Raw genomic sequence first — 113846 nt, 5'->3', positions numbered from 1 at the left:
GCGCCAGGCACCTCGGCGGTGCCGCGATCGACGTCTTCCCCGAAGAGCCGAAGACCAACAACGATCCGTTCACCAGCCCGCTGCAGCAACTGCCCAACGTCCTGCTGACGCCGCATATCGGCGGCAGCACCGAGGAAGCGCAGGAGAACATCGGCACCGAGGTAGCCGCCAAGCTGCTGCACTACCTGACCACCGGCGGCACCATCGGCGCGGTGAATTTCCCGGAGGTGGATCCCGGTCCGCTGCACGCGCCGGCACGGCTGCTCAATATCCACAGCAACGCACCCGGTGCGCTGGCCGCCCTCAACACGCTGCTGGCACAGGACGGCGTCAACATCAACGGCCAGCACCTGCAGACGCGCGGCCATACCGGCTACGTCGTCACGGACCTCGACCGGGTGCCCTCCGACGCGCTGATGGGGGCCTTGCGCACCCACGCCGGCTTCGTGCGTTCGCGCCTGCTGGTCCGGTAAGTCCCGCCGCCTCACCCGAGCGTCCACATCCCACCTCATCCGCTATCCGGCCTCAGGCAACGCCTGAGCCTCGATAGCGGATAGCGACTTGGTCCACGCATGCCCGCCTCGCACCATTCGAAGTGACAAATTTGTAATATTTTTGAGGGAATTGCTCAAGCCACGCCCTATCAAACCGCTATCCGGGACAGGAGCGACTGAGACGCAGTTGCGCTTCGTGCCACACGGCAGTGGCCGGGTGGCATCCACATGAGGGAGTTCGATATGGACGGAAGAGAAAGGCACGTGCCGGCATGGGCACGCCGGCTCGGACTATCGTTGTGGCTCGCCGCCGGCATCGCCGGCACCGCGGCCGCGCAATCCGGCACCATCACTTTCCGGGGAGCCATTACGGAACCCTCTTGCGGATTCGAGACCGGGGCTCAGGTGGTGCACGCCACCTGCATGTCCCCCGGTAGCCGGCCTGTCAGCACGGATCTCAACGCGGCGACTGCCGGCAAGCAGGCCAGCACCCGGGTCGGCGCCGCCCGTCTGAAACTTGAGCGGCTTGCCGGCAGCCGGGGCAACGCCTACATCGTCGTGGCCACCTACCTGTAAAGCCGCCGTCGGGGTCGCGCATGGCGCTCCCCGACTTGGCCGAACCACGTTAGCGGCCCGCCCGGATCAGCTCGGCCGCCTTCTCGGCGATCATGATCGCCGGTGCGTTGGTGTTGCCCGCGACCAGCGTGGGCATGATGGAAGCGTCGACCACGCGAAGGCCCTGCACGCCGCGCACGCGCAACGCCGGATCGACCACGGCCATCTCGTCCACACCCATCTTGCAGGTGCCGACCGGATGGTAGACGCTGTCGGCACGTTCGCGCACAAAGGCCTCGATCGCCTGCTGGCTGCCCTCGCCCGGACCGAAGTCGTCGGTAAACAACTCGCGGCCGCCGGCACTGGCCAGCGCCTGCTGGGCAAAGATCCGGCGGATGGCGCGCACGCCCGCCACCATGCCGGCCATGTCCTCTTCATCGCTCAGGAAGCGCGGATCGATCATTGGCGCCTCGCGCATGTCGCGCGAGCGCAGGCGCACCTCCCCGCGGCTCTTCGGCCGCAGCACGCAGGCGTGGCAGGAATAGCCGTGCCCCAGCTTCTTCCTGTCGCCGCCATGGTTGAGCAGCGCCGGAACGAAATGCAACTGGATATCCGGTACGGCCAGGCCCTGCCGGCTCCGGATAAATGCACCCGCTTCCGCGAAGTTGCTGCTCGGCATGCCGGTACGCTTGCGCCGATAGCGCAGCAGTTCCAGGGACAGCCTGGCAAAGCCGGGCAGCGAATGTCCGAACAGGTCCAGCGAGCGCACCTGCTTGTTGAGGATGACGTCGGGATGGTCCTGCAGGTTCTTGCCAACGCCCGGCAGGTCGGCCACGACACCGATACCCAGCTCGCGCAGTTCCTGCGCCGGCCCCACGCCCGAAGCCAGCAGCAGCTGCGGCGAATTGAAGGCGCCGGCACTGACGACGACCTCCTGCCGCGCCACCAGCTGCTGCTCGACGCCGCCCCGCACCACGGTAAGGCCCGTGGCACGCGTGCCATCGAAGTCGATGCGCAGCACCTGTGTATCCACCAGCACCGTCAGGTTGCGCCGGCCACCGCTCAGGGTTGTGTCGGCGGCGTTGCCCTGGTGCAGGTAGGCACGCGCCGTGTTCCAGCGCTCGCCACGGCGTTGCGTGACGTGGTACAGGCCCGCGCCCTCCTGCTCCGCGCCATTGAAGTCGCCGTTCGCCGGATAGCCTGCCTGGATCGCCGCCTGGACAAAGCGGTTCGAGAACGGATTGGGCGAGCGCAGGTTGCTGACCCAAAGCGGACCCGAGCCTCCGTGCCAGCGGTTGTCGTCACGGCCCTGGTAGTCCTCATGGCTTTCGCTGCGCCGGAAGTAAGGCAACACGTCTTCATAGCCCCAGCCGGTGCAGCCCAGGCTGGCCCAGTCGTCATAATCGTTGCGGTGGCCCCGGATATAGACCATGCCGTTGATCGACGAGCTGCCGCCCAGCCCCTTGCCGCGCGGCTGGTAGCCCTGCCGGCCATTGAGGCCGGCCTGCGGCGCGGTGTGGTAGCCGTAGTTGCGCACGCCGGCCTTGGGCACCGTCGACGCCATGCCGATCGGCATCCACACGCTGACGTGGTGATCGCTCGGCCCCGCCTCGACCAGCGCTACCGTTACCGCGGGATCTTCTGCCAGCCGTGCCGCAATGGCGCAGCCCGCCGAGCCCGCGCCCACCACCAGATAGTCAAACGTTTCCATGTAAGCAGTCACTCCCCTATGCGTCCGCGGCACAGCCGGCGACCGACTTGTACTCCAGGAACTCCGCCAGGCCATAGGCGCCGAACTCGCGGCCGTTGCCCGATGCCTTGTAGCCGCCGAACGGCGCACTGAAGTCCATCCGGGCGCCGTTGATCTGCACGGAGCCGGCACGCAGTTCGCCCGCTACACGACGCGCGCGCGCCGGGTCACCGGACCAGACGTAGGCGGCCAGTCCGTACGGCGTGTCGTTGGCGATGCGGATCGCCTCGGCCTCGTCGTCGTAGGGAATCATCACCAGCACCGGCCCGAAGATCTCTTCGCGGGCGATGGTCATGTCGTTGTTGACATCGGCGAAGACGGTCGGGCGGCTGTAGAAGCCCAGCGCAAGCCCGTCAGGCCGGCCGGGACCACCCGCGATAACGCGCGCGCCCTCGCCTATGCCCGCCTCGATCATGCGCTGCACGCGCTCGTACTGGGCCCGGTTGGAACTGGGGCCCAGCTTGCTGTCCGGCGCGGCGGGGTCGCCCACCGTCAACGCCTGCGCGGTCGCCTGCGCAATGGCGATGGCGGTCTGGTACTGCGCGCGCGGCACCAGCATGCGCGTGGGCGCCGTGCAGGTCTGGCCCGAATTCAGCATGCAACTGACCACGCCGCCCGAGACCGCGGCCTTGAGGTCGGCGTCGTCCAGGATCAGGTTGGGCGACTTGCCGCCCAACTCCTGCGCCACGCGCTTGACCGTCGGCGCGGCCTGCACGGCCACGTCGACGCCGGCACGCGTCGACCCCGTGATCGAGACCATCTCCACGCCGGGATGGCGCGACAGCGCCGCGCCCACCGTCGGGCCCGTGCCGAACAGCATGTTGAACACGCCCGCCGGCGCGCCGGCTTCATGCACGATCTCGGCAAAGATGCGCGCATCGAGCGGTGCGATCTCCGACGGCTTGAGCACCACCGTGCAGCCCGCCGCCAGCGCCGGGGCGACCTTGGCGGCGATCTGGTTGACCGGCCAGTTCCACGGTGTGATCAGCGCCGTCACCCCGACCGGCTCGCGCACTACCTGCGTGGTGCCGCTGACGGTGACGAAATCAAAAGCTTCCAGCGCGGCAATGGCCGACTGGATCTGTACCAGCCCCATCGGCGCCTGGTACTCGCGGCACAGCCACAGGGGCGCGCCGATCTCCGTGCTGATGGCCTCGGCGATCTCGCCGAGGCGCGCCTTGTAGCCATCGGCAATGCGGCGCAGCAGCGCCAGCCGTTCCTCGCGGCTGGACCTGGACCACGACACGAACGCGTCGCTTGCCGCGGCCACGGCCCGATCGACATCGGCCACGCCGCCCATGGCAACCGTGCCGATCACCGCTTCCGTCGCCGGGTTGACGATATCCGCCAGCGAGAAGCCGTCAGCGGGTGTCACCCACTTGCCCCCGATATAGAACGTATTGAGATTGTGCATCGATCGTAGCTCCTGAAAGTGGGGGCGCTTCAGAAAGGTTTGTCGCCGATGATGGTGGCGCGCATCATGCGGCGCACCGCCGGGAAATAGTCCTGCACGGCGTAATGCTGCGTCGAGCGGTTGTCCCAGAACGCGATGGTGTTGGGCTGCCACTTCAGGCGCACCTGGTACTCGGGGACCGCGGCCTGGCGGAACAGGTATTGCAGCAGGTCCAGCTCGCCATAGCGGAAATCGAAGCCCACGCGGAACTGGGCCTTCTCGCCGAAGTTGGCGAGGTGCGTGACGAAGCCTTCATTGACATAGAGGATCTTTTCACCGCTCTCCGGGTGCGTGCGCACGACCGGGTGGGTGACGGCCGGGAATTTCTTGCGGTTGATCTCGCGCTCCTCGGGCGTCATGCGCGCGCCGAAGCCGGGCATGATGTCGTGCACAGCGTAGAGACCTTCGATCCGTTCCTTGACCGCGTCGGGCAGCGCCGCATAGGCGCGTGCCATGTCGACCCAGATGGTGTCGCCACCGGACTCCGGGCATTCCACGCATCGCAGCATCGATGCCATCGACGGCACCTCGCGCCACGATACGTCGGAGTGGTAGATGTTCTCGCGCCCGCGCATGTCCTTGGTGCCGCCCAGCAGCACCAGTTCCGGATGGTCCGCGTGATGCGGGAACACGGGATGCACCTCGAGTTCGCCAAAGCGGCGCGCAAGCGCCACGTGCTGTGCCGGCGTGATGTCCTGGTCGCGGAAAAACAGCACCTTGTGGCGCACCAGCGCCTGGCGCAGCGACGTCAGGGTTGCGTCGTCCAGCCGCTCGCGCAGGTCGATGTCGCCAACCTCGACGCCGATCGTGGGCGTCATCCGGGTCACGGTGAAGCCGTGGTAGCCCACGGACGTGGCCTCTGCCGATACGTCCTTCAATTGGACCGCTGCGTTGCTGTTGCTCATGTTGTCTCCTCGATAAGATAGCGAGGGCCACGGTGCGAGCGCGCCGCGCCGTGGCCGGTTCTGTGGCATGCCGGCGCGTATCAGTCCAGGCGGATGTCCGAAGCGCGGATGGCTTCCGCCCAGTAGATCTGCTCGGCCTTGACGACGTCGGCAAAGGCTGCGGGCGTGCTGCCCTTGAGTACGATGCCCAGATCCACCATGCGCGCCCGGAAATCCGGGTTGGCCAGCGTTCGGTTGACGTCCGCGGAGACCTTCTCCACGATAGCGCGCGGCGTCGCCGCAGGGGCGAACATGCCGACCCATCCCTGACGCTCAAGGCCGCGCACGCCGGCTTCGGCGAACGTCGGCGCATCGGGCAGCAGCGGCGAGCGCGCCGCGCCGGCCACGGCCAGTACGCGCAGCTTGCCGGCGGCGGCATGCTGGCGCGCGCTCACCGCCGCGATCATGCCGGCGGGAAGCTGTCCGCCGAGCAGGTCGTTGATCAATGGCGCCTCGCCCTTGTAGGGCACGTGCGTGAGCTCGACCTTGGTGTTGCGCGCGAAGATCTCCATGTACAGATGGCCGCTTGAACCCAGTCCATACGAACCATACGCAAGCGGCTTGCCCTGCTTGCCTATGTAGTCGATGAGCTGCTTGACGCTGCTCACGCCCAGCGACGGCTGCACCACCAGCGCGAGGTTCGACGTGCCCAGTTCCGAAATGGGCGCGAAATCACGCACCGGGTTGTACGTTGCCTTGCTGTACAGGCTGGGCGCCTGCACCATGCCGGTCAGCGTCAGCAGCTGCGTGTGGCCATCGGGCTCGGCCTTGGCCACCATGTCCGCGCCGATCATGCCGCCGGCGCCGGGCCGGTTATCGACGATGACCGGCTTGCCCCAGGCCTTGGCGAGGCCTTCGGCAATCTGCCGCGCGACCACGTCGCCGGTGCCGCCGGCCTGGTAGGGATACACCACGCGCACCGCGCGCGACGGATAGGCCGCCCCATTCGCCTGTGCGCGCGCACTCAGGCCGAATCCTCCGAGCGTTGCGCCCGCCAGCCCGAGTCCCAACTGCTGCAAAACCTTGCGCCTTTGCTGCTGCATCTTGCTGTCTCCACATTGTCTTTGTGCTTTCGCGTGCCGGACGGCACGGGTTCGACTGACTGCGCTGCGGCGGCAGCCGGCCTCTGTCGGACCTGGTCATGCAGCCGCGGTCCTGCATACCGCTGGCCTCAGAGCGTGCGCGCGATGATCTCTTTCATGATCTCGTTTGAACCGCCGAAGATCTTGCTCACGCGGGCATTCACGTACATGCGGGCAATCGGGTACTCCATCATGTAACCGTAGCCGCCATGCAGCTGCAGGCATTCGTCGATGATCTCGCAGCTGGTCTGCGTACCCCACCACTTGGCCATGGCCGCGGTCTCCGCATCGAGTTCTTCGCGCAGGACCTTGGCCATGCAGTCGTCGACAAAAGCACCGGCGATCACGGCCTTGGTCTTGCACTCGGCCAGCTTGAAGCGCGTGTTCTGCATATCGAGCAGCGTGGCGCCGAAGACCTTGCGTTCGCGCACGTACTCGGTCGTCAGCTCCACCGCGCGCTCCATGGCCGACAGCGCCCCCAGCGCGATGATCATGCGTTCCTGCGGCAGTTGCTGCATGAGCTGGTAGAAGCCCTTGCCTTCTTCCGTGCCCAGCAGGTTCGCGCACGGCACGCGGACGTCGTCGAAGAACAGCTCGGCGGTGTCCTGCCCCTTCTGACCGATTTTTTCGAGGATGCGTCCGCGGCGGAAACCGGGCAGGTTCTCGGTCTCCACCACCACGATCGACACACCCTTGGCGCCCTTGTCCGGATCGGTCTTGCAGACCACCAGGATCAGGTCGGCCAGGAAGCCGTTGGTGATGAAGGTCTTCGATCCATTCAGGACGTAGTGGTCGCCGTCGCGCTGCGCGCGGGCCTTGATGCTCTTGAGGTCCGAGCCCGCGCCGGGCTCCGACATGGCAATGGCCGCGACCATCTCGCCGCTGGCCATCTTCGGCAGCCAGTGGCGTTTCTGCGCTTCGGTGCCGTAGCGCAGGATGTAGTGCGCAACGATGCCACTGTGGACGTTGGTGCCCAGGCTGCTCACGCCGGCGCGCGACTGCTCCAGCGTGATGATGGCCTCATGCGCGAAGTTGCCGCCGCCACCGCCGTATTCCTCGGGAATGCTCGCGCACAGCATGCCCATCTCGCCGGCCTTGCGCCAGATCTCGCGGTCCACGTGTTGCTGCTTCCACCAGCGGTCTTCGTGCGGGACCAGCTCGCGCTCGATGAACTTGCGGATGCCATCCTGGAACATGGCCAGGTCATCGGTGATCCAGGGTCTTTGGTTGAATGCCATGATGTCGCTCCTCCCCGGTCAGGGACGGCCGCCGCCGCAGATCAGGACCTGGCCGGTGATGTAGTTGGATTCCGGAATGCAGAGCAGGTACACCGAACCGGCCGCCTCGACCGGGGTGCCGCCACGGCCGAGCGGAATCATCGCTTCGATGTTCTTCATCAGTTGCGGGTTCACGCCGACCTTGATCTCGTTGCCGCCGATATTCAGCGTCGAAGTATTGTCCGAGCCGGCGGTGGCTTCGGTCAGGCGGGTCTTGATCAGGCCGAAGGCCACGCTGTTGACGTTGACCTTGCAGCGGCCCCACTCCTTGGCAAGCGCCTTGGTCAGGCCGTTGATGGCGGCCTTGCCAGCCGAGTAGTTGGCCTGGCCGGCGTTGCCCATCACGCCCGAGACCGACGAGATGTTGACCACCTTGCGGAACACTTCCTGGCCGGCCTCGGCTTCCTTCTTCGCGGCTTCGCGGAAGTAGTCGGCGGCGGCGCGCAGGATGCGGAACGGCGCGGTCACGTGCACGTCCATGATGGCCGACCACTGCTCGTCGGTCATCTTCTGGATCACGTTGTCCCACGTATAGCCGGCGTTGTTGACGATGATGTCCAGCCGCCCGAAGGTCTGCAGCGCGGTACCGACGAAGCGGGTGCCGAAGTCGGCTTCGGTGACGCTGCCCACGCACGCCACGGCCTTGCCGCCGGCGGCGACGATTTCCTGCACCACGGCCTGCGCCGGTTCGGCGTCGAGGTCGTTGATGACCACGGCCGCGCCTTCGCTGGCGAGTTTCAGCGCGATCTCGCGGCCGATACCGCGGCCTGAACCCGAAACAATGGCGACCTTGTCGACAAGCTTGCTCATTTCCCTATGCTCCTTTGCTGATCTGTTGAATGTCCCGGCAATGCGGTGCCGCGTCAGGCGGCGCGGGCGATCAGTGCATCGCCCGACAGCTTCGTTTCGCCCGCCTGGTTGCGGGTCTGCAGTGCCACGCGCACCGTGCGCGTGGCCTCATCCTTCTCGACGACCGTGCCCGTGCAGGCGATCTCGTCGCCCACGTGCGTGATGGCCGCAAAGCGCACCGAGAAGCTGCGGATGGCCTGCTGCGGCACCCAGCTGGTAAGCAGGCGCCCGAGGTAGGCCATCGAGAGCATGCCGTGTGCAAAGACGTCTGGCATGCCGGCCTGGCGCGCGAAGTCGATATCGACGTGGATGGCGTTGTGGTCGCCCGAAGCGCCCGCATACAGCGCCAGCGTGAGCCGGGTCAGCGGCGGCGCGGTGAAGGACGGCAGTTCCGAGCCGACCGCGATCTCATCAAACCGGAGGGTCTGCATGACTGTCTCCTTAGCTGTTGCGCACGACGATGGTGCTGCGCAGGTCGGCGACCGGGTCGCCCTTGGCATCGGTCACGCGGGTTTCACGCACCACGAACTCCAGCGCGCCGCCCTTCTTGGCGTAGATATCGGCGACGCGGGTCTCGAAGGTCAGGCGCTCCCCCGCATAGGCCATGCGGTGATACTCGAAGTGCTGCTGGCCGTGCAGGACCTTGCCGATGTCGATGTTCAGGCGCTCGATCATCGCGCGCGGATTGGGCGACTCCATTTCCAGGCAGAACAGGAACGTCGGCGGCACCGGCAAGCCCGGATAGCCCGCGGCCTCGGCCGCGGCCAGGTCGGTGTAGCGCGCGTCGGCCTGGCCCGTCGCCTTGGCGAAGAAGCGCAGGCGACCGGCCTCCACGTCGACGGCGTGGCGCGAGATCAGTGCGCCGATATGCATCTTGTCGATCATTGCTCGCTCCCCTGCCGCTTACTGCTGGCGTTCGTACAGCGTCACCACGCAGGCGCCGCCGAGGCCGAGGTTGTGCTGCAGCGCCAGTCGCGCGCCGTCGACCTGGCGTTCGCCAGCCTTGCCGCGCAATTGCCAGACCAGCTCGGCACACTGCGCAAGACCGGTGGCGCCGAGCGGGTGGCCCTTGGACAGCAGGCCGCCGGACGGATTGGTCACCACGCGGCCGCCGTAGGTGTTGTCGCCGTCGACGATGAACTTCTCGGCCGTGCCCACCGGCGTCAGGCCAAGGCCTTCATACGTGATCAGCTCGTTGGCCGTGAAGCAGTCATGCAGTTCGACCACGTCGATGTCCGCGGGCGACACGCCGGCCTTCTCATAGACGGCGTTCGCCGCGGCTGCGGTCATGTCGTAGCCCACCACCTTGCGCATGTCGCCTTCGTCGAAGGTGCTGTTGCGGTCCGTCGTCATGGCCTGCGCGGCGATCTTTACGCGGGTGTCCAGGCCATGCTTGCGCGCGAACGACTCCGAGCACAGGATGGCGGCGGCCGCGCCACAGGTCGGCGGGCAGCACTGCAGGCGCGTGAGCGGATCGAACACGGTCGGCGCTGCCATCACCTCATCGAGCGTCACCGTGTTGCGGAACACCGCGAACGGGTTGCGCGCGGCGTGCTGGCGTGCCTTGACCGAGATGCGCGCGAAGGTGTCGGGGCGGATGCCGTATTCCTTCATGTACGCGCGCCCGGCGCCGCCGAAGAACTGGGCCGCGCGCGGCGCCTGCTCGTCGAAGCCCTGGACCTGCGCCATGGTCTTGGCGAAGCGCGCCATCGGGCCCGGGCGGTCGGTATAGGCACCCTTGAGCGCGCCCGGCACCATCTGCTCGAAGCCGACCGCGATCGCGCATTCGACCGCGCCGCTTTCCACCGCCTGGCGCGCCAGGAACAGCGCGGTCGAGCCGGTGGCGCAGTTGTTGTTGACGTTGATGACCGGGATACCCGTCAGGCCGACGCCATAGATCGCGGCCTGGCCGGACGTGGAATCGCCGAACACATAGCCTGCGTAAGCCTGCTCGACCAGCGCGTAGTCGATACCCGCGTCGGCCAGCGCTGCCTTGGCGGCGTTGGCGCCCATCACGCCATAGTCATCGCTGGCGCCCGGCTTGGTGAAGGGAATCATGCCGACGCCGGCCACTACCACGTTGTTGCTCATATCGATTTCCTGCTGAGATAAAGGAGGCAGCCGCTTCAGTTGACTTGCCGGGTGTTGTCTTGCCAGTACGGCGAGCGCAGGTCGCGCTTGAGGATCTTGCCGGCTGCGGACAGCGGCATCTCGCCGCGGAACTCGATGCTCTTCGGGCACTTGTAGCCGGCAATGAACTGGCGGCAATGCTCGCGCAGGCCGGCTTCATCCACCTGGGTGCCGGGCTTGAGCACGACCACGGCGTGCACGGCCTCGCCCCAACGCGTATCGGGCACGCCGATCACGGCACACGACGCCACCGCCGGATGGCGCGAGAGCACGTTCTCGACTTCCGCGGAATAGATGTTCTCGCCGCCGCTGACGATCATGTCCTTGAGGCGGTCGACGATGAACAGGTAGCCGTTTTCATCCATGTAGGCGCCGTCGCCGGTGTGCAGCCAGCCGCCACGCAGCGTGTCGGCGGTCTCGCCTGGCTTGTTCCAGTAGCCCTGCATGACGTTGGGGCCGCGCACCACGATTTCGCCCACGGCGTTGCGCGGGACTTCAACGCCCTGCTCGTCGACGATCTTCACGGTGACGCCGTAGCCGGGACGGCCGGCCGAGCGGTACAGGCCGCTGGCGCGGCCTTCCGGGCCATGGTTGGCGGGCGGATTCACGGAGACCACCGGGGCAGCTTCGGTCAGGCCGTAGGCGTGATAGAACTGCACCTGCGGCAGCGCGGCCAGCGCCGCGTCCAGCAGGCCGGCGCTGATCGGCGAGGCGCCGTAGTTGATGCGCTGCAGGCCGCTCAGGTCATGGCTCGCGAAGTCCGGATGGGACAACACCGCCTGCAGCATGGTCGGCACCAGCAGGATCTCGTTGACCTTCTCGCTCACCATGGTTTCCAGCACTTCCCTGGCATCGAAGGCCGGGATCAGCGCGTGCGTGGCGCCTGCGATGAACAGCGTCACAGCCTTGGCCATGGCCGCCGTATGGAACAGCGGGCAGGCGTGCAGCGTGATGGTGTCTTCGGGGCACGGATACTGCGCCATGCGAGAAATCGCCGACGCCCACAGGTTCATGTGCGACTGCATCACGCCCTTGGGCTTGCCCGTGGTACCGCCGGTGTACATGATGGCGGCGAGGTCTTCCCCGCCGCGCAGCGCGTCGTCGACCGGCGTGGCGCTGGCCACCAGTTGCTCGTACGACAGCATGCCGTCGGGCGCCGGGCCGTCGCCGGCGTGGATCAGCAGCGGCTTGCGGCGTGCGCCGGCCACAATGCCCGCCACCATCGGCAGGAAATGGTCGTCGACGATCAGGATGCCGGTGTCGCAGTCGTCCAGCGAATAGACGATCTCGGGCACACTCCAGCGGGTATTGACGGGATTGAGGACGCCGCCGCCCCACCATACGGACAGCATGTATTCGATGTAGCGGTCGGAATTCAGCGCCAGCATGCTGACGCGGTCCCCGGGCGCCATGCCGAGCTGGCGCAGCGCGCCGGCCAGGCGCGCGACGCGGCCGCCAAGCTGGCGAAAGGTCTGGCGGCGGTTGCGGAAAACGGTGGCGGTGCGTTCGGGCGTTTGCTGCAGGCAGCGGTGCAGGCCCTGGGTCAGGTACATACTACGAAGTCTCCGGTGATACGGTGGCGCGCGGCGCGCGGGCGGACGTAGCGCCCCGCTGTAGTGGGCCACTTTAGGAGCCGCCTGGCCGGCTGTCGTCCGCCGAAGGGAGGAAAATCCCGCCGGCCGCCAAATCGTCCAAAGGAACTACGACAGGCGTACGCCACCGTGGAACAATCGCGCTTTTCCTGAGCCCGGCGCATCAAAATGCGTATGATTGAGCACAAATGTGCGAGATCACGGCGTCGATCAGCCATGCCCACAGGAGTAGAGGAGATTCCCTTGCCCGCCCACCCCGCCTCGACCGGCACCCTCAGTGAATCCGGCCTGCCGGGACTCGTGGCCTCCAAGCTGGTGCCGCCGGCCAGTGGGCCGACGACGCTCGCGCGGCCGCAGCTGGTGCAGGGGATGCTCGACGCCAGCGCCGCGCGCCTGATCCTGATCCGCGCGGCCGCCGGCTTCGGCAAGACCACGCTGATGCAGCAGTACGCGGCCCAATGCGCGGCACGCCAGCGCGGCACGGCGTGGCTGCGCGTGGATAGCGGCGACAATGACCTGCAGCGTTTCCTGGTCCACCTGGACGCCGGCCTGCAGGCCCTGCATGGACGGCGCAAGGCCGCGCGCCCCGCCGCGCCCGCAAGCGAGCCCGCCGGCCCGTGGCTGGCGCACCGCATCATCGAACAGGTGGCGGGCGCCGTGCTGCCCTTCAGCATCCTGCTCGACGACTTCGAGGCCGTGCAAAGCGCCTCGGTCCTCAATTTCATCCAGCAACTCGTCGAGGCCATGCCGCCGTGCGGGACGCTGGTGATCGCGTCGCGCGTGACCCCCGAGATCGGCCTGGGGCGCATCCGCGCGCGCGGGCACCTGCTCGAGATCCACCCGGCGCAACTGCGCTTCACGCTGGAAGAAGCCACCGCCCTGATCCGCGAGCGCTGCCGCCTGCCGTTGCGCGACAACGAGATCGCCACGCTGCATCGCTGCACAGAAGGCTGGGCCACCGCGATCTACCTGGCCACGCTGTCGCTGCAGACCCGCACGGACCACGGCGCTTTCGTGGCCTCGTTCTCGGGCACCAACCTTGAACTGGCCGAGTACCTGGCCGAGGACATCCTGGCGCAGCAGGGCGAGGCTTGCCGGACCTTCCTGCTGGAAACCAGCGTGCTGGGCCAGCTCAGCGCGCCGCTCTGCGACGTGGTGACGGGCCGGCAGGACAGCCGCGCGATGATCGACTATCTCGAGCGCGCCAACCTTCTGCTGTTCCCGCTCGATGGCGACCGGACCTGGTATCGCTATCACCCGCTCTTCGCCAGCTTCCTGCAGCACCGGCTGGAACTGCAGCAGCCGGGCCGCGCCACCGCACTGCACCGCGCGGCGGCACGCTGGTACCTGGAACAGAACCGCCCCGTGCCGGCAGTGGACCATCTGCTCCAGGCCGGCCTGCACGACGAGGCGTTGCCCGAGATCGCGCGCCAGGCCGATACGCTGCTGGCCGGGGGCCGCGTGCGGCTGCTGGTGCGATGGCTGGACCAGATCCACCCCGAGGCGCTGGCCCCCTATCCGCGCGTGCGGCTCGCGCGTGCATGGGCGCTGCTGCTCAACCGGCGCTATCCCGAAGCCCTGCAGGCCGTCGAATCGATCCAGGCCGAGCTCGACGCCAGCCCCTGCAGCCAGCGGCTCGCCGTGGAGGCCGAAACCATCCGCTGCGTACTGCTGGTGATGACCGACCAGGTGGAAGCCTGCCGCCAGGCCAGCATGGTCCAGATTAACCGGCTCGGACCCGATGACCTGTTCCAGTACTGCATCCTGGCCAATTCGCTCGCATACAGCCAGATCTGCACGCACCGCTACGACGATGCGCGCAGCGTGCTGTCGCGCGCGATCCAGCGGGGCGCCAATGAGCGCTCGGTATTCATGCGCAGCATCGCCGATTGCCTCGAGGGCATCATCGACCTGGTACAGGGCCGCCTGGGCAATGCACTGGCGCGCTTCCACACCGCATCCACGCGCACGTGGGATGACGCGCGCGGCGATATCACCGGTGACAAGCCCGCCATCGACACCTCATGGGCGCTGGCCCTGTACGAAAACGACGCGCTCGACGAGATGGCCCGGCTGCTGGCCGACGCACTCCCTTACACCAAGGCCAACGGGCCGCCCGACTCGGTCATCGGCTGCCACGTGCTCAGCGCGCGGCTGGCGCTGCTGCGTGGCGACAAGGAGCAGTGGCTGCGCGTGCTGGCCGAGCTGGAGCAACTGGGCCAGCAGGTCAACGCCGAGCGTTCGGTGTGCTCCGCCTGGCTGGAGCGGGCCCGCGTGGCCACGCTGGAGGGCCGGCTCGAGGCCGCCGAGCAGGCGCTGCGCGCCGTCGATCTCTATGGCGGCTGGGAAGCGCTTGATACCGCCGGCCACGCCAGCGACATCGATCGTCCGTCGATCGCGCGGCGCCGGCTGGAGATTGCGCAGGGACAGCATGCCCGGGCACTCGCCGCGCTGGACCCTGCCATTGCTTGCGCGACCGCGCACCAGCGTTACTGGCGCCTGATCAAGCTGCGCATCCTGCGCGCCGCGGCGCTGGACGGCCTGGCGCGGCGAGAGGAGGCGCTGCAGGAAATCACCGAAGCGCTGCGCCTGGCGAGCCATGAAGGCTTCCTGCGCACGTTCCTCGATGAAGGCGACGGCGTCGCTGCGCTCGTGCGCACGTGGGCTTCGGCACACCAGGCGCAAGCGGCGGCCCTAGGCATCGCGCCTTCGTTCGTCGCGCGATTGCTCGGCAAGCTGGCAGGCGCTTGCGCCAATCACGACACCGAACCCGCGCTGGTGGCCGGCCTGTCGGACAGCCTCACGGCGCGCGAACTGGAAGTCCTTCAAATGTTGTCGGCGGGGCTGCGCAACCGCGCCATCGCCGAGCGGCTGTTCCTGTCCGAACTGACGGTCAAGTCCCACCTGCGCAAGATCAACACCAAGCTTGGGGCGCAGAACCGCACCGAGGCGGTTGCGATCGGGCGCGCCCGCGGGCTGATTCCGTAAGACTCAAGGGGAAAGACACGGCACATTGTGCCGGTCCCCTGGCCGGCCTTCTTCCCCACCAGGTCTATCAGTATGGTCGGGCGTGCCGCCTTGGATTCCACGCTTTTTGGAGTATCATACGATGATAATCTTATTATCATCGTATGCAACTACGAAGCACCTGTGCATCCCCCTGCTGCGGCCACGCGCACGCCGGTTCAGATGAGGACTCGAGGTGCACTATTTCTTGATGAGGGGTCAGTGGTAGAAGTGACGATCGAACCCCCTGCGAGGGACGCATTTCAGGGAAGGAATTCCGCGCGGTTGGCTTTCGTGGCCAGTCAATTCGAGTGTGACATCCTGCTCACGAGCGGCGCCTGGGTCGCAAATGCCAAGGACGTCATGGAGGTCATGCGGCTGTCGGCCCGCGCCGGCTCGCACATACTCATCCAGGCGACCGGACCGGACGAGGCGGCTGCCCTCGTTACCATCGCCGCATTGTTGAGGGGGAAGATGCTTCCCAAGTCTCTCTGATGGGCACCGACAAGATGCACGCGGACCGCTCCTCATTCGAGGCCTACCTGAAATTCCTGTCCGAGTCGACCAACGACGGTACGCCCCAGGTGTTGGAAACCCGGCACGCGCTGTCGCTGCATTTCGACGCACTGGCCACCCAAAGCTTCATGTCGCGCAAGGATCCCGACAAGCTGGTGCTGGGTTACACCCGGACGATGATGGCATTTCTGTTATTGCACCCGACTCCCGCGAGAATCTCGATGATCGGCTTGGGCGGCGGTTCACTTGCCAAATACTGCTACCGGCATCTCGCCAGCACCAAAGTGGTGGCGATTGAGATCAATCCGGCGGTGATCGCCTTGCGCGAGCAGTTCCAAATCCCGCCGGACGACGAACGGCTCGAGGTGGTTTGCGCGGATGGCGCCGAGTATGTAGCAAACCAGAATGCACGTCCGGACGTCATCCTGGTGGACGGATTCCTGGCCGACGGCATGCCGGAACAGCTTGGCACCGCGGACTTCTATGCCGCCTGCCACGCACGCCTCGCCGATAACGGTGTGCTGGTCGCGAATTTTCTCGAGACCGATCCCGACATACCGCTTTATCTGGAGGAGGTCGGTACCGCATTCGGCAAGTCCATGTCGCTTTCCCTTGCTGAAGACAGTGCCAACTACACGTTGTTCGCCTGGAAAGGACAAAACAAGCTGCCCTCGCTGGATGCACTGCTGGCACGTGCGCGCGTCCTGCAAACCGCGCATCCGCTGAACCTGACCGCGGCCGCCCGCCGGCTCAAACGCGGCGAGCGCGTTGCGTCGGATCGCGCCTCCTGGCCCAAGCCGCCGAGGCACCCGATTCAGTATTGACGAGACCCCACGCAAGCTTCTGATCAGCCCAGCCATGCCCATCCCGCACCTGCGTAAGCTAACCGGAAAGGAGCGCAGCCCCGGAAGCAATCGGCAACTGGCTTGTTACCTCACCTTTGTTGCCGGAGCGACCAATGCCGGGGGCTTTCTGGCCGTGCATCAATACACCTCGCACATGTCCGGCATCGTCTCCGCCATGGCCGACAACCTGGCACTGGGCAGCTTTTGGCTGATGCTGGATGGCCTGGGGGCCATCCTGTCATTCCTGGCGGGCGCCGCTTGCTCGGCAGTTCTGGTCAACTGGGGCCGCCGCGAAAACCTGCACAGCGAATATGCGTTGCCACTCATGCTGGAAGCCGCGCTGCTGGTGTGTTTCGGCCTGCTTGGAAGCAATCTCGAGCGCCACGAATGGCTATTCGTGCCGGCAACGGCCATGGTGCTCTGCTTCATCATGGGCCTGCAAAATGCTCTGGTCACCAAGTTGTCGAATGCCGAGATCCGCACCACGCACGTGACCGGCATGGTCACGGACATCGGTATCGAACTGGGCAAGCTCTTTTATTGGAACCTGTCCAGGGACAACTCGAGCAAACCACCAGTGCTCGCCAATCGGCACAAACTACGAGTGCTTATCACGCTGGTCACCCTGTTCTTCGCTGGAGGCGTCATTGGCGCCATAGGATTCAAGCACATCGGGTTCAGCGCCACGCTTGCTTTGGCGATGCTGCTGCTCGCCCTCGCGGCAGTGCCAGTGCTGGACGATGTCCGTCTGCACTTATGGCGCGGCGACCTGCTGCCTCATTTGGCCGCACGGTCCCGGCGTTGGGCTCGCACAGTAAGAGATGAGGCGCATGCCGTATGGTTGGCCGCGCAAGATCCCCGCACGCCATGGTATGCGAAAGCGCTAGCCTCGCTGATCGCCGCCTATGCCTTGTCGCCCATTGACCTGATTCCCGATTTCGTTCCCGTGCTTGGCTATGTCGAGGACGTGGTGCTGGTGCCTCTCGCCTTGTCGCTGGCAATGCGGCTTATCCCGATTGAGGTGATGCGTCAGCATCGCGCCACGGCAGCAGCGACCAGCGAGCGCCCCGTCAGTCGCGTTGCAGCGCGGGTGATCGTGACGCTCTGGGCTATTGCCGCGGTATTGGGATCGGCCTGGCTGGCGCAACATCTCCCGTCGCGGTAAAGCGCTGTTTTGCAAGCTCATTGATGCGCAAGGTCAGCCGCCCTTTTTTATTCCGCATTGCACAATGCCTGATGACGACCTCTTCCGCTTCGGCTTGCGCGCCGGACAGCCGTCTCTACGCTCGCGCGGTGGAAGGTCTGCGCATGCCGCTCGCCGTGCTGCGCCGGACCGTGCGCGACCTGCCCCTGCAATTCACGCTCGACGATTCGCAGGCGCTAACGCCGGAACGCAAGCTGTCGGGACAGCAGCAGGTCATGGTGGAGGCGCGCATCTCGGCAAGCGGCAATGCGACGCCGCAGGCGGGTGACCTCGTCGGCCAGGCCGGACCGGTGCGGCCCGGTGCTGGCGATGTACGCGTCGTGATCGGCGGCACGCAGCCGGCCGAGCGCTGAGCGGGCGGTCGCCAGCACCGGGCCGAGACGCGGAAGTAGAATTCCCCCATCTTTTGCCACCCTGGCGCCCACAACGGGCTCTGTATTGCGCGTATGCGAATTCCACCGATGAAGGCGGTCATCGCCTTTGAGAGCGTTGCAAGAACCAAGAGCGTCAGCCGTGCCTCCGAGGAACTGGGATTGACGGCCTCGGCCGTGAGCCACCAGATCAGCAATCTCGAAGCGGTCATCGGCCGTCCGCTGTTCTTCCGGCAGGGACGGGGACTGGTGCTGACGCCGGTGGGCGAACAATACCTGCGCGAGGTCACGGGCGCGCTGGCTGACCTGAACCGCGCGACGGAACGGGCGTCGAGCCAGCCCGACGTAGAGATACTGCGGGTCCATTCGAGCCCCAGCTTCGGGCTGATGTGGCTGTTGCCGCGGCTGGCCTCGTTCCAGGGCGAGCATGGCGATATCCGCCTGAACCTCTCGTGCTCCTACGAAGACGTCTCGTTCACGAGCGGCTTCTACGATGTCGATATCCGCTACGGCTACGCCCACTGGCGCGACCTGCAGGTCAAGACGCTGCGCCCGGAGTCCATCATGCCGCTGGCCTCGCCAGCTTATCTCGGCCAGCACGAGATCCATAGCCCGGAAGACTTGCCCGGCCAGCGTCTGATCTGCTCTGAGACACCTCTGGTCCAATGGCAGCAATGGTTCGCCCGCGCCGGCATCAACCATGCGCGCAAGAACTTCGACTTCTCGTTCGACCGCAGTTACATGTCGCTCGAAACCGCCGCGCTGGGTCTCGGCATCGCCCTGGAAAGCACGCTGCTGGCCTCCGTCCTGATCCGCTCCGGCCGCCTGGTGCCCGTGCTGGGCGACTCCCATGCGGTGGAAGTCGGCGGCCATCACGTCGTTTACCCGGCACAAAACGCGGACCTGCCGCGCGTGGCCCGCTTCCTGTCCTGGATGGACCGGGAACTCGCCGCCAGCAGCGTGTGAGGGCGCGGCCACGCCAGTTGGCCGGCTACCCTCGTGCGCACCGCAGGCCACGCCGGCTGAGCGCAGGAACCTCCGACAACTGAAAATTTCTCAGCCATAGTTGAGGCAGACCGCGTTGATCCTCAACCGGGCGTCGCCCACACTCGATCCATCATTTCAAACGTCAGGAGACAGGAAATGCTGGTCGAAAACAAAGTCATCGTCGTCACCGGGGCCGCGTCCCCGCGTGGCATCGGCAAGGCCACCGCCCGCGCGCTAGCCGCCCAGGGCGCGAATGTGGTGATTCTGGACTTGCGCCCGGAAGACGCCCGGGCCGCCGCTGAGGAACTTGGCGCGCGCCATCTGGGGCTGGCCTGCGACGTGACCGACAAGGCCGCCTGCGAGCGGGCCGCACTGGCCGTGGTGGAGCGGTATGGCCGCATTGACGGCCTGGTGAACAACGCTGGCATCACCCAGCCGCTGCGCACGCTGGACATCGGGCCGGCCAACTTCGACGCCGTGGTGGATGTGAACCTGCGCGGCACGCTGTACATGTCGCAAGCCGTGCTGCCGCAGATGAAGGAGCAGCAAGGCGGCAGCATCGTCTGCATGTCGTCGGTGTCCGCGCAGCGCGGCGGCGGCATCTTTGGCGGCCCGCACTACAGCGCCGCCAAGGCCGGCGTGCTGGGCCTGGCACGCGCCATGGCACGCGAGTTCGGCGGCGACAGCATCCGTGTGAATTCCATCACCCCGGGCCTGATCCAGACCGACATCACCGGCGACAAACTGACCACCGAGATGCGCGCGGACATCATCAAGGGCATTCCGCTGGGCCGCCTTGGCGATGCCGGCGACGTGGCCAACGCCTGCCTGTTCCTGCTCAGCGACCTGTCGGCCTACCTTACCGGCATCACGCTGGACGTCAACGGCGGCATGCTGATCCACTAACGACCTATGGAGACCGCCCGCAGAGGCGGCTCCGTTCAGACGCCCGTGCTTCCGTAACCATCCGGAGCCCACGGCAGGAGACAACAATGAAGACCAAGTACGCAACGTCGCCGCTCGCAGGCGAGGCGACGCCGCACGCCGATGCGGCCACCTTCGAGTCGCGCACCTACGCCAGGGTGGTCCGCCGGCTGATTCCCTTCCTGATGCTGTGCTACCTCGGGGCCTACCTGGACCGGGTCAATGTCGGCTTCGCCAAGCTGCAGATGCTGAGCGACCTGCACTTCAGCGAAACCATCTACGGCCTCGGCGCCGGCATCTTCTTCCTTGGCTACTTCATCTTCGAAGTGCCCAGCAATGTCATCCTTCACAAGGTCGGCGCCAAGAAATGGCTGGCGCGCATCATGCTGACCTGGGCGGTCATCTCCGCGTGCTTCGCCTTCGTCAGCACACCAACGCAGTTCTATATCCTGCGCTTCCTGCTTGGCGTGGCCGAGGCCGGATTCGCCCCCGGCGTGATCCTGTACATGACCTACTGGTTCCCGTCCGAGCGGCGCGCCAAGGCCCTGTCGATGTTCTTCATGGCCATCCCGCTGGCCGGCATCGTGGGCGGCCCGCTTTCCGGCTACATCCTGCATGCATTCCACGGCGCCAGCGGCCTGGCCGGATGGAAATGGCTGTTCCTGATCGAAGCCGTACCGTCGCTGGTGCTGGGCGTCGCCATCCTGTTCTACCTGGACAACGGCATCCGCAGCGCCAAGTGGCTGACCGAGGCGGAGAAGGCACTGCTGGAGCGCAATATCGAAGGCGACAACGCCCACAAGCACGTTCATCTCTCGATCGGCGACTTCCTGGCCGACCGCCGGCTCTGGCTGATGGCGGCAATCTACTTCTGCGTGGTGCTCGGGCAGTACGGCCTGACCTTCTGGCTGCCGACGATCATCCGCAAATCAGGCGTGGCCGACCCCTTGTGGGTGGGCGTCTTCACCGCCCTGCCCTACCTGTGCGCCATCGTGGCCCTGCCGCTGATCGGCATGAGCGCGGACCGGCGCCGCGAACGTCGCCTGCACCTGGTTGTGCCCATGCTGGTGTCCGCCGCCGGCTTTGCCACCCTGCCGTTCCTGGGCGGTGTCGGGGCTTCGCTGCTGTGCCTGTGTGTCGCGGCGGCCGGCATCCTGGCCTCGTCCTCGCAGTTCTGGGCATTGCCGACCGCGCTGCTCGGCGGCATGTCGGCAGCGGCGGGCATCGCGGCGGTCAATTGCGTGGCCAACCTCGCCGGCTTCTTTTCGCCGGCGATCGTGGGGTGGCTGAATGACCTCACGGGGAAGTCCACGGCGGGCCTCGTGTTCATCTCGGCCACCGTCGTGGCCGGCGCCCTGCTTGTCTTCCTGGTCCCCGCCCGGGCGGTCAACCGCTGACCCGGCTTCGCGCACCGCATTCTTTCCCTGATCCCTGTATCCGAAGGAGACACCATGCATCACGCACTCAACGAGGTAGCCGTTCCCCTAAAGGAACGCGCCTACCGTATCCGGCGCAACGCCTTGCTGATGGGCGAAGTCCAGGGCCAGGGCTACATCGGCCAGGCCCTCGACATTGCCGACGTCCTCGCCGTCGCCTACTTCGGCGCCATGCGCTACCGCCCGGAAGACCCGGAATGGGAAGGCCGCGACCGCTTCCTGCTGTCGAATGGCCACTACGCCATCGCGCTGTACGCGGCACTGCTCGAAGCCGGCATCCTGCCGATCGAAGAACTGGAAACATATGGCAGCGACGACAGCCGCCTGCCGATGTCGGGCATGGCCAGCTACACGCCGGGCATGGAGATGTCGGGCGGTTCGCTGGGCCAGGGCCTGACCATCGCGGTCGGGCGCTGCCTGGGCCTCAAGCGCAAGGGCTCGCAGGCTTTCGTTTACACCCTGTTCTCCGATGGCGAACTCGATGAGGGCGCGATCTGGGAGGGCATCCAGTCGGCCAGCCACTGGAAGCTCGACAACCTGATCGGCATCGTCGACGTCAATAACCAGCAGGCGGATGGCCCGTCGAGCCAGGTCATGGCCTTCGAGCCCCTGGTCGAAAAGCTGCAGGCTTTCGGCTGGTTCACGCAGCGCGTCGACGGCAACGACATCGACGCCGTAGCAGCCGCCTTCGATGCCGCACGCAAGCATCCGGGTGCGCAGCCCCGCATGATCATCTGCGATACCCGCATGGGTTGCGGGGTACCGTTCCTCGAACAACGCGAGAAGAACCACTTCATCCGGGTCGATGCCCACGAATGGCAACTCGCCCTGCAGGCCCTGGAAGCCGGGAGACAAGCATGAGCAGCAATACCAACGGCAAGCCGAAGCTGAAGACCTCGGCAATGATTGCCTCGATCGCGGGCGAAGGACAGGCAACGCGTCCGGCACCGTTCGGCCATGCGCTGGTGGAACTGGCCAGGCAGAAGTCCAACGTGATCGGCATGACCGCCGATCTGGGCAAGTACACCGACCTGCATATCCTGGCGCAGTCCATGCCCGAGCGCTACTACCAGATGGGCATGGCCGAACAGCTGCTGATGGGCGCCGCGGCGGGCTTCGCCCATGAAGGCGCGCAGCCTTTCGTCACGACTTACGCGGTATTCGCCACGCGCCGGGCCTATGACTTCATGCACCAGACCATCGCCGAGGACAACCTCGACGTGAAGATCGTCTGCGCGCTGCCCGGCCTTACCACCGGCTACGGTCCCAGCCACCAGGCCGCGGAAGACCTGGCGCTGATGCGCGCGATGCCGAACATGACGGTGATCGACCCGTGCGACGCGCTCGACATCGAGCAGATGGTGCCGGCCATCGCCGCCCATCCGGGCCCGGCGTACGCGCGGCTGCTGCGTGGCAACGTGCCCGTGGTGCTGGACGAGTACGACTACAAGTTCGAACTTGGCAAGGCCAAGCTGCTGCGCGATGGCGCCGATGTGCTGGTGATCTCGTCGGGCATCATGACCATGCGCGCGCTGGAAGTTGCCAAGGCGCTGGAGGCCGATCGCGTGGGAGTGGCCGTGCTGCACGTGCCGACGATCAAGCCGCTGGATACCGAAACCATCGTGCGCGAGGCGCGGCGCTCCGGCAGGCTGGTCGTGGTGGCGGAGAACCATACTGTCATCGGCGGCCTGGGCGAGGCCGTCGCCACGGCACTGATGCAAGCCGGCGTGCATCCGCCGTTCCGCCAGGTGGCCCTGCCCGACCTGTTCCTCGATGCCGGCGCGTTGCCGACGCTGCATGACCGTTATGGCATCTCGTCGCAGGTCATGGCATCGTCGATCCGGGGATGGCTGGGGTAGATCGCCGCTAGTTGGACGGATGCGCCAGGCCAACGGTCTGGCGCAGGTTTTCCAGCATGTCCCGAACCATCTCCTCCAACCCGTACTGCGGCGCCCAGCCCCAGTCGCGCCGCGCCACCGCATCCTCGATCGAGTCCGGCCAGCCCTGCGCAATCGCCTGCCGGTAATCCGGCTCGTACCGCACCTCGAATCCCGGCACTTCCTTGCGGATGGCCGCGGCAATCTCGGCCGGCGTGAAGCTCACGCCGGCAACGTTGTAGCTGCCGCGCTCGGTCAGCTTGTCGGCCGGCGCCTCCATCAGTTCAATGGTCGCGCGGATGGCGTCGGGCATGTACATCATCGGCAGCCGCTCGTCTTCGCGCAGGAAGCAGGTATAGGGCTCGCCCTTCACCGCCGAATGGAAGATGTCAACGGCATAGTCGGTGGTGCCGCCGCCGGGCGGGGTCTTGTGCGAGATCAGGCCCGGATAGCGCAGGCTGCGCACGTCCACGCCATGATTGTCGTGGTACCAGCGGCACCAGCCCTCGCCCGCCTGCTTGGAAATGCCGTACACGGTCGTCGGCTCCATCACGGTCTTCTGCGGCGTGTTTTCGCGCGGCGTGGTCGGACCGAAGGCGGCGATCGAACTCGGCCAGAACACGCGCTCGATGCCGAACTGCCGCGCGTGCTCCAGCACGTTCAGCAGGCTGGTCATGTTGAGGTTCCATGCCCACTGCGGCGCCTTCTCGCCGGTGGCCGACAGCGCCGCGGCCAGCAGGTAGATCTGCGTGATGCCATGGCGTTCGACGACGGTCGCCAGCCCGCCGCGGTCGGTGGCGTTCAGCATCTCGTGCGTCAGGTGCACATGGCGGCCGGTCGGCACCACGTCGGACGTGATGACGTTGGTCCTTCCATAACGCTCGGCCAGTGCCAGCGCCAGTTCGGAGCCGATCTGCCCGTTGGCGCCGACGATCAGGATTTTCGGTGCCGCGTCGCTCATCGGGCCAGCCCCAGTTCACGGCCGGCCTGGCCGAACGCATCGAGCGCCGCCTGCAGCGCCGCTTCGTCGTGCAGCGCGCTCATCTGCACGCGGATGCGCGCCTGGCCCTTGGGCACCACGGGATAGAAGAACCCGACCACATAAACGCCCAGCTCCAGCAGCCGCTGCGCGAGCTGCTGGGCTTTTGCCGCGTCGTAGACCATGATCGGGATGATCGGGTGCTCGCCCGGCTTCACGTCGAAGCCGAGCGTGGCCAGCCCCTTGCGGAAGAACGCGGTGTTGCGCTCCAGCCGGTCGCGCAGTTCCGTGCTGCCTTCCAGGATGTCGAGCACCGCGATCGATGCGCCCACGATGGCCGGCGCCACCGTGTTCGAGAACAGGTACGGCCGCGAGCGTTGGCGCAGCAGCGCGACCACTTCCCTGCGCGCGCCGGTAAAGCCGCCGGACGCACCGCCAAGCGCCTTGCCCAGCGTGCCGGTGATGATGTCGATCTTGCCGAACAGCCCGCGCAGTTCATGCGTGCCGCGCCCGCGCGCGCCGAGGAAACCCGTGGCATGGCATTCGTCGATGCCGAGCAGCGCGCCATGCGCGTCGCAGAGCGTGCGCATCTTGTCCAGGCGCGCAATGGTGCCATCCATGGAGAACACCCCGTCGGTGAACACCAGCTTGTGGCGCACGCCGTCGGCCTGCGCCTGCGCCAGCTGCGCACGCAGGTCGTCCATGTCGTTGTGCTTGTAGCGGTAGCGGCGGGCCTTGCTCAGGCGGATGCCGTCGATGATGGACGCATGGTTGAGTTCGTCGCTGATGATCGCGTCTTCCGCGCCCAGCAGGGTTTCAAACAGGCCGCCGTTGGCATCGAACGCCGAGCCGTAGAGGATGGTGTCTTCGGTGCCGAGGAAACTGGCGAGCCGGGCTTCGAGCGTCTTGTGCAGGTCCTGCGTGCCGCAGATGAAGCGCACCGAACTCAGGCCGAAACCGTGCGTGCGCAGCGCCTCGTGCGCGGCCTCGATCACGCGCGGATGGGACGACAAGCCAAGGTAGTTGTTGGCGCACAGGTTGATGACCTCGCGGCCATCGGTGGTGCGAACGCGCGCGCCCTGCGGCGTGGCAATGACGCGCTCTTCCTTGTACAGCCCCGCCTGGCGGATGGCGTCAAGCTCTGCACGCACGGATGCGTAGAATGCCTCGGCACTCGACATGGTTTGGCTCCCGATGCTAGGATCTGATCGATAAATCGAACACGTTCGTTATAAAGAACGTTTTGTGCAATATAACGAACCACTCGCCATGACGCAACCCCCTACCCAGAAGCCGCAGGGCGATGGACCGCCCGCCGTCGGCGCCGCGCTGCAGGCGCTGCGCCAGGCCCAGCAGCTTTCGCTCGACGACCTGTCGCGCCGCGCCGGCGTGTCCAAGTCGATGCTGTCGCAGATCGAACGCAACCTGACCAACCCGACCGTGGCGGTGCTCTGGCGCCTGGCCAACGCATTGGGCATCAATCTTGCCGACCTCCTGTCCGCCGATGCAGGCGGCCGCCCGGTCGGCGGCATCGCGCTGGTGCAACCGCACGCCATCCCCTCGCTCAAGAGTCCTGACGGGCACTGCGAGCTGAAGATCCTCGGACCGATCGAACTGGCCGGGCGTTTCGAATGGTATGAGCTGACGATCCAGGCCGGCGGCGTGCTTGCATCGGAGGCGCACGAAAACGGCACACAGGAACACCTTTCGGTGCTCAACGGCGCCATGTCGGTGCAGGCGGGAGCAGAGGAAAAGAAACTGCGGCATGGTGAAACGGCGCGCTATGCGGCGGACGTGCCACACGCTATCCGTAATCGCGGCAAGGCGACGGCAACGGCCTTATTGGTTGTAGTGCACCCGGCTTAACTGCGGCAAGCGCGGAACGTTGATCTTATGCGGAACCGGGCCGCTGACCCGCCGTCAAACGCCTTAGTCCTCGGAAGCGCGTTGACGCATCGCAGCATCGGGCGAAACCAGATGTGTGGCGCAGGCATGTGTCTTGCGTAATTCCGTGGCTCGAGCGCGCGGCTATCAGCCGCGTCAGTCCCAGCAAAGCGACCCCCTTCATTCAAGGAGACGAACGTGCTGAGCCCGCATGAACTTGCTACGCTGCTGCTCATCAGCGGCGGCGCCGAATCCCTCGATACCACCGACTCCCGGCAGATTGATCCGGTCGACCTTCACGCGCTGGTCGACAAGGAACTCGTCCGGCTGGAAATCCTGCACGGCCAGCGGCAGAGTCCTCGCCTGACAAACGACGGCCACTCGATGTTGCGCGCCATGGGTTGCTGCCGCTGAGCCGCTCCCCCAGGCAGCTCCCGTCACCGAACGCCTATACTGAACCGCATCGGCCAACGCACGGGTGCGTGCGGGCCTGGCTTCGGACGCTGATATTTCGACGCGAGGCAACCCCTACTCTCTTCCGAACGGCGCGCGGCACAACATCCCCGCGCGCCTCGACCGTCTGCCCTGGTCGCGCTGGCACTGGCGCGTCGTGCTGGCGCTTGGCATCGCTTGGGTGCTCGATGGCCTCGAGGTCACGCTGGTCGGCTCGGTCGGTGCCGTGCTCGAACGGCGCGACACGCTGGCACTGAGCGCCACCGAAGTCGGCTGGACAGGTTCGCTTTATATCGGCGGCGCCGTGCTCGGCGCGCTCGTGTTCGGCCGCATGGCGGACCGCCTGGGCCGCAAGCGGCTGTTCCTGGCCACGCTGCTGGTCTATCTGGCGGCGACGCTGGCCACGGCGTTTTCATCGGGCTTCGCCGTGTTCGCGCTGTGCCGCTTCTGCACGGGCCTGGGCATCGGCGGCGAATATGCGGCCATCAACTCCGCCATCGACGAACTGATTCCGGCGCGCGTGCGCGGCCGCGTCAACCTGGCCATCAACGGGAGCTTCTGGCTGGGCGCGGCGCTCGGTGCCGGGCTGAGCCTGTTGCTGCTTGACCCGCGCGTGCTCGGGCCGGTGTGGGGCTGGCGCGCGTGTTTCGCGCTGGGCGCGGTGCTGGCCGTCGCCATCATGCTGGTGCGCCGGCACGTGCCGGAGAGCCCGCGCTGGCTGGCCACGCATGGACGGCTGGCCGATGCGGAGCAGGTGATTGCCGACATCGAGGCGCGGGTGTACCCGACGCGCCAGGTCCCTCCACTCGCACCAGCCATACGCTCCGACCCGGTCCACGCATCCACCTCCCCGTCCGTGCGCGACGTGATGCATCTGCTGATGCGGCGCTATCGGCAGCGCAGCCTGATCACGCTCGCACTGATGCTGGCGCAGGCCTTCTTCTACAACGCCATCTTCTTCACCTACGCGCTGGTGCTCACGCGCTTCTATGGCGTGCCGGATGGCCGCGTGGCGCTCTACATCTTCCCGTTCGCGCTCGGCAATGCGGCGGGGCCACTGCTGTTGGGCCCGCTCTTCGACGAGGTCGGCCGGCGCCGCATGATCGCCACCACCTACGTGTTGTCGGGCCTCGGCCTGGCGGCAACCGGATGGGCCTTCACGCAAGGCTGGCTCGATGCCACCGGCCTGGCCCTGTGCTGGTCCGCGGTGTTCTTCCTGGCGTCGGCAGCGGCCAGCTCCGCGTACCTGACGGCGAGCGAAGTCTTTCCCCTCGAAATGCGCGCGCTCGCGATTTCGATCTTCTATGCGCTGGGGACGGGAATGGGCGGCTTCATCGCGCCGGTACTGCTCGGCGCCTTGATCGAACGCGGCAGCCGCGGTGCGGTGGCGGCGGGCTACGGCCTTGGGGCCGCGCTGGTCATCGCCGCGGGGCTGCTGGCCTTGCGCTATGGGGTCGATGCGGAACGGCGGCCGCTCGAAGACGTGGCACGCCCCCTGGGAAATGACTGGCGCAACACACCGGATTGATATGGGCGCAGGCTCCCAATCTGACTTCCTTAAATTACGGAATGCCTCGCGCGCTCATTGTCGCGTTACTATAAAAATCATTCTTTCATTCCGATGAATGATTGATGATTTTGTCGAACAGACTGACCTATCAATCCAAAGATGAAAATTACACTTGATGCGCTTCAGGTGGTCGAGTCCATTGCGCGCTGCGGCACGTTCGGACTGGCCGGCAAGGAGCTGCATAAGGCCCCGTCTTCGCTGAGCTATGTCGTGCAGAAACTCGAAAGCGACCTGGGCGTCACGGTGTTCGACCGCAGTGCGCACCGTGTCAGCCTGACCACGGCGGGCGAAGTCCTGCTCGAAGAAGGCCGCCGGCTGCTGCGCGCCGCGAACGACCTCGAGGAGCGCGTCAGGCGCGCCGAAGCCGGCTGGGAATCCGAACTCCGGATCGCCACCGACGCGCTGGTGCCGTTCGATGCGGTGCTGCCGTTCATCTCTGCATTCCAGGCCGAAAACAGCTATACCCGGCTGCTGTTCTCGCAGGAGATGCTGGGCAACAACTGGAAGGCGCTGGCATCGGACAGCGTCGACCTGCTGATTGGCGCCGTGGGCGATCCGCCCGCGGTCCAGGGCCTGTTCTCCGTGCCGGCCGGGAGCGTGCGGTCTGTCTTCGTCGTCGCGCCCGGGCATCCGCTGGCGGCGGCCGAAGAGCCGATCGATTGCGCCGTGCTGTGGCAGCACCAGTTCGTGGAAGTCAGCCTGCCGCAGGAAGACGCCGCACAAGCTGCGCCGGCCCGTCCGCTCGTGGACGGGCAGCGGCACATCAGCGTGCCGACGCTCGACGCCAAGCTCTCGGTGCTGCTTTCCGGGCTGGCGTGCGGCTACCTGCCGGCCTGCGCGGCGCAGCCGTACCTTGACAAGGGGCAGCTCGTGGCCAGGCGGCTGGGCGAGGAACGTCCACCGCACCAGCAGGAATCCGCCCACCAGTCCCAGGTGCTCGAAGAACGCGTTCGCCATCATGAAGCGCGCGTCGCCGGAAACCTCCCAGAAGCGATTGGCCAGGAACGTCGCCATCAGCGTGAAGCCGGCCAGGCCCACTGCGCCGAGCCAGCGGTAGAAGCCCGTCAGGATCATGAGGGAGGCGCCCAGTTCCAGCGCGATGGTCGCTGCCGCCAGCGGCCCGGCGGGCGCCAGGCCGAAATGCTGCATCTCGGCAATGGCGGCCGGGAAGTCCAGCGCCTTGTTCAGACCGCCCTGCAGATAGGCGGCGCATAGTCCCAGCATGGCCACCCAGCGCACGGCCGGCGTGGCGAACCGGGATACCCCGGTCCCGGCAGCGGGTGAGGTGACACGGCCTTGTTCGATCATCGCAGACTCTCCCTGTTCGCGCAGTGCTTGCACCCGGCCCGCGACGGCACCGCCCGGCGAAGCGATGCCATATTAATTCATCATGCGTTGGTTAAAGGGCGTCATCGACGAGTTTATTTTCTCGACGCCGGCCCACTATGGTTGCGTTGATCCATCACCGCTTCTCCATTCGATCTTCCATCCAGTTCTTCGAATAGTCTGTTCGAAATAATTCGTTATGCCGGCCACCGATGCATCGATATACTTTCGCGACGCGGCCGGTCCGGCGAGTACACCGTTCTATCCGTCGTGCGGATATCGTTGCCAGCACGCAGACTTGCGCAGTAAGCCGAAACGCATCGCCCCGCCATGCCGCCGTGCGCGCCCGCGTGCCAGACCGGTGGCATGGCTGTCTTTCCACCCCAGGAGAAAACCGTGAGCAATCCGAAGCTTGAAGTCCTGACCCCGCAGAACTGCCAGTTGATCTTCATTGACCAGCAGCCACAGATGGCATTCGGCGTGCAGTCGATCGACCGGCAAACCCTGAAGAACAATGTGGTCGGGCTGGCCAAGGCCGCCAAGATCTTCAATATCCCGACCACGATCACCACCGTCGAGAGCGAGAGCTTCTCCGGCTTCACGTACCCGGAACTGCTGGACGTGTTCCCCGATCACAAGCTGCTGGAACGCACCTCGATGAACTCGTGGGACGACCAGAAGGTGCGTGATGCGCTCGCGGCGGCGAATCGCAAGAAGGTGGTGGTCTCGGGACTGTGGACCGAGGTGTGCAACAACACCTTCGCGCTCAGCGCGATGAACGATGCCGGCTATGAGATCTACATGGTTGCCGATGCGTCGGGCGGCACCTCGAAGGAAGCGCACGACTACGCGATGCAGCGCATGATCCAGGCCGGGGTCGTGCCCGTTACCTGGCAGCAGGTCCTGCTCGAGTGGCAGCGCGACTGGGCGCACCGCGACACCTATGAGGCTGTGATGGCGCTGGTCAAGGAACACTCGGGTGCCTATGGCATGGGTGTGGACTACGCGTACACCATGGTCCACAAGGCGCCGCAACGCACGGCGAAGACGCACGAGGCCATTCCTGCCGTTCCTGCGCGCTGACACCATCGCCAGCTGAGCGCGGGCACCGCGGCGATGGCCGTGGTGCCCGGCCCGACGCCGGTTCTTTGCCGCAGCTGCAGCGCCCGGCGCAGCAACTGCCCACAGGAGTTTCTCCATGAATGTCTCGACCGCGCCGGACCTGATTCTCGTCAACGGCAAGTTCACCACGCTGGACCGGGCCAATCCGCAAGCCGAAGCGGTCGCCATCCGCGAAGGCCGCTTTGCCGCCGTTGGCACGAAGCAGGAGATCATGCAGTCCGCCGCCGGGGACACGCGCGTGATCGACCTCGGCGGTCGCCGCGTGATCCCCGGGCTGATCGACAGCCACATGCATATCATCCGCGGCGGCCTGAACTACAACATGGAGCTGCGCTGGGACGGCGTGCGGTCGCTGGCCGACGCCATGCGCATGCTGCGCGACCAGGTGGCGCGCACGCCCGCACCACAGTGGGTGCGCGTGGTCGGCGGCTTCACCGAGCACCAGTTTGCCGAGAAGCGCCTGCCGACCATCGACGAACTGAACGCGGCGGCACCGGACACGCCCGTATTCATCCTGCACCTGTATGACCGCGCCATCCTGAACGGCGCGGCGCTGCGTGCGGTGGGCTACACGAAAGACACGCCAAACCCGCCGGGCGGCGAGATCATGCGCGATGCACGCGGCAACCCCACCGGCCTGCTGCTGGCGAAGCCCAATGCCACCATCCTCTATGCGACGCTGGCCAAGGGGCCAAAGCTGCCGCCCGAGTACCAGAAGAACTCCACGCGCCATTTCATGCGCGAAGTGAACCGCCTGGGCGTGACGGGCGTCATCGATGCGGGAGGTGGCTACCAGAACTACCCCGAGGACTACAGCATCATCGAAGAACTCCATCGGGAAGGCCAGCTCACCGTGCGGCTTGCATACAACCTGTTCACGCAGAAGCCAAAAGACGAGCTGAGCGATTTCCGCACCTGGGCCGGCAAGGTCAAGCCGGGACAGGGCGACGACCTGTACCGGCACAACGGCGCCGGCGAGATGCTGGTCTATACCGCCGCCGACTTCGAGGACTTCCGCGTCGAGCGGCCCGAGATGCCGCCGTCGATGGAAGGCGACCTGGAGCCCGTGATCCGATTGCTGGTGGAGAACCGCTGGCCCTGGCGCCTGCATGCCACCTATGACGAGACCATCTCGCGCGCGCTGGACGTCTACGAGAAGGTGGCGCGCGACATGCCGTTCGATGGCCTGCACTGGTTCTTCGACCATGCCGAGACCATCACCGACCGCAATATCGACCGCATCGCGGCGCTGGGCGGCGGCATTGCCGTGCAGCACCGCATGGCCTACCAGGGCGAGTACTTCGTCGAACGCTACGGCGCGAAGCCGGCCGAGCACACGCCGCCGGTGAAGAAGATGCTGGAACGCGGCGTCAAGGTCGGCGCAGGCACCGATGCCACGCGCGTGGCCTCATACAACCCGTGGGTATCGCTGTACTGGCTCACCACCGGCAAGACCGTGGGCGGCTTGTCGATGTATCCGCAGGCCAATGTGCTCGACCGCGAAACCGCGCTGCGGCTCTGGACCGAAGCCAACACGTGGTTCTCGAACGAGGAAGGCAAGAAGGGGCAGCTTGCCGTGGGGCAGCTGGCGGACCTTGCGGTGCTTTCGCAGGATTACTTCGCCGTGCCCGGCGACGATATCCAGGACATCACTTCCGTGCTGACCGTGCTCGGCGGCAAAGTGGTCCACGGCGATGGCGACTTCGGCAAGCATGCGCCGGACCTGCCGCCGCCCATGCCGGACTGGTCGCCGGTACGGCATGTGGGCGGCTACCAGCCGCGCCCGACGGCGCCGGCCCGCGCGCTGGCGCTGAGCACCGCGTGCGGTTGCGACAGCGCCTGCGGCGTGCATGGCCACGGGCATGCCAGGGCCTGGACGTCCGATATGCCGGTTTCGGACGAAGGCACATTCTGGGGCGCGCTCGGCTGTTCGTGCTGGGCATTCTGATCGGGCCCGGTCACCACCTGAAGCGGTCCTCACCAAAAGGAGGCCAATGATGAAGGTCTATATCGTCTCTCTCGCCGCCGGCATCCTCGTCGGCGTCATCTATGCCCTGATCCAGGTACGCTCGCCGGCGCCGCCGGCCATCGCGCTGATCGGCCTGCTCGGCATGCTGATCGGCGAACAGGTCGTGCCCACCGTGAAGCGCCTGGCGGCCGGCGAACCGGTCACTGCCGCATGGTTCCGCAGCGAATGCGTGCCGAAGATCACCGGCGCGCCACCCAGGGCGGAAGGCACTGCGGAAGCGCCGGTCACGCTCGCCTCGCGCGGCAAGGAAGGCGGCCCGTGAGCGAGCGCCGCCACAGACCTGCCGGACGGCATCGATGACAACCCGCGCCGACCGGCGATGCCGCTGCCTTGCGGCATTGGCCGCGGCGCAATGCGCCATGGCAGCGGACAGATTGCCGCGCGCGATGCGCGGCTTGGCCTGCGGGACCATTTCGGCACGCTGTTCACGGGCAACTGGGACACGCCTATACCAGCTCGACCAAGCGCTACGCCCTGTCCTACCCGACCACGGGCGGCCATATGGCGCTGATGGGCAATGGCGCCGCGGCCACCACGGACAACGTCGAGAACACCAGTTCCTTCGACCGCACCGCCGTCTATGCTTACTACAGTCGCATCAACAACCGCAGCAATGCCGCCTATGACTTCGCCATCAACGGCGTTGGCGTCCACGCGGGCGCAGACCCGCAGACCTTCGCGCTCGGCATGCGCCACAATTTCTGACGGACGCTCCGCGCCGTCCGGAGACAGCCTTGAACCCCGCCCAGCCCGCTGACGCCGCCGCTCCCGTGGCAGGGCCGGCGACCGGCTACATCCTCTCCTTTGTCGCGGGCTATGTGGACGTGGTGGGGTTCATCTCGCTGTTCGGCCTGTTCACGGCACATGTGACGGGCAACTTCATCATGATCGGCGTCGATATCACCGGCCATGCGCCGGGCCTGCTGGCCAAGCTGCTGGCACTGCCGGCCTTCGTGCTGGCCGTCGCGGCGACCCGGATGGCGGAGGTGCGCATCGCCCGGACGGGGCGCTCCCCGGTTGCGCCGCTGCTGCTGGCGGAAGCCGTGCTGCTGGCACTGTTCATGGCCGCCAGCCTGCACGCGGCGCCGGTCACCGACCCGTCGGCGCCGGCGGCGATCGTGGCCGGCATGCTGGCCGTCGTGGCCATGGGCATGCAGAACGCGCTGTCGCGGACTTCCCTGCTGGATCTGGGCCCTACCACGATCATGACGGGCAATACCACGCAGATCGTGGTCGATCTCGTGGACCTGCCGGGCGCATCCGGTCCCCAGCGAGACGCGATCCGGCGCAGGCTGCGCAAGATGGGGCCAGCCCTGGCCGCGTTCGCGCTGGGTGCCATCCTCGGTGCGCTCGGCCTTGCCAGCTTTTCGGTCTGGTGCATGCTGCTGCCCACCGCCTTGCTGGTCGCGGTCTGCGTTCCGGCCTGGCGGCGCGGCCAGGTGTCCGCAACCGGCTGAACGGAGCCCACATAGCCTGGAGAAAACCAGGTGCCAGACGACCACCCTGCCATCCTCTTCGGCGCGTTCGACCGTCACAATTTCGGCGACCTGCTGCTGGCACATGTCGTCGCCCACGTCGCGGCAAAGGACATGGGCGGGCGTGCGCTGCACTATGGCGGCCTGGCGCAGCGCGACATGTCGGCGTGCGGCGGCCACGCGGTGCAGGCGCTGGCGCAACTGGCCGCGCGCGTGGGCGACACGCCGGTCGACATTCTCCATGTCGGCGGCGAGATCCTGACCTGCAGCGCCTGGGAGGCTGCCGTGATGCTGCTCCCGCCCACCCAGGCGCCAGCCGTCATCGCGCAGCTCGATGCCGATCCGGCCGGACGCGCGGCCTGGGCGCGCAAGCAGCTTGGACTGCACGATCTCGCGCCCTACCTGCTGCCCGATGGTCTGTTTGCCAACGTCGTGAAGGTGAGCTACCACGCGATCGGGGGGATCGATCTCGACCGGCTGGAGGCCCCCATGCGCGCCGAAGTCGTGGCCAAGCTCAAGGCCGCCAACTGCGTTGGCGTGCGAGACCGGCACACCCACGCGATGCTGGAATTCGCGGGCGTCGGCTGCCATCTCGAGCCGGACCCTGCCGTGATGGTGGCCGAGCTGTTTGCGCCACGCATCGGCCGGCATGCGCGGCGCGGCGAGCCCGCCGGCGTGGTGGCCGCATTCCCGCACGGCTACCTGGCCGTGCAGTGCAGCGCCGACTTTGGCGACGACGCGACGCTGGCGACGCTTGCCCGCCAACTCGAACAACTGGCCCGGGCGGAGAATCTTGGCATCGTGCTGTTCCGCGCGGGCGCGGCGCCCTGGCATGACGACCTGGACGTCTACCGGCGGCTGGCGACGCGCATGAATGGCGTGCACGTAGCCCTGTTCAGCTCGCTCGACCTGTGGGACATCTGCGCGCTGATCGCCCATAGCCGCGGCTTTGCCGGCAGCAGTTTGCATGGCGGCATCGTCGCCGGCGCCTGGGCGCTACCGCGCATGGGACTGCTGCGTCCGGGGCAACCGCTCGCGGCAAGCAAGCAAGCCGCCTTCGATGCGACCTGGGGCACCGGCAGCACACCCTCGGCAGTGCCGGTCGACGCGCTTGCGTCCGGCATGGCGCAGGCCATCGCCGAGGCGCCGGCGCAGCGCGAGTCGCTGGCCCGGAACCTGGTGCAGGCCTGCCGGGCGGGCTTCGCCGCGCACGCGTGACCCGCCGGCCGTCACAGGCGCTCGACGCGCACGAAGAACTCGACCCCTTCCTCGGTGTTGTCCAGCGCCTGGCCAAACGTGATCCAGCCGTGACTGCGCAGCATGACGTCGTCGCGACGCAGGATAAAGCTCTCTTCGCCGTCGAGGGTGACGTGCGTGCCGTTCGAGCTGCGGTCGACCAGCACATAGCGGCCGCCGCGCGTCTCGACGGTGGCCTGGAAGCGCGAGGCGCGGCGGTCCGACACCACGATCGTCATGCCGCTGTCGCGGCCGATGGTGACCGGCGCCGAGGCAAGATTCATCTCTACCACCGCCGAGCGGTAGCGCAGCGTGAGAAACACCGAGCAGGCGGTCCGGGGGCTTTCGGTATCGATCAGCGTCAGGTCGGTGGCCTGCTGCCAGATCGCCTCGAACAGTTCGACGGGTTGCTCGCGGCCGCGCACTTGTGTCGGGTACAGGTAGCGCGTGGCCTGGCGCAGCCAGTGGGGAAGCTGCTCCACGGATTCCGCGCTGGTGATGATCTGTCCGCGCGACGCCAGCTTGCAAAGCCGCGCGGCGAGGTTCACGGTGTCGCCAAACACGTCGCCCGATGCATCGGACAGCACCGGGCCATGGTGAAAACCAATATGGATCGACATCGGCACGCCCGACACCGGCGGCAGCTGCGACACCGCGAACTGCATGTCGAGCGCGGCCTGCAGCGCGCGCGCCGCCGTGGGAAACAGCACCATGATTTCGTCGCCGATGGTCTTCACGATGCGCCCGCCGGCCGCTTCGGAACAAGACCGCATGACGCCCAGACACCGCGCGACCGCGGCCATGGCCGCCGCATTGCCGGCCACCTCATACAGCCTGGTGCTGCCGCTAAGATCGGCGAACATCACCGACCCGTCCGGCGCCTCGTTAAGCGGTTCTCGGTCCATTTGCGCGCTGACCCGCCACCCGTCCGGTGGGCCAGGTCCTCCATGCAGTCACGCGATCACGCCATTCTGGAATTCTGGCACCGCGGCCGGCGATGCTCAACCTGAATGACAGGCCGCCACGACCGCCTGTTCGCCCGGAATTCAGCTCAATCCATCCAGCACGAGATGCTGCCCATGCACGGACGCCGCCGCATCGGACGCCAGCATCGCCACCATGCGCGCGGCAGACCCGGTCGATACCCAGCGCGCGGGATCCGCATCGGGCATGTCGCGCCGGTTGGCCGGCGTATCGAGCACGCTCGGGGCAATGCTGTTGACGTTGATGCCCGCGCCGCGCACTTCGCGCGACAGGCTTTCGACCAGCCGCTGCAGCGCGCTCTTGGACGCAATGTAAGCGCCCATGGACGCCGCGCCCGCCGACGCACTGCGCGCCGTCACCGCAATGACCTTGCCGCTGCCCCGCGCCTGCATCGCGGCAATGAACGGACGCGTCACGGCGATGAAAGACCACGCGTTCAGGTCCATCATCCGCAACCACGATTCGCGGCTGATGGCGTGCGTGGCTTCGCCCATCTCGAAGCCGCCGGCCACGTGGACCACGACATCGACCGCGCCGAAGGTGTCCAGGATCTCGGCGCCGACCGCGGCCATGGCGCTCCCGGACGTGACATCGGCCTCGCGCAGCAGCATGCCGCCATCCCCATCGGGATGGGCAAAGACGCTTTGCAGGTGCTGCAGCTTGTGGTCGATCAGGGCCAGGCGGCAGCCCTCTCCGGCGAAACGGCTGGCCACTGCGCGGCCCAGGGCGCCGGCGGCCCCGGTGATGACGACATGACGAACGGCGGTTTCCATCTCCCGGCTCCCGTGGCAAAGGACTGACTCCACCATAGTCGGGCCGCGCCGAAAGGGAAATCCCGGATGCCGCGCGAACTGTACAGCGCGGAATTGCTTCACCCGTCTATGGCGCCCGGCGCGCGCATGGCGCAAGATGCGGCTGCGTCACCCAACCAGGATCTCCAATTGCCTCTGAACCGCTTGCGGCAAAGCGCCACCCTTCTCGCCGTCGTGGCGCTGACCGGCTCGATGGCCTCGCTCTGCATCGGGACCTCGTTTGCCAAGTCGCTGTTCTCGGCGCTCGGCGCGCAAGGCACCACCGCGCTGCGCGTGGGCTTTTCGGCGCTGATCCTGCTGGCCGTGTGGCGCCCGTGGCGGATACCGCTGTCTGCCGCCAATGCGCGGGCCATTGCGCTGTATGGTGCCGCGCTGGGCGCAACCAACCTGCTGTTCTACATGTCGCTGCGCACCATTCCGCTCGGCCTGGCGATTGCCGTCGAGTTCACCGGCCCGCTCACCGTGGCGGTGCTGTCGTCGCGGCGCGCCATCGATTTCCTGTGGATTGCGTTTGCCGTCACCGGGCTGCTGTTGCTGCTGCCGGTGGGCGAGGCTTCGACCCATCTGGATCCGGTCGGCATCGGCTTCGCGCTGGCGGCGGGCGTCGGCTGGGCGCTCTATATCATCTTCGGCCAGCGCGCCGGCAACGCACACGGCGGCCAGGCCACCTCGCTCGGCCTGACCGTGGCCGCGCTGGTGGTGCTGCCATTCGGCGTCGCCCATGCCGGCACGGCCATGTTCAGTCCGCCGCTGCTGCTGGCCGGGCTGGCCGTGGGCGTGCTGTCGAGCGCGATTCCCTATTCGCTTGAAATGGTGGCGCTCAAGCGACTGCCGCGACGCACCTTCGGCATCCTGCTCAGCATGGAGCCCGCCATGGGCGCGCTGGCTGGACTGGTGTTCCTGCACGAGCAGCTCAGCATGATCCAGTGGCTGGCGATCGGCAGCATCATCGTAGCGTCGATCGGCTGCACGGCTACGGCGCGCGGCAAGCCTGCAGGCTGAGCGCCGCGGACCGGCCAGATGCTCTGGCCGGGATTGCAGCCCTTTCATGGTTTTCCCTCTGCCTTGCGCGCTTGACTGAACCTGGCACGGGTTCCAAATTGGACCGTGCGGTACAACACCGGCCTTCCATAAGAAAAGGAGACAGAGCATGCGAACCATCAAGGTGGCACTGGCAGCAATCGGACTCATGACCGGGCTTTGTTCGGTTGCCTCGGCCCAGACCTGGCCGGCCAAGCCGATCACCATGGTCTTGCCGTTCCCCGCCGGCGGTTCCGCCGATGTCGTGGGCCGCGCCATGGCCGACGAAATGGGCAAGCGGCTCGGACAACCCGTGGTGGTGGAGAACCGAGCCGGCGCCAGCGGCATCGTCGGGGCCAGCTATGTCGCCAAGGCTCCCGCCGACGGCCACACCATCATGTTCACGACCACGCTGCCCATCATGACCAACCAGTTCGTGTACGCGAAGCTGCCCTACGATCCGCGCAAGGACTTCGCGCTGATCTCGCAGGTGGCCACGGGCCAGCTGGTGCTGGCCGTGCCCGCGAGGTCGGTGCAGGCAAAGAGCGTGAAGGAATTTGTCGAGTGGGCGCAACAGAGCAAGGGCAAGGTCAACTACGGTTCATGGGGCGTGGGCTCGGCTGCGCATTTGATGGGAGCGTTCATGAGCAACAGCCGCGGCATGGAGATGAGCCATATCGCCTACAAGGGCGAGGCGCCGATGCTGCAGGACCTGATCGGCGGACAGGTTCAGATGGCGATTGGCTCGTATATGTCGATCAAGCCTTATCTGGAGTCCGGCAAGCTGCGCGCGCTCGCGGTGACGGGCGACAAGCGCATCGACGGCATCCCCGACGTGCCGACGTTCCAGCAGGCCGGGCTGACCGAGCCCGAGTTCCGCCCGGTAGGCTGGCTGGTGCTGGTCGCACCGGCTGCGACGCCGGCGCCGGTGCTGGCCCGGCTGGAAAAGGAAGCCATCGCGGCCGCCAACACCACCGCGGTCAAGGCTCGCTTGCAGGTGGCCGGGCTGGAAGCCATGGGCACGACTTCGGCCCGCTTCCGCGACGACTACCAGACCGCCATGCCGGTACTGGAGCGCGTCGTGAAAGTCTCGGGCGCGCGCGTGGAGTAGTGCGAAGCCTGGCTCAGCGGGCAGTGGCCCAGTCGGCCGGCATCGAGGTGGCAAGGTTGCCCGCGGTGGCACCGAGCACAAGCGTGGCTTCGTGGACGTAGCTGTCCTCGGGGTTGCGCCGGCAGCTGAACCCCAGGCCGCGCAGGATGGCCAGCATGCGCCGGTTCTCGCTGAGCACATCGCCGCGCATGCAACGCACGCCGGCCGCCTGCGCCAGTTGCAGCAGCCTGGCGATCAGCCGACGGCCAAGCCCCTGGCCTTGCCAGGCATCGGCCACGAGCACGGCGAATTCCGCCGTGCCGCGGCTGGTCACCACGAACTGGCCGTTGGCGATCACCGCTTCGGCCCCGCCGTCAGCGCTCGCAGCCGTTACCACAAGGGCTACGCCGTCCGCGCCAGACGAGACCAGTCCTTCCACAATTCCATCAGCCACGCGGCCGCCGGTCAGGAAGCGGAAATAGCGGCTTTCGCGCGACAGGCCCTCGACCATGCCGCGTACCGCTGCGCCGTCCTGCGCTCGCGCGGCGCGCAACGTCACCGCCTCACCGCGCCGCAGCGTCCAGTTTTCGTTGCCAAAGGGCCGTGATGTCCGCGCCGCCCGTCCCAGCCATGATTCGTACATCGTCGCCACCTGACTTCACTATTAGTAGTCAGAGTATAGGCAAGCTGCTGACTTTTGCAAATGAAGTCAGCGTGCTATGCTCGATGCATCATGAAAGCCACGGCCACTGACCTTCGCGACTGTTCGATCGCCGCCACGCTCGCGCTGATCGGCGAGAAATGGACGATCCTGGTCCTGCGCGACATCTTCCAGGGTGTCAGCCGCTTTGATGACTTCCTGCACCGGCTGGAATGCTCGCCCGCCGTGCTGTCCGCCCGCCTGAAAACGCTGACCGAGGCCGGCCTGCTGCGCCGGGTCGGCTACAAGGAGCCGGGCGAGCGCGAGCGCTTCGAGTACCGGCCGACCCGTGCCGCCGTGGAACTGCTGCCGGTACTGGTCGGGCTGATGCAATGGGGGGACCGCCACCTGGCGGCCGATGGCACGGGCCCGGTGGAAATCCGCTCGCGCCGCAACGGCCAGCGCGTCAGCGCGGCGCTGGTCGACGAAGACGGCCAAGCGGTGTCGCCCTCCGACATGAACGTCGTCCGACTCGCGCCAGCGGGCACGCCACAAGACTAAATCCCCCGGCACCGTAGCGAACCATTGCAGCGCACCATGACTGTGCCATGCCGGCCAGTGCGCCCCATCTGGGCGCGCTGGCAGCCCCCTCACGCCGCCCGTTCGCGGTGAAACATCCCGCTCACCATCACTTCGCCCCTGGCACAGCGCTTGCGTAAATGACGCGGGCGGATCAACGGCGATCCCCCACCCCACAAACGCGGCGGCTATGCCAAGTAGTCGCTGCCTGGACAACGGCGTCCCCTGAACCGGCATCACCCCGGTTTGCGGGACGCCTTTTGTTTTCTGGGCGGTGCGCACGCACCACCCCATGGAGCGAAAGAGATGACTGGCAAAGCCACCCGCATCGACCTGCTGAGCCTGGGCACGCCGCAGATGCGCGCCTTCCATTTGACCTGGATGGCGTTCTTCGTCTGCTTCTTCGCGTGGTTCGCCTGCGCGCCGCTGATGCCCGTGCTCAAGGGCGAGTTCGGCCTCACGCCGGCGCAGATCGCCAATATCAATATCGCGGCCGTGGCGGTGACCATTCTCGTGCGCCTGGTGATCGGCCCGATGTGCGACCGCTTCGGCCCGCGCAAGACCTACACCGGCCTGCTGGCGCTGGGCGCGCTGCCGGTGATCGGCGTGGCGTTCGCGCAAAGCTACGAAACGTTCCTCGCGTTCCGTCTGCTGATCGGCGCGGTCGGCGCGAGCTTCGTCATCACGCAGTACCACACCTCGGTCATGTTCGCGCCCAACGTGGTCGGCACGGCCAACGCCGCGGCGGCCGGCTGGGGCAATGCCGGCGGCGGTGCCGCGCAAGCGCTGATGCCGATGCTGCTGGGCGCCGTGCTGATGCTGGGCGTGGATCACACCATGGGCTGGCGCGTGGCGCTGCTGGTGCCGGGCGTGCTGATGCTGGTGATGGCCGTCATCTACTGGTGCTTCACGCAGGACTGCCCGGCAGGCAACTACGCCGACATGCGCGCGCGCGGCCAGGCCATCACGGGCAGCGGCAAGGGCGGCGGCTGGGAGAGCTTCCGCATGGCCAGCGCCAACTACCGCGTGTGGCTGCTGTTCATCACCTACGGCGCCTGCTTCGGCGTGGAAATCTTCATCCATAACATCGCCGCCACGTTCTACGTGGACCGCTTTGGCCTGAGCCTGAAGGCCGCAGGTCTTGCTGCCGGCAGCTTCGGCCTGCTGGCGCTGTTTGCCCGTGCGCTGGGCGGCTGGCTGTCGGACAAGGCGGCGCGCCGCCGCGGCCTGGATGCGCGCGCATCGCTGCTGTTCGTGCTGATTCTCGGCGAAGGCCTGGGCCTGCTGTGGTTTGCGCAAGCCGGCAATGTCACGCTGGCCGTGATTGCCATGCTGCTGTTCGGCCTGTTCACCCACATGGCTTGCGGTGCGACGTATGCGCTGGTGCCGTTCATCGATCGCAAGGCGCTCGGCGGCGTGGCCGGGATCATCGGCGCCGGCGGCAATGTGGGGGCGGTGGCCGCGGGCTTCCTGCTCAAGGGCCTGGGCGACCTGCAGCAGACGCTGACCGTGCTGGGCGTACTCGCCGCACTGGCTGCCCTGTGCGCCATCGCCATCCGCTTCAGCGCCGAGCACAAGGCGCAGGAACAGGCGCTGTACGACAGCGCGCTGGCCAACTGAATCCCCGCATCTCCACGAACATGGCATCCAGAGCAGCTCAGACTGACCAACGGACAAGGAACGCATCATGAAACTGATCATCGTCGGCCACGGCATGGTGGGTCACAAATTCCTCGAATGCCTGGCGGATGCCGGCGCGCAGAACCTGGAAGTGACCGTACTATGCGAAGAACCGCGTCCCGCCTACGATCGCGTGCACCTGTCCGAGTTCTTCGCCGGCAAGTCGGCCGACGATCTCTCGCTGGTGCCGGAGGGCTTCTTCGAGCAGAACAACAACATGCTGCTGCGCCTGAACGCGCGCGCAGTGTCGATCGACCGCGCCGCGCGCACCGTGATGGTGTCGACCGGCGAGACGCTGTCCTATGACAAGCTGATCCTCGCCACCGGCTCGTATCCGTTCGTGCCGCCGGTACCGGGCAAGGACCGCAAGGACTGCTTTGTCTACCGCACCATCGAAGACCTGGAAGCAATGCGCGAATGCGGCGCACGCTCGAAGACCGGCGTGGTGATCGGCGGCGGCCTGCTGGGCCTGGAATGCGCCAAGGCGCTGCGCGACATGGATCTGCAGACCCACGTGGTCGAGTTCGCGCCGCGCCTGATGGCGGTACAGGTCGACGAAGGCGGCGGCCGCATGCTGCGCCAGAAGATCGAAGGCCTGGGCGTGACCGCGCACACGGGCAAGAACACCGTCGAGATCGTCGACGGCGAAAACGGCACGCACCGCATGGTGTTTGCCGATGGCACGCATCTCGACACCGACATGATCGTGTTCTCGGCCGGCATCCGCCCGCGCGACGAACTGGCCCGTGCCTGTGGCCTGACCGTGGGCGAGCGTGGCGGCATTGCGGTGGACAACAACTGCCGCACCTCCGACCCGGACGTCTACGCCATCGGCGAATGCGCGCTGTGGCAAGGCAAGATCTATGGCCTGGTCGCGCCCGGCTATGACATGGCGCGCGTGGCCGCCCGCCACCTGCGCGGCGAGACCGTGGAGTTCGGCGGCGCCGACATGAGCACCAAGCTCAAGCTGATGGGCGTGGACGTCGCCAGCATCGGCGATCCGCACGGCACCGTGCCGGGCGCCCGCATCTACCAGTTCAGCGACGACCGCAAGGAGGTCTACAAGAAGCTGGTGGTGTCGGACTGCGGCAAGTACCTGCTGGGCGGCGTGCTGATCGGCGATGCCAGCGAGTACGGCACGCTGCTGCAGATGATGCTGAACAGGATCGAACTGCCGGAGTCGCCCGAGTTCCTGATCCTGCCCGACAGCAGCGGCAAGGCCCGCCCGGCGCTGGGCGCCGACGCGCTGCCCGACACCGCCCAGATCTGCTCGTGCAACAACGTCTCCAAGGGCGAGATCTGCGGCGCCGTATGCGACGGCGCCACCAGCATCGGCGCGCTCAAGACCTGCACCAAGGCCGGTACGGCGTGCGGTGGCTGCGTGCCGCTGGTCACGCAGATCATGAAGGCCGAGATGAAGAAGCAGGGCATGGCCGTCAACAACCATCTCTGCGAGCACTTCCCGTACTCGCGCCAGGAGCTCTACCACCTGGTGCGCGTGGGCAAGTTCAAGTCCTTCGACGCGCTGCTGGAAGCGCATGGCAACGGCATGGGCTGCGATATCTGCAAGCCGACCGTGGGCAGCATCCTGGCGTCGTGCTGGAACGAATTCGTGCTCAAGGAAGAGCACGCCAGCCTGCAGGACTCCAACGACTACTACCTGGCCAACATCCAGAAGGACGGCACGTACTCCGTGGTGCCGCGCATGCCGGGCGGCGAAGTCACGCCCGAGGGGCTGATCGCCGTGGGGCAGGTCGCCAAGAAGTACGGCCTCTACACCAAGATCACGGGCGGCCAGCGCGTGGACCTGTTTGGTGCACGTGCTGAAGAACTGCCCTATATCTGGGAAGAACTGATCGAGGCCGGCTTCGAATCCGGGCATGCCTATGGCAAGGCGCTGCGCACGGTGAAGTCGTGCGTCGGCTCCACGTGGTGCCGCTATGGCGTGGACGACTCGGTCGGCCTGGCGGTCGCACTGGAGAACCGCTACAAGGGCCTGCGCGCGCCGCACAAGATCAAGTTCGGCGTGTCGGGCTGCACCCGCGAATGCGCCGAAGCGCAGGGCAAGGACGTTGGCGTGATCGCCACCGAGAAGGGCTGGAACCTCTATGTGTGCGGCAACGGCGGCATGAAGCCGCGTCATGCCGAACTACTGGCCGGCGACCTGGACCGCGCCACGCTGATCCGCTACATCGACCGCTTCCTGATGTTCTACGTGCGCACCGCCGACCGCCTGCAACGCACCAGCGTGTGGCGCGACAACCTGGAAGGCGGCCTGGACTACCTCAAGGCCGTCGTGCTCGACGACAAGCTCGGCATCGCCGCCGACCTGGAAGCGGACATGCAGCACGTGGTCGACACCTATGAAGACGAGTGGAAGAAGGCCGTCACCGACCCGGAAACGCGCAAGCGCTTCCGCCACTTCGTCAACAGCGACCGCCGCGACGACAACCTTGTCTTCATCGAAGAGCGCGGGCAGATCCGCCCGGCCACGCCGGAGGAACGGAACTTGCAACGTTCCCGCCTGAGCCACATTCCCGTGGTGGCCGTGCCCGCAAAAGCAGCCTGAATGCAGCCGAACTCAAGGAGAACGTGATGAGCCATTCCCACTATCCCGAAACCTGGACCGCGATCTGCACCTTGCGCGATATCGTACCCAATACTGGTGTCTGCGCGCTGGTCGACGAGCAGCAGGTCGCGGTGTTCCGCATCGGCCGCGGCGAAGAGGTCTACGCCATCGGGAACTTCGATCCGAATTCGCAGGCAGCCGTGCTGTCGCGCGGCCTGGTCGGCAACCTGGGCGAGCGCCTGGTGGTGGCATCGCCGATCTACAAGCAGCACTTCGACCTGCGCACCGGCGAATGCCTGGAGGCGCCGCAGCACTCGGTCAACGCCTACCCGGCCCGCGTCTATGACGGCAAGGTCTGGGTAGCCGCCGATCTAGCCACGCGCGAAGTCGAGGAAGAACTCGCAGCCTGACAAATCCCTTTTTTTGACGGAGACCTCGCGCATGACGCCATCCGCCCCCTCGCAGCCCCGGCCACGGCTGGTCGTCGTCGGCAACGGCATGGCCGGCATGCGCACGGTCGAGGAACTGCTAAAGCTGGCGCCCGACCTGTATGACATCACGGTCTTCGGCGCCGAGCCGCACGGCAACTACAACCGTATCCTGCTGTCGCCGGTGCTGGCGGGAGAAAAGACCGTCGACGACATCATGCTCAATACGCGCGAGTGGTACGCGCAGAACGGCATCGAACTGCTCGCCGGCGATCCGGTGGTGGCCATCGACCGCCCGCGCCGCACCGTGCGCGCGCAGTCGGGACGCGAGGTGCACTATGACCGCTTGCTGCTGGCCACCGGCTCCAAGCCTTTCATCCTGCCGGTGCCGGGTCACCAGCTTGATGGCGTGATCGCGTTTCGCGATATCCAGGATGTCGAGACCATGCTGCATGCCGCGCGCAACCATCGCCATGCGGTGGTGATCGGCGGCGGCCTGCTGGGGCTGGAAGCGGCCAACGGGCTGCTGCGCCAGGGCATGGACGTGACCGTGGTGCACCTGTGCGACAGCCTGATGGAGCGCCAGCTGGACAAACCCGCGGCCACCCTGCTCAAGGGCGCGCTGGAACGCAAGGGCCTGCGCTTCATGCTGGGCGCGCAGACCGGCGAGATCCTCGGCGACACGCGCGTGACCGGCGTGCGCTTCAAGGACGGCAGCGAGATCCCGGCCGACCTGGTGGTGATGACGGCCGGCGTGCGCCCGAACATCGAGCTTGCGGCCGGTGCCGGGCTGCACTGCGAACGTGCCATCGTCGTCGATGACACGTTGCAGACCTATGACCCGCGCATCTACGCCGTGGGCGAATGCGTGCAGCATCGCCAGGCCACCTTCGGCCTGGTTGCGCCGATCTGGGACCAGGCGCGCGTGTGTGCCGCGCATCTGGCTGGCTCAGGGCATCGCCGCTATATCCAGCAGTCCACGGCGACCAAGCTCAAGGTGACCGGCGTGGACCTGTATTCGGCCGGCGACTTCATCGGCGGCGAAGGCAGCGAAGACCTGGTTCTGCGCGACGCGCGGCGCGGCGTCTACAAGCGGCTGGTGCTGCAGGACGGCCGCCTGATCGGCGCGGTGCTGTACGGCGACGTGCAGGACGGGCCCTGGTACTTCGACCTGATCCAGCAGCGCGCGCCGGTCGCAGCGCTGCGCCAGCGCCTGCTGTTCGGCAAGGCCCAGTGCGAGGCGCTTGCCGCCTGAAGCCCGGCGAACCCGCTGACAACGACATCGCCCCCACGGAGAAAGCGTGAATCTGTCCGACATCCCGGTGGTATCGGCCACCCCGACCACCACCACCGCCACCACTTGCCCCTACTGCGGCGTCGGCTGCGGCGTGCGCGCCACGGTGCGCGCCGACGGACAGGTCGAGATTGCCGGCGATGTGGACCATCCATCCAATCGTGGCCGGCTGTGCGTCAAGGGCTCGGCCCTGGGCGAGACCGTGGATCTGCAAGGGCGCCTGTTGCATCCGAAGGTGCGCAGCGCGGACGGCGCGCTCGAACAGGTATCGTGGGACGTCGCGCTCGACACCGTAGCGCAAGGGTTCTCGCGCATTGTCCGCGAGCACGGCCCCGATGCCGTCGCGCTCTATGTATCCGGCCAGTTGCTGACCGAGGACTACTACATCGCGAACAAGCTCATGAAGGGCTTCATCGGTACCGCCAATATCGACACCAATTCGCGCCTGTGCATGTCGTCGGCGGTGGCCGGCCACAAGCGCGCCTTCGGTGAAGACCTGGTGCCCGGCAACTACGAAGACCTGGAACTCGCGGATCTCGTCGTGCTGGTGGGGTCCAACACGGCCTGGTGCCATCCGATCGTGTTCCAGCGCCTGGTGAAGGCCAAGGAAGAGCGGCCGCAGATGAAGATCGTCGCCATCGACCCGCGCCGCACGGCCACCTGTGAGTTGGCCGACCTGCACCTGGCGGTGCGTCCGGGCACGGACGTCTGGCTCTTCAATGGCTTGCTGAGCTACCTGGAGCGCGAAGGCCACGCCAACACCGCCTTCATCGGCGCCAGCACGTCGGGGCTCGATGCTGCGCTGCAGGCAACCGTCGATTGCAGCGACCCGAAGGCCGTCGCGCGCGCCTGCAAGCTCGACGTCGACGACCTGCTGGCCTTCTATCGCCTATTCGGCGAGACCGAGAAGGTCGTGACGGCCTTCTCGCAAGGCGTCAACCAGTCGTCCGCCGGCACCGACAAGGTCAACAGCATCATCAACTGCCACCTGCTGACCGGCCGCATCGGCCGCGCCGGCATGGGCCCGTTCTCGCTGACGGGGCAGCCGAACGCGATGGGCGGCCGCGAAGTCGGCGGCCTGGCCAATATGCTGGCCGCGCATATGGAGCTGGCCAACCCGCTGCACCGGGACATCGTGCAGGACCTGTGGCAAGCGCCGGTCATGGCCGACCGCGTGGGCCTCAAGGCCGTCGAACTGTTCAATGCGATCGAGCAGGGCCAGGTCAAGGCCGTATGGGTGATCGCCACCAATCCCGTGGTCAGCCTGCCCGATGCCGATCAGGTCCGCCGCGCGCTGGCCAAATGCGAACTGGTGGTCAGTTCCGACATCATCGAGCGCACCGATACCAATGACGCCGCGCACGTGCTGCTGCCGGCGCTGGGCTGGGGCGAGAAGGATGGCACCGTCACCAACTCGGAGCGCCGCATCTCGCGCCAGCGTGCCTTTCTGGCAGCGCCCGGAGAAGCTCGCGCGGACTGGCGCATCCTGTGCGACGTGGCCGGTCGCATGGGCTATGCAGGCTTCGACTATGCAGGCCAGCATGAGATTTTCGACGAGCATGCCCGCCTGAGCGCCTGGCGCAATGACGAGGCTCCGCGGGCATTCGATATCGGCGGCATGGCCGGCATGGACAAGGACAGCTATGACAATTTCGAACCCGTGCAGTGGCCGGTGGTCGCAGGTTCGTCGGCCGGGACGCACCGGCTGTTCGAAAACGGCCGCTATGCCCATGCCGACGGACTGGCGCGCTTCGTCGCCACGCCGACGCGTGCGCCGGCACACGCGCCGGACGACGACTATCCGCTGATCCTCAACACCGGCCGCGTACGCGACCAATGGCACACCATGACGCGCACCGGCAAGTCGGCCCGCCTTGCGGACCACCTGCCAGAGCCCTTCGTCGACATGCATCCGCAGGACGCGCTGTTATGCGGCGTGGGCGAAGGCAAGCTCGCGCGCGTTTCCACGCGTTGGGGCGCGATGGTGGCGCGCGTGCGGCATGGCGGCGGCATTCCGCGCGGCAGCGTGTTCGTGCCGATCCACTGGAACGGACAGTTCAGCTCCGACGCGCGCGTCGGCGCGCTCGTCAACCCGGTGGTCGACCCGGTGTCCGGCGAACCCGAGTTCAAGCACACGCCGGTGTGCGTGGAGCCGTTCGGCGTCAACTGGCACGGCTTCGTGCTGAGCCGCAAGGAATTGCCCGCGGATACCCTCACGTACTGGACGCGCGTGCAGGGACAACGCTTCCAGCGCTACGAATTCGCCGGGCGCGAAGCCATTGCCGATCGTGCCGCCTGGGCACGCAGCCTGCTCGGCGTGACCGACGCGGACGCGGACTGGCTTGAGTATGAGGACCGCAGCGCCGGCACCTATCACGCGGGCCATGTCGTCAACGACCGGCTGGAGGCGTGCGTCTACATTGCCACGCGCCCCGACCTGCCCTCGCGCTCCTGGCTGGCGGAGCTGTTCGGCCGCGAGCGGCTGGAAGACGCGGACCGCATCGGCCTGCTGATGGGGCAGCCGATGCAAAAAGGCGCCGACGCGGGCCCGACGGTGTGCTCGTGCTTCGGCGTGGGCCGCAATACAATCTGCAACGCGGTCCGCGAGCTTGGCCTGACCACCCCGGCCGAGATCACGGCATGCGTCAAGGCCGGCGGCAACTGCGGCTCTTGCGTGCCGGAGTTGAAGAAGCTGCTGGTGGAGGTTCGGGTGGCGGAGGCGGCATGATTTCCCGGGAGAGCGGCCTCGCCGCTCTCCGCCCGCCTCTGTTGCGATTCCCCAACGCATTGTGAACAACCGTGATATCCGACGTCCGGCGTGCGCGTTGCACCGGCACCCCGCCATAGAGTTCAAGGTCGGATAAACAGGATTGCGTCGCCATCAACGCCTCGGACCTCGTTTCCCGAAGTCCGAGGCAGTCAATGCCCCTTCCCGACCGCTTCGAATCAGGCGCTGATCCACGCGATCATGGCCCGCTGTCCTTCGAAGAATCCGACGATTTGACCGCACATCTGCCGAATCTCTGCGTGCGATTTGGCTTAGAGTGCTGCCTGGCTCCGTCGCTTCTGTTGAAGCCTGGGGCATCTGGCATTGACTGATCGAAGGAAATCACATGAAGAAACTGACTGCAGTATCCCTGGCGACCGCAGCCGGCCTGCTGGCCATGCTCGGCGGCTGCGCCACGGAATCCTCCACGGCGCTGCCCGTGCAGAAGGTCGAAAGCGCCAGCCGGCCGTACAACGGCGTGCGCACGCCGATTGCCGTGGGCAAGTTCGACAATCGCTCGAACTACATGCGCGGCGTCTTCTCGGACGGCATTGACCGCCTGAGCGGCCAGGCCAAGACCAGCCTGGTCACCCACCTCCAGCAAACCAACCGCTTCAACGTGCTGGAGCGTGAGAACCTCGACGAGATCAAGCGCGAGGCGTCGATCAAGAACCAGGCGCAACGCCTGAAGGGCGCCGACTACGTGGTGACCGGCGACATCACGGAGTTCGGCCGCAAGGAAGTCGGCGATGTGCAGCTGTTCGGCATTCTCGGCCGGGGCCGGGAGCAAGTGGCTTATGCCAAGGTCAACCTGAACGTCATCAACATCAGCACCTCCGAGGTCGTGTACTCGACGCAGGGCGCCGGCGAATACAAGCTGTCGAATCGCGAAGTGATCGGCTTCGGCGGCACGGCCAGCTATGACTCGACGCTCAACGGCAAGGTGATGGACCTCGCCATGCGCGAGGCGATCAACAACATGGTGGCCGCCATCGACAGCGGCGCCTGGAAGCCGGCCCAGTAACCGGCTGTCAGCAAGACTACGAGAACAATGATGATCAACACGGTCACGCTGCGTAGCGCAGCGTTCTTGTCGGCGGCGGGCAGCCTCCTGCTAGCCGGCTGCGCGGGCCCACAGCCCATGTATCAATGGGAAGGCTATCAGGTCCAGGTCTACGAATACTTCAAGGGCGAATCGAAGGAGGCGCAGGTCGCCGCGCTCGAAGAGGGCCTGCAGAAGATCAAGGCAAAGGGCGGCGCGGTGCCGCCGGGGTACCATGCCCAGCTTGGCATGCTCTACCTGAACATCGGCAAGGGCGACCAGATGGTCAAGGAATTCCAGACCGAGAAAACGCTCTTCCCCGAAGCCACGCCGTATATGGACTTCCTGCTCAGGAACGTCAAGACCGTTACCCGGACCGACACCAAGGTCAGCACCGCCGTGGACGCCGGGCCCGGCACCACCGCAGGGAGCAGCAAATGATGCGCCGACTTCTGAGCTATGTCGCGAGCCTGGGCGTCGTCATGCTGTTCGCTGGTTGCGCCGTGCCGAACAAGCAGGTGGACTATGCCGCGTTCAAGGCGAGCCGGCCGCGCTCCATCCTGGTATTGCCGCCGCTGAACGAGTCGCCCGATATCAAGGCGACCTACGGCATGCTTGCGCAGGCCACCGCGCCGCTGGCGGAATCCGGCTACTACGTGCTGCCGGTGGCGCTGGTTGACGAGACCTTCCGCCAGAACGGCCTGACGGTTCCCGGCGATATCCATGCCACGCCGGTCGCCAAGCTGCGCCAGATCTTTGGCGCAGACGCCGCGTTGTACGTGACCGTGGCCGAGTACGGTTCGAAGTACCAGGTCTTCAGCAGCGTCACCCGCGTGGCCGCCAGTGCAAAGCTGGTGGACCTGAAGACGGGCGATGTGCTGTGGAGCGGCACGGCCTCGGCCGCAACCGACAGCTCCAGCAGTGGGGGCGGACTGATTGGCATGCTGGTCAGTGCGGCAATCACGCAAGCGGTCAACCACTCGCTTGATGCGAGCTACAAGGTCGCGGCGACTACGAGCTACCGCCTGCTGTCCGCCGGGCAACCTGGCGGCATCCTGTATGGGCCGCGCTCGCCGAAGTACCAGTCGGACTGAGATCCGGTACGTTGGCCACAGGACGTCCGCGTCCTGCGGCCTGGATTCGGATGAAGCAGCCCTACCCCTCCGCCCTCTCCGTCCGATGCGCCACCGCCCTGGCCTCATGCGGTGACAACTGCATGAAAATCCACGCCGACGCACACGTAATCAACCCCATGCAGATAAACGTGGCATGAAACGCCGGCAATACTCCCGACGGCCCATTGCCAAATCCCGTTTCGAACGTCGTCAGCAGCGCCCCCGCCGACGTGACGGCCAGGCTCATCGACAGCATCTGCACCATCGACAGCATGCTGTTGCCGCTGCTGGCATTGGTCCCGCTCAGGTCCTTGAGCGTGACGGTGTTCATCGCGGTGAACTGGATCGAATTGACCATGCCGAACAGCGCCAGTAGCGGGATGACCATCCACAGCGGACGCTGCGGCGTGATCAGCGCGAACGCGGCCATGACGACGCCGACGGCAAACGTGTTGGTGACCAGCACGCGGCGATAGCCGTGCCGCTCGATCAGACGCGTGGCCAGCCGCTTGGATGCCATGCCGGCCGCAGTGATAGGCAGCATCATCAGGCCAGCGTTGAACGGCGAGTAACCCAGGCTTATCTGCAAGGTCAGCGGGATCAGGAACGGCATCGAGCCGTTGCCGATGCGCGCAAACAGATTGCCCAGCAACCCCACGCTGAAGCTGTGGATGCGGAACAGCCGCAGCGTGAAGAGCGGCTGCGGGCGGCGGCCGGCGTGCAGCACATAGGCCGTCAGCGCGGCCATGCTGGCGATCAGCAGCATCAGCACGGTCGCATGCTGGAAGCCCAGCTCCGCCAGCCCGTCCAGCGAGAACGACAGCGCCAGCATGGCAACGGCCAGCAGCAGGTAGCCCGCGACATCAAAGCGGCCAATGCCGGCCTGTCGAACATTCGGCATGTAGCGCACCGTCGCCAGCGCACCGAGAATGCCGACCGGCACGTTGATCAGGAAGATCCAGTGCCACGACAACGCCTGCGTCAGCCAGCCGCCCAGCGTCGGGCCGATCAGCGGGCCGATCATGCCCGGGATCGCGACGAAGCTGAGCGCCTGCAGGTACTGGTCGCGCGGAAAGGTCCGCAGCACCGAGAGCCGGCCCACCGGCAGCAGCATGGCGCCGCCCAAGCCCTGCACCACGCGCGCCGCGACCAGGAACTGCAGCGTGCCCGCATAAGCGCACAGCAGCGAGCCAAGCACGAACAGCCCGATCGCGGCCTGGAAGATGGTGCGCGTGCCGAAGCGGTCCGCCAGCCAGCCCGACGCCGGGATGATCACGGCCATGGTGAGCGAGTACGCAATCACGACCGACTGCATGCGCAGCGGACTTTCGCCAAGGCTGCGCGCCATGGACGGCAGTGCGGTGTTGACGATGGTGGAATCCAGCGTCTGCATGAAGAAGCCGACCGCCACCACCCACAGCATGATGCGGCGGGTGCGGTCGTCAGGCATGGGCGTGGTCATGGCTGTGTACTCCGGTGCTGGCCGCGGAGCCGGCCAAAGCCGCAACATCAGGCCGGCCAGGGGGCGGCGTGGCAAACCTGCCTTGTTTTACATCGCCGCGCGCAGTCCGACGAAGTAGCGCCGGCCCGGCGCCGGCTCGAAATACCGGCCATTGGCTTCGTTGACGATGACCGAGCCGATGTACCTGCGGTCGGTGATGTTGTCGATGCGGCCGAACGCAAACAGCCGCGTCTTGCCGAGGCGGAATTCGTAGCCGGCGCGCAGGTTGAAGGTGGCATAGCCGGGCGCGGCCTGGGTGTTGAGGTCATCCGCATAGATCAGGCTGTCGACGTGCATTTCCGCACCGAGCACGAGCGGCGGCAGCGGCCGCCAGGCAACATCCAGGTTCAGGCTGTGGCGCGCCGTGCCGGGCAGGCGATTGCCGGCTTTGACGGTCTGCCCCTGCGCGTTGAGAAACGATTCGCCGAAATAGGCGGACAGGTAGGTGTAGGCCAGGCCGGCCTCGAACTGGCTGCCGGCCTTGCCGTCAGCCGATGCGCCGACCTGCGCGCCGAAGCCGCCTCGCCAGGCCAGCTCCATGCCGCGGCGGTGTACGCCATTGACGTTCTGGTAGACGGTGCGTCCGGCGTTGTTCGACAAGGGCACCACTTCGTCATGGCTGTCGGCATCGAATAGCGCCGCCTCCAGCCGCTGGCGCTGCTGCTGCCATTTGACGCCGATCTCGCCCTGGCGACTGGTGGACGCCTGCAGGCCCAGGTTGCTGCCGACGCCGCCCGGGCCGTAGGCGACCTCGGTCAGCGTCGGCGATTCAAACCCGCGGCCGAGGTTGGCGTAGACGTTGAGCGTGTCCGCCGCATGCCAGACCATGCCGACCACCGGGCTGACGTTGTTGTACGTGGTCGTGCCGCTGTCGTCGGGGCTCGCGGTGGTGATGTAGTGATCGTCGATGCCGAGCTTCACGCGGCTGGCCCGCACGCCGCCCACGAGTTCCCAGGACGGATGGAAGCTCCAGTCGAACTGCGCGAAAGCGCCAAGATCGGTGGCTGTGTCGGTCTCGTCGCGGCGCAGCGCGCCCTGGGCGCCGTTGTTATTGACGAAGCCGGTGCGGCCGTCGCGCATGCCATTGGCTTCCACACCCGCGGTCCATTGCAAGGGCAGGCCGCCGGCGGTGGTACGGCGCGTCCATGACAGCGCGCCGCCGCCGTAGGTCCGGTCAAGGTCGACGATGCCCCCGGACGACGTCGCGGCAATGCCGCTCATGCCGAGCCGCTGGTTGAGCTGGCGCGTGCCGACATAGAGACGGCCCTGCAGGCTGTCGGCCTCGGTCAGCTTGTGGTCCACCACCACGCCGGCCTGCGTCTGTTCGACGGTCTTGCCGGTATCGAACTGCGTGGCGGCCGCAACGGCCTGGCGCGGGTTGGCGTCGGCCTGGGCACGCGTCAGGCCCAGCGGGTCTTGCGCCAGCGGCTGGTTGAAGTAGTTGAACTGGCCGGTCACGCGCGTGGCATCGGTCGGCTGGGCCACGACCTTGGCATTGAGCTGGTAGCGTCGCGCGGCACTGTGGTCGCGGTAGCCATCGGTCTGGAAAGTCCAGGCGTCCAGCGTGCCGCCCAGCTTGTCGTTGCCGCCGCCAAGCGACACGCCGGCCTGCCACTGGCCGTCGGAGCCGAATCCGGTCGATGCACGGCCGGTGAAACCGTCCTTGGGCGGATCCGGCGTGAATACCTGCACCACGCCGCCCGAGGCATTGCCGTACATCTGTGCGAACGGGCCGCGCAAGACCTCCACGCGGCTGGCATTGGCAAGGTCGGCGGTGGAGGCCTGGCCCTGCCCGTCGGGCATGGTGGCGGGAATGCCGTCGACGTATAGCCGCACGCCGCGCACACCAAAGGTCGAGCGCGTGCCAAAGCCTCGCACGGAGAGTTGCAGGTCCTGCGAATAGTTCTGGCGATCGCGTACTGCGACACCCGGCACGCCGGTCAGCACCTCGGACAAGTTCACCAGCGGCGAGGTCGCGCGCAGCGGATCCACCGGCACGTTGTCCACTGCGGCAGGCGCATCGAACCGGCGCTGTTCGCTGCGCGATGCGCTGACCACCACGTCCGGCAGCGACGCCTCCGGCTCGCTGGCCATCGCCTTGCCGGTCGCCGCCATGCCGGCCAGTACGCAATACACAGACACCGCTGTATGCCGCGCCACGAGTTGCCGGAATGCCAGGATCTGCTTGCCGCCTGTTGTCATCGTTGGAGAGCGGTTGCGGGACTGGCGCGGTCGTGGAATTCATCCGGCGCCGGATTTAGGTGGATGCGGGATAACTTTAGATGGTCTGCGCCGGATTTGCCATGCGGGGAGTGAGCGGAACATCCCATCCCGGCCCGGGGCCGTTTCATCAAAAAAATTCAATTACTTATTTGCATCAGGTCCACCGTGGATTTCCCCCACCCGCCTAGACTTCCCTCAACGGCAGCAAACAAAGCCAGTCGCCGCAGCGAATCAAATTCAATCCATTTGTTTATTCAGTGAGGCAAGACACCATGAACACCCACCAAACCCGCGTCGCCATCGTCTACCACAGCGGCTACGGCCACACTGCCAGGCAGGCCCAGGCCGTCGCGCGCGGCGCCGCCAGCGTGGATGGCGTGGAAAGCCTGTTGATCAGCGTCGATGAAATCGACCAGCACTGGGACACGCTGGAAGAGGTCGACGGCATCATCTTCGGCGCGCCGACGTACATGGGCAGCGCCTCCGCCCAGTTCAAGGGCTTTATGGACGCGACCTCGCGCAACGTCTTCGCCAAGGGCGGCAAGTGGGCGAACAAGGTGGCAGCGGGCTTTACCAACTCGGCATCGCGCTCGGGCGACAAGCTCGCCACGCTGCAGCAGATCTCCATCTTTGCAGCCCAGCACGGCATGCATTGGGTGAACCTGGGTCTGCCTCCGGGCCACAACAACTCCAAGTCGACCGAGGATTCACTGAACCGCCACGGCTTCTTCCTGGGCGCCGCGGCACAGTCCAACGCCGATGAAAGCGCCGACGTGGTGCCGCCGCTGGCAGACCTGCGCACCGCCGAACACCTGGGCGCGCGCGTCGCCGAAGTCGCACGGCAACTTGCCGCGGGCCGCCGCGCCCTGGCCACGTTGAAGCAGGCGGCTTGACGATGTACAAAGCGCCGTGACGAACGGTGCGGAAAAAGCGGCCGGATGGCATCCGGCCCAAGGCATCTGCGCGCAGCGCACGTGCCGATATGATCGAGGCCCGTCCGGCCATGCCGGACGGGCGGCACGTCTTAGAAGCGGTGACGCAGGCCGACGGTGGCGCCGGTCTGGTTCTCGCCCGGCACCACGGTGCCGGTGCCGTTCAGGCCCAGCGACGAGCCCGACTTGTTCTTCGCGAAGCCGACGTTCAGGTAGACATCGGTGCGCTTGGACAGCGAGTAGTCGGCCGACATCACGGGCATCCACGGGTCCGCGTCGCTGTTGTGCGTGTCGGTGTAGTACGCCGCGCCGGTCAGCTGAAACGCCGGCGTGAAGCGGTAATTATGACGCAATGGCCACGACGCATGGCTTTAAAGTGTCTCAAACATCCCTTTCTTTCAGACACCTCGATACAATCCGGGACGTTTTGGTAGGATTCAGTCTTTTCGAAGACCGGTATTCCCGAGTGCCCTGCTCTGTCCTGTGCCCCCGCCTTGTGATGATCGTGGTTGCTTCATGAGGCTGGACAAGATCAAGTCCCTGCTCGTCCCGCCGCTAACCCAGGCCTGGGCGAACTGGCAACCGGTTCAGCGCCTCAAGTCCTTGCCCGCCATGCGGCGCCCGACGCGCAGACAGGCCCTGCTTGCCGTGGCGGCCGTGCCGGCGGCGTTCCTGCTCTATGTGCTGGTTCTGATTCCGTTCACGCCGGGCATCAGCGACATCCGCAAGGCCCGCTTCGAGCGCCCGGCGCAGGTGCTGTCCGCCGACGGCAAGGAACTGGCCGTGTTCAAGTGGGCCAACCGCGACTGGGTGAAGCTGTCGGAGATCTCGCCGACGGTGATCGATGCCTTGATCGCAACGGAAGACCACCGCTTCTACCAGCATCATGGCCTGGACTGGCGGCGCACGGCCTCGGCCGCGCTGCACACCTTCTCCGGCGACCGCCAGGGCGGTTCCACCATCACCCAGCAGCTCGCGCGCAACCTGTACCCCGACGAGATCGGCCGCGCGCCGACCATGACGCGCAAGCTCAAGGAGGCGATCACCGCGTTCAAGATCGAGGCCCTGTACACCAAGGAACAGATCCTCGAGACCTACCTGAACACGGTACCGTTCCTGTACAACGCGTACGGCATCGAAATGGCCGCGCGCACCTACTTCGACAAGTCGGCCCGCTCGCTCGACGTGCTGCAAAGCGCCACGCTGATCGGCATGCTCAAGGGCAACAGCTACTACAACCCGGTGCTGAACCCCGAACGCGCGCTCGACCGGCGCAACACGGTCCTGGCGCAGATGGTCAAGCGCGGCCGGCTCGACGCCGCGCGCTTCGAGCAGCTGAAGAAGCGGCCGTTGCGCATCGACTTCGAGCGCCAGACCGAACCGCCGGGCCCGGCGCCGCACTTTGCCCTGCAATTGCGCAAGTGGCTGATCGGCTGGGCCGACCGCAACGGCTATGACATCTATGCAGATGGCCTGGTCGTGCACACCACCATCGACGCGCGCCTGCAGGCGATGGCCACGCAAGCCGTCACGGCGCAGGGCAACCGGCTGCAGTCGATCGCGAATGCGGCGTGGGCGCCGCGTGCCGGCTGGGCGGCCAGCAAGGACCTGGTGCAGGCCTTTGTCCGGGAAACGCCCGAATACCGCAGCGCCGTGGCCGCCGGCACGCCGGCCGACGAGGCGCTCAAGCACCTGCTGGCCAACACTTCGTTCATGCAGGCGCTGCGCCAGCAAAAGACGCGCATCCAGGCGGGCTTTATCGCCATCGATCCGCGCACCGGACAGATCCGCGCCTGGGTCGGCAGCCGCGACTACACCCAGGACGCGTTCGACCACGTGCAGAGCGCGCGCCGCCAGCCGGGCTCCACGTTCAAGCCCTTTGTCTATGGCGCCGCATTCGAGCAGGGCAAGACGCCCGACGACACGCTGGTGGACCAGCCCGTCGAAATCCAGCTCGCCGGCGGCGAAGTCTGGCGCCCGACCGACGAAGGCCGCCCGAGCGGCCGCGCCATGACGCTGCGCGACGGCCTGGTCTATTCGCGCAACACCATCACGGCCCAGCTCATGCAGGAAGTTGGGCCAGCGCGCGTCGCGCGGCTCGCGCGCGCCATGGGCGTGCGCGACAGCAAGCTCGACCTGGTCCCGTCGCTGGCGCTGGGCACGAGCCCGGTGACCCTGCGGGAAATGGTGGCGTCCTATGCCACCATCGCCAACGCGGGCGACTATATCGCGCCGACGATGGTGACCCGCATCGAAGACCGCGACGGCAAGGTCCTGCAGGAATTCCAGCCCGCGCGCGCCGAGCGCGCCCTGCCAGCCGACACCACGCAGACCCTGCTCGACGTGATGCGCGACGTGATCGACCGCGGCACCGGCGCCAGCATCCGCTCGCGCTTCGGCATCCGCGCCGACGTGGCCGGCAAGACCGGCACCACGCAGGACAACGCCGACGGCTGGTTCATCCTGATGCACCCCGAGCTGGTCGCGGGCGCGTGGGTCGGCTTCAACGACAGCCGCGTCACGCTGCGCAGCGACTACTGGGGACAGGGCGCCCACAGCGCGCTGCCGATCGTCGGGGACTTCTACCAGCACTCGCTGCGGGCCCGCATCATCGATGGCCGCGCGCGCTTTGCCGAGCCCGAGGAATCCAGCGTCTTCAGCGCGCTGGCCACGCAGGTACGCGGTTGGTTCACGCGGCTGTTCGGCGGCAAGGGCCCGGCGGAAGCACCAGGCAGCCGGCCTGCACCACGCCGCCCGGCGTTGCCGTCGCCGGAAGCGGATGTCACGCCGCAACCGCCGGCGCAAGCCGCCACCACCGCCGACGCTTCCGACGCGACCGCCGGCATGGCGCTCGACCGAGGCGAAGTCGTCATCACGCCGGAGCCGGCCCCCGCGGAACCGGCCGACGCCACGGCCGGCACTGCGCCGGCACCGCCGGCTTTGCCGACGCAGCCCCCCACTGCCCCGGCATCCCCGGCACCGGGCGCAACCAGCACGCCTGGCTGACCTGCGCTTCTCCCGCTGGCATGCCCCGCAGCGCACCTGCGGCATGCCGCCCACCGCAACGCGCGGACAACTGCTGGCGACCGGACCGATCCGTGCCTACATTGATTCCATCGGTGTCAGCGGGAGGGCGCGGCCATGTCCAGACAACTTGCCGTCATGATGGTGCTGCTAACGGCCAGCGGGCTGGCCCAGGCCGTCACCAAATGCCAGAACGGGAACGAAACGCTCTACACGTCGGCGTCCTGCCCGGCGGGCTACCGCAACGTCACGGGCACCATGCGCTCCCACGTGATGACGGTCCCCGGCGCCGCGAAGAACCAGAAGGCCGACCGCGCGATGTCGGCCCTGCGCATGCAGTCGGCCGCCCAGGACCGGGCCGACGAGGAAATGGACCTGCGTGCCCAGAACGCATTCTGGAACCAGTGCCTGGCCATCGACTACCGCGTGCGCGCGACCGAGCGCGCCATGCAGACCACCGAATACTGGAGCTACGCCGACCGCTACCGCGAACACGCGGACGCCTTGCGTGCGCTGCAGTTCGGCATGGGCTGCCTGGGCTGAGTGCCTTGGGCGGCCGCGCGATGGCCGCGTGACCGATCCGGCATGCGCACGTCGCCGCGCGCATGGCATGTGCGAAAACAGACGGTCATAACGGACGAACCCCTGCGTCATAGCACCTGTGACCCGATCGTGGTCACCAGGCACCCCCGCCGTTGCGGGGATGCGAGCGATCCACATGACGAGGGGGCCCGAACATGAAGATCCGCCTAGCCTGCCTGGCCGCACTGTCGGTGCTGCCTGCCGCCGCGCTTGCACAAGCCAGTACCACACCGTACGGCATTCTCGATACCAGCGTGGAGCACGTATCCAGCGTGCCCGCCACTGGCACGGGCGGCCGCTATGTCATGCGTGAATACTCGGCGAATCTTTCTGCGACACGCTGGGGCCTGCACGACGGCAAGGAGCCCGGCACTGGCCTGAAGGCCTTCGTCGCGATGGAAAGCGGCGCCTATGCCGATGTCGGCAACACCAGCCAGGCCAACCGCGCCAGCCTCGGCGCAGCCTATGCGCTGGGGCCGGCCAGGGCAGTGGCCGGCTACCGCTGGTCGTATGACAGCTTCAGCACGATCGCGCTGCGCAGCAACCTGTACTGGCTTGGCCTGCAGTACCAGCTCACGCCCGGGATCCAACTGGGCGGCGCGGCCTACTACAACGATGCCCACGGCAATTCCGGCGATCCGTACAGCTTCATGCTGACCGGGTCCTATGCCTACTCCAAGCGCACGGACGTCTATACCGTGCTGGGATTTGCCAGGAGCCGCAACGCCCCGGCCATGGGACTGACGGGCTTCGGGCCGTCACTGAATCCGTATGCGACCGCGCTGTCCGGGCCGACCGAGCAGGTCGGCGCGCGGGAAAGCCAGTTCGGCGCGGTGATCGGGTTGCGGCATCGGTTCTGACAATGCTTTCGCAGGGGCCGTCTCGTGTGCCGCGATATCAGTGCATCACGACCAGCATGCCGTAAAACAGGACCGCCAGGAACAGCGTCTCCAGCACCATCAGCGCCACCGGCTTCCAGCCCACGGACAGGATGTCCTTGAGGTGCGTCTTCATGCCGATGGAGACCATGGCCATGACCAGGCACCACTGCGAGGCGAACTGTCCCGCCTTGACCAGGTACGCGGGCAGCCAGCCAGTGCTGTTGATCGCCACCAGCGCCGCGAACGCCACGGCAAACCACGGCAGCAGCGGCGGACGCGTACCCGTGCCGGCTTCGCCCTGTGCGCGCTGATGACGTTGCGACAGCCATGCGGCCAATGCGATCACGGGCAGCAGCATGGCCACGCGCATCAGCTTGATCAGCGTGGCCGCATCGCCGGCTTCGTGCGAGATGCTGTAGCCGGCTCCCACGACCTGCGCCACGTCATGGATGGTGCCACCGATAAAGGCTCCGGCCTGCGGCGCAGGCAGCGCCAGCACTTGCGCGATCATCGGGTACAGCACCATCGCCAGCGTGGACAGCGTGCTGACCGAGATCACCGTGAACAGCGTGGCGCGCTCCTTCAGCGGATGCTGCGGCATGGCCGCGGCCAGCGCAAGCGCCGCCGAAGCGCCGCAGATGGCGACGGCGCCGCCGGTCAGCAGGCCGAAGAAGGTCTGGAACCCCATCAGCCGCGCCAGCACGATGCCGCACAGGATGGTCAGGCCCACCGCCAGCACGACCATGGCAACGGAGTGCCACCCCAGCGCGGCAACCTGCGACGCCGTGATGCGCAGCCCAAGCAGGGCCACGCCCAGGCGAAGCACCTGCTTGGCGCTGAAGTCGATGCCCGACGCGCTGGACGGCTCCTTGGACAGGAAGTTCAGCGCCATGCCCAGCAGCAACGCGAACAGCATCACCGGTGCGTGGTAATGGTCGGCCAGCGACATGGCGGCGACGGTCACCACCGCGCTGATGATCATGCCGGGCAGATAGCCGCGGAACGTGGTCAACGAGCTTGGGCTCAAGAATCTTGCGGACATGACTGTCTCTCCGGTAAATCGGTGGGGGCAGCCCGTCCTCGGAAAAGGCTTCTGGCTGAGTTGTCGGACGTGGGGAACGCCGGCTTGCTTGCTATAGGCTCAATGTAGGCGGTAGCCCGCGCGCATGCTTTGCATTGCCTGCGGCAAGCTTGACATTTCGTGCCAGGGGTCTTGCGCTATCGAGTGCGCGTCACATCGATGACATGCCCGCGCGAACGGCTCACACCGGTCCGGGCAGTGTTTTCAGTCCGAGCCAGAGCACACCGATGACGACATTGACCGGCACGATCAGCACACCGGGCACATAGAAGATCGCCGACAGGCCCGGCGCGCGCAGCATCAACTCGACCGCGCCGCCGAGGGCGAAGAAGATCAGCCCGCACCAGAGCCAGCGCCGCATGTACGTCAGCAGCCAGTGCGCGTGCATCTTGTTGAAGCGCCACGCGGCCGAGCGTTCCAGCAGATTCCCTCTGCTGGCATCCTTGTACAGCCAGTCAAAGAAGAAATAGCGGTACAGCAGGGTGCGAAAAAGAAGTTCTCGCATAATTACCCAGTCTAGCAACTGCGTGTCACGCCGGCGCGGGACGAGCCGGCGTGGGGCTTTCCCGCCATCATTGACGATTCGGGCCACGCTTGCGCCGCTTTCCAGGCCTGGGTCAGCCTGACCGTCGGCCGTGACCGAAGCTAGCCCATGATATTCACGCCGCCATCCACATACAGCGTCTCGCCCGACAGCCGGCGGGCATAGGGCGTGGCAAGAAATGCGCAGGTGAACCCGACATCCATGATGTCGACCAGCTCGCCCAACGGCGCGCGCTGGGCAGCATCCGAGAGCATCAGGTCAAAGTCCTTCAGGCCCGAGGCGGCCCGCGTCTTGAGCGGTCCTGGCGATATCGCATGCACCCGTATGCCCTGCGGCCCCAGCTCGTAGGCCAGGTAGCGTGACGCCGCCTCGAGCGCGGCTTTCACGGGCCCCATGACGTTGTAGTTGGGCACGACCTTGTTGGCACCGTAGTAGCTCATGGTGAACATCGTGCCGCCGTCGCGCATCAGCGGAGCGGCCAGCCGTGCCATCCGGATGAAGGAGTGGCAGGAAATGTCCATCGCCTTGGCGAACCCTTCGGCGGAACAATTCAGGAGTCCGCCCTGGAGATCGTCCTTCGGCGCCCAGGCGACCGAGTGCAGCAGGATGTCCAGCTTGCCCCACTTGTCTTCGATCTGCCCAAACAGCGCTTCCATCTCGGCTTCGCTGGAAACGTCGAGCGGCAGGAAGATCGGTGATTCAAGCTCTTGCGCCACCGGCTCCACATACTGCCTGGTCTTTTCATTGGCATAGGTGATCGCGACCTCGGCGCCCAGGTCGTGAAAGGCTTTGGCGCAGCCGTAGGCGATCGAATGCTCGTTCGCGATGCCGCAGACCAGGGCCTTCTTGTTGGCCAGGATCGGCTGTGGTATCTGGACTGTCATGTTACATCCCCTTGGTATCGATCAATGACCTGGTATGCCGGGCGATCATCAGTTCTTCATCGGTCGGGATCACCCACACCGCAACCTGCCCGGATGCCGTGCCGATGCGCGTCGCGCCGTCGGCATTGGCGTTGGCCGCCGCATCAACGGTCACGCCAAGCCAGGCTGCCTGACGGCACACGCGTTCGCGAATCAACGGGGCATGTTCCCCGATGCCCGCGGTGAAAACCAGCGCGTCCAGGCCCTGCGCCGCCGCGGCCAGCGAGCCCAGCTCGCGCCCGATCCGGTAGGTGTATAGCTCGACCGCCAGGCGGGCGCGCGGATCGTCGCTGGCGAGCAGCACGCGCATATCGCTCGATATGCCGGAGACGCCGAGCAGGCCGGACTGGCGGTAGATAAGATCCTCGATGTCCTGCGCGCCCATGCCCAGTTCGCTGATCAGGTACAGGATCACGCCCGGATCGAGGCTGCCGCAGCGCGTGCCCATCGGCAGGCCGTCGACCGCGGTGAACCCCATGGTGCTGGCCACGCTGCGGCCGGCCACCAGCGCACACATGCTGCTGCCATTGCCGAGGTGGGCCACCACGGTGCGGCCGGCCGCGGCCCTGGCGTCGATGCCCGGCAGGACGCTGGCGATGTACTCGTAGGAAAGCCCGTGAAAACCGTAGCGACGGATGCCGCGCTCGGTCATCGAAGCCGGCAGCGCAAAAGCCTGGGCGATCTCCGGCTGCGCCCGGTGGAAGGCGGTGTCGAAGCAGGCCACCTGCGGCAGCTCCGGCCGCCGTTCGGCGAGGATCCGGATCGGCTTGAGGTTGTGCGGCTGGTGCAAGGGCGCCAGCGGGCAGAGCGTATCCAGCTCGGCCAGAAGTGCCTCGTTCACCCGTGCCGGCTGCGCGAAGCGCACGCCGCCATGCACCACGCGGTGCCCGACGCCAACCAGCGCATGGCCCTCTCCGTGGCCCCGCAGGAAATCGGCCAGAAAGGTGACGGCGCCACCGTGTCCCAGCTCGGTCCCGTCGCCCCACTTCCTGGTCTCCACTTCGGTGCCCGAGGCATCCGCCGCACGAAAGGTCGGCGACGTGTAAAGCCCGTCGAGGCTGCCCCGCAGCACCAGCCTGAGTGCGTCGCCCTGTGCGTCGTAGGCGCAGTACTTCAGGCTCGATGAACCCGCGTTCAGGACAAGGATCACGTCGGCCATGTCGTCACCCCTGTACCTGGCCGGAATCCCGGCGCGCCTTGGCCACCAGAGCCGCCACCGCGCATGACGCCAGGCGCGTCATGACCGCATCGGCGCGGCTGGTCAGGATGATGGGCACGCGCGCGCCCAGCACGATGCCCGCGGCGTCGGCGCCGGCCAGGAAGGTCAGGCTCTTGGCGAGCATATTGCCGGCGTCCAGGTCCGGCACCAGCAGCACGTTGGCACGCCCCGCCACAGGCGAGTCGATCTTCTTGATGCGCGCGGCGTCCAGGTTGATGGCGTTGTCCAGCGCAAGCGGGCCGTCGACCACCGCGCCGGTGATCTGGTGCCGGTCGACCATCTTGCACAGCGCGGCGGCCTCCACGGTGGACGGCACCTTGGGGTTGACCGTTTCCATCGCCGAGAGGATCGCCACGCGCACGTCCTTGAGCTGGAGCGCATGCGCCAGGTCGATGGCGTTCTGGAGGATATCCGCCTTCTCCTCCAGCGTTGGCGCGATGTTGACGGCGGCGTCCGTAATGATCAATGCGTCGTCGTGGCCGGGCACATCCATCACGAAGCAGTGGCTGATCCGCCGGGCCGTGCGCAAGCCGCCGTCGCCCTTGACCACGGCGCCCATCAGTTCATCGGTATGCAGGCTGCCCTTCATCAGCGCCTCGGCCTTGCCTTCGCGAACCAGCCGCACGGCGGCAGCCGCGGCGGCATGGCTGTGCTCGGCATCGACGATCGGATACGCGCTGATATCGATGCCGTTGTCACGGGCCGTCTCTTCGATGCGATCGCGAGGCCCGACCAGGACAGGTGCAATCAGGCCCAGCCGCGCCGCCTCGACCGCGCCTTCCAGGGAACTCCGGTCGCAGGGATGCGCGACCGCGGTGGGCGTGGGCGGAAGGGACTTGCAGTAGTCAATCAGGCGCTGATACTTCTCGTGCATGGCATTTTCTCCTGCTTCGAATCAACAGGTGGCTGTTGGTTGCCGGCCAGGCGCCGGCACAAGGAGCTACGACGCGCGCGCCAGCGGTCGGCGCGGCCGATCAGGCTTGATCGACAGGACCGAACGGATACGTTCGAGCATCGCGGCTTGCTCGGCCGTCGGCGTGCGGCCAAGCAGCCGTTCGTCATCCCTGAGCTTCCCGGCCAGTGTCTGCAAACGCTGGCGATCATTGGGTTCGCTCAGCAGGACCGGCAGCGTCTCCAGCGCGCGCTCCGGCGCGTACAACGTGATGAGTTCCTGCTGGCCACGAATTTTGCGCCACGCCTCCGGCAGCAGTTCCGGCAGCAACTCCGCGTAGTCCGCCACCAGTTCCTTGCGCAACTCGAGCCGCGACAGCGGCAACGGCTCGTCCTTTTGCTTGAGCAGGCAGGCCACACGGGCGATGGCCTCCGCATAGCCACCGTGCTCGATCGACGCCAGCGCGGCCTTCACCTCCGGCAGTTCCCGTGGCTCGGTCACCTTGGGCGGTCCGGCATGCGACGCCTTGTCCTGTGGAATCGCCCAGTGCAGGTTGGCGTACAGGTTGAAGAACGTGGCTTCCGTCACTGCATCGCGCACGGCACGGTAGGCGTCGAGGCCCGCGCTGAGCATGTCCGCGCCGGCCTGCTCGCGCTTGCGCAGCGGATGGTCGGCATCCAGCGCCTGCCGATTCGCCTTCACCGCATTGGCAGCGGCACCCAGCCACGCCATCCACGGATTCAGGTCCGAAAACGCCCAGTTCTGCATCCGCAGCGGATGGAATTCGCGCAGCATCCGCGCCGACGCCTCGTTCGACATGGCCTGCACGAATGGCTGGGCAAACAGTTCATAGGCGCGCTGGTTGAATTCGGACAGCGCGGCGACGGCCTCGAACGGCTTCTCATCGGCGCGCTCGAAGCGGTTGAGCCGTTGCGCGATCTCTTCGAGCGAATGTTCGCGGAACTCGACCTCGTATTCCACGCCGCCATCGGCCTTGCGCTCGTGGATCAGCATGCCGTAGAGGCCCGGCGGCAACAGCTCGATACTCTGCAGCACGGAGACGATCTGCGCGTGCTCCTTCTGCGCGACCTTGCCTGAAACGAAGATGCCGAGGTGGCCGACGTCCTGGTGCATCATGCCGACGATGACCTGGCCGCGCGCCTTGATCTCCTCGGTGCTGCCATAGACATCCACCACCCAGTTGAAGGCCTGCTGCGGCGGCGTAATGTTGTCCCCCATCGAGGCAAACAGCACGATCGGGGCCTTGATCGCGCGCAGGTCGAACGCCTTGCCGCCGGCATCCTTGACGTCGCCGCTCCACAGCTTGTTGCCGACGAACAGGTTACGCGTGATCCATTCGATCTCTTCGCGGTTCATCAGGTAGTAGCCGCCCCACCAGTGCTCGAACTCCAGGAAACGCGGCGGCTCGGTATCGGCCTTCTTGTACAGGTTGTAGTACTTGTCCCACAAGCTGTTGGCCGGGTTCAGGTTCTCGAAATTCTGGACCAGCCACGCGCCGTCGAACTTGCCGTTGCCCAGGTCCGCCGTCAGCGACGACAGCCAGGTCCCGCCCAGCAGTCCACCCGAGTAGCGCATCGGGTTGTCGCCTTCGCCCTCGCTCCAGGCGCCGCCCCAATAGGACATCGGCGCGCCGTTGATGACGATGGGCCCGGTGTCGTCCGGGTCCGAGGCGGCGAGCATCATGGCCGCCCAGCCGCCCTGGCAATTGCCGACGATCGCCGGCTTCGGGCTGTCCGGATGCAGCGCGCGCACTTTCCGGATGAACTGCTGTTCGGCTTCGCACACATCGAGCAGCGTTTGCCCCGGCTCCGGGTCGCGAAAGAAAATGACGAAGTAGACCGGGTGGCCTGCGCGCATCGCCACGCCAACCTGGGAGTCATCCTTGAAGCCGCCGATGCCCGGGCCGTGACCGGCACGCGGATCGATGATGACGTAAGGACGGCGGCCGTTGTCGATGGTTACGCCCGCGGGCGGCGTGATCTTCAGCAGCGCATAGTTGACCGGGCGCTCGAAGGTGCGCCCGTCCAGCACGGTTTCGTACGCAAAGTGCAGCACGGGCTTGAGGCCCTGGGCCGCGTTCTCGACAAAGTTGTTGCCGCGCTGCCGGATCGTGTCCCAGAACAGGATGGCGCGCTGCATGCTGTCCACGGCGTACGCATAGCAGTTCATCGGATCCGCAGCGGCGATCCAGCCAGCGGGCGTCGCCGCCTCGTCGGACATGGCTTCCTGCGTGCGACGGCTGAATGCCTCTTGTGCAACCTTCAGGCGCTTTTGCAGCACCACACCCGTCTTCACGCCCACTTCACGCGCGTGAGCCAACTTCTTTCCTGCGTCCATGCTGCCCCTCCGTAAGGGAACCGCCGCAAATCAATCGGTCAGAAACGCGAATCAGCAATCATCCGTCGCTGCGCTAGTTGGCCGCGGCCGGACTGACCGACACCGCCACCGCTTCACTGTAGACGGCTTCGACCCGATCGCCCTTCTTCACGTTCTTGAGGCGTTCGGGATCCGCCACCACCAGGTCGACCACAAGCCCCTTGGGTCCCTTCAGCGTCACGGTACTTGCGTCCTTGTTGACCGCGACGACATCGGCCGTGGCGGTCACTTCGCGACCGATCAGACCCCCTGGCTTTGCACCCGGCGCGGCCCTGTCCGAGATCTTGCGCTCGCTGATCGACAGTGGCCCCTTGGTCTTCTCGAGGCTCAGGGTCAGCGCTTTCATGTATTCGATCTCGACGGTATCCCCCACCGCGAGCTGCTCGAAATTCCGGGCCTCCGGATCGACGGCAAGGTCTACCACTTTTCCGTCCTTGCCTTTCAGCGACACTGTCCGCGTCGGCGCGTCGATCTTGACGATCTTCGCCGTGAGCTTTGCCGTACCGATTGCCGTGGCCTGTCCCGGCGCGTGCGTAACGTCCACGCGCGTCTCGGGTTGTGCCCACGCCGTTGTCGTTGCGGCAAGCAAGGCCACCGCGGCCACCAGTCCCTTCGCGTTCATTGATATTCCCCTTGATCCGAGTGTTGTCCCGCCAAAAAATGCATGCTTCAGCTAAAGCGCTCTCTCAGCACCTGCGCGCTGAGCTGTTGTCCCTTCCAGTACATGCCGTGGATACGGCCTTTCAACTTGTCGAGGGCGTCGCTATCGAGCGCATCGAAAGTCAACCTTGCTGAAGGCCGGGTGCCGTCGCCTTCGAGATATTCGATGCCGTCGAACTGGGGCAAGCCGTACTTCACGAGGAACGCGCCGATCTCTTCATCGGTGGCGTCGGGAACGATGTTCGCAAGCAATAGGACAGACATACTCGCCTCCCCAGGGGACCATGATTGTTGTTGTGCTGCAGAGCACCACTCTATCTGGAAGGTCGGGGTGGACCGACATGAAATCTTTGCTGCGCCGTGATAAAAAATTCTTCGGGGAAGGGATGGGGGAAGGAAGGGAAAGGGAAAGCGCTGGGCTCGGCACATCAATCGAAACGGCATGTTGGCTGCCGCGGGCGATGCCTTTCCAAAGGAGGCGGCTCGTCCCCCTCTTTCAAGGGATTGCCATGTTCGAGCGACTGTCTGGGCGCGCCGAGCGAATCCAGACAGCCGCCAATGCGAAGCCGTCGAACGCGGCCGATCTACGCTTCGAAAACCTTGCGCAGGGTCCGCGCCAGATCCTCAATGGAATAAGGCTTGCTGAGCAGGACGACGCCCTCATCGAGCCGGCCTTCATGGAAGATCTCGTCGCGCGTATAGCCCGAGGCGAAAATGACCTTGGCCTTGTAAGGCGGATTGCTCACGATCCGGGCCAGTTCGCTGCTGCGGACCGTGCCGGGCATGACCACATCCGTAAAGAGCAGGTCCACGCCTTCGCCCCGCTGCAACACGGCAAGCGCTGCGTCGCCATCCTTGGCCGACAAGACCTTGTGACCGAGCTGCGCGAACATGTCGATGGCCGACAGCCGCACGTCCGGATTGTCTTCCACCACCAGGACAGTCAGTTCGCTGGCGACATTGCCCAGGACCGGCCGCTCGTGATCGGGCACTTCGTCCTTGTGCGTCCTCGGGAAGTAAAGCGAAACCGTCGTGCCCTGGCCGACCGCCGTCTGCAGATCGATATGGCCCTGGCTCTGCTTGACGAAGCCGAAGACCATGCTGAGCCCGAGGCCGGTTCCATGTCCTTCCGGCTTGGTCGAGAAGAATGGCTCGAAGGCGCGCGCCTTGACCTCTTCCGACATACCGGTGCCCGCGTCGACCACGGAAAACCGTACGTAGTCTCCCGATGGAAGCTCGATGGCCGATTCCTGGTTGCCATCCTGCACGGTCAGGTTGGCCACTTCGATGTGGATCGCTCCGTTGCCTCGCAAGGCGTCGCGCGAGTTGATGACCAGGTTCAACAGCGCGCTTTCCAGTTGCGTGAGATCTACGAACAGGTTCCAGACATCAAGCGGGACGTTCAGGTTCAGTTGAATACTCTCAGGCACCGCGCGCCGCAGCAGGTCCGACATTGCATCGATCATCTTGCGCGGATTGGCCACCGTCGGGCTAAGCGGCTGCCTGCGCGCAAATGCCAGCAATTGCTGGGCGAGCTTGGCGCCGCGCGCCACCGCCGCATTGGAGGCGTGGATACGGGCCTGGAGTCGGGGGTCATTGCCGACGGCAAAGTTCAGGAGCTGCAAGTTCGACGAAATCACTTGCAGGACGTTGTTGAAATCGTGCGCGACGCCACCGGTCAGGCCACCGACGGCCTCCAGCTTCTGCACCTGGCGCAGGCGGTCCTCCGCGCTGGTCCGGGCCCTGACCTCCTGGGCGACGCGCTCTTCCAGGTTCTGGTTCAATGCGAACAGGGCTTGCTCGGCCTTGCTCCGGTCAAGCTCCGCCTGCAGCCGCTTGCGCTCCGCAAGCACGCGTTCGGTGGTTTCAAAGACATTGGCGATCACGCCGGCCGGAGCGCCGTCGTCATCCACGACCGGGCTGTAGTGGAGGTCCATCCAGACTTCTTCCGGCCGGCCGTGCCGGTGGAGCGTGAGCGGCTTGTCCTTGTACGAGAGGGTTCCGCCCGCAAGTACCGTGTCCACGACATAACGGTTGAATGCCGCGACCTCCGGCCACCCCTCTTCAACCGGCTTGCCCAGCAGGAACGGGTGCCGGCCGCCGGCGAACACCGCGTAGGCGTCGTTGTAGACCATGACGCCTTCCCGGCCCCAAAGCATCACCAGGGGAACGGGGCAGGCAAGGAGAAACTGTATGTTGGCATTCAGGCTGCTCGACCACGTTTCCCGGGCGCCGAGTTCGGTCTCGCGCCAGTCGTAAGCGGCGATTCGGTGAGCCATCTCACCGCGCCATCCGGGGCACAAGTTCGTGGATGACGGCCAACCTGTGGATGCAATCATGTCACTGATCCAGAAAGCGGTTCTGGCAACTATACCCGCCCCGCTGGAGCCCCGTTTTCCCGCCGCAAAGGTCGCCGGATGCCAAGCGCCGGAAGATGCATACAACGCAACATCCGGCTCGACTGAGCGATAGTTGCCGGCCGGTAACCGGACGCTAGACCAATCCGATATCTGTCGCATTTGCCCCGGGAAACACCTGCGCCAGCCGCGCATCGTCCAGGCCGTACAGCCGCTGGAATATCCCGGCCAGCACGGCACGATACTCGTTACGCACGGGGTAGTCGCGATTCTGGTTGAGCGTGGCCGCCTCCACCGCCACCTGCTCTCCGGCGATGCGGCCGCCGCGCACGGCGCCGCCGGCCACCCAGTAGACCGTACCGTGGCCGTGGTCGGTCCCGCGCGAGCCATTCTCGCGAAACGTGCGGCCGAACTCCGACACCACCACCACGGTGGTCTTGCCCCACGCCGGCCCCATCTCCTGCGCAAACCCGGCGAGGCCGCGTCCCAGGTTGTCGAGCAGGTTGGCCAGCTGCCCCTGCGCGGCGCCCTGGTTTGAGTGCGTGTCCCAGCCCCCGACGTCGACGAAGCCGAGGTTGAACTTGTCGCGCATCAGCCCCGCCATGCGGCGCGCCTCGACCTCGAAGCCGCGGGCGCTCAGCGAGCGGCGGTTGGCCGCCTGCATGTCCTGCATGCGCGCGGCCATGGCGTCCATGCCGCCCGCCACGGCGGCGCGGGCCTGCATCGCCTGCGCCTGCTCGGCCACGGTCTGGCGCAGCTCGAAGCCTTCGTCGATCAGCGACTCGAAGCGCGTGCCGCGGTACATCTGCGCGAGCGCGCGCGTCTGGCGCGCGTCGAACGGCGTGCGGCCCGTGCCCTTGAGCGAGACATTGGGAACATCCTGGCTGCCGGACAGCACCAGCGGCAAGCCGTCGGTGAAGGCCACCGGCGCGGCGCGCCCGCCCATCGACTGCGCCAGCCGGTTCAGGAAGCCGCTGCCGCGCAGCGACGCCGCGTCGTGCCGGCCATCGCCGCTGCCCGGGGTACCCGAGGCGCCCGACTCGATGCTGTCCTGCGTCTCGAAGTGGCTGCGCGACATGTCATGAGTGCCCGCGAACGGCACGAAGGCAAGCTGCTGCTGGCTCCACAACGGCAGCATGGTGTCGGCCAGGGCCGGATGCAGTGCCCAGTCGCCGATGCCACGGCGGCCGCTGTCGGCCGCAAAGGATGGCGCCAGCGCCAGGGCCGCCGCGGGATCGCGTTCCGCCCCGGCGGGCACCGGCCGCCGGATCGCGATATTGGGCCGCGAGGCGTAGTAGAAATCGCTGCCGGCCGGCACCAGCACGCTGGCGGCGTCATAGGCGCCGCGCAGGAACACCAGCAGGAAGCGCGCGTCCGCCTGCGCCGGCAGCGCATACACGCGCGACATGGTGGCAGGCAGGGCCAGCGCCAGTCCGGCGCTGCCCATTGTCTTGAGCCATTCCCGACGTTTCATCTCGAAGTCCTTGCGTGTGCATCAGTGCATCGTGTGCCTCGCCTGGCTGCCGGATCAGCGCTGCATCCACTCGGGCGAGCTGAGCAGCAGCGTGTTCCATTCGGCCTGGGTTTCCGCCTGCGCAAGCGACGTGCGCGTCTGCGGTCCGAGCGTGGCTTCGATGGTGTCGTAGTAGGCCTTGCCCGCGACTACCGGAAAACGCGCTGGCCCGGGCGGAAGGTTGGCGTCGCCGGCAAACAGCCCCGCCGGGCCGGAGCCGATGGCACGCGCGATCTCGAAGCGCTTGACCATCTGCCCGGAACTCGCCCAGGCGCCTTCCGCCGTCGGGTAGCCATCCGGCGTGACGTGTCCGTAGAGCGGCTCGCCCAGCTGGTTCAGCCAGTTCATGACCGGACGCAGGTTGGTGACGGTGCGGCCGTCATACGCCAGGCGCATCGACGCCATCACGAAGGCCATCGGGTCGCGGAACTTGCGGCCCGGTGCGTCAAGCACGCGGTCGAGTTCAGGGGACAGGAACAGGGTGGTCAGCACGGCGGCAATGTCGCCGTCGGTACGCGTGAAGGTGGCGGCCATGCGGTCGACCAGCGAGGCCGGCGGATTGTCGGCCACGAAATAGGCGGCGAGCTTCGCGCTGATGAAGCGGGCCGTGGCCGGATCACGCGTCAGGATGGCGACGGCGCGCGCGGCTTCGCCAAACCCGGTCGGCTCGATGCGCTGGCCGAGCAGCGTCTTGGCGCCGAAGTCGTGCCGGTTCGGATTGAACTCGAACAGCCCGTCGCCGCGGTACAGCGCCGCGCGCGCCGGCGCCAGCCGCGGCGGCTCGCCGCGCGCGTTGATGCCAAAGCCCGTCAGCACGCGCGCCAGTTCCTGCACGTCCTGCTGGGTGTAGCGCGAGCCGCTCGCTCCGCCCGACACGCCCAGCGTATGCAGCTCCATCAGCTCGCGCGCGTAGTTTTCATTGACGCGGTTGGCGCTGCTCTGCGTGTTGTCCAGGTACTCCAGCATGGCCGGAGCGGTCACGGTGGCCAGCACCAGGTCGCCGAACTTGCCGAGCGCGCGCGGCCGGATGGCGCTTTCCTCGTAGTCGGCCAGGGCCCAGCGCACCTGCCCCTTGGCGCCATAGACGCTGAAGTGGTTCATCCAGAACCAGGTCATCTGCTCGCGCAGCTGTGCCGGGGAGTACAGCGCACGCAGCAGGTGTCGCCGGCTGGTATCGGCAATGGCCTCGCGTCCCTGCCGGTTCAGCGCCTCGCGGGCCTGCTGCTTGGCCATCTCGTCGGGCAGGCTGGCGATGCGCTGGCGTTCCTCGCGCGCCGCGCGCGTGCGCTCGACGGCGGTGCCCTGCAGGTTTGGCAAGGCTGCCATGGCGGTGGTCACCGCCGGCGGGTCGGTGGCCGGCATGCGCAGCTGCTCCTCCAGGAAGCGCTTGCGGCCCAGCTCGCGCAGCCGGGCAATGCTGGCCTGGTCGGCACCGAAGCTCACGGTATTGAGCCAATGCAGGTCCGCCGGGCTGAGCGGCCCCGACACCGCAGGCGGCTGCTGCGCGCAGGACGCCAGCGCCAGCATGCAGGCCGCGGCCAGCAGCATGGCCGTCAGCACGCGCCGCACGCCGGGGATGCCGGCGCCGGCGGGAAAGGTCGGCCGCCCAGGGGTCATGCCTGGCTCCTTGTCTTGCGATGCAGGGACATGGTCCTCTTACGTGGCGGGTGCGCTGCCGGTTGACAGGGCGCCACCTGCCGCGCGGTAACGAAAACTTTCAGGGCGCCGGTCCCGCGGCATCTCATGCGTCGCCTGAAACACCCCGCCGCCAGGGCCGATTGCCGGAATCGCCAAGACTTCCCGCACGATGGGCGTTAGTTTCTGCGGCATGCCGGCACCACGAGTCTCCGTTGTGCCGGGTCCCCGTTGTCCTCCACCGCCGCGAACCCCTATGTCTCGCCCCCAAGCTTCCGCCGGCTGGCTGCCCGGCCTGGCCGTTGTCCTGATCTGGTCCACCGGCTTCATCGTCGGCAAGGCCATCGCGCCGCTCGCCGACACCAGCCTGTTCCTGCTCGCGCGCTTTGCACTGGCCGCGCTGATGTTCTGCATCGCCGCGCGGGCCGCGCGCGCCGCCTGGCCGGCGTGGCGCGACGTCCGGCGCCACCTGCTGGCCGGGGCGCTGATGCAGGGTCTCTACCTGTGCGCCGCCTTCGGCGCGGTCGCGCACGGCTTGCCGCCGGCCGTGATGGCGTTGCTGGGTGCCTTGCAGCCCTTGCTGACGGCATTGCTTGCCATACCCCTGCTGAAGGAGCTACCTTCCAGGCGCACCTGGCAAGGCCTGGCGACCGGCGCGGCCGGCGTGGCGCTGGTCGTGGTGCCGGTCCTGCAGGCCGGCGCCGGCCGGTCCGCACCGGTCGTATCGCCCTGGGTCTTGCTGGCCGGGCTGCTTGCCATTGTCTCGATCACCATGGGAACCCTGCTGCAGAAAATGTCGATTGCCGCCTCGGATCTGCGCACCAGCTCTGCATGGCAGAACGTCGGCGCCATGCTGGTGGCCGGCCTGGCCGTGTGGCTGTCGCCGGCGCCGCACTGGCAGTCCGGGCCGGTCCTGTGGGCCGCGCTCGGCTGGGCGGCGCTGGGGATCTCCGGCGCCGGCACCTGGCTGCTGCTCGGCATCGTGCGTCGCGGTCAGGCTGCTGGCGCCGCGGCGCTGATGTTCCTGGCGCCGCCAGTGGCCGCGGTGCAGGCGTGGCTGCTGTTCGGCGACCGCCTGGGTCCGCTGCAGTGGCTGGGCATGGCCATCGCGGGCGCGGGGGTCTGGCTGTGCCAGACGCGGGAAAGGCCACGGCATGCCGCCGCCCGCTGAACTGGCGCACGCGGGCGCCGCGAACCCGCTGGTGGAGCCACGCCGCTACCACCCATGGCCGGCGGGGCATGCGCACGATCATCACCAGTTGCTGTTCGGCCTGGACGGGGCCACCGAGCTTGAGATCGATGGCCATCTGTACCGGGTCGACCGCCACCACGGGCTGATCGTGCCGGCCGCCAGCCACCACGAGTTCCTTGGGCTGGCCGGCAACCTGCAGGTGGTTGCGGATTTTCCCGGCGCGTCGGTCGCACTCCCCGCGCGCTTGATGGAACGGCCGCGCGCCTTCGTGCTGGATGGCGTCCTCGGCACACGCGTGCGCGCGCTGGCGGCGTTGCGCCCCGCAGGCACCGCCGCGACACACCTGAACTGGACCGTGGCCGCGACGCTGGCCAGCGACCTTGCCGACACCCTCGGCGCCTCGGATGGCCATGGCACCAAGACCGTGTTCCCGGTCATGGCCATCGACGCCTATCTGCGCGCGAACCTGTCGTCGGCCCTGCATGCGGGCCACCTGGCCGAGCGCTTCGGCTGGAGCGTGCGCCGCTTCCACACCCTGTTCGCCGAGGCGTTCGGCGACACGCCCCACCGCTACCAGACGCGCTTGCGGCTGGACCGCGCGGTGCAACTGCTGGCCGGCACCGGTCAGCCGCTCGCGGAGGTGGCGCTGGCGTCGGGCTATCCCGACCAGACTACCTTCACGCGCAGCTTCACGCGCCGCTTCGGCCAGCCGCCGGGGGCATGGCGCGCATCGGCGAGCGGCGTCAGTCCTCCGATGCCAGCGCCCGGTTGATGCGCAGCGCGAGCAGCGTGCAGACCGCACCGGACAACAGATAGGCACTGACCGCGATCAGACCGAACTTGGCCGACAGCCCCAGCGCCACCAGCGGGGCGAAGGCCGCGCCGAACAGCCACGCAAAGTCCGTGGTCAGCGCGGCTCCGGTATAGCGGTAGCGGCGCTCGAAATTGGACGTAACCGCGCCCGCCGCCTGGCCGTATGACAGGCCAAGTAAGCCAAAACCGATCAGGATGAACAAATCCTGTTCAATCGGTCCGCCGCCCATCAACAGCGGCGCGAACAGCGCAAACACGCCGATCAGCAACGCCATGGACCCGAGCGTGGTGCGCCGCCCGATACGGTCCGCAATGCGTCCCGAGGCAATGGTGCCCAGGATGCCGATAAACGCCCCGGCCACCTGCACGCTCAGCACATCGGTGATCGGCTGGCTTTGGTGCAGTTCCACCCATGACAGCGGGAACACCGTGACCAGGTGGAACAGCGCAAAGCTGGCCAGCGCGGCGAAGGCGCCCAGGAAGATGTTGTAGTCCTGCTTGCTGATGAGCTCGATGGTGCTGATGGGCTCCAGTTCGTCCTCGTCCAGCAGCTGGGTGTACTCATGCGTCACCACCAGGCGCAGCCGCGCGAACAGCGCCACCACGTTGATGGCAAACGCCACGTAGAACGGATAGCGCCAGCCCCATTCCAGGAACTCGCCGCGCTCCAGGCTCAGGTTCAGGAACAGGAACAGCGAGCCCGCGACGATGAAGCCCGTGGGCGCGCCGAGCTGCCCCATCATCGCGTACCAGCCACGCCGCGCGGGCGGCGCGTTCAGGGCGAGCAGCGACGGCAAGCCGTCCCACGAACCGCCGAAGGCGATGCCCTGCAGCGAACGGAACACGGCCAGCAGCACGATGGCGGTATGGCCGAGCGACGCGTAGCCGGGCAGGAAGGCGATGCCCACCGTGGCCGTGCCGAGCAGGAACAGCGCGGCCGTCAGCTTGATGCCGCGCCCCCAGCGCCGCTGGATGCGCATGAACAGCGCCGTGCCGAACGGCCGTGCGACAAAGGCCAGCGCGAAGATGGAGAACGAGTAGAGCAGGCCGTCGAGCCGGTCCGCGAACGGAAAGTAGACCGTCGGGAAGACCAGTACCGATGCGATGCCGTAGACGAAGAAGTCGAAGTACTCGGACGCCCTGCCGATGACGACGCCGGTGGCGATTTCAGCCGGAGCGACGTGCGCGGCCCCGGGCGAGGGAGGTGCAGTAGGAGACGCACGATGCTGATGGGTCATGCTGGCCATCCGTATACCTCCACAGAGAGTAACGAGGCTAGTCAGGAATTTGCCCCCTGGCGATTAGCCCCTGAGCGCCTAAACTGCCATAGTTGCTCAGAACAGTCTAAGTCACGTACGCTTCTGCGTACAGGATGGCAACAGAGGACCCAAGCCTATGCGATCCGACCGTTCGACTAAGGCAGTACCGCGCGCAGCACGCTGGATCCTGCTCGCCCCGGCAGCGGCTGCCCTGTGTGGATGCAGTACGGTTCTGATGTCGCCGAACGGTGACCTCGCGATCCAGCAGCGCAACCTGATCCTGGTCTCGACCGGGCTGATGCTGCTGATCATCGTGCCGGTGATCGTGCTGACGCTGCTGTTCGCCTGGCGTTACCGGGCCTCCAATACCAGCGCGACCTACAATCCCGACTGGGACCACTCCACGGTGCTGGAGCTGCTGATCTGGTCGGCACCGCTGCTGATCATCATCGCGCTGGGCGCGGTCACCTGGGTCAGTACCCACAAGCTCGATCCGTACCGGCCACTCCAGCGGCTCGACGCCCAACGGCCCGTGCCCACCGATGTGCAACCGCTGACGGTCGAGGTGGTTGCTCTCGACTGGAAGTGGCTTTTCCTGTACCCCGAGCAGGGCATTGCCAGCGTCAATGAGGTCGCCGCGCCGGTGGACCGGCCCATCCGCTTCCGCATCACGTCGACGAGCGTGATGAACTCCTTCTTTATCCCGTCACTGGCCGGGCAGGTTTATGCGATGCCTGGCATGGAAACCAAGCTGCATGCGGTGATGAACCAGCCCGGCGACTATGAAGGCTTCTCCGCCAACTACAGCGGCGCGGGTTTCTCGCATATGCGCTTCCGCTTCCACGGCATGAGCCACGATGACTTCGAGCGCTGGGTCCAGCGCGTGAAGACCAGCGGCACGCCGCTGTCGCGCGACAGCTACCTGAAGCTGGAACAGCCCAGCGAGCGCGATCCCGTACGCCACTACGCCAGCGTCGCGCCCGACCTGTTCGATGCCATCCTGAACCGCTGCGTGCGCGCCGGGCAAATCTGCCAGAAAGACATGATGGCCATGGACGCACGCCGCCAGCAAGGCGGTGCGCTGGGCGCCGTCTGCACGGCGAGCAACACGCCGAAGGCGCCGTTCGACCCGGCCACGCCGTACGGCGAACGCAGCGCGGTATCGCTGCAGTAGCACAGCCGGGACGCCATCGCCCCGAAACGACTCACCCTCACCCTCACTCTGGCCCTGGAGCACAACATGCAGGAGCGATCCGAACTCGCCACGCTTATCTTCGGCCGCCTGAGCTGGGAGGCCATACCGCTGCACGAGCCGATCCTGCTGGGCACTTTCGTCGTCGTGGTCCTCGGCGGCCTGGCGCTGGTGGGCGCGGTGAGCTACTACCGCCTGTGGGGCTATCTGTGGCGCGAGTGGTTCACCAGCATCGACCACAAGAAGATCGGCATCATGTACGTGATCCTGGGGATCATCATGCTGCTGCGCGGCTTTGCCGATGCCGTGATGATGCGCATGCAGCAGTCCGTCGCGTTCGGCGACAACCCTGGCTTCCTGCCGCCGCATCACTACGACCAGATCTTCACCGCGCACGGCGTGATCATGATCTTCTTCGTGGCGATGCCGCTCGTGACCGGGCTCATGAACTTCGTGGTGCCGTTGCAGATCGGCGCGCGCGACGTCGCCTTTCCGTTCCTCAACAACTTCAGCTTCTGGATGACCACCGGCGGCGCGGTGCTGGTGATGATGTCGCTGTTCGTCGGCGAGTTCGCGCGCACCGGCTGGCTGGCCTATCCGCCGCTGTCCGGCATCGTCCACAGTCCTGACGTGGGGGTGGACTACTACATATGGTCCTTGCAGGTGGCGGGGGTGGGGACGGTGCTATCGGGCATCAACCTGCTGGTGACCATCGTCAAGATGCGCGCGCCGGGCATGACGCTGATGCGCATGCCGGTCTTCACCTGGACCGCGCTGTGCGCCAACGTGCTGATCATCGCCGCGTTCCCGGTGCTGACCGCGGCGCTGACCATGCTGGCGCTGGACCGCTACCTGGGCATGAATTTTTTCACGGCAGACCAGGGCGGCAGCGCCATGATGTACGTGAACCTGATCTGGATCTGGGGCCACCCGGAGGTCTACATCCTGATCCTGCCCGCGTTCGGCGTGTTTTCCGAGGTGGTGGCCACATTCTGCCGCAAGCGCTTGTTCGGCTATGCGTCGATGGTCTATGCCACGGTGGTCATCACGGTACTGTCCTACCTGGTGTGGCTGCACCATTTCTTCACGATGGGATCGGGGGCGAGCGTCAATTCGTTCTTCGGCATCACCACCATGATCATCTCGATCCCGACCGGGGCCAAGCTGTTCAACTGGCTGTTCACCATGTACCACGGGCGCACCCGCTTCGAGGTGCCGATGCTGTGGACGGTCGGCTTCATGGTCACGTTCGTGATCGGCGGCATGACCGGCGTGCTGCTGGCCGTGCCGCCCGCCGATTTCTCGCTGCACAACAGCCTGTTCCTGATCGCCCACTTCCACAACGTGATCATCGGGGGCGTGCTGTTCGGGCTGATGGCCGGCATCACGTACTGGTTTCCCAAGGCCTTCGGCTACCAGCTGGAGCCGTTCTGGGGCAAGTGCTCGTTCTGGTTCTGGCTGGTTGGTTTCTACTTCGCCTTTATGCCGCTGTACATGCTCGGCATGATGGGCGTGACCCGCCGCATGAGCCATTTCGAAGACCCCGCGCTGCGGATCTGGTTCCTGCTCGCGGCATTCGGCGCCTTGCTGATCGCGCTGGGCATCGGCTGCTTCCTGATCCAGCTGGTGGTGAGCTTCATGCGGCGCGAGGCGCTGCGCGACGTGACCGGCGACCCCTGGGATGGCCGCACGCTCGAATGGTCGACGTCGTCGCCGCCGCCGGCGTACAACTTTGCGTTCACGCCGATCGTCCATGACACCGACGCCTGGTGGCAGATGAAGTCGCACGGATTCCAGCGGCCCTTGCAGGGTTTCATACCGATCCACATGCCGAAGAACACGGGCGCGGGCATCATTCTGGCGGGGCTCAGCACGGTGTGCGGCTTTGCGCTGATCTGGCATATCTGGTGGCTGGTGGTGGTGTCGTTCGCGGCCCTCATCGTCAGTGCGATCGTGCATACCTTCAACTACAAGCGCGACTACTACATCCCGGCCGACACGGTCGGCAACACGGAGGCAGCGCGCTCGGCGCTGATGGCCCACCATGCCTGATACCACGGCCCCGTTCCCCGCCGGCCGCGCGCAGGCCGCGCCCGCCGCCACGCCGCACGCCGTACCGTCCGGCCACGGCGCCGAGGAAGGCGAACTGCGCTTCTACATGACCAGCGAGTACCACGCGCCCAACGGCACGCTGCTCGGGTTCTGGGTCTACCTGATGAGCGACTGCCTCATCTTCGCCTGCCTGTTCGCGGCCTATGGCGTGCTCGGACGCAACTATGCGGGCGGACCGACCGGTGCCGAGCTGTTCGAACTGCCGCTGGTGGCGCTGAACACCTCGTTCCTGCTGCTGTCGTCGATCACCTATGGCTTTGCCATGCTCCAGATGCAGCAGGGCCGCGTCGGCGGCACGCAAGGATGGCTCGCCATTACCGGCGTACTCGGCGCCTCGTTCCTTGCCGTGGAAATCTACGAGTTCGTCCACCTGATCGGCGAAGGCGCGGGCCCGTGGCGCAGCGGCTTCCTGACGTCGTTCTTCTCGCTGGTCAGCACGCACGGGCTGCACGTGACCTTCGGCACCATCTGGCTTATCACGCTGATGGTGCAGGTGGGCCGGCACGGTTTGATTCCGGAGAACCGCCGGCGGCTGATGTGCCTGTCGATGTTCTGGCACTTCCTGGACGTAGTCTGGATCGGCGTCTTCACCTTCGTTTACCTGATGGGAGTGCTGCCATGAGCGCACCGGACCACACGCTCGCCCATGGTCACGAGAGCCATGACGGCCACGACGGGCATGGCCACGACGAAAGCCATATTCATATCTCGATGAGCGGCTATGTGACCGGCTTCGTGCTGTCGGTGATCCTGACCGCGATTCCGTTCTGGCTTGTCATGGGCAAGGTGTTCGAGAAATCCACCACCACCGCGCTCGTGCTGCTCGCGCTGGGCGCCGTGCAGATCGTCGTGCACATGATCTATTTCCTGCACATGAACGCCAAGTCGGAAGGCGGCTGGAACATGCTGGCGCTGATGTTCACGCTGGTGCTGGTGGTGATCACGCTGAGCGGCACTTTGTGGGTGATGTACCACCTGAATTCGAACATGATGCCGGGGATGGTGGATGTGAAGCAGTTGCCTTGACCGGCCGGGGTGTCTTTCGCCGAATTGCGGGACTTCGTGCTTGGCAGGCAGGGCTGTTTCGCCGGCGGTAGCCGGTGGGGAGTCTGTGGTTATGACTTGGGGTCGCTGCTCTTGGCAGGCGCTGCTGTTTCGCCGGCGATAGCCGGTGGGGAGTCCGTGGTTATGACCGGGGTCGCTGCTCTTGGCAGGCGCTGCTGTTTCGCCGGCGATAGCCGGTGGGGAGTCCGTGGTTATGACTGGGGTCGCTGCTCTTGGCAAGCGCGGCTGTTTCGCCGGCGTAGCCGGCGAGTCACTTTTGTCTCGCGACAAAAGTAACCAAAAACGCGTTTTCGTGGTCGACGAACGGCCCGTGGTGGTAAAGACGGTACAGGGCATAGCCACACTGCCTGCCGCGTAGATGATCAGGATAGACACGTCAGATGAGCGAACCCGGATTACTTGGTGGCTCCTGCTAACCGCGCCATCGGTAGGACGCCTACGGCTGCGCTGCGCGCACTCAGTGAAAACCGAGGGAAGAGAAGGGAAGAGAAGGGAAGAGACAGAAGCACCAGCCTCTGCGCCGTTGATGTCGTTCCGCCTGCCGACTACTGAGCCGCGCAGCAGCCGAAGGCGATGATGCGATAACGGTGGCAGTGTCGGGCCACGGACAGTTTCGGGGCTGGTTCAATCATTGCCGGAGAGCCTGCATACGGACGCGCTCCACGCGGCAGGCAGCCGGGCAGACTCTGAAGCGAATACCCGTACAACACCCTCGGCACGCTACGATCAATATTCGTCCGCTAGGACAAGTCAACGCGTTTTTTGGTTACTTTTTGTCGCTCGGACAAAAAGTGACTCGCCGGCTACGCCGGCGAAACAGCAGCGCCTGCCAAGAGCGATAACCCAATCATTGCGAGAGACGCCCCGCCGGCTACGCCGGCGAAACAGCCGCGCCTGCCAAGAACGATGCCCTGCAATTCGGCGACAACCCCCAAAAGCCGGCATCATCAACTTCGTCGTGCCGACCGCGGCACCGTCTTCGTGCAACAGCGGCATCTTCAGTACCGGCCGCATGCTCTACAACCTGAAGGTGTGGGTGACGTCGATCTGCGGGCGGTGCGCCTGCGGCCGCCCGCCGCTACAATGGCCCCCGGGCAATCCACTGCCAGGGGGCCAGATGTCCGAACTCTACGCCGCACCACCGCGCCACGACGGGGTCGCTGATCCAGACGCCGGCCACACCGACGTCATCGCCAATTCAGCCGAAGATGCCGTAGCGCGCGCCGCCGCCGTGGCCGGCACAATCGCGCGCACGGCGGTCGAGCAGGCGGACCACGCGATGCGCCACTGGACCGACCCGGCGCCGGGCCCGGTGCGCATCGGCTCCGCACAGCACCTGCGCATGTTCTCCAACATGCTGCTGCAGACCCACAACCCCTACAAGCCGGCCGTGATCGAATGGCCGACGCTCTCGCCTGATGCGCTGCAGCGCGTCACCTCCCTGCCGATCTGGGACATTGCCGTGCAGACCGAGGGCCGCGCCTCGATCCGCGTGAAGACCTTTGCCGAAACCGTTGCCGACCCGCTGCTGCGCAGCGCGCTGGACATGGACGGCGCCGAGGAAGCGCGTCACAAGATCGTGCTCTCGAAGATGGTGGAGGCCTACGGCATTCCGCTCGCACCCGAGCCGGACTATCCGCCCCCGGACGACCCGGAGTGGGGATGGCTGGTGACCGGCTACAGCGAATGCATCGACAGCTTCTTCGCCTTCGGCCTCTTCGCCATGGCGCGGCGCTCCGGCTATTTCCCGGCGGAGCTCGTGGAGACCTTCGAGCCAGTGATCCAGGAAGAGGGCCGGCATATCCTCTTCTTCGTCAACTGGGCGGCCTGGTATCGCAGCAACCTGCCCTGGTGGCGCAGGCCGCTGTTCGCGCTGAAGGTGGCGCGGGTGTGGGCCTTCCTGGTCTGGGAGCGCATCGGCATCGCGCGCGGCATCGACGCCGATGGCGCGGCCCAGGACGCCAACTTCACGATGAACGGCTCGGAAGCGCTTGGCGATTCGCTGTCTCCAGGCGCAATGATCGATTTGTGCCTGGCCGAGAACGAGCGCCGCATGGCGGGCTACGATGCCCGGCTGCTGCGGCCCGAAACCGTGCCGCGCCTGGCAAGGCTGGCGCGCCGCTTCCTCAAATGACCTTGACCGCCGCGTTTGCGCTGTCCCTGCTGTCGCTGGCTATCTGGTGCGTGCTGCTGTTCGGCCGCGCGGGTTTCTGGCGCGTGCGCAAGCCTGCGCCGGCTCCCGCCCCGGATGCGTGGCCCGAAGTCGTGGCCATTGTCCCGGCGCGCAACGAGGCTGACGTCATCGGCCGATGCGTGGCCGGCGTGCTCGGCCAGCAGTACCCGGGAACGCTGTCGCTGGTCGTGGTCGATGACCACAGCCACGACGGCACGGCGGAAATCGCGGCCAGCGCGGCAGCCGGGACGCCGCGGCCCGGCGCCCTGACCGTTGTCCCCGCCCGGGACCTGCCGGCCGGATGGAGCGGCAAGGTATGGGCCCAGTCGGAAGGACTCGCTGCCGCCGCCCGCGTGACGCCGGGGGCCGCCTATGTCTGGCTGACCGATGCCGATATCTGGCACGGCCCAGGCGTGCTGGCCGGCCTGGTTGCCCGCGCCGTGCACGAGCGCCGCGATCTCGTGTCGCTCATGGTGCGCCTGCGCTGCGCCTCGGCGTGGGAACGGCTCATCGTGCCGGCTTTTGTTTTCTTCTTTGCCAAACTCTATCCGTTCGAGCGCGTCCGGAGCCCGCGCAGCGCGGTAGCGGCCGCAGCGGGCGGCTGCATGCTGGCAAGCCGCGCGGCCCTAGGCCGCATCGGCGGATTCGCCGCCATTCGCGGCGAGTTGATCGATGATTGCAGCCTGGCCGCGAAGATCAAGCCGGGCGGCCCGATCAGCCTGGATCTCGCCGATGACAGCGTGTCGCTGCGGCCCTATGACGACTGGCGCAGCCTGTGGGACATGATCGCCCGCAGTGCCTATACGCAGCTGCGCTATTCGCCGCTGCTGCTGGCCGGCACGGCGCTGGCGATGACCGCGACCTATCTGGCGCCGCCGCTGCTGGCGCTGGCGGGAGGCCCCCGGCTATGGCCTGCCTGGCTCACCTGGGCGGCGATGTCGCTGGCCTACCTGCCCATGCTGCGCGAATACCGCCAGCCTGCCTGGCTTGCGCCGCTGTTGCCGTTGACGGCGCTGTTCTACCTTGGCGCCACGCTGGATTCGGCGCGGCGCTACTGGCTGCGCCGCGGCGGGCAATGGAAGGGCCGCAGCCAGGCGCCGGTGCGGTCCTGAGGCTTCAGCCCAGGTATCCCGCCTCGCGGAACCAGGCCAGCGCGTCGCGCAGTCCCTCCAGATAGGGACGCGGCTGGTAACCCAGTTCGCGCCGGGCCTTGTCGCAACGGAAGAACATCTTGTACTTCGACATGGTGAGCCCGTCCACGGTGATAAACGGCTCCTTGCGTGTCACGCGCGCCACGGCCTCGGCCGCGTGGGCGAGCGGATACAGCGGCCACCGCGGCAATTGCACGGTCGGCGGCCGACGGCCGCAAAGGCCGGCGATATCACGCAGCATCTGCTGCAACATGACGTCATCCCCGCCCAGGATATAGCGTTCGCCGGTCCGCCCGTGCTCCAGCGCCTGGAAATGGCCCGCGGCCACATCATCCACGTGGGCCAGGTTGAGCCCGGTCTCGACAAAGGCGGGGATCTTCCCGGTGGCGGCTTCGACGATGATGCGGCCGGTCGGCGTGGGACGCACGTCGCGCGGGCCGATCGGCGTGGACGGGTTGACGATCACTGCCGGCAGGCCGCGTTCGGCCACCAGGCGCTCGACCACGCGTTCGGCCAGCACCTTGCTGCGCTTGTAGGCGCCGATGGCCTCGTGCGGTGTCAGCGCAGCCGTTTCGTCGACCGGCGCGGTGGCACCGGCTACGCGCAGCGTGGCCACGCTGCTGGTATAGACCACGCGCTCCACGCCGGCCTGTTGCGCGGCCTCCATGACTGCCATGGTGCCGTCGACATTGGTCCGGACAATCTCCTCGGGGTCGGGCGCCCACAGCCGGTAATCGGCCGCCACGTGGAACAGGTAACGCACGCCCTGCATGGCAGCCGCGACGGCGGCCGGGTCGCGCATATCGCCCTGCACGACCTCGACCGGCAAATCCGCCAGGTTGGCGCGCGGACTCGACGCGCGCACCAGCGCTCGCACGCGCCAGCCACGTGCCAGTGCCTGCCGCAGTACCGCGGATCCGAGAAAACCCGATGCACCCGTCACCAGAACGTAATCGTTTACTGTCATAAACCGGTTTCACGAAGAGATGGAAACGCCGCAACATGCAAAGGGCCGTCAGACATTTCCGGCGCGTCCGGTATATAGTAACCATCATGTGTCGGAAATGTGATTTCTGTACACCTTCCCAATCACTGAAACCCATTGAAGGGTCCAGGGGGCCTACCGTATGCAGGTGATTCTTGCTCAACCCCGAGGCTTCTGTGCCGGTGTCGTGCGCGCGATCGAGATCGTCGACCGCGCGCTCGTCAAGCATGGGGCGCCGGTCTTCGTGCGACACGAGATCGTGCACAACAAGCATGTTGTGGAGGGATTGAAGAACAAGGGCGCGCGCTTTGTCGAAGAACTCGACGAGGTCCCCGCGGGCGCCGTGACCATCTTCAGCGCACACGGCGTTTCACGCGCCGTGGTGGCCGATGCCGGACAGCGGCAGTTGCATGCCATCGACGCGACCTGCCCGCTGGTGATCAAGGTGCATAACCAGGGCCGGCAGTACGCGGCCAGTGGCCGCACCGTCATACTGATCGGCCATGCCGGCCACCCGGAGGTTGAAGGCACCATGGGCCAGATCCCCGGCAAGGTGATCCTGATCCAGAACGAGGCCGAGGTCGCCGGGCTCGACCTGCCCGCCGACACCCCGGTGGCCTATGTCACCCAGACCACGCTCAGCGTGGACGACACCCGCAATATCATTGCCGCGCTGGCCCGCCGCTTCAGCGACCTGGTCGGCCCCGACACCCGCGACATCTGCTACGCCACGCAAAACCGGCAAAGCGCCGTGCGCGACCTGTGCAAGCTGGCCGATGTCATCCTGGTCATTGGCGCTACCAACAGCTCCAATTCCAACCGGCTGCGCGAGATTGGCACCGAAAGCGGCGTGCCGAGCTACCTGATCGCGGATGGCAGCGAACTCGACCCGGCGTGGGTCGCGGGCGCCAATATCGTCGGCATTACCGCCGGCGCCTCCGCGCCGGAAGAAATGGTCGAGGACGTGATTGCCGCGCTGCGCCGCCTGGGCCCCGTGGAAGTCTCGACCATGGCAGGCCGCGAAGAGCACGCCGAGTTTCGCCTGCCCGCCGAGCTGGTCGACGTCCGCCCCGCAGCGGCCGCACCGCAGCCCGTCGAGAAGGTCCCCGGCTGAACCCACAAGAGAAGGAAGTCCCCTTGCCTATTCCGTTCCTGCAGGTCGCCCGCGTGGGCGCCTACATCGTCGGCAAGCATCTGGCGCGCCAGAAGCGCTATCCGCTCGCGCTTATGCTGGAGCCGCTGTTCCGCTGCAACCTTGCCTGCAACGGCTGCGGCAAGATCGACTACCCGGACCCGATCCTGAACCAGCGCCTGTCCATCGAGGAGTGCCTGGGCGCGGTCGACGAATGCGGCGCCCCGGTGGTGTCGATTGCCGGTGGCGAGCCGCTGCTGCACAAGGACATGCCCGAGATCGTGCGCGGCATTGTCGCGCGGCGCAAGTTTGTCTACCTGTGCACCAATGCCCTGCTGATGGAGAAGAAGCTGGACCAGTACGAGCCCAGCCCCTACTTCGTCTGGTCGGTCCACCTGGATGGCGACCGCGAGGCGCACGACCACTCGGTCAGCCAGGAAGGCGTCTATGACCGCGCCGTGGAAGCCATCCGTGCCGCCAAGGCGCGCGGCTTCCGCGTCAATATCAACTGCACGCTGTTCAACGATGCCAAGCCCGAGCGCGTGGCCGCCTTCTTCGACACGGTCAAGGCGATGGGCGTGGACGGCATCACGGTCTCGCCGGGCTACGCCTACGAGCGCGCCCCGGACCAGCAGCATTTCCTGAACCGCGGCAAGACCAAGCAGCTGTTCCGCGACATCCTGCGCCGCGGCCGCGGCAAGAAATGGTCGTTCAGCCAGTCGACCATGTTCCTCGACTTCCTGGCCGGCAACCAGACCTACCACTGCACGCCCTGGGGCAACCCCGCGCGCACGGTGTTCGGCTGGCAGCGGCCCTGCTATCTCGTCGGCGAAGGCTATGTGCAGACCTTCAAGGAATTGATGGACGAGACCGACTGGGACGCCTACGGCACCGGCAACTACGAGAAGTGCGCCGACTGCATGGTCCATAGCGGCTACGAGGCCACCGCCGTGGCCGACACGTTCGCGCATCCGCTCAAGGCGCTCGGCGTGAGCCTGCGCGGCGTGAAGACCGATGGGGCGATGGCCCCGGACATCCCGCTCGACAACCAGCGTCCCGCCGACTACGTGTTCTCGCGCCACGTCGAGATCAAGCTGGCCGAGATCGGCCGGGCCCAGCCGCGCAAGGAACGGCCCGCCAGGGCGGAGACCACGGCGACCCACTGAGTGCCGATGCCCGCGGAAGCTGCGGCCATGGCCGCGACCCTGCTTGGCAGCGCGCTGACCTGCGTGTCGGCGGGCTATGCCGTGACCGCCGCCGTGCTGACGCGGCGCGCGCGCACGCGCGCCGCGTCACTCGCACAATCCGGCGAACTCCGCGCCAGCGTGCTGAAACCGCTATGCGGGGCAGAACCGCGCCTGTACGACAATCTCGCCACGTTGTGCCGGCAATCGGTCACGGGCCAGCAACTGGTATGCGGCGTGCGTGACCCGGACGATCCCGCCATCGCCGTGGTGCGGCGCCTGCAGCAGGACTTCCCCGAGACCGACATCACGCTGGTCATCAACCCGCGCGTGCATGGCACCAACCTCAAGGTCAGCAACCTGATCAACCTGGCCGAGCAGGCGCGCCATGACTTGCTGGTCGTGGCCGACAGCGACATCGCCGTGCCGCCCGACTACCTGGCACGCGTCGCCGCGCCGCTGGCAGACCCCGGCGTCGGCATCGTCACCTGCCTGTACCGCGGGCGCCCCGTCGACGCCTTCTGGCCAAAGCTCGGCGCGCAGTTCATCGACGACTGGTTCGCGCCGTCGGTGCGCATCGCGCATGCCGGGGGATCGCGCCGCTTCGCTTTCGGCGCGACCATCGCGCTGCGACGCGACACCCTGACGCGGATCGGCGGCTTCGCCTCGCTGTCCGACCGGCTCGCCGATGATTTCTGGCTGGGCGAACTGACCCGGCAGGCAGGGCTGCGTACGGTGCTGTCCGACGTGGTGGTCACGACCGATGTGACCGAGACAAGGCTGGCCGAACTCTGGACGCATGAACTGCGCTGGCTGCGCACCATCCGCTCGCTGAATCCGGCGGGCTTTGCCTTTACCTTCATCACCTTTACGTGGCCGATGCTGGCGTTGGGCGTGGCGTTGTCGCCTGCTGCATGGATTGGCGCCATTGCTGTAGCCGGCGCGCTGGCGCGCAGCGCACTGGCAGGCACCGCGGCCGCGGCATTGCGCGCACCAGTGCGGGACATGCTTTTGCTTGTCGGCTGGGCCGCTGCGCTGGGTGGCCAGCGGGTCAGATGGCGGCAGCAAGTCCTCTCCGTGCAGGATCCTGGCATGACCCGGTGACACATGATGACCAAGACAAGACAACGCTGCGGCGCTTTGCCCGATGTAGCAAGCATGGCTACGATCGTAGCCATGCTTGCTACATGCACGCCAGGCCGACAAGCCGCAGCTGACCTGACAACATCGAAGCCGACACTATGAAAAAAACCCTGTTCCTCCAGGCCCCTTCCTTCGATGGCTTTGACGGCGGCGCCGGTTCGCGCTACCAGGCCAAGCGCGAGATCAAATCGTTCTGGTATCCGACCTGGCTCGCACAGCCCGCCGCGCTGGTGCCGGGCAGCCGCGTGCTGGACGCGCCCGCCGACGACCTGACCCCGCAGCAGACGCTGGACATCGCCGTCGAGTACGACCTGGTCATCCTCCACACCAGCACGCCGTCGTTCCCGACTGACGCCAAGTTCGCCGAGGAGCTCAAGCAGCGCAAGCCCGGCGTGATGATCGGCATGGTCGGCGCCAAGCCCGCGGTCGACCCGGGCGGCACGCTGGGCGCCAGCGACGCGATCGACTTTGTCTGCCGCGAGGAATTCGATTACACCTGCCAGGACGTGGCCGCCGGCAAGCCGCTCAAGGACATCCTCGGGCTGTCGTACCGGCTGCCCGATGGCTCGCTCGAGCACAACGGCCAGCGCCCGATGATCGAGAACATGGACGAGCTGCCCTTCGTGGCGCCCGTCTACCAGCGCGACCTGAAGATCGAGAACTACTTCATCGGCTACCTGAAGCATCCCTATGTGTCGATCTACACGGGGCGCGGCTGCCGTTCGCGCTGCACGTTCTGCCTGTGGCCGCAGACCGTGGGCGGGCACCGCTACCGCACGCGCTCGGCCGAGAGCGTGATTGCCGAGGTGAAATGGATCAAGGAGAACATGCCCGAGGTGAAGGAGATCATGTTCGACGACGACACCTTCACCGACTTCAAGCCGCGCGTGGAGGAAATCGCGCGCGGGCTCGGCAAGCTCGGCGTGACCTGGTCGTGCAATGCCAAGGCCAACGTGCCCTACAGCACGCTCAAGATCATGAAGGAGAACGGCCTGCGCCTGCTGCTGGTTGGCTATGAGTCGGGCGACGACCAGATCCTGCTGAACATCAAGAAGGGCCTGCGCACGGATATCGCGCGCCGCTTCACCGAGGACTGCCGCAAGCTTGGCATCCAGATCCACGGCACCTTCATCCTGGGCCTGCCCGGCGAAACGCAGGAAACCATCGAGAAGACCATCGCCTACGCCAAGGAGATCAACCCGCACACCATCCAGGTGTCGCTGGCGGCGCCCTACCCCGGTACCACGCTGTACCAGCAGGCGGTCGACAATGGCTGGCTCGAAGAGAACAAGGTCATCAACCTCGTCAACGACAAGGGCGTGCAGCTCGCGGCGATCAGCTACCCGCACCTGTCCAAGGAAGAGATCTACGGCGGCGTGGAGCGTTTCTACAAGCAGTTCTACTTCCGCCCCGGCAAGATCTGGGCGATCGTGCGCGAGATGCTTGGCAGCTGGGACATGATGAAGCGGCGGCTGCGCGAAGGCGTGGAGTTCTTCCGCTTCCTGCGTTCGCGCGAGGCCTGATCCTGCTGTCTCATCGCACTGCCACCGCGCGTCCCGCGCGCGGCCTGATCATCACCGCGGACGACTTCGGCCTGCATACCGCCGTCAACGAGGCGGTGGAACTCGCGCATCGCGACGGCGTGCTCAACGCGGCCAGCCTGATGGTATCCGCCCCCGAAGCCGCCGACGCCGTGGCGCGCGCGCGGCGCCTGCCTTCGCTGCGCGTGGGCCTGCATGTGGTGCTGGCCGATGGCCCGGCGATGCTGCCGCGCGCGGCCATTCCCGATCTCGTCGATGCGCGCGGCCGCTTCGGCTCGGCCATGGCGCGCGACGGCTGCCGCTTCTTTTTCCTGCCGCATGTACGCCGCCAGCTCGCCGCGGAAATCCGCGCGCAGTTCGAGGCGTTTGCCGCCACCGGGCTGCCGCTCGATCACGTCAATACGCACAAGCATTTCCATTTGCACCCGACCGTGCTGTCGCTGATCCTGTCGATCGGCCGTGAATTCAGCCTGCGCGCCGTGCGGCTGCCGCTGGAAGCCGATGCGCCGCTGCTGTTGCGCCCGTGGCTGGCCCTGCTGCGCCGGCGGCTGCGGCGCGCGGGCATCGCGCACAACGACTACGTGCTCGGCATCGCGCGCAGCGGTGCCATGGATGAGGCCGTGCTGCTCGCCGCGCTCGCCAGGCTGCCTGACGGCATCGGCGAAATCTACCTGCATCCGGCGGTCACGTCGGGCGCGGCCATCGCGCCGACCATGGCGGGCTACCGCCACGCCGACGAACTGGCGGCGCTGCTGTCGCCGCGCGTGCGCGCGGCCCTCGATGCGGCCGGCGTGCGGCGCGGCGGCTTTGCCGACGTGCTGGCCGCGGCCCGATGACTCTCGCATGAAACGCATCGCCTACCTGACCGGCCTGCTGGGCCTGCTCGCCCTCACCGCCCTGGTGATACACGAAGGTCTCGGCGATATCGCCACCGTGATGGCGCAGGGCGGCTGGCTGCTCCTGCTGCTGGTGCCGCTGCACGCGCTGCCGCTGCTGCTCGATGCGCAGGGCTGGCGCGTGCTGCTGACCTCGGCCGATCCCGAAGAGAAGGCGGGTCTTGGCTTCCTGCTGTGGGTGGCCAGCGTGCGCGAAGCGGTGAGCCGCCTGCTGCCGACCATGAGCATCGGCGGCGAGCTGGTCGGCGTGCGGTTGAGCCGGCTGCGCATCCACGACACCACGGCCGTCACGGCCACGATCGTCGTCGAGGTCATGGTCACGCTGTTCGCGCAGTACCTGTTCTCGGCGCTGGGCGTGCTGATGCTCATCGCCGCGCTGCATGACAGCGGCCAGGCCTGGATCATCCTGGCCGGGCTGCTGCTGTCACTGCCCGTGCCGGTGGTATTCGCGCTGTCGCTGCGCCATGTGGCGCTGTTCGAGAAGCTGGAGGGCGCGGCGCGCAAGCTGTTCGGCCAGGATCACCGCATTGTCGCCATGATCGACGGTGCGCGGCTCGATGCCCATATCCGCGCGCTCAACCGGCGCTGGCGCGAACTGCTGGCGGCACTGGCCTGGCAATTCGCGGGGCTGGTCAGCGGCACGCTCGAAATCTGGTTCGCGTTGATGCTGCTGGGGCACCCTGTCCCGTTCTGGCAAGCCTTCGCGATCGAGTCGCTCACGCAGGCCGTGCGCCACGTGGCGTTCTTCGTGCCGGCCGGGCTGGGCGTGCAGGAGGCCGTGGTGATGCTGCTGGGCCAGGCGCTCGGCATGGACGCCCATGTGTCGCTGGCGCTGGCGCTGGTCAAGCGCGCGCGGGAGATCCTGTACGGCGTGCCCGCGCTGCTGTCATGGCAGTGGGTAGAGCTGCGCCGCTGGCACCGTGAGGCGGCCAACGGCAGCGCACAGTAAGCGTGGCGCGTCCGGTCTAGGCGGCCTGCCGCGCGTTATGGTCGACCAGGTACTTCACCAGCCCGTCGACACCGCCGCGCGCGACGATATCGGCAAACTGCTTGCGGTACACCTCGATCAGCCACGCGCCCATCATGTTGATGTCGTAGATCTTCCAGCCGCCTGACGTGCGCTGCAGCCGGTAGTCGATCTGCATCTCATCACCGTTGTTGAGCACGCGCGATTCCACCACGACGTCGCCCGATCCGCCGCCGGGCTGCGCCGGCTTGAAGCGGAACTTGACGTTCTGCTCGCGCAGCTGTGCAAGCGACACCGCATAGCTGCGCACCAGCAGCGTCGTGAATTGCTCGTTGAGCTGCTTCTGCTGTTCCGGCGTGGCATTGCGCCATGCGCTGCCGACCGCAAGCCGCGTAGTGCGGCCGAAATCCGTATAGGGCAGGAATTGCTTCTGGACCACTGCGGTGATCTTCGCCAGGTCGCCGCTGCGGGTCTCGGGGTTGGTCTGGATGGTCGTGATCACGCCTTCCACTGCCGCCTGCACCAGGCGCTCCGGTGCGGCCTTGAGATCGCCGGGCTGCACGGTCTGCGCCTGCGCCGTGGCCACCATGGCGACCGCCGCAACCGGCGCAAAGGAAATCAAGCCGAATCTGTTCATGCCGAAGTGTGCTGCAAGATGCGTTTGAAAAAGGCTCCGGACGCCGCGCCGCATCGCATCCGGGATGCCGGGCCAGTATAGCGGAACGAGGATGCCTACCTTGGCTGCGCCGCATGCGCCACGCGCGCCCGGGCTGATCGCGTGCCAGCCGGTATACTCGCGGCTCAAGCCCTGTCCCGAGCACGCCATGCTGACCTCGCTGCTGACCCGCCTCGTCAGGCTCGCCACGATCCGCGCCTGGCTGGTGATCGTGGCGAGCCTGCTGCTCACCGCTGCCAGCGGCTTCTATGTGGCGCGGCACTTCGCCATCAACACGGACATCGGCCGCCTGCTGGAATCCGACGCCCCCTGGGCCCGGCGCGATGCGGCCATCGGCGAAGCGTTTCCCCAGCGCGGACAGATGATCCTGGCCGTGGTGCAGGCGCCCGCGTCGGAACTGGCCGATGCCGCCGCCAACGAACTCGCCGATGCACTGCGGCGCCATCCGGAGCACTTCCGCTCCGTCAGCCAGCCCGGCGCGGGCGAGTTCTTTGCGCGCAACGGCCTGCTGTTCGCGCGCACGGCCGAAGTCGAACAGGTCACGCAGCAACTCGTCCAGGCGCGCCCGCTGCTGAACCAGCTCGCGCACGACCCGACGCTGCGCGGACTGTCCGACACGCTTGCCGCCACGCTGGGCCTGCCGCTGACGATGGGCCAGATCAAGCTGTCCGATATGGACACGTTGCTGGGCGCGGGCGCGGGCGCGCTGGAGCAGGTACTGGCGGGCAAGCCGGCCGCGATGTCGTGGGCCGCCCTGCTCGACGACAGCCTCAAGCCGGACAAGGAGGGACGCGTCTTCAGCTTTGTCTCGGTCAGCCCCGTGCTCGACTACAGCGACTTGCAGGCCGGCGCGGCCGCTGCCGATGCCATCCGCGCCGCGGCAGCCGAACTGAAACTGGCGCAGCGCTACCAGGCCAGCATGCGCCTGACCGGCCCGCAGCCGCTCGCCGACGACGAGTTCGCCTCGGTCAGCGACGGCGCCGCGCTCAATGGCTTGCTGACGGTGCTGGTGGTGGTGCTGATTCTCTGGATGGCGTTGCGCTCCGTCCGGCTGATCCTGGCGGTGCTGGCCAGCCTGTTCACGGGCTTGCTGATGACCGCCGCACTGGGCCTGGCCATGGTGGGCGCGCTCAACATGATCTCGGTCGCCTTCGCGGTGCTGTTCGTCGGCCTTGGCGTGGACTTCGGCATCCAGTTCGGCGTGCGCTATCGCGCCGAACGCCATGATCGCGACCATATTGCGGAGGCGCTGGAACATGCCGCACAGGCAACCGCGCTGCCGCTCACGCTGGCCGCCGCGGCCACGGCGGCGGCGTTCTTCTGTTTCCTGCCCACCGACTTTCGCGGCGTCGCGGAACTGGGGCAGATCGCCGGCGTCGGCATGATGGTCGCGTTCCTGACGACATTCACGATGCTGCCTGCCCTCATCCAGGTCCTGAAGCCGCGCGGCGAAGCCGAGGCGCCGGGCTTTGGCTGGCTGGCCCCGGCCGATGCGTTCTTCGAGCGCCATCGCAAGCCGGTGCTCCTGTTCACGTGCGCCGCCATCCTGCTGGGATCGCCGCTGCTGCTGCGCCTGCGCTTCGACTTCGACCCGCTGCACCTGAAGGACCCGCACTCGGAATCGATGGCGACGCTGCTGGCACTCAAGGATGCGCCGGAAGCAGGCACCGACGATGTCACGGTGCTGGCCCCCTCGCTCGATGCCGCCCGCGAGATCGCAGCCAGGGTCTCGCCGCTGCCCGAAGTGGCGCGCGTCGTCACGCTGCAGACCTTCGTTCCCGACGACCAGCCTGCCAAGCTTGCGGCCATCGGCACGGCGCGCACCGCATTGATGCCCGTGCTCACGCAGCAGACCGCCACGCCGGCCAGCGACATGGCACGCGTCAATGCGCTGCGCAATGCGTCGCGCCAGCTCGCCATCGCGGCGGACGAACATCCCGAAGCCGGCGCCGCGCAGGCAACCCGCCTGTCCAAGGCGCTGAAGCGGCTCGCGGACGCCGATGCCGCCACGCGCGACCGCGCCGAGCAGGCCATTGCCCTGCCGCTGCGCCTGGCCCTGGGCCGCCTGCGCCTGATGCTCGATCCGCTGCCCGTCTCGCAGCAAACCCTGCCGAAGGAGATCGCGCGCGAGTGGCTGACCCCGGATGGGCGCGCGCTGGTCAGCATCACCCCGCGACTGCCGCAGCAGGACGGCATCGAACGCGAAGCCGCGCTCAACCGATTCATCGACGCGGTGCTCCACGTCGAGCCGAACGCAACCGGCGGGCCGATCGCCATCCGCGGCTCCGCCGATACGATCATGGGCGCCTTCGCGCAGGCCGGCGGCTGGGCCGTGCTGTCCATCACGATCCTGCTGTGGATTGCGCTGCGCCGGATTGGCGATGTGCTGCGCACGCTCATCCCGCTGCTGGTGTCGGCCATCGTCACGCTGGAACTGTGCGCGGCGTTCGGCATTGCGCTGAACTTCGCCAACGTGATCGCGCTGCCGTTGCTGCTCGGCATTGGCGTCGCCTTCAAGATCTACTACGTGATTGCATGGCGCCATGGCAAGACCAAGCTGCTGCAGTCCAGCCTCACGCACGCCGTGCTCTACAGCGCCGCCACCACCGCCACGGCGTTCGGCAGCTTGTGGCTGTCGCAGCATCCCGGCACCGCGAGCATGGGCAAGCTGCTGGCGCTGGCGCTCATGTGCACGCTGGCGGGCGCCGTGTTCTTCCAGCCGATCCTGATGGGCCGCCCGCGCGAACGCGCGCACCGGCCCCACGCAACACCCGTTGAATAACCACAACTAATCGATCGCGACCGCGACTCATCCGCAGTTCCATGCCGCTCCCCTCAATGACGCGCCAGCCCGTACGGCTGGCATGCATCGCTCTCGTTCCGCTGCTTGCGGCCGGTTGCGCCACCGGCCCGCAGGCAAACCCCGATGACCCGCTCGAACCGATGAACCGCGTGGTCTTCAAGGTCAACGACAAGCTCGACCAATACGTCGCCACGCCGGTGGCCAAGGGCTACCGCGCGGTCACGCCGCAACCGGTGCGCACCGCGGTGACCAACTTCTATTCGAATATCGCGGACGTGGGCAACTTCGCCAACAACCTGCTGCAGGGCAAGGGCGTGGATGCGGCCGAGAGCCTGATGCGGGTGGCGATCAACTCCGTGCTGGGGATTGGCGGGCTGATCGACATTGCCACGCCGGCCGGCCTGCAGAAGCATTCGCAGGACTTCGGGCTGACGCTGGGCACGTGGGGCGTACCGCCAGGGCCTTACCTGGTGCTGCCGTTTTTCGGCCCGAGCTCGTTCCGGGATGGCGTGGGCCTGTATGTGAATTTCCAGCTCGACCCAACCACCTACCTGGATCCGGCCTGGCGCAATTCGCTGTTTGCCATGAACGTGGTGGACGTGCGCACCAACCTGCTCGGCGCAACGGACCTGCTCTCGCTGGCGGCGCTGGACAAGTACGCATTTGTCCGCGATGCCTACGTGCAGCGCCGGCGCTACCTGCTGGATGGCGGCGGCGGCAAGCTGCCCGACTACGGTGACGACGAGGAGGCGGAAGGCGCGGCCATGCCGACGCCCGCCTCGTCGCCGGCACCGGCATCCGCGCCGGGCGTCGAGCCCGCAGCGCCCGCTTCCGGGACACCGGGGCAATAGCGCCCAGGCGCCGGGAAACTCAGCCGCCGATGCCCAGCAGCACCACCTCGAACGTGAGCGTGGCATTCGGCGGAATCGTGCCCGGCACGCCGCGCGCACCGTAGGCGGTTGCCGCCGGGCAGGTCAGCCTGGCCTTGCCGCCGACCTGCATGGTCTGCACGCCTTCGGTCCAGCACGGGATCACGCGGTTCAGCGGGAACGAGATCGGCTGGCCGCGCTTGTACGAGCTGTCGAATTCGGTGCCGTCGGCCAGCGTGCCGCGGTAATGCACCTGGACGGTGTCGGTGGCCTTGGGCGACGGGCCGGTGCCCTTGACCAGGTGCTGGATGGTCATGCCCGAGGGCAGCGTCTGCGGCGCTGCGGCGGCGGCCGGTGCCGAGGCGCCCGGTGCGGCCGCCACGGCGGCGCAGGCAAAAGTCATGGCACTGAGAAGCAGAGCGATTCGTTTCATGGGAAATCCGGTGCAGCGGCGTTGTGGAATGGAATGAGCGGGCAGTGTAACCCGCCCGGCGGGGACCAGACGCGCCGATTCACGGAAACGAAACACCCGCCTTGGGGCGGGTGTTTGCGGGAACGGATCTGAGGACGCGCGCTAACCCGCCATGGCGGGCATGGTGGTAATCATCTGCGCGAAGTCGTCGTGACGGCGGTCCATCGACGAAAAATTGTCGGACCGGGGCGATTCGTCAATCTTCCGACTGACGAGCGGAGGGCGATGTGACCCGTGCAGGCGTAGGGCGGGCCGTCCCGGAGACTCAGGTAAGTACGTTGAAGACGAAGCCCAGCGCAATGGCCGCGCCGATCGTTTCCACTGCTGCCAGCGCGAGCAGGTTCTTCACAATGAACGCATCTTCCTGCTTGGTCACCATGGTGTAGTCTCCGTAGGAATTCATGTCCGACTGGAAAGCGATGAGCAACCCTTGCAACGTGCAGCCCGATCTTCCATCCAGCCACGTCTTGTGCGCGTTTCCAGTAGACTCCAACGCCAGCGCCTGCGAAAGCTGGCACAAACCCGAATATTGCGACGGCGCGAACCGGCACACAGTATGGTGTTGCCGCATGACGCCAGGCTTCAGGAAAATGCCGGAACGACCGAAGTTGTATGAGGCAGGCGCAGGCTTGTGTTGATCCCTTTCCGATTGTTGACCGGCATGGAACCCCAGGAACCCCTCTCGTTCGAATTCGTTTCCGTCGAGGAAGCGAAAAAGATTCTGGACGGCGCGCCGCCCGAGCACGCAGCGCCGGACTGGCCCAGCCTGCGCAGGCCCGCGCCGCCCGACACGCTGGCCCTGACGCCCGCGGCAGTACGCTGGCTGGCCTCGCTGCCGCCAGAAGCCCGGCCCTTGGAGCTGTGCCGCCGTTTTCCGCGTATCGGCAACCAGCTCGCTGCGTTGTGGAGCCATCCCGATGGCATCCTGGCGTACCTCGAAGACCTGCTCATCGACAAGCGCGGCGGGCGCCAGGGCTTTCCCGACGGCATTGCGCTGGAGCTCTCGCGGCTGCAGGAACACCTGCGGCCACCGCAGGCGTAGCGCGAATATTGGTCTTCGCGGCGTACCGCTTGCATTCCCCGAATCCTCTGGTACAATGCGCAGCTCACTTGCCCAGGTGGCGGAATTGGTAGACGCACTAGGTTCAGGTCCTAGCGGTGGCAACACTGTGGAGGTTCGAGTCCTCTCCTGGGCACCAAGATTTGGAAAAGGCTTGCTTCGGCAAGCCTTTTTTCATTGGTGCGCGCGATGTCAGCAGTGGACCAGCACGTTGACGAGCTTGCCAAGCGGATCGCGCACGTAGAAGCGCCGCACGCCCCACGGTTCCAGCGCGGGGCCGTACTCCACCGCAATGCCGGCAGCCCGCACGCGCTCGAGCGCCGCGTCAAGGTCATCGACCTCGATCGACAGGTCCGGCACCGGCGTTCCCGAGCCACCTTCCGAAGCCACGCTGATTTGCACCGACATGGACTCGTGCGAGCCATAGGTGGCAAGCCATCCGTGATCCATCAGCAGTTCCAGGCCCAGAACATCCCGATAGAACGCACGAGCCGTATCGAGATCCGGCGCAAAAAGGTTCGCGACAATGCGTTTGACTTTCATGGCACTCCGGCGGCAAGCTGAACGGCAGCCCGCATCAGGAAAGTGCCGATGATGACACGGAACGGCACGCCCGGATGACCGGGCCGCTTCAGCGCGCCTTTTCGTCAGGCGGGCGCACCTGGTCGATCCTTGCACCGCCCGTCCCCTTGCGCGGGCTGCCATGAAGGCCGGAGGTCGAAGTCTTGCCGGCGGACTCGGCGTCCGGACGCGCGGCAGGCTTTCCGGGCAAACCCGCGCCGGTCGCAGGGGGCTGCGGCGTGTCGTTCAGGCCCTTGCCCAACGCGCCGGGATTGTCAGCCCCCTTGCGCGTGGCCGCGGGCGCGCTGCCCGGCGCCATGGGCCCGATGATCCTGCTGTCCTTCGGGCCGTAGTCGGCACGGTTCGACGTGTCCTGGGCCAGGCCCGTCACGCTGCAGCACAGAGTCATCGCGGCGATCGCGGCGGATGCCGCACAACGCATGTCACGCATGGCCGCTACCCGCGATGATGGGCCACGGCTTCGGAAACCTGCGCAGGGTCCTCGTAGCGCTTTTCGGGAATGCCTTCCAGCGCATCGACGATCGCGTCGTCGGCGCCGCTGTCACGCGCGGCCGAAACCAGCGCGCCGCGCGTGGCCGGATAATCGACGCCCTTCAGCGCTTTCTGCAGCGCGATCGGGTTCGGCTGGTTGCGAGCGGAGTCACCCTTGCTGCCCTTGTCACCCTTGCCGCCCTTGTCTTTGTCGCGTTCCATACCATAGCCTCCATCGGTTCTCCTGCACGGCAAGACGTTCCGCGCAGGCTGCATGCGTGGCCTTGAGGGACGCAAAGCCCATGCCGGAATCGAAGCACGTCTGTCGCGATGGACGACAAGAGCGATCACGCGACGCAGCCGATCCGAGACCGCGCCGCGTGGAAAGAAATTGCATCGGGGAGGTGCGCGGATTGCAAAACCCGCGCAGCGCTCACGACCAGCCGTCGCGAATGCGCATGATGGTCTGGCGCGACACGCGCAGTGTCCGCGCCAGCTCGCTGATCGACGTGCCGACACGAATGGCGGCGCGGATTTCTTCGTGCATGTCGGGTTCCAGCAAGGGCTTGCGGCCCAGTTTCGCGCCGCGATCGGCGGCCTCCTGCGCGCTCAGCTTCATGCGCGCACTGCGCCCCTGGCGCTCCAGCCGTTCAATGGCCTGCAGGGTGCGCATGGTCACGGAGCCGGGTGCGGTCAGGTCGTCATCGCCGACTTCGACGCAACACACACGCACCCCCAGCGCGCGGCAGTGCTGCGCCGTGGCAATGACGTCACGCAGGTTGCAACCAAGGCTGGCAAGCGTAGCGGTGAGGATCGTGTCCCCCGCGCGCAGGCGCCGCAGCATCTGCTGGAACGCCGGACGCTGCAGGGCCGGCCCCGTTCCCGACGTGCGCTCCCACCAGGCGTTGCCGATGTTCACGACGTAACCCGCAGCGTCCAGCGCCATGCATTCGCTTTCAAACTCGCTGAGGCTTCCTGCCTGATTCGTATAGAGATACATGGACGGCATTCGATCTCCTTGCCGTTTGCCGGCGGCCTGACACCCTTACGGTGTCCGGAATCGTAGCATTCATAACGGCTCGCCGATATGTCAGCACAGCTCAACCTTTCTTACCATCTCGTTAATACACCGAGACAACAAGGATCGGTTGCACTGCGAATGCAAACCGGCCGCGACTGGAGACAGAAAGTGCCGATGACGACGCAACAATATTACGATCATACGGTCGAAGGTTCCGCAACGCTGCTCTCCGACGATACCTGGCAGGCTGCTGGCTGCGTAGTGCATGCCGGCGCCGTGCTGGTGGAGTCGGGCACGCTGGGCCTTTTCCGGACCCGTGAACGTGCGCAGGCCCAGGGGCTGGCCTGGGCCAAGAGCTGGATCGACATGCATCCGGACTCGGAAATCGCCGCGCCCGAACCCACCGCCGACGACAATGCCGGCACTCTCCAGCCCGAGGCCGCCGTGCGCGTGCGCACGGCGCCCGACTGTACATCCAAGCGATTGTTCGATATTGAAAGACATATCGCCGAAGTCCGCAGCAATATCCGTCGCCAGATTCGCTTCACGCGACAGCTTCGCGAAGATGGGCTGCCGACCGCGTTTACCGAGATGCTGTTGCACACCTTGTGCCAGACCGTGATGGCGCTGCGCGCGCAGCGCAACCGGCTGCGGCAGCAGACCAACGCCGCCTCGAGTTCGCGCTCGCGCAGCCGCTAGGCGGGACAGCGGAAGGACTGAAAGCCCGAAAGCCCGAAAGAAGAAAAAGCGAAAATCATCGGCGCCTGGAACCGCCCCGGCAAACGGGACGGCTTCCAGGCGCCGTGTCCGCTTCAGCGCGTGCGCAGGCGCAGCAGCGTCGTCAACAGGGTGTCCAGCACGATCGGCTTGGACACGTGGGCGTCAAAGCCGGCCTGGAGCGCGGCGTCGATGTCCCGCTGTTGCCCGTAGCCGCTGAGCGCGACGGCGGTCAGGTTTTCCAGGCCCGAGAGCTGGCGCGCGGCACGCAGCAGTTCGAAGCCATCCATGCCGGGCATGCCAAGATCGGACAGCAGCAGGTCCGGCGCGCTGGACGCCATCTCCCTGAGTGCGGTCTCGGCGTCCGTGGCGACCTGCACCACCGCGCCTTCCGATTCGAGCAGCATCCGGAACGTCTCCACCGTCGGCGCATCGTCGTCCACGAGCATGACGCGCATGCCGCGCAGCAACGAGGGCGTCACCGGCACCTCGCCGTCATCGTGCTGCTCGCCGGATCCGGCCGGCAATTCGACCGTGAAGCTGGCGCCGCGGCCAAAGCCGGCCGAGTCCGCACTGACCGTGCCGCCATGCAGCGTCACCAGCTCCTTGACCAGCGACAGCCCGATGCCAAGACCGGATTGCCGCCCGCGCGGACCGCCGCCCTGGTGGAACATGTCGAAGATATGGGGCAACGCCTGCTGGTCGATGCCATGCCCACTGTCCCGGACGACCAGCCTGGCGTGATCGCCCTGGTTCTCCAGCTTGACGTCGATCCGGTCGCCGTCCCGCGTGAACTTGAGCGCATTGCTGATCAGGTTCCAGACCACCTGCTCGATCCGCGTGACGTCGGCATTGATCCACACCGGCGTTTCGGCCAGTTCGCAGTGCAGCGTCAAGTTCTTGCGCGAAGCGTCCTCGGACGCGGCATCGCAGACGCGCTGCACGACCTCGCGCCAGTCCAGCGGCTCGCGCGTGAGCGAGAGCTTGCCGGTACGCACGCGCGACATATCGAGCAGGTCGTCGATGATCTGCGCCTGGTTCTGCACCGTACGGCGGATGGTCGCCGTCGCGCGCGCGATCAGCGGATTGCGGCGTGCCTCGCTCGAGCGCGAGATCAGTTCGCTGCTCGCGCTGATCAGGTTCAGCGGGTGCTTGAGTTCGTGCGACACCACCGCCAGGAATTCGTCGCGCCGCACCTGGTCTTCGTCGTGCCGCCATGACGACTCGTTGCGCGGGGCGCCTTGCGGCAAGGCCTCGTCGAGGTCGCGCGCGATCTTGGCGTAGCCGCTGATCCCGCCGCTTTCCAGCCGCGACAGCACGCCGCTGGAACGGAAGCGCGTGCCGTCCTTGCGCACGTGCCAGCGGTCTTCCTCGACCCGCCCGTACTTGCGGGCCTGGTTCATCTCCTCGGCCGGCACGCGTTGGTCGCGGTCTTCGGGCGTGTACAGGACGTCGGACGACCGGCCCAGCATCTCGGCCTCGTCGTAGCCGAAGATGCGCTGCGCGCCGACGTTCCAGCTGGTGACGCGGCCTTCGTCGTCGAATGTGATGATGGCGTAGTCGCGCGTGCCTTCGGCAACGATGCGCATGCGCCGCTCGCCATCGCGCAGGCGCTCTTCCGCGGCCCGGCGCGACGTAATGTCGATGAACGACAGCACGGCCCCGTCGATGCGATCCTCGGTGGTCCGGTAGGGCAGCAGCCGCGCCAGGTACCAGCGGCCGTCGCTGCTGCGCACCTCGCGCTCGATCAGCCGCAGCGAATCGAAGGCTTCGGCGGCATCGTCCGACAGCTTGTCATATTCGAGCCGGTGCGTGATGTCGAGCAACGACCGTCCGATATCGGACGGGATGATGCTGAACACATCCGTCGCCCGCGGCGTATACCGCTTGATGCGGATATTCCGGTCCACGAAGATCGTGCCGATGTCGTTGGCCGTGATCAGGTTCTGCAGGTCGTCGTTGATCTTGCTGGTCTCTTCGACCTTCGACTTGAGCTCGGCGTTGACGGTGGTCAGCTCTTCATTGATCGACTGCAACTCTTCCTTGCTGGTCTCGAGCTCTTCGGTCGCCGAACGCAGTTCCTCGTTGATGGCCTGCAATTCCTCGTTCGACGCCTTGAGCTCCTCGGTCGAGGTCTCCGACTGTTCGATCGTGGCCTGCAGCTGCTCCTTGGTGCGGTGCAGCTCGCTTTCGAGCTGGCTGACCACCGGATCGCGCAGCGGCTTCGACGCCATGGCGTCCGCCTCGGCCATGCTGTCCTCGACCTCGTCGAACAGGATCAGCACGAAGTCCGCGTTGGCTTCGACGTCGTGGACGGGCCGCGCAATCATGTTCACGAAGAAACGCCGGCCGTCGCGCTCGAGCTGCACGCGGCGCGCTTCCACGCTGTGGTTGGCCTGCAGGGCCTGGAAGATCGCGGTGCGCAGTTCGAGCCGCAATTCCGGCCGCACCGCCGCGATGATGTTGTGCGACGGCTCGCCGCCGGCATATTGCAGGAAGCGTCCGGCGCGGTCCGACAGGTGGACGATGTCCGACTCGCGGCTGACCAGCACGCTCGGCGGCGCATGTTGCTCGATCACGCGCTGGTGCAGGTCGCCGAACGAGAACTTGCGGCGCCCCGTATGGGGCGTGATCATCATCGGCAGGGCCGACGCCATGGTCGCGGGCGCCTGCGGCATGGGCGCATCGGCGCGCACCGCGACGTTGGCGCGATAGATCCTGGCCTTCTTGTCGACCACGCTGAACAGGTTCGCAACGCTGTCCGCCGCCTCCGAGCCGCCCAGGAACAGGTAGCCGCCCGGGCGCAGCGCAAAGTGGAAGGTGCGCAGCACTTCCAGCTGGGCTTCGCGATCGAGGTAGATCAGCATGTTGCGGCAACACACCATGTCGAGCCGCGAGAATGGCGGATCGCGCAGCACGTTGTGCAGCGCGAACAGTACATGTTCGCGCAGCTCTTTCTTGACGCGGTAGTGCCCGGCATCGCGCGTCAGGAACTGGCGCATGCGGCCGGCGTCCACATCGGCCGCGATCGCCTCCGGATAAAGCCCCATGCGCGCCTGGGCGATGGCCCGCTCATCGATGTCGGTGGCGAAGACCTGGTACGGCACGGCTTCGGCCGTTTCGCCTGTTGCCTCCTGCAGGAGCATGGCCAGCGAGTAGGCTTCCTCGCCGGTGGCACAGCCCGCGCTCCAGACACGGATCGGATCGCCCTCGGCCCGACGGGTCGCGATGATCTGCGGCAGCACTTCCGTGCGCAGCGCGTCGAAGGACTCGCGGTCGCGGAAGAAATTGGTCACGCTGATCAGCATGTCCTGCAACAGCAGCGGCGTTTCGTCCGGGTGGCCGTGCAGGAAGTCGCGGTACTCGGACAGTTCGCTGAGCCCGTTCACCTGCATGCGCCGCTCGATGCGGCGCAGGACGGTGGCGCGCTTGTACTGGCGGAAGTCATGCGAGGTGCGCGTGCGCAGGATCACCATGATCTCGCGCAGGATGTGCTCGGTATCGGCTGCGGCGGCGACGCTGTCGCCGGATTCCGCATCCGAGGGCAGGCGGATGCGGCTGGCGTTGGTCCACAACTCCATGAGCTTCTGCGGCATCTCCGGCACCGGCAGGATGATGTCGACCTGCCCGGTGCTGACCGCCGCGCGCGGCATGCTGGAAAACGCCGCGTCCTCAGGCTGCTGCGCAATGACGATGCCGCCAAGCTCCTTCACGCGCGTGATGCCGACCGAGCCGTCCGCGCCCGCGCCGGACAGCACGATGGCCGCGGCCCGTTCGCGATGCGCCTCCGCCAGCGAACGGAAGAACAGGTCGATGGACGCGCGGCGGCTGTCGAGCGCGCCCACCGCTTCGACGCTCAGGTAGCCGTCCACCATCGACAGCGTCATCGACGGCGCAATCACATAGATCTGGTTGGCCTCGATGGTCGTGGTGCCCGTGACCTGCGTCACCGGCATGGCGGCGACCGCGCCGATCACGGCGGGCAGGTTGCTCGCGTGGTCCGGGGCGAGATGCACCACCACCACATAAGCTGCGCCGCTACGCCCTGGCAAGGCTTCAAAAAATGTCTTGAGCGCCTCGATGCCGCCGGCCGACGCACCGATGCCGACGACAGGAAAGGAGAGTTGGCTGGGGAGCGATTTCACTCGGGATGAAGCCATCGTGGTGCGCAAATTTGCTGATCTGAGGGTAAGAAGGAAATATTACTACGCAACGCCCTTGCCAGCGCGCCCAAATGGGGGAATAGCCGCCCGCCAGTGCCGGTAGCGCGACGTGGCGCGGAGGCGACTCGAACCACGCCCGTTCCGGGGGCAGGCCTTGCCATCGTGTTGCGCATCCGATATCCGGTCCGTCATGGCATGACGGATCTCCGTCCAACATCGCACCGGCAGCATCCTGTGTCACGGATCTTGCGTGGGACTCACCACATCCACCCGCTCCCGCGATCCGCACGGCGCCCGGCGCACGTCGGGCCGGCCGCGCTACCGCGCAGGGCCTTTCCCGGCCATGAACGGCCGGCAAGGACAGGTATGGCCCACCATTCCGTCACCCATTCCGACCACCATCCGCCCTCCGTTGCCTGGCACCGCGACAGCCAGCGCGAACCACCGGCGCCGCCGGCGCGGCTGTTCGCGCAGGCCGCCACGCACCTTCCCGAGCTTGACGATGCCGGCTTTGCCGACTGGATCGACCACTATGCCAATGCACGCGTGGTGCTGCTGGGCGAAGCGTCGCACGGCACGGCCGAGTTCTACCGCGCGCGTACCCGGCTGACCCAACGGCTCATCAGCGAACATGGCTTTACTGTCGTTGCCGTCGAGGCCGACTGGCCCGACGCCGCGGCCATCGACCGCTATGTGCGCCACCGCAGCGCGCCGCCGGCATCCGCCGGCCCCAACTTCTCGCGCTTTCCCACCTGGATGTGGCGGAACACCGAATTCGCCGCGCTGGTCGACTGGATGCGCGACTTCAATCTCCAGCGCAACCCCGCGGAGCGCGCCGGCTTCTTCGGGCTCGACATCTATAGCCTGTCCGCATCGATGGCGGCGGTGCTGGCCTACCTGGAGCGCGTGGACCCCGCGGAAGCCGCGCTCGCGCGCCGCCGCTATGCGTGCCTGGTGCCGTGGCAAAGCCAGCCCGCGCGCTACGGCCTCGCCGTACTGTCGGCGACGGCCTCGGCCTGCGAGGACCAGGTCATTGCCCAGTTGCGCGCGCTGCTTGAAAAGCGCATCGAGTACGCGCTCGGCGACCACGACGCATTCTTCGAAGCCGCGCAGAACGCCCGCCTGGTCGCGTCCGCGGAACAGTACTACCGCGCCATGTACCAGGCGTCGGAGGCCAGCTGGAACCTGCGCGACACCCACATGCATGACACGCTGACGCGTTTGCTGGAGGCCTGGGGGCCCGGCTGCCGCGCGGTGGTGTGGGCGCACAACTCCCACATCGGCGATGCCTCGGCCACGACGATGGGGACCGAACACAACCAGCTGAACCTGGGCCAGCTGTGCCGTCGCTCCATGGGCAGCCGGGCCGCGCTGATCGGCCTCGATACCTACACCGGCACGGTGGCGGCGGCCTCGACGTGGGATGGGCCGATGCGGGTCAAGAAGGTCCTGCCGGCGCGGGCCGACAGCTACGAGTACGTGGCCCATGCGGCCGGCCTGCCGCGCGCGTTCGTGGACCTGCGCGATGGCGTGGCGGGCGCGGGCGCCGCGCTGCGCGACGCGCTGCTCGAGCCACAGCGCGAACGCTTCATCGGCGTGATCTACCAGCCCGAGACCGAACTGCACAGCCACTACATGCACGCGGTGCTGCCGTACCAGTTTGACGGATGGCTCTGGCTGGACACGACCACGGCCGTGCGCCCGCTGGCAGCGCCACCAGCCGCGCGGACGGCCGGCGATATGGGCGATATGGGCGATATGGGCGATATGCCGGACACATACCCGTTCGGTCTGTGATACCGCGTTCGCGGCGTCATTACCGACCGTTGTAGATTCTGCCGCGCGCCGGTCGATGCGCAACGCCCGCAGCGCGCATCGCGGCGCGCTCCGGCGATGCGTAGCAGGCGGGCACGCAGGTTGCTCCAGGATGGCACCTGCAACCGTTCGGAGACTGCAATGGATCCCAATCTCACCTCGAACCAAGGCGCTGCCATCGTGGGCGGCGGCGTCGGCGAAGGCCCCGGCCCGGAGATCATGGCCGCATCGACGCTGGACGACACCAAGGTCTATTCGTCGGACGACCAGCACGTCGGCGAAATCAAGGAGATCATGATAGACGTGCCACGCGGCCGCGTGGCGTACGCGGTGCTCAGCACCGGCGGGTTCCTCGGCATGGGCGATACGCTGCATGCGATTCCGTGGAGCGCGCTGGTCATGGACACGGACGCCAAATGCTTCCGCCTGGGCATGACCGCCGACCGCATCAAGAACGCACCCGGGTTCAACAAGGACAGCTGGCCGCGCATGGCCGACCAGCAGTGGGCCACCGACGTGCATCGCTACTATGAGCGCGAGCCGTACTGGATGGGCAATACACCGCTCCTGTAAGACCTTAAGCCGGAACGCCGGGCGCTCCGCCCGGCTTCGCAACCGCGGCGTAGTGGCCGCGCGGTGCCGCCTGCTAAACCTGCATCGCCACGGTGCCACGCGCATCGGCGCCGGCCATCCGGACGGCACGAAGCTTGCACAAGGATCGCATCACCCGAGTGCACTACAGGAGCCTGCCGTGACCGCTACCCGCTTTCCAGGACATCTCGCCGCCGTCCTGGCGTTTGCCGTTGTCATTCCCGCCCACGCCGCACCGTCTGCCTCCGACACCGAATTCATGAAGAAGGCCGCGCAGGCCGGCACCATGGAGATCGAGGCCAGCAAGATGGCGCAGCAGCAGGCCAGTGACAGCGCCGTCAAGGACTTCGCCGCGCGGATGGTGAAGGATCACCAGGCCGCGGCCGATGAACTCAAGCAGCTCGCCAGCCGCAAGAAGGTGGCGCTGCCTGCGACACCGGACGCCTCTGACCGCGCCACGCTGGATGCGCTCAAGGGGCTCAGCGGCACAGCCTTCGACCGCCGCTATGCGGACTCGGTCGGCGTGCAGGCGCATATGCAGGCCGTGGACCTGTTCCGCCAGGCCTCGCAGTCCGCCAGCGATAGCGACGTCAAGTCCTTCGCGAGCAAGACGCTGCCGACGCTGGAGCACCACCTCGACATGGCGCGTAACCTCGCGGCCAAGAACAAATGAATGAATGAGCGAATGAGATCGTAGCGCGCGCGCCCCGTTGCCGGGGCGCGCGCCAGCTGCCGCATCAAGGCGCGGGACACTTCCCGGCGTGCGCTTGATCAGTGGACGGATTCCGTCCCCGTGCATGCATCGCTGAGCCCCTCGATCAGCAGTACCGATTCGTTCTGCAGCGCAAGCCGGACGCCTGCCGCGATCGCCGCGCTCCGGCATGCGAAGGTCTCGGTCTTCGTCTTGCCATCGGCCGTCATGGCCACCGCCCAGATCATGCCCGTGAGCGGGATCACCTTTACGACACCGTCCGCCATCATTCCCCTCCTGAGATCAAAGCGCCCCCAACCTGGCCGGCGAGACGTGATGCGGCGCGTCCATGAACGGATGGCTGCGGCACTGCACCGGCTTCTGAAGCTGACCTCCATTGAGCAGGGTCCATGCCACCGCCGGCCGGTTATGGCGCGCGGCGCATGGCGGGCCCATACCCTCTCGCGGCGGCTGCGCGCAGGATTGGTGGGAAGGCCCTGAAAAAATTACTGCGGCAAGGGGCGCCGTGCCGCAGGCAGGAAACCGCGCCCGGGAAGGGCGTATCGGCTCAGACTTGGCGGTTCTGCTGGTTCTGCTGGTTCTGCCGGTTCTGCCGGTTCTCGACTTCGGCTTCGTTCTGCGCGTAGGCACGCCAGGCGCCGATTGTCCACCGGGTCCAGTGCTCGGGCGCGAACGCCATTTCGTCATACCCCGGCAAGCGGTTGTAGAGGACGTCGCGCATGGCCGGGTCCGCCATGAAGGTGGTACGAATGCGGTAGATCGCAAAGACACGCCCGAGCAGCACCAGCCCCGTAGCGGCCAGCGCGATGCACCAATACTCCAGCGAACTCATGCTGCCTCCCTCGCAACTTGCCAGCCGCCAATGTCGCGCGCCGGATGTCGGCCAGAGCGACGATACGTACGGGCGGGGCCGTCCGGATAGCGAGCTTGTGCTGCCGCCTACCGTGACCTGCTGGGCCGCGTGGTGCTCATGCGAACTTCGAGCGCCGCCAGCGCCCGTTCCAGGCTGACGAGCATCTGGGCAGCCTTGACGGACTCGGCCTCATCGGTCAGCCGGGTCGCACGCTGCTGTTGCAGGCTGATCTCGGCCTTCAGTTCGTTCATATAACGATCCAGAATGACGAGTTCGCGAAATCTTCCTGGCGTCATGGCGGTATCCGGAATTTGCAATGATTAATTGCATGCTATGAAAATAGAAAGCTCCCGTCAGTGGTGACTTCATGTTCGAAACGGCATGGTTTCGGACAGGATGGAGGTTGCTATTCCGACATAAGCTTCAGACATGCCCGGTGCTGGTCGCCGGGCGTCGATTCCCGATGGTTGCCCGCTCGAAGGAGCGGGCTTTTTTTTGGTTCTTGGGAGCATTGCGGCTGGCGTCGTGCTTGGCAAGCGCCGCCGTTTCGCCGGCGTAGCCGGCGAGTAACTTCTTGTCCAAGCGACAAGAAAGTAAGCAAAGAAGCGCGTTTACTTGTCCTAGCGGACGAATATTGATCGTAGTGTGCGAAGAATTTCGTACGGGTATTCGCTTCAGAGACTGCCCGGCTGCCTGCCGCGTGGTGCGCGTCCATATGCAGGCTCTCGGGCAATGATTGAACGAGGCTCTCGGGCAATGATTGAACGAGCCCCGAAACTGTCCGTGGCCCGACAATGCAGGCGATATCGCATCATCGCCTTCGGCTGCTACGCGGCTCAGTAGTCGGCAGGCGGGACGACATCAACGGCGCAAATGCCGGTGCTTCCGCCCCATCTCTTCCCTCCCGTCTCCTTCCCGGTTTTCAGTGAGTGCGCGCAGCAGCCCAGCCGAGAACAACTTGTTGCCGCGAGCATGTGATGTCGGCGTTGCGCTGCCAACGCCGACAAGGGATCGCCCTACCCCTTGACGATCACCCGCCCACTCTGCGAATTCCCCTTTTGCGCCGCGGCCGCCGCAGCGGCGGCACTGGCCACCTGCCGCTCGACAGCGCCCACAGCTTGCTTGGTCGACTCCTGCATCGACTCATACAGCGAAACGCCGGAAGCCATGGCCGCTTGCCAGGCATTCAGCGGGCCTTGCGAGCCATTCGGCGAACTCTGCGCGAGCTTGTCGAAGATTTCCTGCCAGGTGCGCTTGTTGGCTTCAAATTGCGCAGCCGCCACCTTCTGGAATTCCTCGCGCGTGTTGGCGGCGATTTCCTGGACCTGCTGGAAATACGCACGTGCCTTCTCGGCCGCAGGCTCGACTGCGGTGGCCTGCGCGGCGAACAACTCCTGCGGATTCTTGGCGCTGAACGCCTGGCGAACGGCTTCCTGGCTGTCGACGATCGACCCCTTCATGGTCTGCATGCTCAGCTCGGTGAGCTTCTGGCACGCTTCCAGGGTCTTTGTCGTCATGCCAAATACGATATCCATGGCTGCCGCCTGGGCTGCGTACACGGGCTGCAGATTCACTTCTGGCATGGTGCTCTCCTTGGGATGAATCCCCGCATCCAGGCAGGGACTGATTGACGAAAGGCCGATGCCGCTCGGCGCTTGCGCCGTGGGAAGAACGAGCCTAGTGAAATTCCGCGCGAAGAGAAAGCGGCCAGCGCGGTCCGGAAGCCGGGCGTTATGGACAGCGCCAGACCGGCCCACGCGGTTGACTTTTAGCCCGGCCGGTCATTTCCGGCACCTATATTTCGACAGGCTGCATCACGGCGCCGGCAGTGGGCTAGTGCGGTGACCGCCGCACCCGCTAAGATGGCGGCTCGTCCCTACACGCCCCTCCCAATGAGAATCCGCATCGGCGAAGAGATCACCTTCCGCAAGCTTGAAGCGCTGCTTGCGTTCATGGAATCGGGCAATCTGGCCAGGGCGGCCGAGATCCTGGAAACCAGTACGGTCAGCGTGCATCGCGCGCTGCATTCGCTTGAGGAAGGCACAAGCTGCGCACTGTTCCGGCATGAAGGCCGTAACCTGATCCCGACCGATGCGGCCCATGTGCTGGCCGATACGGCACGTGAAGTGATCAAGACCATGGCCGACGGCATCCGCGCCACGCGCCAGGCCGCCGGGTACCTGGCCGACCATCTCAAGATCGGCTCGCTGTACTCGTTGACGGCGCAGACGGTGCCGCGGATCGTTATCGATCTCAAGGCGCGCCGCCCGGAGCTGCAGACCGAACTCGTGCTGGGCTCGAACACCGACCTGCTGCAGATGCTCAAGCAAGGCTCGATCGATGCCACACTGATGGCCACGCCCGAGCCGGACCCCGAGATCGAATCCATCCCGCTGTTCGAGGACGACATCTTCTTCGCGGCGCCGGCCGACTCGCCCTACGCCGCGATGCCGGCCGTGGACCTGCGCACCTGCCGCGACGAACCTTTCGTCTCGCTGACCGAAGGCTTCGCCACGTCGCGCGGCTTCGTCGAAGCCTTCCGGATCGCAAGTTTCCAGCCGAGCCTCGTCATGAAGGTCGGCGATATCTTCTCGCTGATGAACCTGGTCGGCGGCGGCGTCGGCTATACGCTGCTGCCAGGCCGCGTGAAGGGAGTGGCCCCGCGCAATGTGGCCTTCGTGCCGCTTACCGCCGACTACGACAATATCCGCCAGACCATCGGCCTGAGCTTCCTGCGCCGGCGCGAGCGCGACCCCAACCTGCTGGCGCTGGCCGCGGTCTGCCGCATGGCCATGCGGCAAGGACAGTAAGGCCCGCTCGCTTTCGCCAAGCGTAACGATCCTGCCGCCCGCGTGATTGTTCCGGGGTCTGCCCCTGTTTATGGTTGACACCATCAGACAGACCACGCCGGAGACACGATGACCAGCACCCCACCCGGGCGCCAGTGGAACACCCGCAGAGAAGCCAAGGCGCGGCGCAAGCAGCAAGGCGCCGCCATCGCGCAGGGCAAGCGCATACCGACCGGCGATATCGTGCCCTTCCTGGAGGCGGTGCTGCGCCCGGGCGATCGCGTGGTGGTCGAAGGCAATAACCAGAAGCAGGCGGATTTCCTGTCGCGCTCGCTGGCCCAGGTCAGCGCCGCGCGCGTCAACGGCCTGCACATGATCATCCCGAGCGTCAGCCGCGTTGAGCACCTGGACCTGTTCGAGCGCGGCATCGCCCGCAAGCTCGACTTCTCGTATGCGGGCGCGCAGAGCATCCGGATCTCGCAGTTCCTGGAAGACGGCCTGCTCGAGGTCGGCGCCATCCACACCTATATCGAGCTGTATGCCCGCCTGTATGTGGACCTGGTGCCCAACGTCGTGCTGATCGCCGGCTACAAGGCGGACCGCGACGGCAACCTGTACACCGGACCGAGCACGGAAGACACGCCCGCGCTGGTGGAGGCCGCCGCGTTCCGCGATGGCCTGGTGATCGCGCAGGTCAACGAGATCGTCGACGATCCGGCCGACCTGCCGCGCGTGGACGTGCCGGGTTCCTGGGTCGACTACGTGGTGCAGGCCGACCAGCCGTTCTTCTGCGAGCCGCTGTTCACGCGCGACCCGCGCCTGATCAAGCCGGTGCACGTGCTGATGGCGATGATGGCGATCCGCGGCATCTACGAGCGCCACCAGGTGCAGTCGCTGAACCACGGCATCGGCTTCAATACCGCGGCGATCGAACTGATCCTGCCGACCTACGGCGAGTCGCTAGGGCTGAAGGGCAAGATCTGCAAGTACTGGACACTGAACCCGCACCCGACGCTGATCCCCGCGATCGAAACGGGCTGGGTCGAGGGCGTGCACAGCTTCGGCAGCGAACTCGGCATGGAGCCGTACGTGGCGGCGCGGCCCGACATCTTCTTCACCGGCGCGGATGGCTCCATGCGCTCGAACCGCGCGCTCTGCCAGCTCGCGGGCCAGTACGCGGTGGACCTGTTCATCGGCTCGACGCTGCAGATCGACGGCGACGGGCATTCGTCCACGGTGACGCGCGGACGGCTGTCCGGCTTTGGCGGCGCGCCCAATATGGGCCACAACCCGGGTGGCCGCCGCCACCCCACGCCCGCGTGGCTGGACCTGATCGAGACCGACGACCCGCTCGCGCGCGGCCGCAAGCTGGTGGTGCAGATGGTCGAGACCTTCCAGGCCGGCGGCAAGCCGACCTTCGTCGAATCGATGGACGCCGTGGACGTCGCGCGCGAAAGCGGCATGCCGCTCGCGCCGGTCATGATCTACGGCGACGACGTCACGCACGTGCTGACCGAAGAAGGCATCGCCTACCTCTATAAGGCGCAATCGCTGGAAGAGCGGCGCCGGATGATCGCCGCCGTGGCCGGTGTGACGCCGATCGGCATGAAGCACGATCCCGCGCAAACGCGCCGCATGCGCAGCGATGGCCTGATCGCGCTGCCCGAGGATCTTGGCGTGCAGCGCAGCCAGGCCAC

The 113846-nt window shown here is 66.5% G+C and carries 100 protein-coding genes, 1 tRNA gene and 4 pseudogenes (2 of these 105 running past the window's edge); 61 read left to right on the top strand and 44 right to left on the bottom strand.

The window, feature by feature from the left end; all coding sequences use genetic code 11:
• A protein-coding gene (serA, locus tag ACIGJC_RS18095) for a phosphoglycerate dehydrogenase (RefSeq protein WP_483713448.1) crosses the window boundary here: on the top strand, positions 1-473 show its 3' portion. Its footprint begins 730 nt before the window's first position; only the last 473 of its 1203 coding nucleotides appear in the window; its start codon lies beyond the left edge, outside the window; it ends in the stop codon at positions 471-473.
• A gap of 264 nt (positions 474-737) precedes the next feature.
• Positions 738-1070, top strand: coding sequence for a hypothetical protein (locus ACIGJC_RS18090; RefSeq protein ID WP_483713446.1), 333 nt, complete (start codon positions 738-740; stop codon positions 1068-1070).
• A gap of 49 nt (positions 1071-1119) precedes the next feature.
• On the opposite strand, the gene ACIGJC_RS18085 is transcribed toward ACIGJC_RS18090, so the two are convergent.
• The 10 genes from ACIGJC_RS18085 to ACIGJC_RS18040 all read right to left on the bottom strand — a co-directional run bounded on the left by ACIGJC_RS18085 (position 1120) and on the right by ACIGJC_RS18040 (position 12087).
• The gene (locus ACIGJC_RS18085; RefSeq protein WP_483713444.1) at positions 1120-2760 is read right to left on the bottom strand and encodes a GMC family oxidoreductase; all 1641 of its coding nucleotides are present in this window, start codon (positions 2758-2760) and stop codon (positions 1120-1122) included.
• A gap of 16 nt (positions 2761-2776) precedes the next feature.
• Complete coding sequence (locus ACIGJC_RS18080) at positions 2777-4213, bottom strand: aldehyde dehydrogenase family protein (protein WP_483713442.1); 1437 nt, start codon at positions 4211-4213, stop codon at positions 2777-2779.
• Positions 4214-4242: 29 nt separating this feature from the next.
• Positions 4243-5157, bottom strand: a complete 915-nt coding sequence (locus ACIGJC_RS18075; protein WP_483713441.1) for a TauD/TfdA dioxygenase family protein — start codon at positions 5155-5157, stop codon at positions 4243-4245.
• 80 nt (positions 5158-5237) lie between these two features.
• Positions 5238-6239: a Bug family tripartite tricarboxylate transporter substrate binding protein gene (locus ACIGJC_RS18070; protein WP_483713440.1), complete on the bottom strand. Its 1002-nt coding sequence runs from the start codon at positions 6237-6239 to the stop codon at positions 5238-5240.
• A gap of 128 nt (positions 6240-6367) precedes the next feature.
• A complete protein-coding gene (locus ACIGJC_RS18065; RefSeq protein WP_483713439.1) occupies positions 6368-7516 on the bottom strand; it encodes an acyl-CoA dehydrogenase family protein in 1149 nt (382 codons plus the stop codon).
• Positions 7517-7534: 18 nt separating this feature from the next.
• Positions 7535-8365, bottom strand: a complete 831-nt coding sequence (locus tag ACIGJC_RS18060) for an SDR family NAD(P)-dependent oxidoreductase (protein ID WP_483713438.1) — start codon at positions 8363-8365, stop codon at positions 7535-7537.
• A gap of 53 nt (positions 8366-8418) precedes the next feature.
• Positions 8419-8835: a MaoC family dehydratase gene (locus tag ACIGJC_RS18055; protein ID WP_483713436.1), complete on the bottom strand. Its 417-nt coding sequence runs from the start codon at positions 8833-8835 to the stop codon at positions 8419-8421.
• Between the two features lie 10 nt (positions 8836-8845).
• On the bottom strand, positions 8846-9289 hold the full coding sequence (locus ACIGJC_RS18050) for a MaoC family dehydratase N-terminal domain-containing protein (RefSeq protein ID WP_483713435.1): 444 nt from the start codon (positions 9287-9289) through the stop codon (positions 8846-8848).
• An 18-nt stretch (positions 9290-9307) separates the two neighbouring features.
• A complete protein-coding gene (locus tag ACIGJC_RS18045) occupies positions 9308-10495 on the bottom strand; it encodes a lipid-transfer protein (protein WP_483713434.1) in 1188 nt (395 codons plus the stop codon).
• A 35-nt stretch (positions 10496-10530) separates the two neighbouring features.
• On the bottom strand, positions 10531-12087 hold the full coding sequence (locus ACIGJC_RS18040) for a long-chain-fatty-acid--CoA ligase (RefSeq protein ID WP_483713433.1): 1557 nt from the start codon (positions 12085-12087) through the stop codon (positions 10531-10533).
• Positions 12088-12369: 282 nt separating this feature from the next.
• Here ACIGJC_RS18040 and ACIGJC_RS18035 point away from each other — a divergent pair, with 282 nt between their 5' ends.
• From ACIGJC_RS18035 to ACIGJC_RS17990, 10 genes are all read left to right on the top strand, one after another.
• A complete protein-coding gene (locus ACIGJC_RS18035) occupies positions 12370-15114 on the top strand; it encodes a winged helix-turn-helix domain-containing protein (RefSeq protein ID WP_483713432.1) in 2745 nt (914 codons plus the stop codon).
• A gap of 90 nt (positions 15115-15204) precedes the next feature.
• Positions 15205-15627, top strand: a complete 423-nt coding sequence (locus ACIGJC_RS18030) for an HPr family phosphocarrier protein (protein WP_483713431.1) — start codon at positions 15205-15207, stop codon at positions 15625-15627.
• Positions 15628-15641: 14 nt separating this feature from the next.
• Positions 15642-16472, top strand: coding sequence for a fused MFS/spermidine synthase (locus tag ACIGJC_RS18025; protein ID WP_483714462.1), 831 nt, complete (start codon positions 15642-15644; stop codon positions 16470-16472).
• A gap of 34 nt (positions 16473-16506) precedes the next feature.
• Positions 16507-17658 carry a DUF1275 domain-containing transporter gene (locus ACIGJC_RS18020; protein ID WP_483713430.1) on the top strand — a complete coding sequence of 384 codons (1152 nt, stop codon included), beginning with the start codon at positions 16507-16509 and terminating at the stop codon, positions 17656-17658.
• A gap of 71 nt (positions 17659-17729) precedes the next feature.
• Positions 17730-18050, top strand: coding sequence for a c-type cytochrome biogenesis protein CcmI/CycH (locus tag ACIGJC_RS18015; RefSeq protein ID WP_483713429.1), 321 nt, complete (start codon positions 17730-17732; stop codon positions 18048-18050).
• A gap of 93 nt (positions 18051-18143) precedes the next feature.
• Complete coding sequence (locus tag ACIGJC_RS18010; RefSeq protein ID WP_483713427.1) at positions 18144-19034, top strand: LysR substrate-binding domain-containing protein; 891 nt, start codon at positions 18144-18146, stop codon at positions 19032-19034.
• Positions 19035-19211: 177 nt separating this feature from the next.
• Entirely contained in the window at positions 19212-19961 is a 750-nt protein-coding gene (locus tag ACIGJC_RS18005) for an SDR family NAD(P)-dependent oxidoreductase (RefSeq protein ID WP_483713426.1), read from the top strand.
• Between the two features lie 86 nt (positions 19962-20047).
• Positions 20048-21376 carry an MFS transporter gene (locus tag ACIGJC_RS18000; protein ID WP_483713425.1) on the top strand — a complete coding sequence of 443 codons (1329 nt, stop codon included), beginning with the start codon at positions 20048-20050 and terminating at the stop codon, positions 21374-21376.
• A 54-nt stretch (positions 21377-21430) separates the two neighbouring features.
• Positions 21431-22276: a transketolase gene (locus tag ACIGJC_RS17995; protein ID WP_483713424.1), complete on the top strand. Its 846-nt coding sequence runs from the start codon at positions 21431-21433 to the stop codon at positions 22274-22276.
• Positions 22273-23274, top strand: coding sequence for a transketolase family protein (locus ACIGJC_RS17990; protein WP_483713422.1), 1002 nt, complete (start codon positions 22273-22275; stop codon positions 23272-23274). The genes ACIGJC_RS17995 and ACIGJC_RS17990 overlap by 4 nt, the downstream gene beginning before the upstream one ends.
• A 7-nt stretch (positions 23275-23281) precedes the next feature.
• On the opposite strand, the gene ACIGJC_RS17985 is transcribed toward ACIGJC_RS17990, so the two are convergent.
• Complete coding sequence (locus tag ACIGJC_RS17985; RefSeq protein WP_483713420.1) at positions 23282-24253, bottom strand: L-threonine 3-dehydrogenase; 972 nt, start codon at positions 24251-24253, stop codon at positions 23282-23284.
• Entirely contained in the window at positions 24250-25452 is a 1203-nt protein-coding gene (gene kbl / locus ACIGJC_RS17980; RefSeq protein ID WP_483713419.1) for a glycine C-acetyltransferase, read from the bottom strand. The genes ACIGJC_RS17985 and kbl overlap by 4 nt, the downstream gene beginning before the upstream one ends.
• A gap of 88 nt (positions 25453-25540) precedes the next feature.
• On the opposite strand from kbl, the gene ACIGJC_RS17975 reads away from it, so the two are divergent.
• The 4 genes and pseudogenes from ACIGJC_RS17975 to ACIGJC_RS17960 all read left to right on the top strand — a co-directional run.
• Complete coding sequence (locus ACIGJC_RS17975; protein WP_483713417.1) at positions 25541-26137, top strand: helix-turn-helix domain-containing protein; 597 nt, start codon at positions 25541-25543, stop codon at positions 26135-26137.
• Positions 26138-26353: 216 nt separating this feature from the next.
• Positions 26354-26569: a hypothetical protein gene (locus ACIGJC_RS17970; RefSeq protein ID WP_483713415.1), complete on the top strand. Its 216-nt coding sequence runs from the start codon at positions 26354-26356 to the stop codon at positions 26567-26569.
• Between the two features lie 94 nt (positions 26570-26663).
• Positions 26664-28136, top strand: a complete 1473-nt coding sequence (locus tag ACIGJC_RS17965; RefSeq protein WP_483714461.1) for an MFS transporter — start codon at positions 26664-26666, stop codon at positions 28134-28136.
• 141 nt (positions 28137-28277) lie between these two features.
• A pseudogene (locus tag ACIGJC_RS17960) lies at positions 28278-29024 on the top strand (LysR substrate-binding domain-containing protein); the annotation flags it as partial.
• A gap of 51 nt (positions 29025-29075) precedes the next feature.
• On the opposite strand, the pseudogene ACIGJC_RS17955 reads toward ACIGJC_RS17960, so the two are convergent.
• Positions 29076-29486: pseudogene (locus ACIGJC_RS17955) on the bottom strand (DoxX family protein); the annotation flags it as partial.
• 414 nt (positions 29487-29900) lie between these two features.
• Here ACIGJC_RS17955 and ACIGJC_RS17950 point away from each other — a divergent pair.
• The 6 genes and pseudogenes from ACIGJC_RS17950 (at position 29901) to ACIGJC_RS17925 (ending at position 35348) form a co-directional block, all read left to right on the top strand.
• Complete coding sequence (locus tag ACIGJC_RS17950; protein WP_483713414.1) at positions 29901-30587, top strand: hydrolase; 687 nt, start codon at positions 29901-29903, stop codon at positions 30585-30587.
• Positions 30588-30702: 115 nt separating this feature from the next.
• Positions 30703-32574, top strand: a complete 1872-nt coding sequence (locus ACIGJC_RS17945) for an amidohydrolase (protein ID WP_483713412.1) — start codon at positions 30703-30705, stop codon at positions 32572-32574.
• 49 nt (positions 32575-32623) lie between these two features.
• Positions 32624-32917, top strand: a complete 294-nt coding sequence (locus ACIGJC_RS17940) for a XapX domain-containing protein (protein ID WP_483714460.1) — start codon at positions 32624-32626, stop codon at positions 32915-32917.
• 305 nt (positions 32918-33222) lie between these two features.
• Positions 33223-33360 (top strand): annotated as a pseudogene (locus ACIGJC_RS17935) (porin); the annotation flags it as partial.
• Between the two features lie 29 nt (positions 33361-33389).
• Positions 33390-34112 carry a YoaK family protein gene (locus tag ACIGJC_RS17930; protein WP_483713411.1) on the top strand — a complete coding sequence of 241 codons (723 nt, stop codon included), beginning with the start codon at positions 33390-33392 and terminating at the stop codon, positions 34110-34112.
• 30 nt (positions 34113-34142) lie between these two features.
• Entirely contained in the window at positions 34143-35348 is a 1206-nt protein-coding gene (locus ACIGJC_RS17925) for a polysaccharide pyruvyl transferase family protein (RefSeq protein ID WP_483713410.1), read from the top strand.
• An 11-nt stretch (positions 35349-35359) separates the two neighbouring features.
• Here ACIGJC_RS17925 and ACIGJC_RS17920 read toward each other — a convergent pair whose 3' ends face one another.
• Both ACIGJC_RS17920 and ACIGJC_RS17915 read right to left on the bottom strand, forming a co-directional pair.
• Positions 35360-36229, bottom strand: a complete 870-nt coding sequence (locus ACIGJC_RS17920) for an adenylate/guanylate cyclase domain-containing protein (protein ID WP_483713408.1) — start codon at positions 36227-36229, stop codon at positions 35360-35362.
• A gap of 183 nt (positions 36230-36412) precedes the next feature.
• Entirely contained in the window at positions 36413-37123 is a 711-nt protein-coding gene (locus ACIGJC_RS17915) for an SDR family NAD(P)-dependent oxidoreductase (RefSeq protein WP_483713407.1), read from the bottom strand.
• Positions 37124-37354: 231 nt separating this feature from the next.
• Here ACIGJC_RS17915 and ACIGJC_RS17910 point away from each other — a divergent pair, with 231 nt between their 5' ends.
• Together ACIGJC_RS17910 and ACIGJC_RS17905 are read left to right on the top strand one after the other, a co-directional pair.
• On the top strand, positions 37355-38164 hold the full coding sequence (locus ACIGJC_RS17910) for an EamA family transporter (protein ID WP_483714459.1): 810 nt from the start codon (positions 37355-37357) through the stop codon (positions 38162-38164).
• Positions 38165-38312: 148 nt separating this feature from the next.
• On the top strand, positions 38313-39293 hold the full coding sequence (locus tag ACIGJC_RS17905; RefSeq protein WP_483713405.1) for a Bug family tripartite tricarboxylate transporter substrate binding protein: 981 nt from the start codon (positions 38313-38315) through the stop codon (positions 39291-39293).
• A gap of 13 nt (positions 39294-39306) precedes the next feature.
• Here the strand turns inward: ACIGJC_RS17905 and ACIGJC_RS17900 are convergent, their stop codons facing one another.
• The gene (locus ACIGJC_RS17900; RefSeq protein ID WP_483713403.1) at positions 39307-39915 is read right to left on the bottom strand and encodes an N-acetyltransferase family protein; all 609 of its coding nucleotides are present in this window, start codon (positions 39913-39915) and stop codon (positions 39307-39309) included.
• 90 nt (positions 39916-40005) lie between these two features.
• Here ACIGJC_RS17900 and ACIGJC_RS17895 point away from each other — a divergent pair, with 90 nt between their 5' ends.
• The 9 genes from ACIGJC_RS17895 to ACIGJC_RS17855 all read left to right on the top strand — a co-directional run bounded on the left by ACIGJC_RS17895 (position 40006) and on the right by ACIGJC_RS17855 (position 51365).
• Positions 40006-40473: a winged helix-turn-helix transcriptional regulator gene (locus ACIGJC_RS17895; protein ID WP_483713401.1), complete on the top strand. Its 468-nt coding sequence runs from the start codon at positions 40006-40008 to the stop codon at positions 40471-40473.
• 324 nt (positions 40474-40797) lie between these two features.
• Entirely contained in the window at positions 40798-42111 is a 1314-nt protein-coding gene (locus ACIGJC_RS17890; protein ID WP_483713399.1) for an MFS transporter, read from the top strand.
• A gap of 67 nt (positions 42112-42178) precedes the next feature.
• On the top strand, positions 42179-44740 hold the full coding sequence (gene nirB, locus ACIGJC_RS17885) for a nitrite reductase large subunit NirB (RefSeq protein WP_483713398.1): 2562 nt from the start codon (positions 42179-42181) through the stop codon (positions 44738-44740).
• Positions 44741-44766: 26 nt separating this feature from the next.
• Positions 44767-45150: a nitrite reductase small subunit NirD gene (gene nirD / locus ACIGJC_RS17880; RefSeq protein WP_483713396.1), complete on the top strand. Its 384-nt coding sequence runs from the start codon at positions 44767-44769 to the stop codon at positions 45148-45150.
• A 31-nt stretch (positions 45151-45181) separates the two neighbouring features.
• Positions 45182-46423 carry an NAD(P)/FAD-dependent oxidoreductase gene (locus ACIGJC_RS17875; protein ID WP_483713395.1) on the top strand — a complete coding sequence of 414 codons (1242 nt, stop codon included), beginning with the start codon at positions 45182-45184 and terminating at the stop codon, positions 46421-46423.
• A gap of 46 nt (positions 46424-46469) precedes the next feature.
• Positions 46470-49190: a molybdopterin-dependent oxidoreductase gene (locus ACIGJC_RS17870; protein WP_483713393.1), complete on the top strand. Its 2721-nt coding sequence runs from the start codon at positions 46470-46472 to the stop codon at positions 49188-49190.
• A gap of 385 nt (positions 49191-49575) precedes the next feature.
• On the top strand, positions 49576-50253 hold the full coding sequence (locus ACIGJC_RS17865; protein ID WP_483713392.1) for a CsgG/HfaB family protein: 678 nt from the start codon (positions 49576-49578) through the stop codon (positions 50251-50253).
• Between the two features lie 30 nt (positions 50254-50283).
• Positions 50284-50712 (top strand): DUF4810 domain-containing protein, encoded by a 429-nt coding sequence (locus ACIGJC_RS17860; protein WP_483714457.1) that lies wholly within the window; start codon positions 50284-50286, stop codon positions 50710-50712.
• Positions 50709-51365 (top strand): DUF799 domain-containing protein, encoded by a 657-nt coding sequence (locus tag ACIGJC_RS17855; RefSeq protein ID WP_483713390.1) that lies wholly within the window; start codon positions 50709-50711, stop codon positions 51363-51365. Before ACIGJC_RS17860 ends, ACIGJC_RS17855 begins: the two co-directional genes overlap by 4 nt.
• Positions 51366-51426: 61 nt before the next feature.
• On the opposite strand, the gene mdtD is transcribed toward ACIGJC_RS17855, so the two are convergent.
• Positions 51427-52848 (bottom strand): multidrug transporter subunit MdtD, encoded by a 1422-nt coding sequence (gene mdtD, locus ACIGJC_RS17850; RefSeq protein WP_483713389.1) that lies wholly within the window; start codon positions 52846-52848, stop codon positions 51427-51429.
• Between the two features lie 87 nt (positions 52849-52935).
• Entirely contained in the window at positions 52936-55089 is a 2154-nt protein-coding gene (locus ACIGJC_RS17845; RefSeq protein ID WP_483713388.1) for a TonB-dependent receptor family protein, read from the bottom strand.
• A gap of 293 nt (positions 55090-55382) precedes the next feature.
• Between ACIGJC_RS17845 and ACIGJC_RS17840 the strand changes: the two genes are divergently transcribed.
• Complete coding sequence (locus ACIGJC_RS17840; protein ID WP_483713387.1) at positions 55383-56003, top strand: flavodoxin family protein; 621 nt, start codon at positions 55383-55385, stop codon at positions 56001-56003.
• A gap of 131 nt (positions 56004-56134) precedes the next feature.
• Here ACIGJC_RS17840 and ACIGJC_RS17835 read toward each other — a convergent pair.
• A pseudogene (locus ACIGJC_RS17835) lies at positions 56135-56383 on the bottom strand (porin); the annotation flags it as partial.
• Positions 56384-56558: 175 nt separating this feature from the next.
• Between ACIGJC_RS17835 and ACIGJC_RS17830 the strand changes: the two are divergent.
• The 3 genes from ACIGJC_RS17830 (at position 56559) to ACIGJC_RS17820 (ending at position 60508) form a co-directional block, all read left to right on the top strand.
• A complete protein-coding gene (locus ACIGJC_RS17830) occupies positions 56559-59048 on the top strand; it encodes a penicillin-binding protein 1A (RefSeq protein WP_483713385.1) in 2490 nt (829 codons plus the stop codon).
• Between the two features lie 135 nt (positions 59049-59183).
• Positions 59184-59609 carry a hypothetical protein gene (locus ACIGJC_RS17825; RefSeq protein WP_483713384.1) on the top strand — a complete coding sequence of 142 codons (426 nt, stop codon included), beginning with the start codon at positions 59184-59186 and terminating at the stop codon, positions 59607-59609.
• Between the two features lie 194 nt (positions 59610-59803).
• Positions 59804-60508 (top strand): porin, encoded by a 705-nt coding sequence (locus ACIGJC_RS17820; RefSeq protein WP_483713383.1) that lies wholly within the window; start codon positions 59804-59806, stop codon positions 60506-60508.
• 37 nt (positions 60509-60545) lie between these two features.
• On the opposite strand, the gene ACIGJC_RS17815 is transcribed toward ACIGJC_RS17820, so the two are convergent.
• The 11 genes from ACIGJC_RS17815 to ACIGJC_RS17765 all read right to left on the bottom strand — a co-directional run bounded on the left by ACIGJC_RS17815 (position 60546) and on the right by ACIGJC_RS17765 (position 73732).
• Positions 60546-61571: a YeiH family protein gene (locus tag ACIGJC_RS17815; protein WP_483713382.1), complete on the bottom strand. Its 1026-nt coding sequence runs from the start codon at positions 61569-61571 to the stop codon at positions 60546-60548.
• Positions 61572-61791: 220 nt separating this feature from the next.
• Positions 61792-62115 carry a hypothetical protein gene (locus tag ACIGJC_RS17810; RefSeq protein ID WP_483714456.1) on the bottom strand — a complete coding sequence of 108 codons (324 nt, stop codon included), beginning with the start codon at positions 62113-62115 and terminating at the stop codon, positions 61792-61794.
• 140 nt (positions 62116-62255) lie between these two features.
• Complete coding sequence (gene fabI / locus ACIGJC_RS17805; RefSeq protein ID WP_483713380.1) at positions 62256-63038, bottom strand: enoyl-ACP reductase FabI; 783 nt, start codon at positions 63036-63038, stop codon at positions 62256-62258.
• Between the two features lies 1 nt (position 63039).
• Entirely contained in the window at positions 63040-64236 is a 1197-nt protein-coding gene (locus ACIGJC_RS17800) for an acetate/propionate family kinase (RefSeq protein WP_483713379.1), read from the bottom strand.
• Positions 64237-64240: 4 nt separating this feature from the next.
• On the bottom strand, positions 64241-65170 hold the full coding sequence (locus ACIGJC_RS17795; protein WP_483713377.1) for a phosphate acetyltransferase: 930 nt from the start codon (positions 65168-65170) through the stop codon (positions 64241-64243).
• Between the two features lie 66 nt (positions 65171-65236).
• A complete protein-coding gene (locus ACIGJC_RS17790; RefSeq protein ID WP_483713375.1) occupies positions 65237-67546 on the bottom strand; it encodes a DUF3141 domain-containing protein in 2310 nt (769 codons plus the stop codon).
• Positions 67547-67619: 73 nt separating this feature from the next.
• Complete coding sequence (locus ACIGJC_RS17785; protein ID WP_483713374.1) at positions 67620-68207, bottom strand: hypothetical protein; 588 nt, start codon at positions 68205-68207, stop codon at positions 67620-67622.
• A 47-nt stretch (positions 68208-68254) separates the two neighbouring features.
• Positions 68255-68509: an RNA-binding protein gene (locus tag ACIGJC_RS17780; RefSeq protein ID WP_483713372.1), complete on the bottom strand. Its 255-nt coding sequence runs from the start codon at positions 68507-68509 to the stop codon at positions 68255-68257.
• Positions 68510-68829: 320 nt separating this feature from the next.
• Entirely contained in the window at positions 68830-70584 is a 1755-nt protein-coding gene (locus tag ACIGJC_RS17775; RefSeq protein WP_483714454.1) for an ATP-binding protein, read from the bottom strand.
• A 154-nt stretch (positions 70585-70738) separates the two neighbouring features.
• Positions 70739-72076, bottom strand: coding sequence for a DUF1501 domain-containing protein (locus ACIGJC_RS17770; protein WP_483713371.1), 1338 nt, complete (start codon positions 72074-72076; stop codon positions 70739-70741).
• Between the two features lie 54 nt (positions 72077-72130).
• Positions 72131-73732, bottom strand: coding sequence for a DUF1800 domain-containing protein (locus ACIGJC_RS17765; RefSeq protein WP_483713370.1), 1602 nt, complete (start codon positions 73730-73732; stop codon positions 72131-72133).
• 274 nt (positions 73733-74006) lie between these two features.
• Between ACIGJC_RS17765 and ACIGJC_RS17760 the strand changes: the two genes are divergently transcribed.
• On the top strand, positions 74007-74921 hold the full coding sequence (locus ACIGJC_RS17760) for a DMT family transporter (protein ID WP_483713369.1): 915 nt from the start codon (positions 74007-74009) through the stop codon (positions 74919-74921).
• Positions 74905-75714 carry a helix-turn-helix transcriptional regulator gene (locus tag ACIGJC_RS17755; protein WP_483713367.1) on the top strand — a complete coding sequence of 270 codons (810 nt, stop codon included), beginning with the start codon at positions 74905-74907 and terminating at the stop codon, positions 75712-75714. Before ACIGJC_RS17760 ends, ACIGJC_RS17755 begins: the two co-directional genes overlap by 17 nt.
• Here the strand turns inward: ACIGJC_RS17755 and ACIGJC_RS17750 are convergent.
• Positions 75686-77002 carry an MFS transporter gene (locus tag ACIGJC_RS17750; RefSeq protein WP_483713366.1) on the bottom strand — a complete coding sequence of 439 codons (1317 nt, stop codon included), beginning with the start codon at positions 77000-77002 and terminating at the stop codon, positions 75686-75688. The two genes, ACIGJC_RS17755 and ACIGJC_RS17750, sit on opposite strands and share 29 nt — an antisense overlap.
• Before the next feature lie 148 nt (positions 77003-77150).
• Here ACIGJC_RS17750 and cyoA point away from each other — a divergent pair, with 148 nt between their 5' ends.
• The 6 genes from cyoA to ACIGJC_RS17720 all read left to right on the top strand — a co-directional run bounded on the left by cyoA (position 77151) and on the right by ACIGJC_RS17720 (position 84668).
• Positions 77151-78188, top strand: a complete 1038-nt coding sequence (gene cyoA, locus ACIGJC_RS17745) for a ubiquinol oxidase subunit II (RefSeq protein ID WP_483713364.1) — start codon at positions 77151-77153, stop codon at positions 78186-78188.
• A 66-nt stretch (positions 78189-78254) separates the two neighbouring features.
• On the top strand, positions 78255-80258 hold the full coding sequence (gene cyoB / locus ACIGJC_RS17740) for a cytochrome o ubiquinol oxidase subunit I (protein WP_483713363.1): 2004 nt from the start codon (positions 78255-78257) through the stop codon (positions 80256-80258).
• Complete coding sequence (gene cyoC, locus ACIGJC_RS17735; protein WP_483713362.1) at positions 80251-80940, top strand: cytochrome o ubiquinol oxidase subunit III; 690 nt, start codon at positions 80251-80253, stop codon at positions 80938-80940. Before cyoB ends, cyoC begins: the two co-directional genes overlap by 8 nt.
• Positions 80937-81344, top strand: coding sequence for a cytochrome o ubiquinol oxidase subunit IV (cyoD, locus tag ACIGJC_RS17730; protein ID WP_483713360.1), 408 nt, complete (start codon positions 80937-80939; stop codon positions 81342-81344). The genes cyoC and cyoD overlap by 4 nt, the downstream gene beginning before the upstream one ends.
• A 1318-nt stretch (positions 81345-82662) precedes the next feature.
• Positions 82663-83517, top strand: a complete 855-nt coding sequence (locus ACIGJC_RS17725) for a ferritin-like domain-containing protein (protein ID WP_483714453.1) — start codon at positions 82663-82665, stop codon at positions 83515-83517.
• The gene (locus tag ACIGJC_RS17720; protein ID WP_483713359.1) at positions 83514-84668 is read left to right on the top strand and encodes a glycosyltransferase; all 1155 of its coding nucleotides are present in this window, start codon (positions 83514-83516) and stop codon (positions 84666-84668) included. The genes ACIGJC_RS17725 and ACIGJC_RS17720 overlap by 4 nt, the downstream gene beginning before the upstream one ends.
• Positions 84669-84672: 4 nt before the next feature.
• Here the strand turns inward: ACIGJC_RS17720 and hpnA are convergent, their stop codons facing one another.
• Positions 84673-85674: a hopanoid-associated sugar epimerase gene (gene hpnA / locus ACIGJC_RS17715; protein WP_483713357.1), complete on the bottom strand. Its 1002-nt coding sequence runs from the start codon at positions 85672-85674 to the stop codon at positions 84673-84675.
• 160 nt (positions 85675-85834) lie between these two features.
• On the opposite strand from hpnA, the gene ispH reads away from it, so the two are divergent.
• The 6 genes from ispH (at position 85835) to ACIGJC_RS17685 (ending at position 92537) form a co-directional block, all read left to right on the top strand.
• Entirely contained in the window at positions 85835-86806 is a 972-nt protein-coding gene (gene ispH / locus ACIGJC_RS17710) for a 4-hydroxy-3-methylbut-2-enyl diphosphate reductase (RefSeq protein WP_483713356.1), read from the top strand.
• A 23-nt stretch (positions 86807-86829) separates the two neighbouring features.
• Entirely contained in the window at positions 86830-87990 is a 1161-nt protein-coding gene (hpnH, locus tag ACIGJC_RS17705) for an adenosyl-hopene transferase HpnH (protein ID WP_483713355.1), read from the top strand.
• Positions 87991-88017: 27 nt separating this feature from the next.
• Positions 88018-89112: a bacteriohopanetetrol glucosamine biosynthesis glycosyltransferase HpnI gene (gene hpnI, locus ACIGJC_RS17700; protein WP_483713353.1), complete on the top strand. Its 1095-nt coding sequence runs from the start codon at positions 88018-88020 to the stop codon at positions 89110-89112.
• Positions 89113-89249: 137 nt separating this feature from the next.
• Entirely contained in the window at positions 89250-90674 is a 1425-nt protein-coding gene (gene hpnJ, locus ACIGJC_RS17695; protein ID WP_483713352.1) for a hopanoid biosynthesis associated radical SAM protein HpnJ, read from the top strand.
• 44 nt (positions 90675-90718) lie between these two features.
• Positions 90719-91528 carry a hopanoid biosynthesis-associated protein HpnK gene (hpnK, locus tag ACIGJC_RS17690; protein WP_483714452.1) on the top strand — a complete coding sequence of 270 codons (810 nt, stop codon included), beginning with the start codon at positions 90719-90721 and terminating at the stop codon, positions 91526-91528.
• 7 nt (positions 91529-91535) lie between these two features.
• Positions 91536-92537, top strand: coding sequence for a lysylphosphatidylglycerol synthase domain-containing protein (locus tag ACIGJC_RS17685; protein WP_483713351.1), 1002 nt, complete (start codon positions 91536-91538; stop codon positions 92535-92537).
• A gap of 16 nt (positions 92538-92553) precedes the next feature.
• Here ACIGJC_RS17685 and ACIGJC_RS17680 read toward each other — a convergent pair whose 3' ends face one another.
• The gene (locus ACIGJC_RS17680; protein WP_483713349.1) at positions 92554-93192 is read right to left on the bottom strand and encodes an MlaC/ttg2D family ABC transporter substrate-binding protein; all 639 of its coding nucleotides are present in this window, start codon (positions 93190-93192) and stop codon (positions 92554-92556) included.
• Positions 93193-93379: 187 nt separating this feature from the next.
• Here ACIGJC_RS17680 and hpnN point away from each other — a divergent pair, with 187 nt between their 5' ends.
• Positions 93380-96013, top strand: a complete 2634-nt coding sequence (gene hpnN / locus ACIGJC_RS17675) for a hopanoid transporter HpnN (RefSeq protein WP_483714451.1) — start codon at positions 93380-93382, stop codon at positions 96011-96013.
• Between the two features lie 41 nt (positions 96014-96054).
• Positions 96055-96885, top strand: a complete 831-nt coding sequence (locus tag ACIGJC_RS17670; protein ID WP_483713348.1) for an MlaA family lipoprotein — start codon at positions 96055-96057, stop codon at positions 96883-96885.
• 19 nt (positions 96886-96904) lie between these two features.
• On the opposite strand, the gene ACIGJC_RS17665 is transcribed toward ACIGJC_RS17670, so the two are convergent.
• Positions 96905-97336, bottom strand: coding sequence for an FKBP-type peptidyl-prolyl cis-trans isomerase (locus ACIGJC_RS17665; protein WP_483713347.1), 432 nt, complete (start codon positions 97334-97336; stop codon positions 96905-96907).
• Positions 97337-97640: 304 nt separating this feature from the next.
• Entirely contained in the window at positions 97641-97778 is a 138-nt protein-coding gene (locus ACIGJC_RS17660; protein WP_483714524.1) for a hypothetical protein, read from the bottom strand.
• Positions 97779-98036: 258 nt separating this feature from the next.
• Between ACIGJC_RS17660 and ACIGJC_RS17655 the strand changes: the two genes are divergently transcribed.
• Entirely contained in the window at positions 98037-98417 is a 381-nt protein-coding gene (locus tag ACIGJC_RS17655; protein ID WP_483713346.1) for a hypothetical protein, read from the top strand.
• Between the two features lie 70 nt (positions 98418-98487).
• Positions 98488-98574 (top strand) — tRNA-Leu (locus ACIGJC_RS17650).
• 53 nt (positions 98575-98627) lie between these two features.
• On the opposite strand, the gene ACIGJC_RS17645 is transcribed toward ACIGJC_RS17650, so the two are convergent.
• The 4 genes from ACIGJC_RS17645 to ACIGJC_RS17630 all read right to left on the bottom strand — a co-directional run bounded on the left by ACIGJC_RS17645 (position 98628) and on the right by ACIGJC_RS17630 (position 100497).
• Complete coding sequence (locus tag ACIGJC_RS17645; RefSeq protein ID WP_483713345.1) at positions 98628-98978, bottom strand: VOC family protein; 351 nt, start codon at positions 98976-98978, stop codon at positions 98628-98630.
• 88 nt (positions 98979-99066) lie between these two features.
• The gene (locus ACIGJC_RS17640) at positions 99067-99447 is read right to left on the bottom strand and encodes a hypothetical protein (RefSeq protein ID WP_483713344.1); all 381 of its coding nucleotides are present in this window, start codon (positions 99445-99447) and stop codon (positions 99067-99069) included.
• Between the two features lie 5 nt (positions 99448-99452).
• The gene (locus ACIGJC_RS17635; protein WP_483713342.1) at positions 99453-99710 is read right to left on the bottom strand and encodes a DUF2795 domain-containing protein; all 258 of its coding nucleotides are present in this window, start codon (positions 99708-99710) and stop codon (positions 99453-99455) included.
• Positions 99711-99921: 211 nt separating this feature from the next.
• Entirely contained in the window at positions 99922-100497 is a 576-nt protein-coding gene (locus tag ACIGJC_RS17630; protein ID WP_483713341.1) for a recombinase family protein, read from the bottom strand.
• Positions 100498-100575: 78 nt separating this feature from the next.
• Between ACIGJC_RS17630 and ACIGJC_RS17625 the strand changes: the two genes are divergently transcribed.
• On the top strand, positions 100576-101208 hold the full coding sequence (locus ACIGJC_RS17625; RefSeq protein ID WP_483713339.1) for a hypothetical protein: 633 nt from the start codon (positions 100576-100578) through the stop codon (positions 101206-101208).
• Positions 101209-101321: 113 nt separating this feature from the next.
• Here ACIGJC_RS17625 and ACIGJC_RS17620 read toward each other — a convergent pair whose 3' ends face one another.
• Entirely contained in the window at positions 101322-105386 is a 4065-nt protein-coding gene (locus ACIGJC_RS17620; protein ID WP_483713338.1) for a CheR family methyltransferase, read from the bottom strand.
• A 369-nt stretch (positions 105387-105755) separates the two neighbouring features.
• Between ACIGJC_RS17620 and ACIGJC_RS17615 the strand changes: the two genes are divergently transcribed.
• The 3 genes from ACIGJC_RS17615 to ACIGJC_RS17605 all read left to right on the top strand — a co-directional run bounded on the left by ACIGJC_RS17615 (position 105756) and on the right by ACIGJC_RS17605 (position 108468).
• Positions 105756-107186, top strand: a complete 1431-nt coding sequence (locus ACIGJC_RS17615; protein WP_483713337.1) for an erythromycin esterase family protein — start codon at positions 105756-105758, stop codon at positions 107184-107186.
• Between the two features lie 159 nt (positions 107187-107345).
• Entirely contained in the window at positions 107346-107777 is a 432-nt protein-coding gene (locus ACIGJC_RS17610) for a PRC-barrel domain-containing protein (RefSeq protein ID WP_483713336.1), read from the top strand.
• Positions 107778-107955: 178 nt separating this feature from the next.
• Positions 107956-108468 (top strand): DUF4142 domain-containing protein, encoded by a 513-nt coding sequence (locus ACIGJC_RS17605; RefSeq protein ID WP_483713334.1) that lies wholly within the window; start codon positions 107956-107958, stop codon positions 108466-108468.
• Positions 108469-108566: 98 nt separating this feature from the next.
• On the opposite strand, the gene ACIGJC_RS17600 is transcribed toward ACIGJC_RS17605, so the two are convergent.
• From ACIGJC_RS17600 to ACIGJC_RS17585, 4 genes are all read right to left on the bottom strand, one after another.
• A complete protein-coding gene (locus ACIGJC_RS17600) occupies positions 108567-108773 on the bottom strand; it encodes a hypothetical protein (RefSeq protein WP_483713333.1) in 207 nt (68 codons plus the stop codon).
• 281 nt (positions 108774-109054) lie between these two features.
• Complete coding sequence (locus tag ACIGJC_RS17595; RefSeq protein ID WP_483713332.1) at positions 109055-109339, bottom strand: hypothetical protein; 285 nt, start codon at positions 109337-109339, stop codon at positions 109055-109057.
• Positions 109340-109446: 107 nt separating this feature from the next.
• Positions 109447-109611, bottom strand: a complete 165-nt coding sequence (locus ACIGJC_RS17590; RefSeq protein WP_483713331.1) for a hypothetical protein — start codon at positions 109609-109611, stop codon at positions 109447-109449.
• A gap of 765 nt (positions 109612-110376) precedes the next feature.
• A complete protein-coding gene (locus ACIGJC_RS17585; protein WP_483713330.1) occupies positions 110377-110943 on the bottom strand; it encodes a phasin family protein in 567 nt (188 codons plus the stop codon).
• A 309-nt stretch (positions 110944-111252) separates the two neighbouring features.
• Here ACIGJC_RS17585 and ACIGJC_RS17580 point away from each other — a divergent pair, with 309 nt between their 5' ends.
• Both ACIGJC_RS17580 and mdcA read left to right on the top strand, forming a co-directional pair.
• Positions 111253-112170 carry a LysR family transcriptional regulator gene (locus ACIGJC_RS17580; RefSeq protein ID WP_483713329.1) on the top strand — a complete coding sequence of 306 codons (918 nt, stop codon included), beginning with the start codon at positions 111253-111255 and terminating at the stop codon, positions 112168-112170.
• A gap of 108 nt (positions 112171-112278) precedes the next feature.
• Positions 112279-113846, top strand: partial view of a malonate decarboxylase subunit alpha gene (gene mdcA, locus ACIGJC_RS17575; protein WP_483713327.1) — the 5' portion only. It continues 91 nt past the right edge of the window; only the first 1568 of its 1659 coding nucleotides appear in the window; it begins with the start codon at positions 112279-112281; its stop codon lies off the right edge, out of view.

It is taken from the genome of Cupriavidus sp. C3SS-1 (assembly GCF_057073755.1).
This window is presented reverse-complemented; position numbering and strand designations above follow the sequence as displayed.

Bases quoted from the DNA above. Each gene is read 5' to 3' on its own strand.
- fabI (WP_483713380.1), bottom strand. From the start codon at position 63,038: ATGACAGTCCAGATACCACAGCCGATCCTGGCCAACAAGAAGGCCCTG.
- ACIGJC_RS17785 (WP_483713374.1), bottom strand. From the start codon at position 68,207: ATGAACGCGAAGGGACTGGTGGCCGCGGTGGCCTTGCTTGCCGCAACG.
- ACIGJC_RS17995 (WP_483713424.1), top strand. From the start codon at position 21,431: ATGCATCACGCACTCAACGAGGTAGCCGTTCCCCTAAAGGAACGCGCC.
- cyoD (WP_483713360.1), top strand. From the start codon at position 80,937: ATGAGCGCACCGGACCACACGCTCGCCCATGGTCACGAGAGCCATGAC.
- ACIGJC_RS17580 (WP_483713329.1), top strand. From the start codon at position 111,253: ATGAGAATCCGCATCGGCGAAGAGATCACCTTCCGCAAGCTTGAAGCG.
- ACIGJC_RS18050 (WP_483713435.1), bottom strand. From the start codon at position 9,289: ATGATCGACAAGATGCATATCGGCGCACTGATCTCGCGCCACGCCGTC.
- ACIGJC_RS17900 (WP_483713403.1), bottom strand. From the start codon at position 39,915: ATGTACGAATCATGGCTGGGACGGGCGGCGCGGACATCACGGCCCTTT.
- ACIGJC_RS18005 (WP_483713426.1), top strand. From the start codon at position 19,212: ATGCTGGTCGAAAACAAAGTCATCGTCGTCACCGGGGCCGCGTCCCCG.
- ACIGJC_RS17725 (WP_483714453.1), top strand. From the start codon at position 82,663: ATGCGCCACTGGACCGACCCGGCGCCGGGCCCGGTGCGCATCGGCTCC.
- ACIGJC_RS18085 (WP_483713444.1), bottom strand. From the start codon at position 2,760: ATGGAAACGTTTGACTATCTGGTGGTGGGCGCGGGCTCGGCGGGCTGC.
- mdtD (WP_483713389.1), bottom strand. From the start codon at position 52,848: ATGACCACGCCCATGCCTGACGACCGCACCCGCCGCATCATGCTGTGG.
- ACIGJC_RS17790 (WP_483713375.1), bottom strand. From the start codon at position 67,546: ATGGACGCAGGAAAGAAGTTGGCTCACGCGCGTGAAGTGGGCGTGAAG.
- ACIGJC_RS18015 (WP_483713429.1), top strand. From the start codon at position 17,730: ATGACGACCTCTTCCGCTTCGGCTTGCGCGCCGGACAGCCGTCTCTAC.
- ACIGJC_RS18000 (WP_483713425.1), top strand. From the start codon at position 20,048: ATGAAGACCAAGTACGCAACGTCGCCGCTCGCAGGCGAGGCGACGCCG.
- ACIGJC_RS18025 (WP_483714462.1), top strand. From the start codon at position 15,642: ATGCACGCGGACCGCTCCTCATTCGAGGCCTACCTGAAATTCCTGTCC.
- ACIGJC_RS17615 (WP_483713337.1), top strand. From the start codon at position 105,756: ATGGCCCACCATTCCGTCACCCATTCCGACCACCATCCGCCCTCCGTT.
- ACIGJC_RS17610 (WP_483713336.1), top strand. From the start codon at position 107,346: ATGGATCCCAATCTCACCTCGAACCAAGGCGCTGCCATCGTGGGCGGC.
- ACIGJC_RS18060 (WP_483713438.1), bottom strand. From the start codon at position 8,365: ATGAGCAAGCTTGTCGACAAGGTCGCCATTGTTTCGGGTTCAGGCCGC.
- hpnN (WP_483714451.1), top strand. From the start codon at position 93,380: ATGCTGACCTCGCTGCTGACCCGCCTCGTCAGGCTCGCCACGATCCGC.
- ACIGJC_RS17800 (WP_483713379.1), bottom strand. From the start codon at position 64,236: ATGGCCGACGTGATCCTTGTCCTGAACGCGGGTTCATCGAGCCTGAAG.
- ACIGJC_RS17590 (WP_483713331.1), bottom strand. From the start codon at position 109,611: ATGAACGAACTGAAGGCCGAGATCAGCCTGCAACAGCAGCGTGCGACC.
- ACIGJC_RS17945 (WP_483713412.1), top strand. From the start codon at position 30,703: ATGAATGTCTCGACCGCGCCGGACCTGATTCTCGTCAACGGCAAGTTC.
- ACIGJC_RS17905 (WP_483713405.1), top strand. From the start codon at position 38,313: ATGCGAACCATCAAGGTGGCACTGGCAGCAATCGGACTCATGACCGGG.
- hpnI (WP_483713353.1), top strand. From the start codon at position 88,018: ATGGCCGCGACCCTGCTTGGCAGCGCGCTGACCTGCGTGTCGGCGGGC.
- ACIGJC_RS17845 (WP_483713388.1), bottom strand. From the start codon at position 55,089: ATGACAACAGGCGGCAAGCAGATCCTGGCATTCCGGCAACTCGTGGCG.
- cyoB (WP_483713363.1), top strand. From the start codon at position 78,255: ATGCAGGAGCGATCCGAACTCGCCACGCTTATCTTCGGCCGCCTGAGC.
- ACIGJC_RS17795 (WP_483713377.1), bottom strand. From the start codon at position 65,170: ATGCACGAGAAGTATCAGCGCCTGATTGACTACTGCAAGTCCCTTCCG.
- ACIGJC_RS17630 (WP_483713341.1), bottom strand. From the start codon at position 100,497: ATGCCGTCCATGTATCTCTATACGAATCAGGCAGGAAGCCTCAGCGAG.
- ACIGJC_RS17990 (WP_483713422.1), top strand. From the start codon at position 22,273: ATGAGCAGCAATACCAACGGCAAGCCGAAGCTGAAGACCTCGGCAATG.
- ACIGJC_RS17625 (WP_483713339.1), top strand. From the start codon at position 100,576: ATGTCAGCACAGCTCAACCTTTCTTACCATCTCGTTAATACACCGAGA.
- ACIGJC_RS18010 (WP_483713427.1), top strand. From the start codon at position 18,144: ATGCGAATTCCACCGATGAAGGCGGTCATCGCCTTTGAGAGCGTTGCA.
- ACIGJC_RS17655 (WP_483713346.1), top strand. From the start codon at position 98,037: ATGGAACCCCAGGAACCCCTCTCGTTCGAATTCGTTTCCGTCGAGGAA.
- ACIGJC_RS17755 (WP_483713367.1), top strand. From the start codon at position 74,905: ATGCCGCCGCCCGCTGAACTGGCGCACGCGGGCGCCGCGAACCCGCTG.
- ACIGJC_RS17920 (WP_483713408.1), bottom strand. From the start codon at position 36,229: ATGTTCGCCGATCTTAGCGGCAGCACCAGGCTGTATGAGGTGGCCGGC.
- ACIGJC_RS17895 (WP_483713401.1), top strand. From the start codon at position 40,006: ATGAAAGCCACGGCCACTGACCTTCGCGACTGTTCGATCGCCGCCACG.
- ACIGJC_RS17645 (WP_483713345.1), bottom strand. From the start codon at position 98,978: ATGAAAGTCAAACGCATTGTCGCGAACCTTTTTGCGCCGGATCTCGAT.
- ACIGJC_RS17750 (WP_483713366.1), bottom strand. From the start codon at position 77,002: ATGGCCAGCATGACCCATCAGCATCGTGCGTCTCCTACTGCACCTCCC.
- ACIGJC_RS17720 (WP_483713359.1), top strand. From the start codon at position 83,514: ATGACCTTGACCGCCGCGTTTGCGCTGTCCCTGCTGTCGCTGGCTATC.
- ACIGJC_RS17975 (WP_483713417.1), top strand. From the start codon at position 25,541: ATGACGCAACCCCCTACCCAGAAGCCGCAGGGCGATGGACCGCCCGCC.
- ACIGJC_RS17940 (WP_483714460.1), top strand. From the start codon at position 32,624: ATGAAGGTCTATATCGTCTCTCTCGCCGCCGGCATCCTCGTCGGCGTC.
- ACIGJC_RS18080 (WP_483713442.1), bottom strand. From the start codon at position 4,213: ATGCACAATCTCAATACGTTCTATATCGGGGGCAAGTGGGTGACACCC.
- ACIGJC_RS18065 (WP_483713439.1), bottom strand. From the start codon at position 7,516: ATGGCATTCAACCAAAGACCCTGGATCACCGATGACCTGGCCATGTTC.
- ACIGJC_RS17595 (WP_483713332.1), bottom strand. From the start codon at position 109,339: ATGAGTTCGCTGGAGTATTGGTGCATCGCGCTGGCCGCTACGGGGCTG.
- ACIGJC_RS18070 (WP_483713440.1), bottom strand. From the start codon at position 6,239: ATGCAGCAGCAAAGGCGCAAGGTTTTGCAGCAGTTGGGACTCGGGCTG.
- ACIGJC_RS17780 (WP_483713372.1), bottom strand. From the start codon at position 68,509: ATGTCTGTCCTATTGCTTGCGAACATCGTTCCCGACGCCACCGATGAA.
- ACIGJC_RS18040 (WP_483713433.1), bottom strand. From the start codon at position 12,087: ATGTACCTGACCCAGGGCCTGCACCGCTGCCTGCAGCAAACGCCCGAA.
- ACIGJC_RS17680 (WP_483713349.1), bottom strand. From the start codon at position 93,192: ATGAACAGATTCGGCTTGATTTCCTTTGCGCCGGTTGCGGCGGTCGCC.
- ACIGJC_RS17820 (WP_483713383.1), top strand. From the start codon at position 59,804: ATGAAGATCCGCCTAGCCTGCCTGGCCGCACTGTCGGTGCTGCCTGCC.
- ACIGJC_RS17620 (WP_483713338.1), bottom strand. From the start codon at position 105,386: ATGGCTTCATCCCGAGTGAAATCGCTCCCCAGCCAACTCTCCTTTCCT.
- ACIGJC_RS17890 (WP_483713399.1), top strand. From the start codon at position 40,798: ATGACTGGCAAAGCCACCCGCATCGACCTGCTGAGCCTGGGCACGCCG.
- ACIGJC_RS18045 (WP_483713434.1), bottom strand. From the start codon at position 10,495: ATGAGCAACAACGTGGTAGTGGCCGGCGTCGGCATGATTCCCTTCACC.
- ACIGJC_RS17875 (WP_483713395.1), top strand. From the start codon at position 45,182: ATGACGCCATCCGCCCCCTCGCAGCCCCGGCCACGGCTGGTCGTCGTC.
- ACIGJC_RS17855 (WP_483713390.1), top strand. From the start codon at position 50,709: ATGATGCGCCGACTTCTGAGCTATGTCGCGAGCCTGGGCGTCGTCATG.
- nirD (WP_483713396.1), top strand. From the start codon at position 44,767: ATGAGCCATTCCCACTATCCCGAAACCTGGACCGCGATCTGCACCTTG.
- ACIGJC_RS18090 (WP_483713446.1), top strand. From the start codon at position 738: ATGGACGGAAGAGAAAGGCACGTGCCGGCATGGGCACGCCGGCTCGGA.
- hpnA (WP_483713357.1), bottom strand. From the start codon at position 85,674: ATGACAGTAAACGATTACGTTCTGGTGACGGGTGCATCGGGTTTTCTC.
- ACIGJC_RS17665 (WP_483713347.1), bottom strand. From the start codon at position 97,336: ATGAAACGAATCGCTCTGCTTCTCAGTGCCATGACTTTTGCCTGCGCC.
- ACIGJC_RS18075 (WP_483713441.1), bottom strand. From the start codon at position 5,157: ATGAGCAACAGCAACGCAGCGGTCCAATTGAAGGACGTATCGGCAGAG.
- hpnJ (WP_483713352.1), top strand. From the start codon at position 89,250: ATGAAAAAAACCCTGTTCCTCCAGGCCCCTTCCTTCGATGGCTTTGAC.
- ACIGJC_RS17765 (WP_483713370.1), bottom strand. From the start codon at position 73,732: ATGACCCCTGGGCGGCCGACCTTTCCCGCCGGCGCCGGCATCCCCGGC.
- ACIGJC_RS17640 (WP_483713344.1), bottom strand. From the start codon at position 99,447: ATGCGTGACATGCGTTGTGCGGCATCCGCCGCGATCGCCGCGATGACT.
- ACIGJC_RS17830 (WP_483713385.1), top strand. From the start codon at position 56,559: ATGAGGCTGGACAAGATCAAGTCCCTGCTCGTCCCGCCGCTAACCCAG.
- nirB (WP_483713398.1), top strand. From the start codon at position 42,179: ATGAAACTGATCATCGTCGGCCACGGCATGGTGGGTCACAAATTCCTC.
- ACIGJC_RS17840 (WP_483713387.1), top strand. From the start codon at position 55,383: ATGAACACCCACCAAACCCGCGTCGCCATCGTCTACCACAGCGGCTAC.
- ACIGJC_RS17760 (WP_483713369.1), top strand. From the start codon at position 74,007: ATGTCTCGCCCCCAAGCTTCCGCCGGCTGGCTGCCCGGCCTGGCCGTT.
- ACIGJC_RS17685 (WP_483713351.1), top strand. From the start codon at position 91,536: ATGAAACGCATCGCCTACCTGACCGGCCTGCTGGGCCTGCTCGCCCTC.
- kbl (WP_483713419.1), bottom strand. From the start codon at position 25,452: ATGTCGAGTGCCGAGGCATTCTACGCATCCGTGCGTGCAGAGCTTGAC.
- ACIGJC_RS17600 (WP_483713333.1), bottom strand. From the start codon at position 108,773: ATGGCGGACGGTGTCGTAAAGGTGATCCCGCTCACGGGCATGATCTGG.
- ACIGJC_RS17865 (WP_483713392.1), top strand. From the start codon at position 49,576: ATGAAGAAACTGACTGCAGTATCCCTGGCGACCGCAGCCGGCCTGCTG.
- ACIGJC_RS17815 (WP_483713382.1), bottom strand. From the start codon at position 61,571: ATGTCCGCAAGATTCTTGAGCCCAAGCTCGTTGACCACGTTCCGCGGC.
- cyoA (WP_483713364.1), top strand. From the start codon at position 77,151: ATGCGATCCGACCGTTCGACTAAGGCAGTACCGCGCGCAGCACGCTGG.
- ACIGJC_RS17910 (WP_483714459.1), top strand. From the start codon at position 37,355: ATGGCCTCGCTCTGCATCGGGACCTCGTTTGCCAAGTCGCTGTTCTCG.
- ACIGJC_RS17985 (WP_483713420.1), bottom strand. From the start codon at position 24,253: ATGAGCGACGCGGCACCGAAAATCCTGATCGTCGGCGCCAACGGGCAG.
- ACIGJC_RS18055 (WP_483713436.1), bottom strand. From the start codon at position 8,835: ATGCAGACCCTCCGGTTTGATGAGATCGCGGTCGGCTCGGAACTGCCG.
- ACIGJC_RS17775 (WP_483714454.1), bottom strand. From the start codon at position 70,584: ATGATTGCATCCACAGGTTGGCCGTCATCCACGAACTTGTGCCCCGGA.
- ACIGJC_RS17660 (WP_483714524.1), bottom strand. From the start codon at position 97,778: ATGAATTCCTACGGAGACTACACCATGGTGACCAAGCAGGAAGATGCG.
- ispH (WP_483713356.1), top strand. From the start codon at position 85,835: ATGCAGGTGATTCTTGCTCAACCCCGAGGCTTCTGTGCCGGTGTCGTG.
- ACIGJC_RS17825 (WP_483713384.1), top strand. From the start codon at position 59,184: ATGTCCAGACAACTTGCCGTCATGATGGTGCTGCTAACGGCCAGCGGG.
- ACIGJC_RS18020 (WP_483713430.1), top strand. From the start codon at position 16,507: ATGCCCATCCCGCACCTGCGTAAGCTAACCGGAAAGGAGCGCAGCCCC.
- ACIGJC_RS17670 (WP_483713348.1), top strand. From the start codon at position 96,055: ATGCCGCTCCCCTCAATGACGCGCCAGCCCGTACGGCTGGCATGCATC.
- ACIGJC_RS17635 (WP_483713342.1), bottom strand. From the start codon at position 99,710: ATGGAACGCGACAAAGACAAGGGCGGCAAGGGTGACAAGGGCAGCAAG.
- ACIGJC_RS17585 (WP_483713330.1), bottom strand. From the start codon at position 110,943: ATGCCAGAAGTGAATCTGCAGCCCGTGTACGCAGCCCAGGCGGCAGCC.
- ACIGJC_RS17770 (WP_483713371.1), bottom strand. From the start codon at position 72,076: ATGAAACGTCGGGAATGGCTCAAGACAATGGGCAGCGCCGGACTGGCG.
- cyoC (WP_483713362.1), top strand. From the start codon at position 80,251: ATGCCTGATACCACGGCCCCGTTCCCCGCCGGCCGCGCGCAGGCCGCG.
- ACIGJC_RS17860 (WP_483714457.1), top strand. From the start codon at position 50,284: ATGATCAACACGGTCACGCTGCGTAGCGCAGCGTTCTTGTCGGCGGCG.
- ACIGJC_RS17810 (WP_483714456.1), bottom strand. From the start codon at position 62,115: ATGCGAGAACTTCTTTTTCGCACCCTGCTGTACCGCTATTTCTTCTTT.
- ACIGJC_RS17915 (WP_483713407.1), bottom strand. From the start codon at position 37,123: ATGGAAACCGCCGTTCGTCATGTCGTCATCACCGGGGCCGCCGGCGCC.